Here is a 115,343-nt window from a genome sequence, read left to right as displayed (position 1 = left end):
GAGATGCAGAGGCATTTTATGCTGTACATAATGAGCGTCCGTTTTTTGGAGAGTTGGTAGAATTTATGACCAGAGGTCCTATTGTAGCGGCTATTTTAGAAAAGGATAATGCAGTTGAAGATTTTAGAGCTCTTATTGGTGCTACTAATCCAGCTGATGCCGCTGAAGGTACTATTCGTAAATTGTATGCAACTTCTATAGGAGAAAATGCAGTTCACGGTTCTGATAGCGATGAAAATGCTGCTATTGAAGGTGCTTTTCATTTTGCAGGAAGAGAAATTTTCTAAGTAAAATTAAACAAAATTAAGAACCCATAGTATCTCCTGATACTATGGGTTTTTTTATGAAATTTTTAAAAAGAATAGGTGTTTTAGGAGGCAACTTTAAGGGCAACCGTCATTGAAGAAAGTGCATACTTAGGCTCTCGCTTTTCTTTTTCGGACAAGTTGTTGTAATGTATCTTAACTTCTTTAGCCTGACAGGAAGAAATGGAAAGCACAATAAAAACAATAAATAAACTTTTAAAGGGTTTGTGGTCGATTTTAATATGGCAAGATGGTTTGTTGTTTTAAACTAACGGAGCACTAATTTTGTCACTACTTCTTTACCCAAATCTTCATTGATCATTTTGATGATTTTAGATATTCCATGGCTCAATTCTTCTCGTAATACGGAAGAGGTTAAAGAAACAAACAGGGTGCCGTTACGCAGCTCTACTGCTGAGGTATAGTTGTTAACGCCGGCGCCCATCAGATTTTTCCAAGCTAAACGCGTATCTACAACGTTTATTCCTCTTTCTAGCCTATTTTCTTTGATAAAATCTTGTAAGACTGCTCCTAAGGGTAGGTTTTCGTTTTTTCGTTTTGCCATTATGGATGAAATTCTATGGGTTTGTAACGCAGGTATATATACGTTGTTTGCTCTTGGTCTTTTACAGAAAAAGAATCTTTTGTAAGGCTTAGGATTTGTTCTTCCCGTTGCGTAAAGTCGTTCTTGTAATTTAGGATGAAGGTACCGTTTTTTTCATAGATAGTTAGGATGTCGGAATCATTGTTTGTGTTAAAACTTCCTCCAATATTAGGTTGAACTTTTTTTCTAAGTCCCTTCAGTCCATCAACCTTAAAAAAATCAATCGTTGAACTTGCCTTATACGATTTGCTGTTGCCGTCCTCAAAAATTACTTCACTAATTTCCCAATAACCATTGAGTAACGGTAAATCTTCCTTTGTAACGGTGTCCTTACACCCAGTCAGCAATGTTATCAGTATGATAAAAGTTAGTTTTTTCATTTTATAATTTGAATATTTTATAAGTCTGATGTATGTTTTTTACAATGTTTTCAGTTCGGTCTGCGTGGGTATCGCTAATAAATATCTGACCGTAATTCTCATTATCTACTAAAGATACAATTTGTGAGACCCTGTTTTCGTCTAATTTATCAAAAATATCATCTAAAAGTAGAATGGGTGTGGTTTTTGCCTGTGCTTTAATAAAGTTAAATTGGGCAAGCTTTAAGGCTATTAAAAAAGATTTCTGCTGTCCTTGACTACCAAACTTTTTAACGGGGTATTCATCAATTTCAAACGATAAGTCATCTTTGTGCGTTCCTACACTTGTGTATTGTACAGCCCTATCCTTGTCTAAACTTTCTTCTAGGAGTTGCAGCATATTTTTTTCTAATAAGGTGCTATTGTAGGTAATGCCTACCTCTTCCTTGGCGTCAGAAATGGCCGTGTATTGCTCTTTAAAAATTGGAATAAACGTTTCTAAGAAGGCAAGCCGTTCTTTGTGAATAATACTCCCGTATTCCTGCAATTGCTCATTGTACACACTTAAAGTGGTCTTGTCAAAGGTATGGTTAAGGGCAAAATATTTTAATAGTGAATTTCGCTGTAGCAATACTTTGTTGTACTTTAATAGCGCTTGTAGGTATCCTTTGTTAGATTGTGAAATGACTCCGTCAATAAATTTCCTTCGGGTGTCACTCCCTTCTAAAATAAGATCTCTATCTGCAGGAGAAATAATAACCAAAGGTAAAAAACCAATATGATCAGAAAATTTGTCATAAGCTTTGCCATTTCGCTTAATTATTTTTTTCATTCCTCTTTTTAGGCTGCACACAACTTTTTCATCCCTATCTTCTTTTTGAAAATGCCCCTCTACGACGAAAAAATCTTCGCCGTGTTTTATGTTTTGAGTCGCTATGGGATTAAAGTAACTTTTGCCAAAAGAAAGGTGGTAAATAGCATCTAGAATATTGGTTTTTCCTATGCCGTTATTCCCGACAATACAGTTTATTTTAGCGTCGAAATCAAATTCTTGTGAATCAAAATTTTTGTAATTTAAAAGTGATAATTTCTTTAGAAACATTCGGTTTATAGCAGGTTTTATTTTTGAAATTTAAGAGAAGACGCAAATTATTGAAAAATAACGAATAAATAAGGTTTTAAATTTCAATAAAAACTTTATTTTTGCGCGATTAATAAAATGAACTATGGCTACATATAAAAAGCGCGGTTACAAACCAAAGACGAAAGAAGAGGAAGTAGAACTACAGGAACAGGAGAGTACAACTGCTGAGGTTTTTAACACTTTAGATGAAGGAGCATCCAAAACGGAGGAATGGGTAGCAGGTAACCAAAAAGCCATTTTAGGTGTTATAGGTGTTATAGCTATTGGTGTTTTAGGGTATTTGGCATATGTTAGTTTTGTACAAAATCCAAAGACGGAAGCGGCAAACAATGAAATGTATTATCCACAACAATATTTTGATGAGGCATTGAACAATGCGGCTGTAAATAAAGATTCTTTATTCAATCTAGCCTTAAACGGTTCAGAAGGTAAATACGGTTTTTTAGACATCATACAAGAGTATAAAGGAACGAAAACGGCTAATTTGGCAAGTTATTCTGCTGGTATGGCGTATTTAAATATGAAAAACTACCAAGAAGCCATAAATCATTTGGAAGATTTTAGTTCAGACAATGTTACTTTAGGTGCTTTGGCTAAAGGAGGTATTGGAGATGCATTTATGCAATTGAACCAGACTAAAGATGCTTTGGGTTATTATGAAAAAGCAATTTCACAAGGCGAAAACGGGTTTACAACACCTAGATTTTTACATAAGGCTGGTGTTGCCGCTTTAGAATTAGGTGAAAATGCAAAAGCTTTAAAATTCTTCCAAAGAATAAAGGATGACTATCCTTCTTCGCAAGAAGCTTCAACAATTGATGTGTTCATAGGAAAAGCAAAACAATAAATAGTATGGCTACGGCTACTAAAAATTTATCGGCTTACGATAAGGCAACAATCCCAAATGCGAAAAACATTCGATTTGGGATTGTTGTTTCTGAATGGAACACAACTATAACAGAAGGACTTTTTAATGGAGCGCTAGCTGCATTGCTAGATTGTGGCGCTCTCAAAGAAAACATTATTCGTTGGAATGTTCCTGGTAGTTTTGAGCTTATTCACGGAAGTAAAAAAATGATAGCTACCCAACCTGTGGATGCCATTATAGCCATAGGAAGTGTAATTCAGGGAGAAACAAAACATTTTGATTTTGTTTGTAGTGCAACTGCACAAGGCATTAAAGACCTTAATGTACAAACAGATACCCCGGTTATATTTTGTGTGTTAACAGACAATACACTGCAGCAAGCTATAGATAGAAGTGGAGGAATTCATGGAAATAAAGGGGCTGAAGCGGCCATAGCCGCCATAAAAATGGCAACTTTAGGTAACTAGTACTTTTCTATTTCTTTTTTTAAACTTGACGAAATGACTTGTTAACAAATTTTGGCACAGTATCTGTGCTATTATTTTTGATTTTAAGTACCTTTGGTATTCTAGCATTATGGGAAAATTACGTCAGAACAAATCATATAATTATTCACCTCGTTACTTTGATGATAAGGGGGAAGGAAATCCGTATAAAATTGAACATAAATTAGATAAGTACCGTTCTACTGTTGGCCCAAAGCAAGGAATAAAGGGCAAGTTTGGAAATGCTATTTCTGATTTGCGAAAAAAAGGTGATAAAAATGTAAAGATTAGAATGGTTATTATTTTAACTATTTTGGTTTTGGCTTTCCTTTATATAATAGATTTTGATCTATCAATATTCTCCATAAAAAAGTAATGGCAGATATTATTAAACTTTTACCAGATCACGTTGCCAATCAAATAGCAGCGGGCGAAGTTGTTCAGCGACCAGCATCTGTGGTAAAAGAATTGCTAGAAAATGCAATAGATGCCGGAGCCACAAGAATTAAGTTAATTGTAAAAGGCGGCGGTAAAATATTGATACAGGTTGTAGATAATGGTGTTGGTATGAGTACCACAGATGCCCGTTTAAGTTTTGAACGCCATGCTACCTCTAAAATTCAAAGTGCTGAAGATTTATTTAATTTAAATACAAAAGGGTTCCGTGGAGAAGCCTTGGCTTCTATTGCGGCAATTGCCCATGTAGAACTGCAAACAAAAACGGAAGATGAAGAAGTAGGTACAGCAATACATATAGAAGGGAGTACCATTATTTCACAAGAAGTAGTAGTCACTCCAAAAGGTACTTCTATTGCTGTAAAGCACTTGTTCTTTAATATTCCGGCACGAAGAAATTTTTTAAAGTCCGATTCTGTAGAATTACGTCATATAACAGACGAGTTTCATAGAGTGTCCTTGGCGCATCCGGCCGTAGCATTTCACTATTACAATAATGGAAATGAGTTGTTTAATTTACCAAGTTCCAATTTTAGACACCGTATTGTAAATATTTTTGGTAAAAAGACCAATGAAAAACTCGTTCCTGTAGAGGAAGAAACACAGGTGGTTACTATTTCTGGTTTTATTACAAAGCCAGAATTTGCTAAGAAGAGCAGGGGAGAGCAATATTTTTTTGTAAACAATAGGTTTGTTAAGAGTCCGTATTTGCATCATGCTGTATTGGCTGCTTTTGAAGGTTTGATAAAGCCTGGTGCTCACCCAGGTTATTTTTTAACCTTAGCCGTAGATCCGGCATCAATAGATATCAATATTCACCCTACTAAAACGGAGATTAAATTTGATGATGAACAAACCTTATACGCTATTTTAAGGTCTACCATAAAGCATAGTTTGGGTCAGTTTAATGTTGCCCCTACATTGGATTTTGAACACGACAATAATTTAGAAACTCCTTATGATTATCGCAATAAAAGTGCCGTAATTCCTAAAGTTGAGGTCGATGCTTCGTTTAATCCGTTTGCAGATGAGAAATTAGATGTCTCAAGATCTCGGCAAAATAGCGGGGTACCAAACTATAAAAAACAGAGCTCCCAAAGTTGGGAAGGTTTGTATGTGGAAAATACGCCAGAAGTAAGTGGGATGCCAAATTTTGATGGCCTTAGTTTTGAATCGGATGTAAGTACAGGTTCAATTTTTGAGGATGAAAAAGGGAATTTAGATGCTGCGGCAATAACGTTTCAACTGAGACGAAAATATATTATTACCACTATAAAATCGGGTATGGTTGTGATAGACCAAGGTAGGGCACACCAGCGTGTATTATATGAGAGATTTTTGAGAAGTGTTACGTTAAATGAAGGGGTGAGTCAGCAATTGCTTTTCCCTATTCAACTGTCATTTTCTTCCTCAGAAATAGCAATCCTTGAAGAAATAAAAGATAATTTAAGCACTATGGGATTTGTTTTTGGAGAAATAAGCACTGCAATGGTTGAGATAAATGGAGTGCCGCCGTTGGTAGCAGAAGCCGAAGTTGTTTCTATTTTTGATGAATTAATGGCAGATTGTCAACAGAATGTTGGGGGTGATGGATTTTCGCAGGCAGATGTGTTAAGCAAGGCCCTGTGTAAATCATTAGCCGTTAAAACTGGGGATGTATTAGATGTTATATCACAGGCTGCTCTGGTAAACGATTTATTTGCGTGTACGGAATCTATTTTAAGTCCGTTTAACAAGCCAATTTACATTACCATTACAGAGAATGATATTGATAAAAAGTTTATATAAATGGGTAGATTAACAGATACAGTAAAACATATAATCATAATAAATGTGATTTTTTTCTTGGCTACCCAAACTATGGGCGACCAAATGTACCAGTGGTTTTCATTGTGGTTTCCTAAAAATGAAAATTTTCAGCTGTGGCAAATTGTGTCTCACATGTTTATGCATGGCGGGTTTATGCATATTGCTTTTAATATGTATGCCTTGTATGCCTTTGGAACACCCTTAGAACAAATGTGGGGAAAGAAAAAGTTTTTATTTTTCTATTTTTCTGCAGGTCTGGGTGCAGCATTTATTCACACAGGAGTTAACTATTATTATTTTAATGAAGGATTAAATGCCATAGTAGATTCGGGCATTCCCAAGGAACAAATTATAAGGGTAATTTCTGAGGGGAAATACATGCCAGATTGGTACAATATGGCATCTAAAAGTACAATTGATAACTTTTTGGGGGCATATAACACACCGGCGGTAGGTGCTTCTGGTGCCATTTATGGCGTTTTGGTCGCTTTTGGGATGTCGTTCCCGAATGCCGAATTAATGATGATATTTTTACCAATTCCTATAAAAGCAAAATATTTTATTCCAGTTTTAATTGGATTGGATTTATTTTCTGGAGTAACAGGTTATTCATTGTTTGGTGGGGGTATAGCCCATTTTGCACACGTGGGTGGTGCATTGTTTGGCTTTATAATGATGTGGTATTGGAAAAAAAATCAGTTTAATAATAATCGTTGGAATTAGTATGAGTGGAACTTTAAAATATCAATTTCAACGGTTAAATGTTGCTGAAAAATTAATAGCAGTAAATGTTGCTATTTTTTTAGTGTCATCAATTGTTACAGTACTTTTTAGATGGCCCGGCCTAGTAACCTGGTTTGAATTGCCCAAAGACTTTTTCGCTTTTATTACCCAACCATGGTCACTAATTACCTATTCCTTTTTTCATAGTGGCTTTGGACATATTTTCTGGAACATGTTAATGCTTTACTTTTTTGGAAAGACCTTTTTAAACTTATTTAACGGCAAAAGATTTCTAAATGTTTACTTTTTGGGAGTTATAGCTGGCGGATTATTGTTTCTGATAGGCTACAATGTATTTCCAGCACTTATAGATATTAATGCCGCCTTAATAGGTGCTTCTGCCGGTGTAACTGCTATACTTATTTTTGTATGCGCCTATTTACCCAACCAAACAGTGCGGGTTTTAATCGTAGATTTAAAACTGTGGCATATTGGAGCAATCGTAGTGCTAATGGATTTATTCCGTTTATCTACAGGTCAGAATGTCGGAGGAATATTAGCGCATTTGGGTGGTGCTGTATTAGGTTATGCTTATGCCAAACAATTGCTAAAGGGTAAAGATATTGGTGCGGGATTTGGATCATTTACAGATAGCCTTGTTCAATTGTTTACCAAAGAGAAAAAAGCCCCTATGAAAACAGTTTATCGCAGCAAAACACCCAAATCTAATGTGTCTGGAAAAACGGATCGCAAAAAGGCTGAAAAGCAGCATAAAATTGATGCCATTTTAGATAAAATTAGTAAATCTGGTTATGAGAGTTTAACCAAAGAAGAAAAGGACTTTTTATTCATTGCAGGGAAGGGAGATCAGTGAAAAATATTTCGTTTATAAATAAAGTTCTTTTTGTTTTTAACTACGTTGTTGCCTTCTTGTTGTGTGTGGCCTTTTTAGCACCTTATGTATCTGTTAAAACAATACCGTTTCTATCTATTTTTAGTCTTTCTGTGCCCTTGTTGGTACTAGCCAATATTTTATTTTGTTTGTATTGGATAATACGAAGAAATAAAAGACTAGTTCTTTCGGCCATTGTGTTGATTTTTGGCTATTTTCTATTAGATTCTTTCTTAAAGTTTCAATTAGAGGAAGATAACATACCTACTGATGATCTAAAGATTATGAGTTATAATGCCAGAGGTTTTAATGTAAATAACTGGAATAAGGACAATACAATTGGGGATCAGATTATAGATTTTGTGATTAGTGAAAATCCAGATATTATTTGTTTCCAAGAGTATAGTAGAACGAGAAACAATCAGCTAAAAAAGAACTTTAAATATCAGTTTATTGCGCCAGACTTCAAAGTTAAAAAATCGGTACAGGCAATTTATTCGAAATACCCAATAATAAGTACCGGTGAAGTTCCGTTTAAGAATACTAGTAATATTACTAGTTATGCAGATATTTTATACAAAAAGGACACCTTAAGGGTCTATAATTTACATTTAGAGTCTTTAAAGGTTGTTCCAGAGCTAAATACCATTTCTAATGAAGAATCTTCTAAACTATATGGTCGTATTACAAAGTCCTTTATAAAGCAACAGGAGCAAGCGCAATTAATTGAAAAGCATCGGTCTACAGTATCCTATAGTACCATTGTATGTGGCGATTTTAATAATAACCAATACTCCAATGTGTATAGAACGGTAAAAGGTGACTTGCAAGATACGTTTGAAGTAAAAGGGACATCCTACGGACGGACATATAATTTTAGGTATTATCCAGTGCGTATCGATTTTATTTTAGCAGATCATAGGTTTGAAATTACTGCCCATAAAAATTATGACATCAAATTATCCGATCATTTTCCGGTAATGGCAGGATTACGAATGCATTCCAATAGGTAAACAATTGAAATTTGGTACCTTGGATAGGCTTGGTCTATTTTTTAATTGCATTCTATTTGTGCTTACTAGCGATTGCAAATTCCCCCTTTTTATACTTAAGGCTAAAAGACTCTATTGTTCTGAAATAGAACTAATTTTTGGATAATCCTTAGATAATTCATCTATAGCTGTAGTTGTGATACCAGTTTTCCAAACATACAGTGATTTTAAAGCCTTATGTTTCGTTAGAATGGGCAGGCTCACATTGGATATTTTAGTATTGTATACATTTAGAGATGCTATGTTTTTTAGGGGAGTTATAGATTTAATACCTTCGTCGGTAATGGGATTAGAATTTATATTCAATCGTGTTAAATTTTTTAAATTTGCTATTTGTTTTAATTGTTGGTCGCTTAAATTACACGCGCTTAAATTGAGCCACGTAATTTGATTTTTTGCCAAGAGCAGTTTCGAAATCTGTTCATTGCTTATCGATTTTTCCTTAAAAGTAATAGAAATCATATTGCTGGCTTCGCCCATAAAGTCCACCCCAAAATTGTTTTTTTGCAATGTATGTAATGTTTCCGAAGTTATCTTCGGCACCTTAACTTTTTCATAAAAGGGCTTTGGACGGTAATCCAATTGATAATCCCGGTCTAAAATATGTATCATTTTAGGATCCAATACATCGCTATCTGAAAATTTTAAAAGGCTATCGGCCCCAGCTTTCATCCACCATTCTAGAATTTGAATTTCTCCAAAAGTTAATGAATTTCCTCTTGGAGGCATAAATTTTTTGTTAGATAGAGGTAAGGTTACTCTATTAATGAGAATACTTTTTAGTGGTGTTTTTATATCAATAATAGATCCGTGTTCTCCTCCTTCCATAAGCCCCTTATGATTCGTTAAAACTAGCCCGCCTTCTTTTTTACTGGCACTATGGCAGCTAACACATTTGGAATCTAAGATGGGCTGTATAATATGGGGGAAAACTGTTATGGAATCTGTATCAATATCACTAAGCCCAATGTTTTTTTTCTCATTTTTGCCATCAATTATGTTTTTAATAAATGAAGGAGCATAATGCGTTAGGTATGTTTCTCCATGAGTTAGACTTCCTCCTAAATGTCCAGTGACACCGATTAATACAAGGATAAAGAAAAGCACTATAAAAAAAACAGATTTTTGCAATCGGATTCGCTCTGTTTTTAAAAGCCATCCAAAAAGAGATAATAGCGTAACTAATATGCCAACCCATTTATGCCAAAACAATAAATTGGAATCATACCCACCTTGCAATGAAAGCAGCCAACCAATTACAATGGCTCCTAGGGATGCTAAAGTGCCCCAAAACAAGGTGTATGCAATGGTGTGGTCTAAGTTTAGTGACCTATTTTTAATTTTTAGGGCATACAATTGAAGTAGCGCTGCCATTATTAAAAATCCTATAGGTAAATGAACTATTAAAGGGTGAAAGCGCCCTAGAAAAACGATAATATTTTCTTCCATTTAACTGCAGTTTCTTTTAATTAGGATAAAATATCTTTTACTACATGGCCACTAACATCAGTCAATCTAAATCTACGACCTTGATGTTTATAGGTTAATCGCTCATGATCAACCCCCATTAAATGCATAAGTGTTGCTTGAAAATCATGTACATGTACAGGGTTTTCTACAATATTGTATCCAAACTCATCAGTTGCGCCATGTACGATTCCTTTTTTTATACCAGCGCCAGCCATAAATAAAGTAAAGCATTTTGGATGATGGTCTCTTCCATAATTGGTTGCAGAAAGTGCTCCTTGGGAGTAGTTTGTTCTTCCAAATTCGCCACCCCAAATAACTAATGTGTCCTCTAGTAATCCACGTTGTTTTAGGTCTTTAATAAGGGCTGCTGTAGGTTGATCGGTTTCTTTACACTGTTCACGCAGTCCATTTGGAAGTCCTCCATGGTGGTCCCAGCCTTGATGGTATAATTGAATAAATTTCACATCTTTTTCTACCAAGCGCCTTGCCAACAAGCAATTTGCTGCATAGGTGCCAGGAATTTTGCTGTCAGGACCATACATATCGTATATATGTTCTGGCTCGCCCTCTGTATCCATAATTTCAGGAACAGAAGTTTGCATTCGAAATGCCATTTCATATTGGGACATGCGCGCTTTAATTTCTGGGTCTTCTAATGTATCGTATTGCAACTGTTGCAATTGATTTAAATGATCTAATTGATTTCTTCTGCTTTCGGCTGTTACTCCTGGTGGGTTTTGTAAAAATAAAACAGGATCTTTACCGGCTCTAAACTGCGTTCCTTGGTGTTCTGATGGTAAAAAGCCATTTCCCCAAAGGCGTGAATATAACGGTTGCCCCCTTTTGTTTTTAGTAACTAAAACTACAAAATTAGGGAGGTTTTCATTATCGGAACCTAAGCCGTAGCTAACCCATGAACCTATTGAGGGCCTTCCTGAAAATTGGGAGCCCGTTTGCATAAAAGTAACAGCAGGATCATGATTAATCGCATCGGTATGCATGGATTTGATAAAGCATAATTCGTCAGAAATTCCAGCAACATGCGGCATGCGATCGCTTACCCATGCACCGCTCTTTCCGTGTTGCTTGAACTGAAAAATAGAACCAGCCAATGGAAAAGAGGATTGACCAGCTGTCATGCCGGTTAAACGCTGACCTTTGCGAATACTTTCGGGTAATTCTTGTCCGTTTAGTTTTGTCAATAAAGGTTTATGATCAAATAAATCTAACTGTGAAGGTCCTCCACTTTGAAAGAGGTAAATAACGCGTTTAACCTTTGGAGGAAAATGGGTCTTCCCTACTAATGGCGCTCCTTTGGTGTCTACCAATGTGGATGCGTTCATTAAAGAGCTAAGGGAGAGCGCTCCAAGCCCAAGAGTAGTTTTTGTTAGGAAATCTCTTCTAGTATAGTTGGGGTTGTGATGATTACACATAAGGTTTATCTTTTGGTATACATTTCATCCATATTGAATAAGGTATTTGCTACAATGGTCATGGCTGCCATTTCTTCAATGGGAAAATCAGGAGGTGGATTATAGTCTCCCACCGATAAATATTCAGCTGCTTTATCTTTGTTATCTGTAAACCTGGCGTATTCGTTGGTATACAAATTACGCATAATTTTTAGTTCAGTACTCTTTGGTTTTCTGCTTAAGGCGAGTTGAAAACCAATTTCTAATTGACTACCTAAGGATTTTCCTCCTTCTTTTTTCATTCGGTAAGCCAACGCTTTTGAAGCTTCAACAAATTGTGGGTCATTGAGTAATGATAAGGCTTGTAATGGAGTGTTTGTTTGCTCCCTAAAGACATTGCAGTATTCTCTTGCCGGCATATCAAAAATTTCCATAAATGGCGGAGGAGATGTTCTTTTGTTAAAGGTGTACATGCTTTTTCTGTATTGTTTGTCGTCATGATCTTGAACAAAATATAACAAATCTTTAGAAAAATTTCCTTTTTCAATCCAAAGCCCTTCAGGTTGATACGGTTTTACGCTTTTTCCGCCAACTGCCGTATTTAACAACCCACTAGATTTTAAGGCATTATCTCTTATAAACTCGGCTTGCAATCTATAGGAGGGCGCCCTCGCTAAAAGGCTGTTTTCAGGATCTATTTCTCGTAATTTTTTTGTTGTTTTAGAAGATTGTTTATAGGTATTGCTCAGTACCATTTTTTTTAGTAACCTTCTTAAATCCCATCCAGATTCCATAAAATCTATCGCCAGATAATCTAATAATTTAGCATGAGACGGCAGTGATCCTTGATTGCCAAAATCATTCATTGTAGAGACTAAACCTTTACCAAAAATTAGTTGCCAGTATCGGTTAACAGCAACTCTTGCTGCTAATGGATTTTTAGAATCAAACAACCATTGACTTAGTCCTAATCTGTCTTTAGGGTATTCCTGCATGTTTTCAGAAATTTGACTGGGAGTAGCACGTTCCACTTCTGGCCCAAGCATATTATATTCGCCCCTTTGTAAAATATACGTTTTTCTTTGTATGGGCATTTCTTCCATGACCATTATTTCCTTTACCGTATCTATAGCCTTTAGTTTTTCATTTCTAAGCTGCTTTAGATGCGATTGTAATGCTGTATAGTCAGTTTCATTGGGTTGCCATGCGCTAGGAATAGTAGTTGCTTTAGATTGGGTATAGATAGTAGCAACTTGCAATGGTAAAATCTCAAAATTGTAGATAGACAACTCATCAATCTTTCCTTCAAAAATACCATTATCCCCAGTCTGTCCTCTAAGTGATTTGCCAACAATAAGGTTACCCTTAGCATTTGGAATCATACTTTTGTAAAGGTGGCTATATGTTATGGATTGATTTTTTTCTTTACCATTAATATAGATATTGAGTCCTGAGGCCGACTTAGATCCGTCATAGGTCATTAATAGATGTGTCCATTCGTTAATCGGAATAGAATCGTTTGTTTTAACATGAAGGTAATTGTTTGGCAGCGCACTAATTAATCGTGAAGATACTTGCCCATTAGAATCAATATGGATATCCCACCCTCTGTATAGCTCACTCTTAACACTTGAATTACCTACCACAGTCATTGTTTTTTCTGGAATACGTTTATCCAAATAAACCCAAACCGAAACCGAAAAGGGATCAGCTATCTGAAAAGGTGCTAATTTTGTAATAGCAATTTGATCATATTGATTATCGAAAACAGCAGCTTTACCTTTTATACCTTCGGCTAAGGTTAAGTTTGAACTAACAGTTGTTAGTGTATTATTATCCAAAATTTTCTTTTTTCCGTTGGTAGTAATATTTTCAAATGAATGGTGCACTAGAGGGGCAATTTTTTCGAATTTTTTCGAATCGCTAAAGCTGGCGTCGGCAATAAACGGTTTTTTATATGCCTTTACTAAAGTTTCTAAGGAATCTATTTTTGATTGAAATTGGGTAGTAATGCTGTCTAATTTAGGATCAGTTAAGAGTAATAGGGGGCCAGTATTGCCATCATTACTGGTCATTCCCAATTCTTTGATATTATTAAAATAGGCAAATAATTGAAAATAGTCTTTTTGAGAGATTGGATCATATTTATGATCATGACATTTTGCGCATTCTACAGTTAAGCCTAAGAAAGCAGTTCCGAAAGTATTTGTTCTATTGGTAACATAATCTACTCTAAACTCTTCGTCAATAGCTCCTCCTTCTGCAGTTGTTGGGTGGTTTCGGTTGAATGCTGTTGCCAGCTTTTGTTTCTTAGTAGCATTTGGCAGTAGGTCGCCTGCAAGTTGCTCTGTAACAAACTCATTATAGGGTTTATTCGTATAAAACGCATCAATCACCCAATCTCGCCATTGCCACATCATTCTTGCTCCGTCGGCATGGTACCCATGGGAATCACTATACCTTGCGACATCCAGCCATTCTAGGGTTAATCGTTCTGCATGGTCCATAGAATGCAACATTCTATCGACCATTTTTTCGTAGGCCATTGGATCCGTGTCATTTATAAATAAATTTAATTCTTCTAATGAAGGAGGAATGCCCCTAAGATCAATAGAAAGTCTTCTTAGCAATTGTTCTTTAGCCGCAGGCTTGTTAGGCTGTAATTTTTTTTCTTCAAGTTTTGCGTAGATAAATTGATCAATTTCGTTTGTCGGCTCCCAGGGAATAGATGTAGGCAATGCAGGTTTTTGAGGGGTGTTAAAAGCCCAGTGTTTTTCCCATTGTGCGCCTTGTTCTATCCACTTAATTAAAACCGCCTTTTCCTTGGTGTCAAGTTCTAAATGTGATTCGATAGGAGGCATTAGTATTGTGGGGTCTTGGCTTAAGATGCGTGTAATGGACTCACTCTTATCTATGCTGCCGGGTTTAAAAGCATAATTCCCAAGGCTCGATTTTTTAAAAAGACCTGATTCAGTGTCGAATCGTAAATTTGCTTTTCTGCTGTTTTCATCTGGTCCATGGCAAGCATAGCACTTGTCTGATAGTATTGGTTTTACATCTATATTGAAATCAATTGTTTCTGGTAATTCACTGTATTGAACAGCTATATATTCTGGAATTTTTTTTCCGCAGCTACTGATACTTATAAGAGTTAATAACGTGATACAAAATTTTAAACCACTAAGTTTTATGCTGCCAAATGGAGGTGTTTTAATAAAAATAACGTTCAGCATAAGTACGGTTATCGTTTTGTATAAAGATTTCATGTAAAATTTAGTAATGTCATAATGTAATGCACATTTATACTGTATTTACATAATGGTAATTAAAATTACTAAATTTATTAGTAACGCACAACCGATTGCATTAGTTTAGTTAGTTCTATAACAACTTGAGATTATTTTCATTGTTTTCATTGTTTTCTATCGATTTTCGAGTGGTTTTGTGAATCCCAAGAAAATACGCACCAAATAATGAGGACTAACTATTGAAACTAGAATGGGTTGGTTAAGTAGACCATAGGAGTAACATTATGAAGAAAAATCAGCGATGGTGATTTTAGATGTGAATTGGGTTTTAGGTATAGAACACACCTTTGAGCAAGCAAGACTTAATTGTGCTAATTTTAGTTATGAGCGGATAAATAAACAATCCACAAAATCTGCTAGTATATGCAGAACCAAGGCAATGCCAAATATTCTTGTTTTCTTAAAAAATAGCAATCCAAAATAACACCCTATGGCCCAATAGGTATGAAGGGGATGAAAGTTAATACTACACCTATTTGCGTCAAAAATTGGTTCAGCCCATAAATGATCCAAGTCAATGATAATAGCCGCTAATAAAATGAGAATCGCCCTTGCTTTTTGTTCTTTAAAGAAGATTACCCCGATTAAAATGGGAACAATAAAATGGATGCCATAATGCAAGAAAAACCTAAGCATTGGTACGGTCTATTACATGTTGTTGTAAATAGGATAAGGTATTTGTGCCTTCATTAAAAAGTAAATCTAGAATGCTGCAGTTTTCAATAAAGCCATTGCGGTCGTTAAAAACTTGAAAATAGGATTCTTGCTTGAAATTTATTTTTTGTTTGGCTTGTATCAAAAATCTACCATCAATACGGTCTGTGGGTGTTTTTTCGTAAGTGGTGGTTTTAAGGATGGGCATATCCAGTTGCAGAAAATCACAGATACAGGCAGTAGTTTCAAGGTTAAAATCTAATAGAAATAGATGCTTTTTAGAATATAAAGGTCTTATTTCATCTTCGTAAAACTCAAAAAAAGCAGAGGTTCTGTATGCCGTTTCCAAAGTTCTCCAATGTTGGCGTTGCCAAGGGTAATCATTGTCTATTTTAACATCCTTGTATTTTTGTTTTGTCGCTCCTTTACCAATGTGTTTTATTGGAATGTTAAGCATGAGTTTTCCGGTATCTGCAGCGATATAGGTGCGATTTCGGTAGGATTGTTTTTGGTAATTATCGTTCACCTCCCAACAAACATCATTTGTTGCTATAGCCACAAAATTAGCAACGTTTAAAAAATAACCAGGATGTAAAAGGAGGTTCATTGATTGCTTTGGATATTTGTTTATTTGTTGAGCTGATATTTTCGTAAAGTGTTCAATTTATTGGTTATGCTTTCTAGTTGCTTTCTTGATGAAATATAATTTTCATTACTGATTAATTCCAGCTCATTAGAAATAATTAGTTGGTTTAAAACTTCAACCGCAGAACTAAAAGCCATTGTTGAAAAGTGAGCTTTATCTTTATTTGTGGATCTCGCTGAACCTTCGGCAATATTTGAGCAGATCGATATTGAAGCTCTTCGTAATTGGGAAGTTAAGCTAAATTTTTCATTAGAAGGGAATTCAGAAGTGAGTTTATATATGTTCTTAGTAAACTCTTTTGCTTCGTGCCAAACCTCTAATTTTTCAAATGAATAGCTATACATATTTTTATTTCAAATAAACAACTCTACGAATTAGCAGATTAACAGATTAACTTGTTTTCTTTTTTCTAAAATAATCAAATACAAAATACCCCACTAAAAGGAGTAAAAAGTACTTAAAGTACGATGTTGGTTCACCGTCTCCACCTACTGTTGTAAAAAATCGATTCCATCGAGGTTTCCAATTGCTAAGTCCATCGTTAATACCGTCTATACTCATCCAGATTAAAACAGGTTTGCCTACAATATGATTCTCAGGTACAAAGCCCCAAAATCTACTGTCTTCAGACATGTGCCTGTTATCACCCATCATCCAATAATAATCTTGTTTAAAGGTGTATGTGTCTGTTACTTTACCGTTAATACTAATTTGGTTGCCCGATTGTGATAGGGTGTTGCCTTCGTACTCTTTAATGATCTTTTTGTACAAGGGTAAATTTTTTGCATTTAGCTTTATAGTGCTATTGGCTTTAGGAATGTATATCGGAGAGATATTATCTTCAGTCCCAGCTAAATTTGTGTTTTGCGGAAAAATTCGAGTTCTAGGATTGCTAAAACTGAACTTTTTAATGCTTACAATATTTGGTGAGTTTTCAGCAATTTTAGCCTCTTCTTCTGTTAAATTAAAGAGATTGATAGTTTTTACTTCTTCTGCCTCCAAATATGATTTTATTCTATTATCCTGTATTGATCCAGCGTAGTATACGTAGGTAGAATCTTCTTTGATTTTATCTAAATTAGTTCCCTTGTCTAATAGTTCATCAACCTTATCTTTTTTAAGCGTTTCTTTGGGAATACGTATAGAATAACCAGCAAAATTATTTCGGCCTAAAAGTTTAATGGTCGCATTATCTAGTGGTGATTTGGAAGTTACAGCATGGTAAAACATAGGTTTTGCCCTGTCTGGTAAAATGGTCCTTTCGCCATCGATATATACATAACCATCTACTACAGATAAAGTATCACCTGGCAGACCAACACAACGTTTTACGTAATTTGATTTCTTGTCAATTGGTTTTTTTACACCGGCTTCTCTAACAAAAAATTGCCTTACAGTATCGGCAGGCCAACTGAAAACAACAATTTCATTTCTTTTTACTTTTTGAAATCCGGGCAATCTGAAATAGGGTAATTGTGGTTTGCTCAGGTAGGATTTAATACCTAACAAGGGTAAAGTATCATGCACCATAGGAGCTGCAATCGTTGTCATTGGAGTTCGTGCTCCATAATGAAACTTACTCACAAATAGAAAATCACCTACCAAAAGAGTTTTTTCTAATGAAGAGGTTGGTATTACATAGGGTTGTATAAAATAAGTATGTACCAAAGTAGCAGCTACAATAGCAAATACAATAGAACTCACCCATTCTCCTAATCCAGTTTTTGGATGTATACTACGGTCTTCAATATATTTTACGTCGAGGACATAATTTACGTAATAGATATAAAAACCTAGGGTTAATAGTACCAACCAGGTATCAACTAATTTATTTTTACCAAAACTTCTAATCGTTTCTACCCAAATAACAGGAAACATTAACAGGTTTATAATTGGGATGAACAATAGAATAACCCACCATTTAGGGCGTCTAATGATTTGCATTAGCACTATGGCATTATAAACCGGTATAGCTGCTTCCCAAGATTTTCTACCTGCTTTTACATATAGTTTCCAAGTTCCTAAAAAGTGTATAACTTGTATAATTAGGATAAAAATAATCCACTGAGTACTATTCATTTTTTTTGTTTATATATTAAGAAGCATCTACTTCTGTTCGTTTCCTTGTTTTAAAACTATTCTATTTTAGAATAAACAAGGAGTTTTGGTCTAATTTTTAACGTTTAATTAAGTTCAAGGACATCTTTCATAGAAAAAACACCGGTTTTGCCGAGTATCCACTCTGCTGCAATTACTGCTCCTAAGGCAAATCCTTCGCGATTGTGGGCTGTATGTTTTATGTCAATACTATCTACCGCACTAGCATAGGTAATGCTATGTGTTCCTGGTACTTCTGGTATTCTTTTTGCTACAATTGCAATATGATCATCATCCGCTTTATTTAGCTGCCATCCTTTGTATTTAGATTCTGGGATAATTCCTTCTGCAAGGGTAATTGCCGTTCCACTGGGCTCATCTAATTTTTGAGTGTGATGAATTTCCTCCATAGATACCTTGTACTGTGACAAGGTTTTCATCATTTTTGCCAAGTAATTATTCAATTCAAAAAAGATATTTACGCCCAAACTGTAATTGGAAGCGTATATAAAGGCCCCTTTGTTTTTGTTGCACAGTGCCACGGCAGCATCGTATTTGTCTAACCATCCTGTTGTACCACTTATAATAGGGACATTGTGATGAATACATTTTTCAATGTTTCCAAAGGCTGCAGCGGGAAGGCTAAAATCAATAGCCACGTCGATATTGGAAAAATCGATAGCTACTGTATCTATGTCTATTTTAGCAACTATGGTGTGGTTCCGACCTATTGCTACCTGCTCAATCATTTTTCCCATTCTTCCATATCCAAACAAAGCAATATTCATATTTAAAATTTTAGTTGTAGGGCAAGTCCATAATTTGGATTTGCGGTTATTGTATTGTATTCTAAGTAGGGTTTTACCTTAAAACTAAGGTCATCGTCTATATTAAATTGTTTTAAATGTGCATCTACATTGGCATCCACAATATTTAAAACATATAATCCTATAGTGATTAACAAGGATAAATCCCGGTCTTCTTGAAAATTTTCTTGTGCTCTTTGTAAATCGTCATCCCCTAATCTGGGGTTTCCTGGATCTATTTCCTGCCCATTTAGAGCATAGAATTCATCGTCCATAAAACCAGCCTTTCTCCTTTTAAAAGCGGCTCTAGCTCTATTGTATTGGTTGTTGTTAAAGGAATAGGCATAGATTCCTGTACCAATAGCACCGTATACAAGTGGTAGTTTCCAATACCTTTTATTGTAAATCTGCCCTAAACCAGGGAGTATGGCAGAATAAAAAGCTGCTTTACTAGGCGCTAGTGGATCTATTCTCTTGTATTTGTTTAATAAGGCATCATCCACTAAAATTCCCTGCCCTTTTAGATCTAGGGTAAGGGAGTCTAGCTCTTGTTCGGATTTATTTTCTGGGTCTTGAGGCCAAGCTGTGGTAACAAAAACAACAAAAAATAAGAGTAAAAGAAGAGTTTTAGGCACCAGTCATCATTTTTTTTAATCTATTAAATTCTTCTTCGGTATCAAAAGAAATTGTAATTTTTCCTTTGCCTTTTTCTGAAGCTGTAACCGCAACCTTTGCCTTTAAATGGTCTTTTAAATTTTCTAAACCTTCACTAGCGAAAACCGGCAATTTAGATGATTTTTTAGCCTTTGGTTGCGTTAAGGTTCCAGACTCTTGGTAACTTTTTACCGCTTTTTCAGTTTCTCGTACCGATAAATTGCCTTCAACAATTTTTTCGTACAAATCTATTTGATCTGATTTTTTGTCAATATTAACCAAAGCTCTACCGTGTCCCATACTTACAAAACCATCGCGAATACCGGTTTGAATTATTGGATCTAACTTTAATAGCCGCATGTAATTTGTAATGGTCGATCTTTTTTTGCCAACGCGTTCACTCAGTTTTTCTTGGGTAAGCTGAATTTCGTCTATCAGTCTTTGATAAGATAATGCAATTTCAATAGGGTCTAAATCTTGTCTTTGAATATTTTCTACCAAAGCCATTTCTAATGACTCTTGGTCATTAGCTATTCTAATATAAGCAGGGATGGTTTCTAATCCCAATAACTTAGAAGCCCTAAACCTACGCTCCCCTGAAACTAACTGATATTTGTTAAATTCTACCTTACGAACAGTTATGGGTTGTATAACCCCTAATTCTTTAATGGAAGTTGCCAATTCATGCAGGGCTTCTTCATTAAAATGAGATCTTGGTTGAAAAGGGTTTACCTCAATTAAATCTAAATCTAATTCTATGATATTGCCTACAACCTTATCTGCGTTTTTGTCAGATGCGGAGTTGATATCATTTTCAGGATCTTTTAATAAAGCTGATAATCCTCTGCCTAGAGCCTGTTTTTTTATTGCTTTCGCCATTATGCTTTTTCCTTATTTTTTTGAATTACTTCATTTGCCAAATTTAAATAATTGGCTGCACCTTTACTACTGGCATCATATTTAATAATGCTTTCGCCATAACTTGGAGCTTCACTTAATCGAACATTTCTTTGAATGATTGTATCAAATACCATTTCAGAGAAGTGTTTTTTAACCTCTTCAACGACCTGATTAGAGAGTCTTAATCTTGAGTCGTACATCGTTAATAAAAGACCTTCAATATCTAAATCTGGATTGTGTATTTTTTGCACACTTTTAATAGTGTTTAATAATTTACCCAAACCTTCTAATGCAAAATATTCACATTGGATAGGGATAATAACTGAATCGGCTGCTGTTAAGGCGTTTAAGGTTAATAAGCCTAACGATGGTGCACAGTCAATAAGAATATAATCATAGGATTCTTTAAGCTCTTTTATGGCCTTAAGCATCATGTATTCTCTTTGATCTTTATCTACCAATTCTATTTCTATGGCAACTAAATCTATATGTGAGGGTATAAGATCTACATTGGGAGAGGTGGTTTTAATAATTGTTTCAACAGCAGATTTGGTGTGTTCCAACAATTGATAGGTGCCTATTTCTATAGCATCTACATCTACTCCTAACCCTGAAGTTGCATTTGCTTGGGGATCTGCATCTATTAGCAATACTTTCTTTTCTAGTACTCCTAGGGAAGCAGCAAGATTAACAGTGGTGGTTGTTTTTCCAACACCGCCTTTTTGGTTTGCAATGGCTATTATTTTGCCCATTATCATAGTAAGTTTAGGGGTTAAAAATACAATTATTTACGACTATATAAAACCGATGGTGTTAATAGTTTGCAAATAAAAAGCAGCACAATTAGGCTGCTTTTTATTTTTACACTAAAAAAACAGTTAAAAATCATTGGATAGCCTTATTTTACTAACTTTTAATATTTTCTGCTTTAATCCATTAATATTTCTAAAATTTGAATGGCAGCCTCACTTAATTTGGTTCCAGGACCAAAAACAGCTACGGCACCGGCATCAAATAAAAATTGGTAATCTTGTTTGGGGACTACACCGCCAATAATAACCATAATGTCTTCTCTGCCGTGTTTTTTTAATTCCTTTATGACAGCCGGTACAAGGGTTTTATGACCTGCAGCAAGTGATGATACCCCAAGAATGTGAACATCATTTTCAACGGCTTGTTTTGCTGCCTCTTCAGGGGTTTGAAAAAGTGGTCCTATATCTACATCAAAACCTAAATCTGCATAACCTGTAGCCACTACTTTGGCACCACGATCATGACCATCCTGCCCCATTTTGGCAATCATTATTCGTGGCCTTCTGCCTTCAGCTTCAGCAAAAGCATCTGCCAGTGCTAATGCTTTTTTAAAACTTTTATCGTTTTTTATTTCTTTTGAATACACGCCTGTAAATGATTGTATTTTTGCTTTATGTCTGCCAAATACTTCTTCTAGAGCGCTACTAATCTCTCCTAATGTAGCTCTTGCTTTGGCCGCTTCTACAGCTAAAGCTAATAAATTTTGATCTTCTGTACTAGATTCTGTAGTTAATTTGGCTGCTTGTGTCAATTTTGCAAGGGTGGTTGTTACCAATGTGTTGTTTCTAGTCGCTTTAAGGACAGCTAATCTTTCTACTTGTTGTTTCCTTACCTGTTCATTGTCAACTTCCAATATTTGTAAATCATCTTCATTTTCTTGTTGGTATTTATTGACCCCCACAATAACGTCTTCATTACTATCTATACGGGCTTGTTTTTTGGCAGCAGCTTCTTCTATCCTCATTTTGGGTATGCCAGCTTCAATTGCTTTGGTCATTCCTCCTAAGGCCTCAATTTCTTCTATTAAGGTCCAGGCTTTTTGCGCTATTTCTTCTGTTAGTTTTTCAAGATAATAGCTGCCTCCCCAAGGGTCTACTGTTTTTGTTATTTTTGTTTCTTCTTGAAGGTAAATTTGAGTGTTGCGTGCTATTCTTGCTGAAAAATCTGTTGGTAGTGCAATGGCTTCATCCAAAGCATTGGTATGTAAACTTTGGGTACCACCAAAGGCAGCAGCAGCAGCCTCTATGGTAGTTCTTGTAACATTGTTAAACGGGTCTTGTTCTGTTAAACTCCAACCACTAGTTTGGCTATGTGCTCGTAATGTTAATGATTTCTGATTTTTTGGGTGAAATTGTTTCACCAATTTTGCCCAAAGCATTCTCCCGGCGCGTAGTTTCGCAATTTCCATAAAATGGTTCATTCCAATGCCCCAAAAGAACGACAGGCGGGGAGCAAAACTATCGATATCCATCCCGGTTTTTAAACCGGTTCTAATGTATTCTAAACCATCTGCCAAGGTATAAGCCAATTCTAAATCTGCAGTTGCACCAGCTTCTTGCATGTGGTAACCAGAAATGCTAATACTATTAAACTTGGGCATATTTTTACTGGTATATTCAAATATATCAGCAATGATTTTCATAGAAGGTGTAGGTGGGTAAATATAGGTGTTGCGCACCATAAATTCTTTTAATATATCATTTTGTATCGTTCCTGACAACTCGTTTAATGGCACTCCTTGTTCCTGAGCGGCAACAATATAAAATGCGAGAATAGGGAGAACAGCACCGTTCATCGTCATAGAAACAGACATTTTATCTAACGGAATGCCGCCAAATAATATTTTCATATCCTCCACAGAATCTATGGCAACACCTGCTTTGCCAACATCACCAATGACACGCTGGTGGTCACTATCGTAGCCTCTATGTGTAGGCAAATCAAAGGCGACGGAAAGCCCTTTTTGTCCCGCGGCTAAATTGCGTCTGTAAAAGGCATTGCTTTCCTCTGCTGTTGAAAAACCAGCATATTGTCTTACAGTCCAAGGCCTGCGTACATACATGGTCGTATAGGGTCCCCGTAAATTTGGAGCTATTCCAGCTGCAAAGTTTAGATGTTCTAGTTTTTTGTTATCAGCCTCAGTATACACAGATTTCACAGCTATACCTTCTGCTGTACTATAGGTTTTTACCTTGGGTTCTGACCCTTTAGAATCTTGCTCCTTGAGACAAATATGTTGTACATTTTTTCTACTCATCTTGAAGTCTTTTTTGTTCTAATTCCTCTGCCAATCTTTTTTCAATGATTGGTACTAAGAGTGTTTTTCGGGCATTTGTTTTTACAAATGGATAGAGTTCTAATTCTCCTTTTATCCTATCGGCGGGATTTTCATATTTATTGGTGCCCACCAAGATTTCTTTTTTATTGTTGAATAGCTCTTGCTCCTTTAAGGCACTTTCTTTAATCTTTTTTTGAATGTAATGCGATTTTAAGTTCGATAAAAAACCACCCTTCGCTTCAATACTCTTAAATAATTCCAAGGCTTTTTCGGCAAGTTGATGTGTTATAGATTCAATATAATAAGCGCCATCAGCCGGATTGGAAACCATTTCAAAATAACTTTCTTTCTTTAAGATAAGCAGTTGGTTTCTAGAAATACGTTCGCCAAATTCATTGTCCTTGTGGTAGATGGCATCGTAAGCTAAATTACAGATGGTGTTTGCGCCCCCCAAACAAGCAGCCATACATTCCGTTGTTGTGCGTAGCAGATTAACATTGTAATCATACAATGTTTTGTTGCGTTTGCTTGGAGACGCAATTATTGTGCAATTAGCGTTTGTATTGTATTCTTCTGCCAAGGTGTTCCACAATAATCGAAGGGCCCTTAGTTTTGCAATTTCAAAGAAATAATTTCCTGAAATACTTACGGTAAAGGTGAATTTTGGAATACTCCCTTCTTTATAGTGGTTCAAATATTCATTGGCATGAGCCAAGGCGTATGCTAATTGTTGTGCCATAGTAGCACCTGCATTTTGATAGGTAGAAACATCGACACCCATAGTATGCACCCAAGGCAAATTTTTAGATAGGGCAACTATAGTATCTAATTCTTTGTGGTCTTGATTAAGGTTAGTGTACCAATTTCCTGTTTTGGCTAAATTGCCAATAATATCAATATTTAAATGAATTGTAACGTCCTTATCCCTACAATATTCTATTAGATTTTTGATGTAAGTAGCAGAAATAAACTGAAAATAAAAATAGATGGTTTTGTTTTTCAGTGGGATACTTTTTAAAAGGGAGTCAATCTTAATTTGAGCTGAAGAGATCGTAAAGACAAGGTCTTCTGCTCCTCTTTCTAAGGAATCTAGGGCTTTTAGGTTGGATGCTGTTTCGTTTTGTACAAAAATAGGCTGACCAATATTCCATTTTGGTGTATCAGTATGATTTTTAATTTTATCCGTGATATCATCACTATTGTAAAAAGGTTTTACTTTAATTCCTTCGGGAGATTCCCAGATTAAGGCTTCATTGTAATCGGCTCCTTTTAAATCGAACTGTATTTTTTGTTTCCACTCTTTGGCAGAAACCTCAGAAAACTCTTTAAACAACTCCTTCTTACTCATGCTCATTATTTTTAAGGCTGTCTGCGTATTCTATCAGGTAAATTTCTTCGTTTTTCTTTTTAAGATAATAGTGTTCCCTGGCGAACTTTTCTAATTCTTCAGGATTTTTTAGTTTTTCTATAATTTTTCTATCTTTAGAAATCTCGTTTTTTAAGTACTCTTTTTGTTTTTCTAAATCCTCAATTTGACCTTTTAACTCATTGTGAATAAATAGAGAGTTCGTGTCAAAAAAAATCATCCAAATTGCAAATGTGGTAAGCACAAGTACATACATATTGGTTGCAATACCAAACCATTTTTTCTTTTTAAGTTCTTTTAAGGTCATCTAAAAAATTAAACTAATTTGTCATTAATAATAGTACGTACAATATCTATTGCCACCGTATTGTGTTTGTTATTTGGTATAATGATATCTGCATGTTCCTTGGTAGGTTCAATAAATTCGATATGCATAGGTTTTATGGTGGATTGATATTTTTCTAAAGTTTCATCCAAATTCCACCCTCTTTCATTAACATCTCTTTTAATTCTCCGAATTAATCGTTCGTCAGAATCGGCATGTACAAATATTTTAATATCCATCATTTTCCGAATCTCCTGATCGGTCATAATTAAAATACCTTCTACGATTACTACTTTTCGAGGTTGCGTAAGGATAGTTTCTTCCGTTCTATTGCATTCCAAAAATGAATACACAGGTTGGGCAATATTTTCTCCTCTTTTTAAGGCTTCTAAATGTGTTTTTAGTAATTTAAAATCGATTGAACTCGGATGATCAAAATTTATTTTCTTTCTTTCTTGAAGCGATAAATGCGAAAGATCGTTATAATAAGAATCTTGTGAGATTACACATACTTCATTTTCTGGTAACTCATTAACAATCTGGTTTACAACCGTTGTTTTTCCACAACCCGTACCTCCAGCTATTCCTATTACTAACATAAAATCTTTTTTTTGTCAAAAATACGTATTTGAAATTATATAATTTTGTTTATTATGATTCCTGTTGTGTTTGTTTTTAAAACGTGACTAGTTTAACTTAAAATTAAGCGAGGTAAATCTTTTTTTTAAGGGATAGAGACTTAACTTTGCCCGATGCAAAATACAACCGTAAAACCACAATTTGAATTTGTGGCGTTAATGGCTTCTTTAATGTCTATTGTAGCCCTTACTATAGATGCTTTATTGCCCGCAATTTCACATATAGGTATAGCGATTAACAGTACAGATCCAATAAGGAATCAATTGCTGATTACAATGATTTTTTTGGGGTTGGGTTTAGGTCAATTGTTTTTTGGGCCTTTATCAGATAGTTATGGCAGAAAACCTATGGTTTACATCGGTTTTTTAATTTTTACCCTTGGTAGTATCATATGTGTGTTCTCCCCAAATTTAGAGGTGATGATTGTTGGTCGTATCCTTCAGGGTATTGGTTTATCTGCCCCTAGAACCATTACCATATCAATTATCAGAGACTTGTACAAGGGAGACTATATGGCTAAAATCATGTCTTTTGTTACCGCTTTCTTTATCTTAGTTCCTGTAGTAGCTCCTGCGGTGGGTAAGTTGGCATTGGATAATTTTGGATGGAAATCAATATTTTATATCCAATTATTTTTTGCTTTAGTAGTTGCTATTTGGTTTTGGAAAAGGCAAGCTGAAACCTTAAACCCGGCCTTTAAAATCCCATTTACAAAATCAGTTTTTTTAGACGGATTGCGCGAGTTCTGTAAATATAAAGAAACGGTAGCCTTTACCATTATGTCTGGACTAATTACTGGGGCATTTTTAGTTTATTTAAGTGCGTCGCAGCATATCTTTGAAAACCAATATCTCTTAATTGAAGAATTTCCTTATATTTTTGCAGGCTTAGCAGTTTCCATTGGTTTGGCAACCTTTTTAAATGGTACGCTAGTACTTCGTTTTGGTATGCGAAAATTACTTTTTATAGCTTTAGCGGGTTTTTGTTGTATCGGTTTATTGTATGTTGTTTTGTTTTGGAACACACCAAATCCATCCTTGCCAATTTTACTTGTATTTTTAGCCCTACAATTTTTTTGTTTGGGTTTTATATGGGGAAACCTAAGATCGGTAGCTATGGAGCCAATTGGGCATATCGCTGGAATTGGGGCAGCTATTAATGGTTTTGTTTCCACCTTGCTGTCTATTCCAATTGCAACCTTAATTGGTAGTTATGTAAAGACAACCGTTTTGCCTTTGTTTATTGGTTTAACGATCTGTGGTGTTTTATCTTTAGGTATTTTTATGTTTGTAAAAAGAAATTCTTCAAGGGTAATTGCCTAAGTATTATTGTGGAACATAGATAACACCAGAACACGAATCTTTTGTGGCACCAGTTACAGAACTCAAAACATTGTTTTGCCCTATATTTCTCAGCACACCCATAAAAGCAAAAATAAGGGCTTCTTTAAATTCTATTAGGGTTGAACTAGCAGGTGCTATGGAAAAAGTAGGACCTAGTTTTTCTTGCAAAGTAGTGATTAAAAATGCATTAAAAGCGCCGCCACCGGTTATTAAGAGCGTGTTTTTAGCTTTGTCTTTTAGGGATAGTAGGTTCTCTGAAATTTTGTCGCAAATATGAATTCCAAGAGTGTGTAGTATATTTTCTAAAGCATCATTTGTAGCTTCTAGCAAAGGGACAATTTCCTTTAAAAACCATTCATATCCGGTAGATTTGGGAAAGGGAAGTTTGTAGTATTCCAAGGCGTTTAATTGGTCTAGTAAATGCTGGTTTAGTTCCCCTTTTTTTGCCAAATCACCATTGTGGTCATAGGCTAAGTCTATTTTTTGAGTCATGTAATTTAAAGCCATATTGGCAATGCCAATATCGTAGGCAATTCTATTGTTATTTTGCTGAAAAGACACATTGCTAATGCCTCCCAAGTTTAGACAAAAATCATAGGTACCAAAGAGGTGTTTGTCCCCAATAGGAACTAAGGGAGCCCCTTGTCCTCCTAATGCAACATCATTAGACCTAAAATCGCATATGGTTTTGCAATTTGTATAATTCGCGATATGCTGTCCGGAACCAATCTGATAGGTAAATCCTTTGTTTGGTTGATGATGGGTAGTATGTCCATGGCTCGCAATAATGTCTACGGTTAGTTGACCCTCATCAATAAAAAGCTTAGACTGTTCTCCTAGCCATGCACCATAGGTACTATTTAATTCTAATAATTCTGAAGCAGGTAAGGATATTGCGTTTTTAAGCTTGTCTTTAAATGCTGAGCTGTAGGTAACACTTTTTGTATTGTTAATTTTATAGTTCCACATATCCTTCTTTTGCCAAAACTGACAGTAGGCAAGGTCTAAACCATCTAGTGAGGTTCCAGACATTAGTCCTAAAACGTTAAACTTTTTCATAGGTTAATTGATAGATACGGAAAGTTTACCCTTGGCTTCGGTTTTGCCTAAAAAATGTGCTGCCGCATTTTCTTGGAAAACCTCGAAATCTTGAAAGGCTATAATAGTGTTTTTGGCCTTTTCCACTTCTAAAATATTTAATATATAAGGGTTGCCAAAAATATACAGCACAACGTTTTTTGTGGCAGTTATTTCTGAAATAAAATGCAATTCTTCGGTGCTTAACCCGAAATTATCTGTAGGTTTTATTGCAGGTGGGTAAATTGCAAGTACTACATTTTCTTGTGTTGAAATCTCTTTTTTTAGTTGAGCAATTGTTCGTTCTGATGAGCTGAATGAGGTAGAATTAAGCTCCTTATTTATGAATTGAAAAAAAGAATTGTCGGTATTTTTGGATATTTCTATTCCCACAAAACCATCAGCCTTAAAATTCAGAAGGGTATTTTTATCACCCTTTAACATTGTTAAACTTTGGTTGGCAATTTTGGCATTTAGGCTGTCTTCTGTAAATCGTTCCTTAGTTCCTGGGATGCTTGTATTAAACACCTTCTCTTTTAACTTCCAGATGCGCTTAAAGCTTTCTTCAATTTGGTTCTCTGTGGCGTTTTTCAAAATGGTTTCAATGCCTTCTTTTGGGTTTTCTGCAAAACATAAAACATCATTACCTGCATTAAATGCGACCCATTCCAGTTCTCCCTTGGTTGGGTAAAGTTTAGAAACACTACGCATATTTAGGGCATCAGAAATTACAACCTTATCAAAATTCATTTCCCCTCTTAAAACCCCTTTTATTGTTTTTTCAGAAAGGGTAGTGGGGGTATTCTTTTCTCCTGTTAATGCAGGTACGGCCAAATGACCAATCATCACACTTTCTACACCTTTCTTTATTAATTGTTGAAAAGGAAATAACTCGTTATTTAGTAACTCTTCCTTGGTTTTTTCTATAACAGGCAAGCCTATATGCGAGTCTGTTGCTGTATCACCATGGCCGGGAAAATGCTTTAAGCACCCCAATACACCTTCACTTTGCATCCCTTTTAAGTAAGCAATAGCCTTTGCCGTTACCAAAAATTTGTCTTCACCAAAAGAACGGTATCCAATTACAGGATTATTAGGATTGTTGTTAATATCAACTACAGGAGATAAATTCCAATGCACGCCAGCTTCTTTGCAATCATTGGCAATGTTTCGGCCAACTTCATAGATTAAATCATGGTGATCTTGCATGGCGCCTAATGTAATAGCATAAGGGTATTGAGGCGTGTTTTCTACTCGCATTGCCAGTCCCCATTCTGCGTCAATCGCAATTAGCAAAGGGTGCTTTGCTGCTTTTTGGTAACGCTTAATTAGTACTTTTAATTTAGCAACGCTATAATTGTCAGTTGAAGAACTGTCGTCAAAGTTAGCGGCGGCACTAATTCTACTTTTAAAAAAACAGAGGGCACCAATATTTTCTTCTTTTATAAGTTTTTCTAGCCTTTGTATTTCTTCTTCAGAATCATTGATATAGGCGGCTGGCATAAAAAATTGTCCAATTTTTTCGCGCTTAGATAGTAGGGTAGTGGCCTTGGTATAGTCCGGAATCACTGCCAAACTTTTAGGAACTGTATTTTCTGTTGGCACTACTTTTTCTTTACAACTACTAAACACAATTAAGGCAATAAGGAACAAGCCTTTTATAACCTGGTTTTTACTTATTTGTGCTATTTTAATTTCGGGGTACATTTTGAGTGCTGCTTTAAAATTGTTCTCCTGCTAAAATAAGCTTTTTACAGCGTGTAGATAAATACCTTAGATTAAATTCGGTAGAAAGGGGCTAAATGATTTAAATTTGAATAAAACCATTCATAATAAAACCAATTTTTATCACTATATCAATGTCAGACTATATCAAAGTTACCGAATCAGCTTCCAATTATAAGGATTTGGAGTTAATGGATACACATAAGATACTTTCTAGTATGAATGCTGAGGATCAGAAAATTGCAGCTGCTGTGGCGCTCTGTATTCCTGAGATTACAAAATTTGTAGATGAACTAACGGAACGATTCTCTAAAGGCGGACGCTTATTTTATATTGGAGCAGGAACAAGTGGGCGCTTAGGGGTTTTAGATGCTTCTGAAATTCCACCAACTTTTGGATTGCCTCATACAAGAGTTATTGGTATTATTGCAGGTGGTGATGGTGCCATTCGTAAATCTGTTGAAAATGCAGAGGATGATGCTTTTCAAGCATGGAAAGATATGGAGTTAGAAGGAATTGGCGCTAATGATACCGTGGTTGGTATTGCGGCTTCAGGTACTACCCCTTATGTTATAGGTGGAGTGAAAAAGGCAAAAGAAAATGGGTTGTTAACGGCTTGTGTTACTAATAACCCAGGTTCCCCTTTAACCAAGGCGGTAGCTATTGCTATTGCTGTTAATGTAGGACCTGAATTTGTTACGGGTAGCACCAGAATGAAAAGTGGTACAGCCCAAAAACTGGTGTTAAATATGATCTCTACGGCCTTAATGATAAAAATTGGCCGTGTAAAAGGAAATAAAATGGTGAACATGCAACTCAGTAATGACAAATTAGTAGACAGAGGTGTTCGCTATGTGGTTGAAGAACTAAAGATAGACTATGACCAAGCCAAAATTTTACTAGACAAATATGGTTCCGTTAAAAATGCAATTGAAGCTGGGAGGTAAAGCTGAAAGTCCAAAGACCAAAGTAAAAAGTAAAAAGTGCGAAGTTGAAAGCCAATTATCAACAAGGAATAGGGGATATGTTTTTTACTTATTTGTTACTTTAGTTAGCAGATTTTGTTGTTTCAACTATCAACTATCAACTATCAACTATCAACTATCAACTATCAACTAATTGTTAGGAATCAATTTTAAAATTCCTTTGCCTTCAACACCAACATAGATGTAGCCATCTGGACCTTGGCGAACATTACGTACCCGTCCAATTTCGTCCAATAACTTTTCTCTGTGGGTTACTTTGTTGTCTTTGATAACCAAGCGTTCTAAATACTGAAATTTTAATGAACCAACCAAAAGGCTATTTTTCCACCCTTTGTATTTATCCGAGGTAACAAATGCCATTCCACTTGGTGCAATGGAAGGAAGCCAATAGTGAATGGGTTGCTCCATACCTTCCATTTCAGTTTTGTCTGTAATAGAGGTTCCACTATAATTAATACCGTATGTAATTACGGGCCAACCATAATTAGCTCCGCTTTTTACGATGTTAATTTCGTCCCCACCGCGAGGTCCGTGTTCATGGATCCATATTTTTCCTGTCGCATAATGTTTAGCCATCCCTTGAGGGTTTCTATTACCATAGGTATACGCTGCTGTTTTTGCTCCATTTTTATGTACAAATGGGTTGTCAGTAGGGACTCTCCCATCATCGTGTAGCCGGTATATTTTTCCGCCATCTTTGGTTAAATCTTGCGGGTTTGTATCTCTGTCACCTCGTTCTCCAATAGAAAAATAAAGGTAATTGTCATTGTCAAATTCTATTCTAGAACCAAAATGTTGCCCTTTGGTCGAATTCGGTGACGCCTTGTATATTACTTCTTTGTTTGTAAGTGTATTATTTTCAATTTTAGCCCTCATAATAGCGGTATGTCCACCTTCACCTTCACCATCTTCGGAAGCATATGAGAAGTAAAGCCATCCATTATTTTCGTAATCGGGATGCAATTCTAAATCTAATAAACCACCTTGTCCTCGTTCATATATTTCTGGGAGGTTCTTTATTTCAATTTTTTTACCGTCCTTACAGCGTAACAGTTTTCCACTTTTTTCAGACACTAAAATGCTACCATCAGGAAGAAAAACCATACCCCAAGGATTTATTAAATCGTCTACTACTGTTTCAGTGGTGAAATTGATAGTTTCAGGCGCAAAAACATTGTTTTTTTGATCCTGGCCGCAAGACAATGATGTCATTACAACGAATAAATATGTACATACAACACTTTTTTTCATATCTTAACGTTAATATTATTTAATGAATAGAATTTAAGAAGAGTAAATATATATAAAAATACATTAAGAATATTGTTGATCCCAAATCTACTGTATTCTCACAAAATTATACTTAACCTATGCAACCAAGTAAAAAAAGACTTGCGTTATATGCTACACTCTTGATTTTAGGATCAATTGTCTATACCTACGCAGTAACCAATCCTAAGATTTATGGTTTTATTACCGATGTTGTTACTCTTGAAAATAAAAAGTTTAGAGAATTAGCAATAGCTGAAATAGAAAAATCACCTACAGAACCAAGGTTCGCAGTTTCTGAAACTCCAAAAGAAGGTACATCAAAAAAAACCACAATAACCCCTGCAGCTATATTTGCAACAATTGTTACTGGGGCCAATGAAGAGGTAACCTGTCCTGATGATGGAAGCACATTAGCCAAATTTTTCCTATGTGGTACCGGAGATGATAGAACTATAGCATTAAGTGCTTCTGGGAATAACTATACATGGCAGAAATTAGGTTCTGGTTGTGCTTTTGTAGGATCAGATGAATGTCCTACCTACAATAATGCTTGTAATAGCGATTGGGTTACAGTTGAAAATACATCCACATTTTTCTTGGATGCTAGTGACCCTAATGTGGCAGCTGAATATAGAGTACGAGTAGATTCTGGTGTTTACTATCATTTTAGAGTCACATCTAACCCCTTAAATCCGCAACTTACCTATAAAAATATTATTTGTGGAAATCCAGGGAATATAGAAGTTACCAATGTACCTGCGGGATATGAATACAGTTTAAATTCATCTACTGGACCTTTTCAAGATAGTCCAGTTTTTACAATTACGGCAGCCGGTGATTATCAAGTTTATGCACAATTAAAAAATGCACCAGTGTCTTCTTGTGTTTTTCCATCGGAAATTGTAACAATTTCAGAAGAGTCTATGATTGTCGATGTTGCAAAGACAGATATTATTTGTAGTGGTGAAAAAGGAAATGTATCTGTCGCTGTGTCTAATGCTTCGGGCTTTTACAGTTATCGACTACTAAAAGGAGGAGTTACTATAGATACTTTTGGGCCTAGCGCAAATACAAATTATACCTTTAATAATTTAGGACCAGGAACATATAGCGTACAAGTACAAACAAACGATTGCAGTATTACAGTAGCTACTATTGCAGGTAGCCCAATTACCATTGGTAATGGCTTAGCTCCAATAGAGGCAACAGCCTTTGCCACGGATAGCTTTGGTTGTGGTGCAACAAGTGTTGATATTACCCTAGATGTATCTGGAGGCACGTCACCTTATAGTTACAGTATAGATGGGGGTACTACATTTAGTGCAACTTTTGCAAGCTCTGTAGTTTTTGCAGTGAATTCCGCTGGGACCTATAATATTATCGTAGAAGATGTTAATGGTTGTACTAAGAATGCAGCTGTTGAAGTACAGAATATTCCCCCTCCTGTTTTTAATGTTACATCGGAAGATGCCAATTGTGGGGGAGCGAATAATGGAAGACTAACCGTAAACGTAACCAATAGTAATGGTTATTCCCTAAAGTATAGTGCTAATAATGGTGCCACTTTTCAAAACAGTAATGTATTCTCTAGTATGGCTCCTGGCTCCTATGATGTAGTTGTTCAATATAGTCAAGATACTTTTGTGTGTAACACTTCACCTGTAACGGAAACTGTAGGAACACCTTCAACAATTACTTCTTCAGCAACCGCTACTCAATACCCTAATTGCACCAATGAAAATGGAGGAGAGATAACATTTACAGCAGCAGCAGGAGGTACAGGTCCTTATGAATATAGTGTAGGTTCTGGTTTTGTATTAGGACAAACTGTTTTTTCAGGATTATCACAGGGTAGTACCTATACCCCTCAAATTAGGGATGCCAATGGTTGTGTGGAGACCTTGGTAGATATCGTTTTTAATCCGCTAAATAAACCAACGGATATTGCCTTTACAGTTTCTAGTATTGATTGTGTAACGGGGACAGCTTCCGTGACCCTTGCGGTAACGGGGGGTGGTTCAATAACCGACTATGATATTATTGCGCCCAGTGTTGTTAGTAATGGAACTTCTAACGTATTTACGGGTCTAGGACTGGGTAGTTATACGTTTCGGGTAACAGATGATGGTGGTTGTTCTTATACAGAAAGTTTTGCAATAAATGATATTAGTTCTATAAAAGCAACAGCTCAGTTACAAGCAAATACTACTTGTTTTGGTGGTATTGATGGGCGTGGAAGGTTTGTAGTAGATGGCTTTGCCTCTAGTTATAGTTATCAAATTGATGCCAATCCGGTAGTTACCGGCCATACGGATAATATAATTAATTTAACAGGCTTGGCTGCGGGTACGTATTCCATCTCTGTTACGGATGAGGTTACCAGTTGTTCTGAAGTGGCTACACTGACTATTAATGAGCCTGGTGCTGCACTAGCTATGACGCCTACACTTACACCAATGGGTTGTAATAATAACAACAGAGGTTCTATTAGGGCAAACGCTACTGGAGGTTGGGGTAGTTACACCTATACCTTAGAAAGACCAGGTACATTATCTGATTTAGGTCCAAGAAGCAACCCTAATTTTACTGGATTAAATTATCCCGGTAATTATGTGTTAACGGTTGAAGATGGAGAGGGTTGTACAGAAACCTATAGTTTTACCTTGTCGCCCACAAGTTCACCTTCATTGGTCATTGATGATAGTGCTTCCGATTATTGTTTTGACAATATGGATGCTGCTTCAATAAGTGTAACTGCTTCTGGCGGAGATAGTAATTATGAGTATCGGATAAATAGCGGGGCTTGGGTAGCTGGTGGTGCAACGGAATTATTCTCAGGTTTAGTACCAGGCAGTTATATCATTCAAGTAAGAGATGGAAATGGGTGTATAGATACAGTAAGTAGAAATATTCAACCTCAGACAACTTCAACAGTAACTATTCAAAAAGAATTGACATGTAGTTTAAACCCTGTAGATGGGGCTGCGGAAATTAGGGTCAATTTATCAAATGGGAACACACCGTACCAAACCTATGAAGTAAGTTATAATAGCGGTGCATATGAGCCAACAGTAGCGTTTGGAGGTAATTCCTTTGTGTATACGACTTTATTAGATGGTACGTATCAATTTAGAATCATAGATAATGAAAATTGCCCTGTGCTAACCAATGTGGTAACGATTCTGCCAACAGAGGTAATAGTGGCCTCAGCCACGGTTACAGATCCTAGATGTGGGGATGCCAATACAGGTATGGTACAGTTAGTGCCAGATACCTCAGTGGGTATACCTCCCTATCAATATAGTGTAGATAATAGTATTGGTTCCTATGGTGATCAATCGGTTTTTGTAAACTTGGCAACAGGGAATTATACTTATTATGTAAGGGATAGCAGGGGATGTCATGTTCCTGTTAATTTTACAATTGGTGCAGCAGCTCCTGGTGTAGATGCAGCGGTAGGTTTTACACCACCTGTGTGTGGTATTTTACCTGCTAATGGAGCGATAAATATTACTGGGATTACAGACGGAATTGCACCATTTACTTATACACTTTTAGATACTGCAGGAAATTTAATAACGACATCGGGATCAACAGCAAGTACTACCTATGATTTTCTAGGACTTGCTGAAGGAGATTATATTGTAGTTACCAATGATGCCGCAGGATGTGAAGATAGAGATGTAATTAACTTACGACAAAACAGTTTGGATTTAGTTCCGATACCAACAGGGGTGCCCGACTGTACAACAGATTTTGCCTATATAGTAGATATTGTAGGGGGAACTCCTCCGTACCTTATTGGTTTGGTGGGAGAAACGCTGACAAGTCCGGCAAATGATCCAAACGTAGATGCCGATACTCATAATTTTATTGGGGTGGTTGAATACGGAGTTACCTATTATGTTCAGGTAATAGACGCATTAGGGTGTACCTATGTAGAAGAAATAGCTCCTATTTTGAGCCCTACTTCTTTAACAGTTACAGCATCTGCTACTGCCGCCTCATGTGCGGTGCCAGATAATGCTGGAATCACCTATGAATTGGATGGCTTGCCAGATGGTACAGATGTTATTGTTCAGTTAATGGATACAGACAGCGGACTAATTATTGCTGGTCCCACGACCTTAAATGCTGTTAATTTTCCATACACTGGTTCTTTTGGTAGCTTACCAATTGGTAATTATCAAATTATTGTGCAAGAAGATACAAGTCCGGTTACCAATGTGTGTAACGCTAGTGCCTTGGTTTCTATTTCTCAAAATTTACCATCTATTGCGATAGATAGTAATACCAATGCAAATTGTAATATTCCAACCGGTCAATTGGTGTTGCGAGGGCAAGGTGGAACACCATCCTATACATTTGCCGTAGTTCCTGCAAACGATCCTGTACCTAGTACGCTAACAGCTGCCAATGTATATGATCTGGCTCCTGGCACTTATGATATTTATGTAGAGGATAGCAACGGTTGTACTTCTATTTTGGAAGATATAACCATTGATGTTGATCCGGTGATGTCGGCTCCAACTGTAGATGTTACCAATCAATGTTTTGCGGTTGCTAATTATACGATTGAGGTAACAGATCCACTAACAGTTCCTTCTAGTGGCCCTGAAACTACCTTTCAGTATGATATCGGAAATGGTTTTCAAGACAATCCAATTTTTACAGTAGCTAATCCCGGAACGTATACTATTACCGTACGTAATGGTAATGGGTGTACCAGTACGTTAGATGTGGAAGTGTTCGATTTCTTTTCTATAAGTGCAAGTGCTTCTTCAGAGCCATCTTGTAATAACGCAGACGGTGTAATTACCGTAGCTACCACAGGTGGTAGTGGTAATTTTGAATATGTTTTAGATGACGGATCAACCACAACTACTCAAAACAGCAGTGATACCGATCCTCATATTTTTACGGGAATGGCGCCAGGAAATTATACGATTACCGTAACAGATTTAGATTCAAATACTCCTACATTGTGTTCAGATGTGACCACTGTAGAAATCATAACGGTTTCTACGCCAATTATAGACAATACAATTGTAGCTGATATATCTTGTAACGGAGCGGCAGATGGTAGTATTACGGTAGAGTTAGTCCCAGCATCAGCAACAGATGCGCCATTTACTTATAATATATACGATGCTTCAAATACACAAATACAATCCATTGAAGATGCAACCTTCCAAAATTTGGTTCCAGGAACGTATCAGGTAGAAGTTGTCTCTAATAGAGGTTGTTCGGTGAGATCGGCAGATATTCTAGTAGAGGAGCCTACGGTGCTTCAGGTCACCCCAATAGCTCCAGCATTTTCGTGTAATCCATCAGCAAATTCTTTCAGTACCACAACCATTACAGTATATACAGATGATAATGGAGATGGAACAGGAACAGCAACAGCTAACGGTTCCTATAGTTATAGTTTAAATGATGGTACCCCATTTTATGATGGAACTAGCTTTCAATCGGCCAATACTTTTGAAATTATAGACAACGGAACCGATCAAACCATAGCTGTCATTGTTAGAGATGATAAAGGATGCGAAGTTACGGAAACGATTACCATACTAACATCGACTGATTTAACCTTTGCGTATAATTTACTGGCTCCAATTAGCTGTGATTCTTCCGGAGGTGGAGCAGCAGCAGGACAGTTAGAAATAATAATCAATCAAGGTCCAGGTAATTATGGAGTTGAGGTTTTACCGCTAGGTTCTCAACCCGAGAAATTAACCAATGGAAGTGACCGTGTTGTTTGGGATATTACAGTGCCTGGTGACTATATATTTGCTGTGAGAGATATCGATAACGGAGGCTGTTTGTTTGTAACACCTGTGTATACTGTACCTGAGTATAATACAATAGAAGCGGTTATCAATGAAGTGAAGCCAGTTTCTTGTTTTAATACGAATGACGGTGAAATAAGCCTTGAAGTTACAAATTATACAGGGCTCTATAATTATGAAGTTTATTTGATTGATAATACAGGAACCGAAATTTCAACAGGAGTAACTGGTTCTTTTGATACGACAAATCCATTAAGTACACCAGAGGTAATTGTTGGTTTGCCCGCAGGAAACTTAATGGTAAGGGTAGAAGCATTAAGTACACCATTTTGTGATACTGCGAGTAATATAGCTCCAGTGAGATCTCCAGATAGGGCACTGACTTTGGTTCCAGAACAAACAGCTTATGTTACATGTGCTGTTCCAGGATTGGGTGAAATTACGGGTACTGGCGACGGTGGTTGGGGTACCTACGAATATCAATTAGAACAAGAAACGGCTACGGTTGGTACCTTTACAATAGTAACGTCTTATTCAGCTGCTAATGTGTTTAGTGATTTGTCACATGGTAATTATAGGCTTAGTATTCGAGATGCCGGTGGTTGTATTGTTTCGGAAACCTTGCAATTAAGTCTGCCAGATGCTATTGCTTCTGAGATACAAATTGTGCAACCCTTACTTTGTCCAGGTGCTAACGATGGCGTTATAGAAGCTTTTAATATCCTTGGGGGAGAAGATTTAGATGGTGATGGGGAAGAGTACTTATTTCAATTAAATAGATTGGATAGTTCAGGAGCTGTAACCAATACAAGTGGGTTGCAAGAATCACCTGTGTTTCCCAACTTACGTTCAGGATATTACACAATTACGGTGTTTGACGGGTGGAGCTGTAGCTTTACTACAACACAGATATATTTAGTAGACCCTGCACCTGTAGAGCCAGAATTGGTAGAGCTTACGCCTCCTGGTTGTGGAGAAATGGGAGCTATGGAATTAAGTGTGTCTAACCCCATTGCTGGAATGGAGTATTTCTATAGAAGATCGGGTACAACAGACGCATTTGTAAGTTTTGGAGGAACAGATGTAATATCGGTTGTTATTACTATTCCAAATATCGATTTAGATCCAGGACCGTTTCAATATGATGTTCAAAACGGAAATGGATGTCCAGAACAAAAGTCCAATGAAATAGGATTGGATAAAGCTTTGCCGCTTGTGATTGGCTTAGATTTGGTAGATGCCAATATAAAGTGTGAAGGCGAGCAAACAGGTATTATTAGGTCTGAAGCCTATGGCGGTATTGGTAATTATACCTATACCTTGGTAAATAATGATCTAGATAGTAGTATAAACGCAGGTGTGCCTAGAGCGCCAATTGCCAGTGATATTGTTAGCGGTTCACAAGCATCGGGGATTTTTAGAGACCTAGGTCCAGGCACTTATTACATCTATGCCCAAAGTGGTGGTTGTACTGCAATTTCAGATATCATCAATATTGTGCCAAAAGATCCACTAGAATTAGTGAATTTAGAGGTGAATCCTGTGAGTTGTGTGGGAGATTACGATGGAGAAATATTTATAGAGGCTCGAGGCGGAACAGGTCAGATTAAGTTTTCTATTTCCGAAACTTTAAGCGAGTTTTTTGTTGGCGATGCAGCGAATCCAAATGCTATTACCTTTTCAGATTTACCTCCCGGAACTTATGAAATCATTGTGCAAGATGAGGTAGGTTGTAGTATCCTAAGAGAAGTTGTTGTAGAGGAACCTGAACAAATAGTGGTCTCTAATGTTGATACAACCCCAGAATTGTGTATAAATGCTTCCGACGGAACAGCAACATTGACCATTCAGGGAGGAACGCCCTTTATAGATGGCATTACAGGTGACACCTATTATGAAACGAGTTTAAATTCATCAGATCCAGCAGATTTTATTAGAAATGACGCCTTGTTCTTCGATAATTTAGCTGGTGGCGGAACTTATGTTGTTTTTATTAGGGATGCCAATTTGTGTGAAACTAATGTAATTATAAACATAGACTACGGGGTAGATTTATCCTCTACTCCAATCATTGAATACGGTTGTACCGGTATTTTTCCATACAGTACGGTAACTATAGATATGACGGATAACAGTGTGATCTCGGATTTAATGTTTTCATTAGATGTAGATGATATGAGTTTGGCTAATACGCAAAATGTATTTGGAGATTTAGAGCCAGATACGCAGCATACGGTATATATTTACCATAGCAATGGTTGTTCAACATCCGTAGATTTTTCTATTGATGCCTATACGCCCTTGTCACTTACCGCGATAAAGACAGGCCCTGATGAAGTTACTGCCACTGCAGAAGGCGGATTTGGAGATTATGAATTTTTCTTTCAAGAAATTTCAACAGGTAGTACTAATGTATATACCTTAAACGAAGACAAATCATTAGTTATTCGAGTGCAAGATCAAAGGGGTTGCGTGGCAGAGGTTGTACTAGAATTTAACTTTACTGAAAAGCCATTTATACCTAATTATTTTACCCCAAATGGAGATAATTTACATGATAAATGGGCACCGGAAAATAGTAAATACTTTCCAAATATTGAGGTCATCATTTATGATAGGTATGGTAGAGTTGTTGCACGATTAGATCAGGTGTCTGCCTGGGATGGAACTTATGAAGGGAAAGAAGTGCCAACAGGAGATTACTGGTATGTGGTAAATACCAATGATAAAGAGAAACAACGCTATGTAGGCCATTTTACGCTGTATAGGTAATATTTAATAATATATACACACTAAAAATGGCGCTCTTGTAGCGTCATTTTTAGTGCATAGGATCAAGGATCATTTGGAATGAATGGTTTAATTTAGCAAAAAATATTTAACCTATTTTGTGCATATGAATGAAGAAAAATTAAACACCATTTCTCATGGGTTTGGAGTGATTTTAGGAATAATAGGGCTAATTGTTCTCTTGGTGTTTAATACGTATAAAACGCCATTTTCCGTGTTTAGTTTAGTGGTTTATGGCGGTTCAATTATTTTGTTATATACCGCATCTACCCTCTATCACGCAACAATTAACCTAAGGTTAAAAGAGAAATATAGAATTTTAGATCACAGTAGTATCTATGTTTTAATTGCGGGTACCTATACCCCAGTTGCCTTAATTACATTAGAAAATGGGAATGGATGGTTTATTTTTTGGGTGGTCTGGGGCATTGCACTTGTGGGTGTTGTTTTAAAATTATTTTTTACAGGCAAATTTGAAACACTTTCATTACTACTGTATTTGGCAATGGGTTGGCTTATTGTATTCGATTATCAGAATTTGATACTTAATGTAAGTGAAACAGGTTTGCTGTTGGTATTGTTAGGAGGTTTACTTTATACTGTTGGAATTTTGTTTTACGCCATAAAAAAAATACCATACAATCATTTTATATGGCATCTTTTTGTTTTGGGAGGCAGTTTAGCCCACTTCTTTTTTGTTTTAAGCTTAATTTAAAAGATGATTTTTAGTGGTTCATTGGGCTGTCATCACAATTTAAATTGCCAGTGGTATAATGAATTCCATTTAAAAAATAAGTCAGTAACTCAGGGTTCTCAAAGCTTTGTGCATTATGTGATGGTGAAGAATAAAAAACTCTTCCCTTACCATATGTTTTTATCCAAGAAATATATTTAATGGTATCTTTTACTTCCTTCTTTAACCCCTCTAACTCCGTAGTATCGATATAAAGCAGGGGTTTAAAGTTGTAGTCAAAATAGGCGTTATTAAAAAAATAAGGCTCATCTATATGAGAAAATCCTTGGCCCTTAAAGCCCTTAACCATAGGATGATTGGCATCGACCAATTTCACATTTATTTCTTGTTGCTTCGGGTGGTAATCAAAACTACCACCTACCATTTTACTAAATTCAGCAGATTTGTTTTGCATCACAATGGCGCCGTGCATAAGCATTAATCCGCCACCTTGAGCCACGTATTGTAACAAATTTTCTTCCAGTTCTTCCGCCTTTAATTTAACTTCAGCTTCACTGAGACTTTTGTCTTCTTTTAGTTTGTCTAAAAATAAATTGCGATGGTCGCCTATAGAGCAATTGTTATTTAAGACAATGGCATCATATTTTTTTAAATTCTTTTTATTGAAAATTGCGATGTCCTTGGATGTGGTAACTGTATAGGCTCCAGATTTTTCAGCAATGACCTTAATTACAGCCTCGGTATGTGGTATTACCCAGTGATTAAAACCTGTGTGCAAGGAAAAAATTAATATATTTTTCTGTTTTTTTCCATTGAAGTCCATTTTAGCAGGGGCAATTTCTTCAATTTTTGAAATCCAGTCTTCAGTGGCTTCAAAAGGTTTCAGGCTTTGTGCAGATACAGTGACATAAATTAAAGATAAAAGAAAGGTGATCCATGTTGTTTTCATAATGTGTTTTTATTTAAGAGTAGATTCTCTAATGATTAATTTGTGTTTTAATATAATTGAATTGGCAGATTGTAAATTTATGTTGCCATTTAAATGATTAATAATGCTCTGTCCCGCCAAGATACCCATTTCATAACCAGGGTAGTTAATAGTAGATAAGCTTGGATTTATTATTTCTGAGATTGGATTATTATTAAAACCAATAACTTTAATGTCTTCCGGTATTTTATAATTCAATTTTTGTAATTCTTTAACGCACTTTACCGCCATAGTATCATTAGCAACAAATATACCATCAATCTTATTTGGTGATTTTAGGATATGCTGAATAACGTCTTCAATTTTAGTTGGGTCCAAATCTGTTTCTAAAAGTTGTTCCTGAGAGAAGGGCAAGTTGTATTTCTCTAAGGCTTTTTTAAAACCCAAATAACGATCTCTATATACGGTTCTCGTAAAGCTACCACTAATATGCAGAATGTTTTTACAGTCTTGTTTAATTAAATGTTCGGTGGCATCAAAACCAGCAGCTTCATTGTTAATTAAAATTGTAGTGCAATTATTTAAGTCTAGGACACGATCAAAAAATAACAAAGGAATTTTTCTGTTCGTGAACATATTAAAGTGGTCATAATTGGTTGTTTCGTAGGCTAAAGAAACCAATAGGGCATCTACACCACTATCCAATAATGCTTTTGTGTTTGATATTTCTTTTGCTTCTGATTCTAAAGATTGACTTATAATTAAATTGTACCCTTCACTACTAGCCGCACTTTCAATCCCTGCTAAAACGGTAGACATAAAGTAGGAATTTAATTTTGGAACGATTACACCTAAGGTGTTCGATTTTTGATTTCGAAGATTGGCTGCAAATTTATTGGTTCTATAGCCCATCTCATTAGCCAACGCTAATACCTTATCCTTGGTTTTTTTGCTGATAGAAGCATGATCGTTTAAACTCCTGCTAACAGTTCCTGGCGAAACCTTTAACTGTTTTGCAAGATCATATATGGTGACTTTTTGACTCATTTTTTGTTTAGTGAACGCTCATAAATTTAATTAAATAAACGTGTATACCTCTTTTTGATCAGGATAATTATTTTTAATTGAACGATTAATTTCGGCGCTAAAATACACAATTAAATGGATTTTAACGCAACAAAATTGCGTAAAATTCGTGGGCTATGTATAAAACTGATGTTATAAATAGCAGTTAATTAGGGTTTTGCTGTTATAAGTTTAATTAAATCCTTAAAAATGGATGGTGTTTGCTTGCTAAATTATAATTATTTGCGCAATCGGTTGTTTTATGTTTATTTTTTTTACATATTTGTTTTGGGTTAACATTTGTTTAACAAAAACTGCTGGTAAATGCTTAATCCTATTGCAAACAATTAAACGAAAACTTTATGAAAAAAACATTCGTATTATTTATTAGTATGTGGTTAACGACTATTGCATGTGTATGGTCACAATCTACAACGGTAACCGGGAAGGTTACAGACGCTTCTAATGTTCCTATTCTTGGAGTTAACATTATGGAGAAAAATACATCAAATGGTGTTACTACAGATTTTGATGGCAACTATGAAATAAAAGTAAAAGACGCCAATGCAACTCTCGTGTTCACTTATGTTGGTATGAAAACTACCGAAGTACAAGTATCTGGTAAATCTCAAGTAAATGTTAGCTTGGAGGAAGATGCATCAGCCCTAGATGAGGTAGTTGTAGTAGGATATGGAACAGTGAAAAAATCCGACTTAACTGGCGCTGTTGGCCAAATTTCTTCTAAAGATTTAGAAATTGAAAAACCCAATGACGTATCAGATATGTTGCGTGGTAATATTGCAGGACTATCCGTAGGTTTTAGCACTTCTGCAAAGGGCACAAGTGGATTTCAAGTGAGAGGAAATACCACCTTAACTGCAGGTGGGAGTCCGTTAATTGTTTTGGATGGTACTATATATAATGGGGATATTTCTGATATAAACCCGGTAGATATTGAGTCTGTTAGTGTTTTAAAGGATGCTAGTTCAGCCGCCGTTTTTGGAGCTAGAGCTGCAAATGGCGTAATCACCATAACAACAAAAAAAGGAAGTGGAGGAAAACCATCCATAAGCTTTAGCTCTAACATTGGGTTTACATCCTTAAGTGATGATCAACCAGTTTATGGTCCTGATGGCTATGTAAACTGGCGGAAAGATGTGATGAGAAGTACAAATGTAAGTGCTGCACCAGAGCAATTTTCGGATCCAAGAAATTTAAGCGGAGTTTCCGTTACTGATTGGTTAGCATATGATGGCTCAACAGGGGATCCTGTTGAAGTGTGGCTGCGTAGATTAAATTTACAGCCTGTAGAAATTGAAAATTATTTAGCAGGGAAAAGTATAGATTGGTATGATTTAACCTTCCAAACGGGTGTTAGGCAAGATTACAACTTAAGTCTTTCTGGTAGTTCAGAAATTGTTAAATACTACTGGTCTGTTGGTTCAACGGTAAATGAAGGGGTTACTATTGGTGACAAATTTACCACCATAAGAAGTAGGTTAAATCTAGAAGCGGAGGTTAATGATTTTATTACCGTTGGTTTAAATACACAATTTGCTGAAAGGGATGAAGGATCGGTAGCTGTTGAAAATAGAATTACACAAAATTCACCTTGGGGGTCTTTTTATGAGGATGATGGAACAACGTTAAGGCTTAGTCCGCAGGATGACACTGGCGCTGGAGCTCGTAATCCGTATCTACCCATGGAATTTACAGATAGAGTGACAAAATACAACACCTTGAATGCCAATTTATTTGCAAAAGTTAAATTGCCTTTCGGAATCACCTATCAAGTAAACTATACCAATAGATATACTTTTTTAGATGCCTTTAACCATAGATCTAGCAAGCACCCAGAGTGGCAATCTTTTGGCGGAGATGCAAGTAGGAGAAATGCCAAATCCTATGAATGGCAATTGGATAATATCTTTAAATACAATACAACCATTAACGATGTAAATAAATTAGATTTTACATTTCTGATTAATGCGGAGAAGTACCAATCTTGGGACAATACGATGTCTAATAAAGGTTTTGATCCTAATGATAATCTTGGGTATCATAATATGGGAGCAGGTATTTTACCTGAAATTTCGAGTAATGATCAATATAGTACAGGAGACGCTTTAATGGGTAGGTTTAATTACTCTCATAGAGATAAGTATTTTATAACATCATCTGTTCGTAGAGACGGGTATTCTGCATTTGGAGTGAATAACCCACGAGCAGTCTTCCCTTCTTTTGCTACCGCTTGGGTGTTATCCGAAGAGAATATGTTAAAAAACAACAGTTGGATAAACTTTTTAAAACTAAGATATTCTTGGGGTGAAAATGGAAATAGAGATATCGGTAGGTATGCTGCACTTTCAGATTTAAATACAGGTAAATATCAGCTGGTAGATAATAGCAACAATGTGTATATTGTATCTCAGTTATATGTAAACACCTTGGCGAATCCTAATCTTAGATGGGAACGTACAGTAGCTAATAATGTTGGAGTCGATTTTGGTTTTGTAAATAATAGAATTTCTGGATCTATCGAATTGTATAAAGCTGTTACCAAAGATTTATTGGTAAGTAGGTCTCTTCCAAATATTATTGGTTTTAATAGTATTTTAGATAATTTAGGTGAAGTTGAGAACAAGGGGATTGAGTTTTCTTTAAGTACTAGGAATATTGATACTGAAAACTTAAAATGGAATACCTCTATTAATTATTCAATGAATAGAAACAAAATTGTACACCTTTATGGCGATTTACAAGACGTTTTAGATAAAGATGGAAATGTAATAGGGCAAAGAGAAGCTGATGATATTAGTAACGGTTGGTTTATAGGTGAAGCTACCGATAGGTATTATGGATTAAAAACGAATGGTGTTTATACTACGGATGAAATAGCAGAAGCTGACCGTTATGGGGTTAAACCTGGTGACTTTAAAGTTGTTGATGTTAATGATGACGGTTTGTATACCAATGCGGATAGGCAGTTTTTAGGATATTCAACCCCTAGATTTAGATGGACAATGAGGAATCAATTTGAAATTTATAAGAATTGGAACTTTTCATTTATGATGTACTCTTATTGGGGGCATGAAGGAAGCTATAACCAAGCAAAAAATCAAGGTTTTGGGGATAGAACAAGTTCGTATGTATTACCTTATTGGACAGAAGAGAACCAAATTAACAATGCAGCCAGGTTGTTTTCAAGCAATGGTTCTGCCAGCTATAGTGTTTATGTTGATAAATCCTTTGTGAGGTTACAAAACATATCGTTAGGGTATACACTACCTAAAAAACTAACAGAAAAATTTAAAATTTCTTCTTTAAGATTATCAGGAAATATTAAAAATGTAGCGGTTTGGACTAAAGAATGGGATTTTTGGGATCCTGAGAATAGCGGAGCCACACCAAGAACTGTTACAGTGGGAATAGACGTTTCGTTTTAAATTTTTAATAAATAAAAACATAATTATGAAAAAATATAATACTAAGAACAAGTATATTATTGCTGCAATTACGGTTATGCTTGGCATTACAAGTTGTTCAGTCGATTTTTTAGAACCAAAACCACTTTCTTTCTATGCGCCAGAGAATACCTTTATAGATGAGGATGGGATGAGAGCTGCAAATATTACCAACCTAAGAAATATGAGGTATGAATGGTATGGAGATGCAGCGCCAATAATTACCCAACATATATTTTCGGAAGTTGCGATAGAAGGTACGACCGATAAATCTGGCCCTGCTCAAGATTTAAATCTATTGATTCTCCCCGACAAAAATTTAAATAGCACCAATACAAATAGAATTGGATGGTATTGGTATGAGGGGTTTAAAGGAATTAAGTATGCCAATACAGTGATTACACGGATCGATAACGCTACCTATCCAACGGAAGCTGTTCGAAATGAAATTTTAGGTACGGCTTATTTTCACCGAGCATATCGCTATTATAACTTAACCCAGTGTTTTGGAGATGTACCATTTATTCCTGGTGAGGCACAAGGGCCAAAGCTCGATTTCTTTTCTAATACGCGAGAAAGTATCTTAATAGAACTAAAAAAGAACTTGGAGTTTGCGGCACAATGGGTGCCCGCAGTAATGGATAAAGGTGAGGTAAACAATGCCGCAGTAAACCATTTGCTTACCAAGGTGAATTTAGCCTTGGGGGAGTTTGATGATGCTATTGATTCCGCCAATGCAGTTATTAATGGAGGTGTACATGCATTAATGACGGCACGTTTTGGTGTTGATGCCAGCGATCCTACAAAAAATGTTGTTTGGGATTTACACCAAGCAGAAAATAAAAGTTTACCTGCAAATACAGAGGCTCTTATGTTGGTTATAGATAGATTAGATGTTGAAGGTGACCTCAGTGGTGGTACTCAAATACAAAGAAATGCGGTTCCCTTATGGTGGAGTGGTTTTAATACACCTGAAGGAAATAGAGGTACTTTTGATGACCCGGCAGACCAGTTTGAGTTGATCCAGAAATACGGCAGAGGTATTGGCAGGTGTAGAGGTACTTCTTATAGTACCAAACATATTTGGAAAGATGAAAACGATTTAAGACATGCGCCAGGAAACTGGGTGAATATGGAAGATATTGTTTACAATAACCCTTCATTAGTAGGTCAAGGAGATTCGTACTATGGGAAAAACTTGCAATTATATACAGATGATGGGTTAAATATTTTGTGTAATGATACCATAAGAAATTTTTATGGATGGCCTCAGTATAAATTTGCTATTGATGATCCTGAACGTTTAAAGCCACAAGGTGGGCATTCAGATTGGTATGTATACCGTATAGCAGAAACCTATTTGCTACGCGCAGAAGCTTATTTCTGGAAAGGTAATACAGCCTTGGCTGCAGCAGATATTAATGCTGTTAGAAATAGAGCAGGAGCTGCTGATGTAACTGAGGTGACTATTGCTACTATTTTAGACGAAAGAGCAAGAGAACTTTATTATGAAGAGCCCCGAAAAGCCGAATTAAACCGTATCTCATACCTTTTTGCAAAAACGGGTAAAACGGCATACAATGGTAAAGTATATTCTATGAACAACTTTAGCCAAGTGAATTTTTGCTATGACAGAATTATGGAGACAACAGATTTTTATAATAAAAATGTGTTTACGAGACATGGAGATGAATATACAATGAGTCCATATCATGTGCTTTGGCCAATTCCTCAAGATGCAATTGATTCAAATTCGGGAGGTGTTATTAATCAAAATGAAGGATATCCAGGGGTTGAAAACAACAAGCCACCTTTAACGGAAATTCCGGTTAATGAATAAAAATAAATACAATGGGCTTCTTAACTTGTTAAGGGGCCTGTTGTTTTAAATTTTTTTTAGTCGGAATATAAACGTTTTTAATTTTTTAGGAGCACCCTGAATTCCTTAAGAAAGTTTTGTTATTCTCTCTGTAGTAGCAAGAAGATGACAAAGGCAAAAAATAGATGCTTATTAGTATAAAAATAACTATTTATTTAAAAAAAGTTGCAAAGGAAAGTGTAGGTGTCAATTCGTTTTAATTTTAGTAAATTTAGTTGCGAAACCAGTATTGGAACCGATACCATAATTTGAATTATGATTAAAAATGTTAAACTAGTGCGTATCTATTATTTTACGGCAGTATTGCTTGTAACTATAGTGAGCTGTAAGCCAAACAATACGAAAGGAGAAACAAAAAGCAAACCCAATGTTGTTTTTATTGCCGTAGATGACTTACGACCAGACTTAGGTGTGTATGGTAATGAATTTGTGCAAACTCCAAATATGGATAAATTGGCGCAACAAGGTGTATTTTTTACAAATCATTATGTGCAAGTGCCAACCTGTGGCGCTTCAAGATATAGTTTAATAACGGGTTTAAGACCACGTAAAAAAAGTCAGCTTGGCAATAATATATTTGCTCAGGAAGTTGCAAATCAACCTGAAAAAACCGCTCCTGAGTCCTTTGTACATCAATTGCGAAGAAATGGATATTATACGGTTGGTATTGGTAAAATAAGTCACTCCGTTGACGGTTTGGTGTATGGCTATGAGGAAGAACCATCCACCAAGAAAGAAATGCCGCATAGTTGGGATGAATTTCATTTTAATAGTGGCAAATGGGGGACAGGATGGAATGCTTTTTTTGGCTATGCCGATGGTGAAAATCGTCAAAGTTTAAAAAGACAAGTGAAACCCTACGAAATGGGTGCAGTTGATGATAAAGGGTACCCTGATGGTTTAACAGCGGAATTAGCCGTAAAAAAACTAGCGGAATTAAAAAACAAAAAGCAATCCTTTTTTCTTGGAGTAGGTTTTTTTAAACCCCATTTACCGTTTAATGCTCCTAAAAAATATTGGGACCTGTACAACAGAGAAACTTTGCCACTATCACCAAACCCATTTATTGGGGAAGGTGTTAACCAGGCCAGCCTGCAGAGTAGTGGTGAATTTAATGGCTACCAATTAACGGATGAAAAAGCAGGGTTGAAATCAAAATTATCGGATGATTATTCCCGAAAATTGGTGCACGCATACTATGCATCTATTAGTTATGTTGATGCTCAAATTGGAAAAGTACTTGATGAAATAAAGGCCTTGGAGCTAGAAGAAAATACAATTGTTGTGGTTTGGGGAGATCATGGTTGGAATTTAGGAGATCATTTGGTATGGGGAAAACATACCTTATTTGAGCGGTCTTTAAATAGTCCCTTAATTATTAAGGTTCCTGGTACGGCTTCAAAAAATGCAAAAATAGAAACCATAACAGAAACGGTAGACATTTACCCTACCATATTAGAATTATGTAATGTAGCATCAGCTGCCGATATTGATGGCGAAAGTCTAGTGGCTTCAATGCGTAATCCTACATTAAAAAAGGAGGATGTAGCCTATAGTTATTATAAAAATGGGATTTCCATGCGAACCAGTCGCTATCGACTTACCAAATATTTTAGGGATGCAAAGCCTACTATTGAGTTGTATGACCATGAGGTAGACCCCTATGAAACAAAAAATAGAGCCATACTAGATACAACCGTTGTAAATGTACTGATGCCTCTTTTAGAAAAGGGAAATACGGGACTTTATGGAAGTAAATAGTACGTGTTAAGAGTAAGATAAAAATTAAGGATTAAAAAAGAATACACCAAAATGAAATTAAATATGAAGAGCATGGGAAAGCCGTTTAAAATTATTTTGGCACTAGGCGTTATACTAGGATTAAATGCCTGTGATTTTCTAAAAAAAGAGGGGCAACTAGCAGATGTTCAAAAAGAGGTGGACAAAAAAAGTAATTTGGAGTACATCAAAAAGGATGGTAACCTACTGGTTACATTAAACAACAAACCTGTTTTAAACTATAGGTTTGGTTTTATGGAGGCCCCTAAAGGAAAGGATAGTTTGTTTAGGCGTTCAGGATTTATACATCCACTTTGGTCCCCTAATGGCGATACGTTAAGTAGGGTACAACCACCGGATCACATTCACCATTATGGTGTATGGGGTCCTTGGACCAAGACCAAGATTGAGGGCAGAAGTGTCGATTTTTGGAATTTAGGAGAAGGGCAAGGAACGGTTCAGTTTAAAGAATTGAAAAATATAGAATCTAACCCGAATTCTTTATCGTTTGTAGCCCGGCAGGAGCATTTAGATTTTGGCGCTACACCAGAAAACCGAGTAGCTATCATTGAAGACCTACAACTTAAAGTGTGGGATTTGGAGAATGACGCCCGGTATATGATCGATTATAATAGTAAGTTTAGTTCGCCACTAAAAAATGGTTTGTTGTTTGAAGCCTACAGATATGGTGGAGGAATTGGGTTTAGGGCAGCTGAAAGTTGGACTAATAAAAATAGTACGGTGCTCACCTCTGAAGGTAAAGACCGACTCACGGCTGATGGGACTAATGCACGCTGGTGTATTGTAAGTGTTGAAAGCGCTGAAAAATCTAAAAGTGGTATTTTGTTTTTAAGTCACCCAGAAAATAGGGAACACCCTGAGCCTATGCGCGTATGGCCTATAGATGCCAATGGAAATCGTGGAGATATGTTTTTTGAGTTTAGCCCCATTAGAGATAAAGATTGGGTGATAGAATCAAATAAAGAATATCAATTACAATATAGAATGGTGGTTTTTCAAGGGGAACTTACCAAGGAAGAAGCAGAAGAGTATTGGATAAAATTTAGTAAATCAAAATAAAATCATAAAATATGAAAAGAAGAAAATTTATAGGGAATACAGCTTTAGGAACTGCTGCAATGGTAGGTTTTCCAACTATTGTACCAGCGAGTGTATTGGGGAAAGATGCACCGAGTAATAAAATAAACATCGGTCAGATTGGTTGCGGAAGAATTGCAAAAGATCATGATATGCCAGAAATAATGCGGTTCAATTCAGCTCGATTGATTGCAGTAAGTGATTTGGACTCTAATCGTATGAACGATGCCCGGATTCGCGTAAATGATTTCTACAAAAAGCAAACAGGAAATGAAAAATATGTCGCAGCTAAGATGTATGATGATTACAGAGAAATGTTGTTAAACAAGGATATTGATGCGGTGGTTATTTCTACGCCAGATCATTGGCATTCGCAGCCAGCTATGGAAGCCGCATTGGCAGGTAAGGATATTTATGTGCAAAAACCAACATCATTAACTGTTCGGGAAGGGCAACAATTACGAGCTGTTGTTCAAAAAACAGGAGCCATCTTACAGGTAGGTACACAACAGCGTGAAATGCCACAATTTAGAGTGGCGGCAGAGTTGGTACGTAATGGTCGTATTGGAAAAATACATACCGTAAAAATAGGATTGCCAGGAGATCCTGCAGGACCAGATGCACCGGCCATGCCAGTGCCTAGTAATTTAAATTATGACATGTGGTTGGGTTCTACACCAGAAGTGCCATATACAGAAATAGGAGTACATCCGCAACAAGGATATTCGCGTCCAGGGTGGCTTAGACAGCGAAAATATGGAGCAGGGATGATTACGGGTTGGGGACAACACCATTACGATTCAGCCGCTTGGGGGATGAATACAGAATTATCTGGGCCTTCATCAGTTGAAGCATTGGCAGAATTTCCAAAATCGGGCTTATGGAATGTTCATGGTGACTTTTTTGTAAAGCATGAGTATGACAAAGAGGGGATTACAGTTTATACAAGTGGTGGTTACGACAACGGTATAAAATACATTGGTGAAGATGGTTGGATTTTTGTTTCTCGTGGTGCCTATACGGCCTCTTCATCAGACCCAGTTGCACAAGAAAAAAGCTCCAAGGCATTAAATGCATCTAATCCAGATATTTTAAATTCGGTAATTGGAGAAAATGAAACGCATTTGTATAAAATAGATAACCAACACGGAAATTGGTTGGAGTGTATTAAAACTAGAAAAGCACCTATTTCACCTATTGAAAAAGGGCATAAAGCGTGTACAATTTGTTTAATTAGTGATATTGCCATGCAGTTTGATAGAAAATTGGAATGGGACAATGAAAAAGAAGTGTTTATTAATGATCGTGAGGCAAATGCGCTATTGCACAGAGATCAGCGTAAGCCTTATGGAACAGATTATGTTAAAGTTTAATTCTATGCTAAAAAGAAGTATTTTATTGCTTTTAACACTACTATGCCTTGCATGTGGAGAAGACAAGAAGGAAGCTATTGCTGGTAAGGAATCCTTGCCAGCAAAAGTGCGATTAATGACCTTGAATCCAGGACATTTTCATGCGGCACTGGTACATAAAACAATGTATCCGGAAATAGATTCAACAATTCATATTTATGCCCCCAAAGGACTAGAAGTTGACGATTTTTTAAGTAAAATTGAAGGCTATAATAGCCGTGAGGCAGACCCGACCCAATGGAATTTGAAAATCCACAAAACGGATAATTTTTTAAACCAGATGGTTGGTGAAAAAGCAGGAAACGTTATGGTTGTCGCAGGTAAAAATTCTGAAAAGATAGATTATATTTTGGCCGCAGTAAAAGCAGGGATCAATGTTTATGCAGATAAGCCTATGGCAATTAATCCAGAAGGTTTTATAAAGTTAAAAGAAGCCTTTAAAATTGCTAAGGAGAACAATGTCCTCATTTACGATATTATGACAGAACGTTTTGAGAGTACAACCATAATGCAAAAAATGTTTTCAGGCATTCCGTCGGTATTTGGAGACGTAGTAGATGGCACTATCGCAGAACCATCAGTTGTAAAAGAAAGTGTGCATCATTTTTATAAAAATGTATCCGGGAAGCCCTTGGTACGTCCTAGTTGGTTTTTTGACGTCAATGAAGAAGGCGAAGGTATTGTAGATGTGACAACACATTTGGTAGATTTAGTACAATGGGAGCTTTTTCCTAATCAGGTTATAGATACAGCAGCCATAGAAATTGTTGAAGCCAAACGTTGGCCTACGATCTTAACCTTAGAAGAGTTTGCTAACGCAACCCAACAAACTGAATTTCCTGACTATTTACGCAAGGATGTTATAGACGATAAATTGCACGTTTATTGCAACGGAGAAATCATCTATAGGATTAATGGTAAATTGGCCAAGGTTTCTGTTATATGGAATTATAAAGCTCCAGAAGGTACTGGAGATACACATTATAGTATAATGAGAGGAACTAAAGCTAATCTAGTTATAAAGCAAGGTGAAGCCGAAGGCTATAAACCAACTTTATATATAGAATCCATAGATGGTGTAGATTTATTGGCAGAGATAAAAAAAGGAATAACGAATTCTATTGAAGCTACCTATCAAGGAGTTACCGTAGCGCAAGTAGCAAAAGGCGTTTGGAAAATTAATATTCCTGAAAAGTATAAGATCGGTCATGAGGCTCATTTTTCTCAGGTAACCAAAAACTTTCTAAAATATTATAAAGCAGGTGTGTTGCCAGAATGGGAAGTACCCAATATGATTGCTAAATATTATACAACCACAACGGCTCTTAAAAAAGCGATGGAATAATAATAGTATCTATTATTATTCCATCTTTTAATTTCCATTATAGAAATCAAAATTTAGTAGTAATAAAAAAATAAATCGGGAAACTCTGAATAATAAGTAGAGTTGTAGTTTTTAAATTTTGTGTCCATTGTATTAGATACATTAATAAATTTTCTACCTTCCTTAACTGTTTCATTCAAATAGGTATCATAACTGGGTATTCCTTCAAAACTCATAATTTCAATTTGACTCACATTTAAAGCATTAGCTTCGTATAATTGATTGAAGCCCCAAGTCTGAATGTCTTCTGGTAACTCAGGTAAGGTAATTGTAGTTGTGTTTTCACTGTCAAATATTAAATTCCATTGATACGTAACATTTAGACCATTTATGACTGCTACGGACGTACTGTTATCTAGTCGTATTCTTCCAACTTTATGACCCGTTCCACTTTTGACAATATTTATTGTTTTGTTAGATAAGGTTTGGTCAATTGTCCAGCCCGGTACTTGGTAAAAATCCAAAGGTTCGCCTATTCTATCTGTATAGTAATCTTCAATTTGAACTTGATGTCTATAGTTGTAAAAAGTAGAATTAAATGGGTATGAAAGGCCATTTTCAGGATTAAACTCCTGAGTAATTGTAGAACCACCCGCATAAAGCCTATGACTAACACGATCATTGTATTCTTGTTCATTGGCGTAGCCCCATAATTTTAACACAGATAGTTTATCATCAGAATTATTTGAAAATTCTCCACTGTAAAATCTAGTTTCGATACCTTGATTTGTTAAAAGTGATGGATTTAAAACAAAGTCGCTTGTGATTTCATTTTTTTCTAATAGAATATAGCTATCGTCGTAATTTGTTAAGTTCCGCACCGGTAGATATATGTATTCTGAGTCAATGTTATTCGTGATGTTATTTTGTGTGCGTATCGAAATTTCACTATTTTCTTTCGAATAATCGCCACTATATCCAAAGCCTTCAATAGGCATTGAAAGGATATCATCGGGATTAATTCCGGTTACGGAATAACTATTTGATACTTCACTGTCAAATCGATTAGGAGTTTTAAGATTGATACTTTCTAAACCACCACGTTTTAAATTTAAAATTGATGTAAATGCACTGCTGTTACCATATTGACCAGAAATATATTCTGAAAATGTAATCATAAACGCAGTGTCTACATCAATGTCTACAGCTGTATTTAGAATAATTTCATTAGATTCGTTATACACTTGCTTCGTGTCTAGTAGTGTCCCATCTAAACCTGATGCAAAAACATAAAACCTGGCAGATTGTGGATTCTTAAAATTACTCGGGATAGTGATTTTTAAGAGCCTTCGGTATATTTGTATGGGTATTTCAAAAAGTGATGCATTGCCTAAATTATCTTTCGCACTTATTTTTAGGATTCCATCGGCTGTATTGTAATTGTTAGAATTAAAATCAAATTCATATTGAGTTTGGTTTTCAAATGATTGTACAAGTACATCATTATAGTAGATTTTCACGGAATCAATTTCCGAATAGGTGTCATTAATTTCTGGAGTAAAACTGGTTGGATAATCTATAATTTGATTTTCAACTAATTCAGTAAGGGTTATGATAGGACCACTATTGTCAACAATAAATTTAACCGTATAGATCGTTAGATTTTCTGCATTGTCTAGTGCTTCAATTTTTAATGAATTTTCACCATCATCAAGGTTAGAGGTTTCAATGTTTACTTCGTAGTTTTCGTTTTCAATAGTAGAAAGTACTTCATCGTTTATATAAACAATAACTGAATTTAATTCTTGATTGTCACTTACATTGAAAGTAACAATGTTTTCATCACCATTGTTAATTGTATTTTCAACTAAAGAAACCTCAGTAATAGAAGGTTTTTCATTGTCTATATTTATGGGTATTTGCTTTGTGGTAGAATTACCAGATAAATCGGTTGCAACTATTTTTAACGTATAATCTTTATATTTATTAGACGTTCCTTTTTTTGAGGCATAGGTAGAGATATCTATTGAAATATTATAAGGGGCGGTTGAGTCTTCTCCAACTTTATCATCGTTAATAAAAGCTTCTATCTTACGAATACCACCAGCATCATTGGCATTTATAGTAACTTCAATTAGGTTGCTTACAAGCATTGGTGTGTTTGTAGTGGTATTCGCTGCTCCAGAAATATTAAATTCTAAAACAGGAGCAATAACATCAGGCGTTTCTTTGTCGTCAGAAGTACAGGATAAAAAAACAAAAACAAAGGTAATGGTTAGAAATCGGGAAATTTGAAGCATATTTTTTTTGAACTAAGTTAAAATAATATCCTTGTAATCTTCAAAAAATTCTTCAAACTGAATCATTTTTTCGTTTAAGAATACCATGGTTTCTTGCCAAGTGTTTTTATTGTGAATACTTACATTTTCTTTTTTTACATATATTCTAGAGATTTCTTTTTGATTCTCTAGAATATAAGACTCATCAAAAATGGCATCCGGTAAAAAATCGGTGATTAATATGGATTGCAAACCGCTTAGTTTCTCCCAAAGTTCTAATTGCTTCGCTACATCGGTATGCTCTATATCTAAGGCAACAAGCGTTATTTTTTTATCAAAATAAAACTTAAAAGCCAAGTTTTTTATTTTAGTATCGTACAAGGTCCATTTTCTTGGAAACGATTTTCCAAAAGAAATCCAGAATTCTTCGCGTAATTTTTTAGATTCGGACTGGCTAAACATACTACATAAAATAGGCTAAAAGAATTCCGACAATAATTACCAATAATTTCCTGAGGTTAAACTTATGTCCTTCAGAGCTTTCAAATAAAATTATGGTAGAAATATGTAATAATACTCCAATTACCAAGGCTGTTATTTCTACATGAAATGTTTGTATAAACGCGATATTGGCCGACAATAAACTACCTAAGGGTGTCATTGCAGAAAATAGAACTATAAAAAAAATGGCTTGTGCTAGTTTTACCTTGGAGTTTAATAGAAATATACTCAAGATTATGGCAATTGGAATTTTGTGTATTAGAATTCCATATACAATATTGTGGTGCGTTTCTAAAGGCAAACCTTCCAATAAAGAGTGTATGGATAAACTTAAAAAAAGCATCCACGGGAAATTAGAATTTTCAGTATTGATATGAACATGCCCGTGTTCCGCTCCTTTAGAAAAGAACTCTAAGAATATCTGTAATAAGATTCCTAACATGATAAAAACACCAACCGTTTTAGGGTCTCCATCTCCATAAACTTCAGGGAATAGTTCAAAAACAGTAATAGCCAGTAAAAACGCACCACTAAAAGCCAGTAGTAATTTAAAAGTTTCCTTGTTTTTTGGTTTTGTAACTAAAACAAAAATAAAGCTTAGCAATACCCCAAGAATGGGTAAAATATAAATCATACAGCTATTGGTATTATACTATTTTGGTGTCTAAATTCGATAAGGGCATAAAATTAATGTATTTTTGCCTATTCTTTAATATACCTATGAATAATTATAAAATGATAGCCAAAACCTTATTTGGTTTTGAGGAAATTTTGGCAAAGGAATTGCGCAATTTGGGAGCTGTAAATGTCACAGAAGGTGTGCGTTGTGTCTTTTTTGAAGGCGACAAAGGTTTTATGTACAAAGCAAACTTGTGTTTGCGTACGGCAATTAAAATAATTAAGCCAATTCATTCTTTTAAAGTATATAATGAAAACGATTTGTATCGGAAAATTTATGCAATGGATTGGGGGGAATACCTAACAACAGAAACAACCTTTGCTATAGATACAACAATAAAATCGGAGATGTTTACGCATTCACTCTATGTGTCACAAAAGGTGAAGGATGCCATTGTAGATAAATTTAGAGATACAGAAGGGGAACGACCCAATGTAGATGTAAAATTTCCTGATGTTCGATTTAATATCCATATACATGACGAGACCTGTAATGTAGCTTTAGATACTTCTGGACGTTCTTTGCACCAAAGAGGATATAGAACAGCAACAAATATTGCCCCTATTAACGAGGTACTTGCAGCAGGATGCTTGTTGCTAAGCGGTTGGGACGGGCAAAGTGATTTTATGGACCCTATGTGTGGGAGTGGAACTTTTTTAACAGAAGCCGCCATGATTGCCTGTAATATTCCAGCGAATATAAATCGTAAAGAATTCGCTTTTGAAAAGTGGATGGATTTTGATGAGGATCTTTTTGAAAAAATTGTAGATAGTAGTTTAAGTAAAACTAGGGAGTTTAACTTTAAAATAACCGGATATGATAAGGCGCCTTCAGCTGTTCGTAAATCGATTGACAATGTTGAAAACGCAAATTTAACAGAGTATATTACGGTAGAACGTAAAAACTTTTTTGAAACCGAAAAGGAAATAGATGGGCATTTGCAAATGGTTTTTAACCCGCCATATGGAGAGCGTTTAAATATTGAAATGGAAGAGTTTTACGCCCAAATAGGGGATACCCTAAAGAAAAACTACCCGGGAACAGATGCGTGGTTTATCACCTCTAACTTAGAAGCATTAAAATATGTTGGTTTGCGTCCTTCAAGAAAAATAAAAGTATTTAACAGTCACCTAGAATCCCGATTGGTTAAATATGTAATGTACGAAGGCAGTAAAAAGGCAAAGTTTAATAAAGACTAGTTTTGTCTAAAGTCAAATTTAAAAAGAGTTAATCAACGAACAACAAGCAATGTTTTTGTGGATATGTTTTTCGTTGATTTGTATCTGTGGGTTTCAGCCTTTCTATTTTCAACCAACAACTAATTTACAGCCTTCTTTTTTTCTACTTCCTTTTTCTTCTTTTTGGCTTTTTTGTAAAGCGGTATTAGATAACTAAGGGAGTAATTGTAACCCGTGCCAAATTTACTGCCTTCTGTGGTTTTGTTAAACCCAGGAATCCAAATATTGGCAAATTCTGCATCGCGTTTATTACTAACCAAAAAGCCCAATCGAACACTTGCACCTAAATAAAGATTCTTAAATAACTCAACCTTTGTACCCAGTACAAACTCTAACCAAGAAGCATTTAATCCAGAGAATTCTTTTAAATTAGTTGCGCCTTCAACAAAATCATCTGGAGACCAATACCTATCTGCATCATATATTTGGTAGTTGTTAATTGTGTGGTTAAATGAACTATACCCATATCTTCCACCAATAAAAATGGTGTTGTTCATTCCGTACCAGTTTTCATACATATTGATGTCGGCTCCAATTTTAAGATAGCTTCCCGAAGTTGTAAAATTGAAATAATCTTCTTGACGTGTATTGTTCTCGTTCCCTAATTCAGCTGCTAAATATAAATTATGAGTGATCCTATAATCGCCTGTAATTTCAAAACCACTATAGTCACTGCTGTAAAAGTTTTTTGCCAACCTACTAATATCCACACCAACTCGTATGCCATAAGGTTCTTGGTAGGCAACCGAATCTTTTTTGTTTAGGTCAATGGTCTTGCTTTGGGCCAAAGCTAGTACAGAAGCAAAAAGAAAGAAAATACTAATGGTATATTTTAACATGGGTAACGGCTTGATTTTCAACTAAGGTTTCTGCTATTTCTATATTTTTAATCCAGTTCTCTGCATCGGTTTCTAAGGTAGTTGATAAAGCATCAAAATGCATTACAAATCCACAAGCCCTTGATACATACACTTCTTTATTCGTGTAATTAAAGGCAATCATATCCGTATTTCCAGTTTCTACCCCATTAGCATCATCAGCTGAATTTACTATAAAATGATAGGTAGTTACTGTTTCATCTACTCGCAAGGGTAGGGTAATGGATTGGAGGTCTGAACGATCTGCAATAGTACTAACCGTTACATTTTTACCTTCTCCAACAATTCTTAGTTTGGAGACTGTTTTGGTAGTCTCCTCAGCGGCATCAAATTCGAAAAACTCCAGAACCAAAAGTGGTGTTTCTCCGTCAACACAAATATCATCCTTCTCGCATGATGATGTAATAATTGAAACTAGAATGAATAGTAGTATCCCTGTTTTCTTTACAAACATAGTTGCTTTAGTTTTATGAGCAATTATTGTGCTCTCTTTGTCAAAAGTACAACATTTTCTACGTGATGTGTTTGCGGAAACATATCTACAGCTTGTAGCTTCGTAATCTCATAGATTTCTTTCATCATTTCTAAATCCCGCGCTTGTGTGGCACTGTTACAACTAACATACACCACTTTATGAGGTGCAATATTTAAAATTTGAGCAACAACATCTTTATGCATCCCATCTCGTGGTGGATCCGTAATAATAACATCTGGCACCCCATTGGTAGAAATGAAGTCAGCATTAAATATTTTTTTCATATCGCCAGCATAAAACACTGTATTATCAATATTATTATGCTTAGAATTTGCTTTGGCGTCTTCAATGGCTTCTGGAATTGCCTCTATACCAACAACTTTTTTAGCTTTTTTGGCGATAAATTGAGCAATGGTACCTGTACCTGTATATAGATCATAAACCAATTCATCCCCTTTTAATTCCGCAAAATCTCGTGTAATTTTATACAACTCATACGCTTGCTCGGAGTTGGTTTGATAAAAAGATTTGGCATTTATTTTAAACTGAAGCCCTTCCATTTCTTCAAAGATATGATCACGTCCTGCAAAACACTCTATGTCTTGATCGTAAATAGTATCGTTTTGTTTCTGATTTATAACATATAAAAGCGATGTTATTTCAGGGAAAGTTTGCGCCAAATGGTTTAATAAAAGTTCCCTTTTTTCTTTATGGTTGTCAAAAAATTGTAGCAGTACCATAATCTCCCCAGTACTACTGGTACGGATCATTAGCGTTCGCAATTCGCCAGTATGGTGTCTTGGATTAAAGAAGCTTAAATTGTTTTCGATGGCAAATTCTTTCGTAGCCAATCGTATTGCATTTGATGGATCTGCCTGCAGGTGACATTTTTTAATATCTAATATTTTATCCCACATGCCAGGTATATGAAAGCCCAAGGCATTTTTGTCTAGGATTTCTTCGTTAGATTTTACTTCGTCTAGCGTAAGCCACCTACTATCAGAAAAAGAAAACTCCATTTTATTACGGTAAAAATATTGTTTTTTAGAACCTAAAATTGGGGTTATAGTAGGGAGGTCTAAGTGACCAATTCTTTTGAGGTTGTTTTCAACTTCTTTCTGCTTGTAAAACAACTGATGCTCGTACCCCATATGTTGCCATTTGCAACCACCACAAACTCCAAAATGTTCGCAGACTGGCTCCGTTCTTTTGTTAGATAGTGTATGGTAGTTAATAGCAGTACCTTCAAAATACGCTTTTCTCTTTTTTGTGGTTTGCACATCAACAACATCACCAGGAACCGCGTTGTTTAGAAAAATTACACGTCCGTCTGGGGCCTTGCCTATAGTTTTTCCTTTTGCACCAGCATCTACCACTTCTACATTTTCAAAAACTACTCTTTTTGTTTTTTTTCGCATAGCGCAAAAATAGTAGAATTATTTGGTATCCAAATACCTCATTATTGTTAAATTAGCAATAAAGTTAAACTGCCTTGCTTTTAAAGGTTTATGTGGGAATTAAAAATCAATAAATGAAAAAAATTTTTCTTGTTATCGCTGTACTTTTTGTCTTTTCTGGATATGCACAAAAACGAAAGAGTACGGGGGGTAAAACAAAAAAAATGAATGTACTTTTTATCATTGCAGATGATTTAACTGCGACTGCTATTTCATCCTACGAGAACCAACAGTGTAGCACTCCTAATATTGATCAGTTGGCAGCAGAAGGAACTACATATTCCCGGACGTATACACAGTACCCTGTTTGCGGGCCATCGCGAGCGTCTTTAATGTTTGGGTATTACCCCAATGCCACACAAACCTATGGTTATGTTAGTGGAAGAGAAAATGTTGGCCCAGATCGCAAATCGCTATCACAAGTTTTTAAGGACAATGGGTATTATACAGCTCGTGTGAGTAAAATATACCATATGGGTGTTCCTATAGATATAGAAACCGGCTCTAATGGCAAAGATGATGCTGCTTCTTGGACCGAAAGATATAATAGTCAAGGGCCCGAATGGCAGGCAGAAGGAGAGGCGGAATTGGTGCAGAACAATCCCTACGGCGATAAGCCGCGAAAAGGAGGTAATGTAATGACCATAGTAAAAGGCGAGGGAGGAGATTTAGCACATTCTGATGGGAAAACAGCAGTAAAAGCATCCGAATTAATTAAAAAACACAAGGATAAACCCTTCTTTATGGCAGTTGGTTTTGTGAGACCGCATGTACCCTTTGTTGCTCCAATAGAATATTTTGAACCCTATCCGCATCAGCAAATGATATTGCCACCAAAAGTAGAAAACGATTGGGATGATATTCCAGCACGAGGTATTAATTATGTGACTAGTGTAAACGGACAAATGTCTGAAGAACAAGAGAAAAAAGCAGTCGCAGCCTATTATGCATCCGTTTCTTATATGGATGCGCAAGTAGGTAAGGTGTTAAAAACATTGAAAGAAGAAGGCCTAGAAGACAATACCATCGTAGTATTTACATCTGATCATGGGTTTCATTTGGGAGAACATCGTTTTTGGATGAAAGTGAGTTTGCATGAAGAATCGGTGCGTGTACCTATGATAATTAAAGTCCCAGGTAAAAAAGCGGCAGTTTGCAATTCCTTTACAGAGTTATTAGATCTGTATCCAACATTGACGGAATTAGCCGGCTTAAAAGCAACTGAAAATATTCAAGGTAAAAGTTTGGTAAAAACCCTGGATGATCCTAATTCTAAAGTAAGAGATATGGCTTTTTCTGTATCTCAAGGGGGAAAATCTTTTTTACTTCGGAACGATCAATGGGCTTATATACAGTACAACGAAGATGCAAGTGCTGGTATAGAGTTGTTTGATATGCAAAATGATGTGAAGCAATATAATAATTTGGCTGAAAATCCTAGATATGCATCCGTAGTACGAGATATGAAGGAAAAACTTAAACGCAAATTAGTAGAAGTGAGGACTAACGATTTAGGAATTGAATACAATAAATAAGGGGGATGAAAAACATACAATTCGTATTTTTAGTACTAAGCTTTTGTTGTTTTGGACAAGAAAGGACGAGTGCGGTAGCCCAGTCTTTTATTGCTAAAAACTTAGAGTTTAAAGGTGTTGCTTTGCAAGATGATGGATATACCATTTGGGGTTGTGCACCAGTACAGAGTGAAGATGGTAAAACACATATTTACGCAGCGCGTTGGCCAGAAAAAAATGTAAATCCTGCTTGGCGTAAATCATCCGAAATAGCACATTATGTTGCAGATAGCCCGGAAGGCCCCTTCGTTTTTTCTGATGTAGCGATTGCAGGTACCGGTAAAAATACTTGGGATAAATACGGGGCCCACAATCCAGAGATTAAAAAAATAGGGAATAAATATGTTCTCCTATACATCGGTAATTCAGATTACAAACAACCTCCGCATCCAGGGAATCAAAATACGGGAATGGCTATTTCTAAATCTCCCTATGGCCCTTGGAAGAAAGTAGGTAAAGATGGTATGATTCTTAGTGCCAACGATGCTACTAAATGGAATTATGAATCGGCAAACGGGGTGGTTAATCCTGCTTTTTTAAAAGTGAAGAATAAGTTTTACCTATACTTTAAAACAAGATCTAAAAAAGAGGGTTTAAAATACGGGCTAGCAATCTCCAAAAAATTAAAGGGACCTTATGTAATTACAGACAAGCCGGTTACGGCAAACAAAGGGACCTTAGAGGATGGGACCGTTTTTTATTATCAAGACCATATTTATTTGCTTACCACAGACAACCACGGACAAAATACAGGGATAGTTGGTGGGGGAACACTTTGGAAATCGAAAGATGGATTTACTTTTAAGATAGAAGATGCAACCATTGGGTATAATAAGTTAACATCCTATTATAAAGAATATGATGCTGAAAAAGTAGTGAAGATTTATGGGTCAGAACCAAAACTAGAACGCCCTAAAATTTTGATGATTAACGATACACCAGCCTACCTATACGGTCCAAGTGGATGGAATATTTTTGGAGGTGAACGTACCGTTGGACATGTATTTAAAATAAATTTAGAGGAAGAATGAAAAATTTAATAGTGTGTTTAATATTCTTTTTATCTATTAATAGCGGTATTTCGCAAGCCCAGGAAGATCGTTTTAAAGTTTTAACCTATAATATTTGGAATGGTTTTGATTGGGGTAAGGATGTGGATCGAAGAGCGGCATTACAGCAATGGGTTAAAGCCCAAAATTCAGATGTCATTGGGTTGCAAGAATTGTGCGCCTATACACCAGAAAAATTGCAAGAAGATGCTGAGTCCTGGGGGCATAATTATTCGGTATTGCTAAAAACAACAGGGTATTCCGTTGGAATTACGTCGAAATATCCCATAGCATTGAAAGAAAAAATAATTGATGGTATGCATCATGGTGCATTACATTGTAAAATTAAGGATGTCGATTTTCTAGTGATCCATTTACATCCCGGGAGTATTAAACGAAGAAGGGAAGAAGTGAAAATTCTTTCAAATAAACTTCTTGAAATTGAAAAAACAAACCCAAAATTTATTGTTTTGGGAGACTTTAATGCCCATTCTCCCTTTGATGCTGATTTATATGATGTTGATGGGGCATTAATGCAAAGAGCACAAGCGTCTAATCAGGGCAAGGGATTGGATGGAAACATAGAGCATGGTGTTTTTGATTATGCGGTTATGTCTGGTTTTATCTCTTTTCCATTGTATGATGTAACAAGCTTGTTTACAAACGGTATGGGAGAACGAGGTAGTTTCCCTGGGAAAATTTTGGGTACCAAAAGCAAAGAAACAGCTGAGGAGTTGGAAGCAAGGCTAAATAGAATAGATTATATTATGGTTTCTGACGCATTGGTATTAAAATGTACTGGTTCAAGCGTACACAATGGTGCGGAAAATTGGATGTTGTCTGACCATTATCCAGTAAGCGCCTCTTTTTCAAATTAAAAATAATTTTCAAGAATCTTGTTTATTATTTTTAAGACCGAGCAGCAATTTGTAATTTGCGAAAACTTCAAGAATATAGGGTGATTTCTCTCCTTAAGTAGGAATCGTTTAAGTATTATTCAAAAAGAATTAAGTTATGTCAATTATTCAAGGATCAGCGTCAGCAGATGCTATTGCATTGGAGGAGAAATATGGAGCCCATAATTACCACCCGTTACCTGTTGTTTTAAATAGAGGAAAAGGCGTTTTTGTTTGGGATGTAGAAGGAAAAAAATATTACGATTTTTTATCGGCTTATTCGGCAGTAAACCAAGGTCATTGTCATCCAAAAATTGTTGAGGCAATGGTGAATCAGGCACAAACGTTGACCTTAACTTCAAGAGCATTTCATAACGATGTGCTTGGAAAGTTTGAAAAGTACATTACCAATACTTTTGGCTTTGATAAATTTTTACCCATGAATACAGGGGCTGAGGCAGTAGAAACGGCACTTAAAATATGTAGAAAATGGGCGTACGAGAAGAAAGGGATTCAAGAGAATCAGGCGGAAATAATTGTTTGTGAAAATAATTTTCACGGACGAACAACGACCATAATTTCATTCTCCAACGATCCTATAGCTCGTAAAAATTTTGGACCCTATACAGCAGGCTTTATCAAAATTGAATATGACAATCTAAAGGCATTGGAAGATGCAATCATTGCGAATAAAAATGTCGCAGGATTTTTAGTGGAACCAATCCAAGGAGAGGCCGGTGTTTATGTGCCAACTGATGGGTATTTAGCCAAGGCAAAAGAGTTGTGTGAAAAACACAATGTTTTATTTATTGCAGACGAGGTACAAACAGGTATCGCCCGAACCGGTAAAATGTTGGCAGTAGATCATGAAAACGTAAAACCAGACATACTTATTTTAGGAAAAGCATTATCTGGAGGTGCGTATCCTGTTTCTGGTGTTTTAGCAGACAACCCTATAATGGGAGTAATTAAACCAGGTAATCACGGTAGTACTTTTGGAGGGAATCCTGTTGCGGCAGCAGTAGGTATTGCAGCCTTAGAAGTGGTAAAAAATGAAAAGTTAGCTGAAAATTCGCAACTCTTAGGGGAATTGTTCAGAGCAGAACTTACAAAATTCATTACAACGTGCGATTTGGTATCTCTTGTGAGAGGCAAGGGACTATTAAATGCCATTATCATAAACGATACTGAGGACAGCTCTACGGCTTGGGATATTTGTATGGCATTAAAAGAAAATGGTTTGTTAGCCAAGCCCACCCACGGGAACATCATCAGGTTTGCACCGCCATTAGTGATGACAAAAGAACAATTGTTAGATTGTGTGAGTATCATTACTAAAACCTTAGCGGCTTTTGCAAAGAAATAAATAGTACTTTAAAGCACGGCTGTATCTATGATTTTTAAAGTCATTTTGGCCGTGTTTAATTTTGCTTTTATCCCAATAGGAAATGTGAAATTATTGGGGATATGGCCAAATGACATTCCGTAAACAGCCGGAATGTTCAGTGGCTTTAAGCGATCAATAAGCACCTCTTTTAGTGTAAATGACTTTGAGTTAGAGGAATGATTGCAACCAGCACAAACACCAACAACAATCCCAGCAGCTTTTCTAAAAGTTTTTCCTTCTATAAGTTGCGTAAGCATACGGTCTATGCGGTAGGGAGCTTCCTCTACATCTTCAATGCATACAATTTTATTCGTAAAATCTAACTCGTGAGGCGTGCCAATTAGGGCGTTTATAAGAGTAAGACTACCGCCAATAATTACACCTTTAGCCTTGCCAGGAGTAATGATATACCGGTTGTATTCCACATCTTTTATTTGTTCTTCTGAAAGGCTTGCATTCTTTATGAGGAGATTTTTGGTAGGGTGTACAACTACTTGCTTTAATTGAGACATACTGTAGTCATCATCCAATGTAGTACCTACTGGACCGTGAAAACAAACAAGCCCAACTTCTTTATAAAAGGCATTAAGCAGCGTAGTAATATCGCTAAAACCAATAAGCACTTTAGGGTTGTTCTTAATGATTTCATAATCTATCATTTGCATTATACGGGTACAGCCATACCCCCCACGGGCACAAATAATTCCGTCTATCTTGGGGTTGGCAAACATTTCATTTAGATCTTTAGCTCGTTCTTCATCTGTATTACTGAAATAGCCATAGTTTCCTATAATGCGCGCGGTGTGGTAGGGAACAAATCCCATTTTGCGAACGGTCTCTATTGCTTTTTGAAGACTTTCTGCTGATAAGGCATAGCCCGGAGCAATTAAACCAATAGTGTCTCCTTTTTTTAATCGTTTCCCCTTAAGTAGGGTATTTGTTTTTGGGCTAGATATAAAATTAGGAGTAGCGCTATTTGGGATAAGACTCACAACGGTAGCGCTAACGGCTGTGGCAATAAATTTTCTTCTATGTAACATTTAATTCTAGGATTATAAGCGAAGTAAAGGGTTAGGGTTTTACAGCAGTGCCATTAGGCTTGCTTTTTTTTAATTGACGATTTATTTTTTTTATGGCAGATTCAATAGATTTATCGGGTTCAATAATGTTGTATTCTCCCCAGAAATCAGGATCCGAAAACCCAAGGGCTTCATCACCTAGAATAATGGAAGTTTTTAATTTGTCTTTCCTATCTGGAACCGTATGGTTTGTGTTTAGTTCCCAATCGGTAACCGCCATCTCGCAACTCATACTATAAACAGAATTAAATAACCGATCATCCCAATCTATTTTAAATTCTAAAATGGCATTACTGTAGCCATAATACCATTTATTATTCTTCTCTCTGTAATCTACTCTATACGCAACATCTGTAGGCCATACATCTGCTTTTGCAGGTTTTTTACGAACAAACATCCTAGAGGCTCGTTCCCGGTTTGTTATATTCAGGGAGAAAATTGCGCTGGTGAGTATTTTGCTTTCTGCATCAATATACAATTTACCCTGATACATTTGTTCTTCTATATTTTCAGCTTGAATAAAATTGATCACATAAATTAATTTGTTGTTGATTCTTGTAGAATGATCAAACGAAAATACATAATTTTCAATGGCGGCGTCATTAAAAATATATTCCGGATATTTCATAATATCCACAAAGAGGGCATTAAAGGGGCCACCTTGTAGTTTTAAGGCAAGCGTATCCATTTTTGAATAATTGGTGCTTTTTCTAGTTTTGTATAATTGTATCGCGTCTTTACGGAATGAGGAATAGGGTGTTTTATAGATATTTACAACCGCTTCAGACAGGGAAATGTTTTTTCTTCGCTTCTTTATACTTTCCCTATAAAAAGCAGTCATTACCGTGGGGTCTTGAAAATAGTTTTCTCCTTTATTGGCAAAGGTTTCCAAAACTAATGCTTTGGCGTCTTTGGGAGCAGATATATTGATTTCAGAAAGTTCAGTGACAGAAATGGTCAATAGTATTTTATTATGATCCTCCTTTAATTGCTGTAGGGCAAAGGTTCTTGTCTGATAGCCTAGAAACGATACAATAATGTTTCCGTTGCTAATGTCTTTAGGTATCTTTAAAATAAAATTACCTTCTGCATTTGTGATGCTGCTTATGTTGGAATTTTCCAAGGCTAAAGTGGCAAAAACCAAGGGCTTGTTTGAGTCGTTATCCAGTACTTTTCCTTTGTATTGATCATAAGGAGAACTGTTGGTCGTTTCTTGAAAAAATGAAGAAGCACTAGATATTTCAACGCAAAATAGGCAAAGACAAAAAAGGAATAGCCGCAAGGGTAACTGTTGTGGGTATTTTAAGAGTGAAGCTATCATAACAATAGAATTAAGTTAGTATTTTCGGGAAATAAGCGAGCCTCTTAAAGATACGAATTTTTTACTACTTTATGTGTTTTTATGGAATCAGCAGAATGTTGGAATTCATGGCATTTGGTTGTTTTTTGCTAAATCACTGTTAAAAATAAAAAGACGATCCTATTTTAGGAAACTGCTAACTAAAGAATTTTATCTTTGTAAAGATTATAATTGAACTATGAAAATAAAACACATTCCTTATAAAAACACGGGCTATTTTTCTAGTTTGATGTGCGATTATTTAGACCAAAAAAAGGAGTTGAATCCCTTTTATCATAGATTTCCTAATCTGGAAAATTTTAAAGAACAAATTGCAGAAAAAGGGGCTAATTTTACACAGGAGCAACGAAATGTTTTGGTGGCTTCTTTGCATAATCAATATTCCAAAACAACGAGTTCTAACCAAACGAAAGCCAATATTTCCTTATTAAAAGATGCTACTACTTTTACGGTAGTAACGGGGCATCAACTCAACTTATTTACGGGTCCTTTGTATTTTTTATACAAAATTATTTCAACGATTAACCTTACCAATCAATTAAAAAAAGAGTACCCGAAATTTAATTTTGTGCCCGTATATTGGATGGCTACTGAAGATCATGATTTTGAAGAGATAAACTATTTTAATTTTAAAGGAAAAAAAATACAATGGAATAGCAATGCCACAGGAGGTGTTGGAAGATTTGATACGGAAGGATTGCAAGCAGTTTTTGAAGCTTTCTCAAGTGATATTGGGGGAGGAACTATAGCAAACGAACTAAAATCATTATTTGAAGATGCTTATTTAAAACATGCTAATTTAACCGATGCTACTCGCTTTTTGGCGAATTCACTTTTTACCGCCTATGGTTTGGTAATCATAGATGGCGATGATGTTGCGTTAAAAAAAATGCAAGTGCCTTATGTAAAGGATGACTTGTTTCATAATACAGCTTTTAAAAAAGTAGGAGAAACCATTGAAAATCTTTCTGCCGTTTCATCAGAGTATAAAATTCAGGTGAACCCTAGGGAAATAAACTATTTTTATTTGATAGACGGAATTCGGGAACGAATCGTTGCAAAAGACAATTATTTTCATGTACTTAACACAACCATTAGCTTTTCTAAGGTTGAAATTTTAAAGGAGTTGGATGAATTTCCAGAGCGTTTTTCTCCAAATGTTGTAACACGTCCGTTGTTCCAAGAAGTTATTTTGCCTAACCTTTGTTATATTGGTGGGGGTGGAGAATTAGCGTATTGGCTGGAGCTAAAATCATATTTTGAAAGCCAAAAAGTTGCCTTTCCTATGTTGTTACTGCGGAATTCTGCTTTGATTATAGCAGAAAAACAGGCCCACAAATTGGAGAAACTAAATATCTCTATTCAAGATTTATTTTTAAAGCAAAATAGCTTGGTGAATAAAAAAATAAGAGAAATATCAAATATAGATATCGATTTTTCTGAGCAAAAAGAACATCTGGTAGAGCAGTTTAAATCCTTGTATGTTCTTGCGGAACAGACTGATAAGTCTTTTTTAGGAGCTGTAAAGGCACAAGAAGTTAAGCAAATAAAGGGGCTGGAAGCATTGGAAAGTCGATTACTACAAGCTCAAAAACGAAAGCTAAAAGACCAGGTAGTTCGTATGACAGAAATTCAGAACGAATTATTTCCGAACAAATCCCTACAAGAAAGAAACCAAAATTTCTCCGAACATTACCTTGAGTTTGGTTCTAATTTAATTCCTCAATTAATTAAGCATCTTAAACCTTTAGATGACAATTTTCTAATATTAGAATTGTAAATAAATGCATAAAATAGATATAGGTTTGGTAGAAATGACAATGGATGTCATGAAATATGCCATTGATAGAATTTCAGCTACAAAAAGAGACATTGGCAAGCCTTTAAAAGCCGAAGAATTAAAAAATTTAGTTGGTGAAACAATTACAAATAAGGGTATTGGCGGTGAAAATGCGTTTAACCTTTGGAAAAAACATTTGGCCAATGCCAATGTGCAAGTAGATCATCCAAGACATTTGGCATTTGTGCCTGCATCTCCAACGAAGGCGGCGGTTATGTTTGATTTGGTTACCTCTGCCTCCAGTATTCACGGTGCTTATTGGATGGAAGGCGCAGGAGGTATTTTTTGTGAAAACGAAGCAATGAAATGGATTGTCTCCTTAACCGGTTTACCAGAAGGTGCTTTTGGAGTTTTTACCAGTGGCGGAACAGCGGCTAATTTATCGGCCTTGGTTACGGCAAGGGAACATTGGCGTGAAAAAGAAGAAAACAGAGGTGAAAAAGGATTAATTATTACATCCATTGGGGCGCATTCTTCAGTGAAAGCCATGGCCAAGGTTATCGATGTAGATATTCTTTTAATAGATTCTGAAGATTGTTTGTTACAATCTGATTTGGAACATACCATTGCCAATTTATCCGAAAAAGAACGGAAGCGGCTGTTTGCGGTTGTGGCTACAGGGGGTACAACAAATGCAGGTATTATTGATGATTTAAGTGGTATTGCAACCGTATGTGAAAAGGAAGCCTTGTGGTTTCATATAGACGCCGCTTATGGCGGAGGGGCTTTGGTGGCCGATTCTGTACGACATTTATTCAATGGTATTGAAAAGGCAGATAGCATTACTATAGATCCACACAAATGGATGTTTTCTCCTTATGATTGTGGTGCAGTGATCTATAAAAATATGCAACTGGCTAAAAATGCACATGCGCAACAAGGTTCATATCTAGATATCTTTAAAGATGAAGGTGCGCACGGTTTTAATCCAACAGATTACCAAATACAATTAACACGTCGTGTTCGTGGATTGCCTTTGTGGTTTTCCTTGGCTATGCATGGAACGGACAGGTATAAAACAGCTGTAGAACGCGGACTGGAGCTTGCTCAAATCGCAGGAAAAATGATCGAAGAGCATCCGGATTTAGAATTGGTACGAGCACCAAGTTTGTCTTGTGTCTTGTACAGAAGAAAAGGTTGGAAAGCTGAAGATTATACACATTGGACCTATGAAAATCATAAAAAAGGGTTTGCCTTGGTAACCCCAACAAAATGGAAACAAGGAGATGCATTTGAAACCGTTTCCCGCTTCTGTTTTATAAATCCAGATACCACTGAAAAAGACATTGAACTGATATTAGATTCTATGGTTTAAAGTGCTCAATACTCTCATTGACAATTGGGGTTGCACATACGGTACTAATCCATTAGGGAGGATAAGTGATAAAAGTAGAGGAAGTGAATTTAAAGAAACACTTCCTCTCTTGTTTTTAGGCTATTTACAATTAGCCGGAACATCTTGTGCGTTGCTTTCAGTTTCAATAATCTTTTGTAAGGTTACCGTACCTTTTAGCGTGATGAGTATAGAATTTTGCTCAATAGAAGTAATAACGCCATTAAATTTATTTAGATAGAACAGTGTTTTGATTTCATTTCCTGTTAAAGGGGTGTTTGTTTTAGCGTCAAAACCCTCAACACGCATTCGTTGTGCAAAATTTACTTTGGTGTTTGGATAGAATTGGTAAACGTCATACACTTCGGTCGCTTTTCCTGCGGGTACTATTACCTCTCGTTTAGAGGCTAAAGTGGTTTTTTTCTCTTCAGTCATATCTTTCCAATGTGAATTTTCTTGAGTTGATGACCAACTATGTTCATACCCTGCCGTTAAGGATAAATTATAATCACCACCAGTTCCAAAAAACTTTGCTTCAAATCCAACGCTTACGGTGGCTGAGACACTTACGGTATTCGAGGTGCTCATAGATAAGGTTTCTTCCCAACCAACAGAATTTGTATGGGTATCACTATCCTCAACACCTACAATTTGCTTTAAGGTACCGCTACCACAATTGTTTAAGGTACTACTAAAGCTAATTCCAGTCTCAGCTGGGGGTAGTATAGGTTCTTCAAATGATGTGCCAATATTGGTAACTTTCCATTCTACATTCGTAGAAACTATACGCCAAGTTCTCGTATCGGCACTAATAATTTTAATAGGGAATGTAGCAGCGTTTGATACAGATGGGCTCACAGATAATCCAAAGCCTTCAATTTGGTTAATAGGCAAGTTTTCTGAGACTGATTTTATAATATAGCTACCATCATCTGTTTGTTCAAATTTAAACTTAAAGTTGTCATAATCACTTGCTTCTTGAATTTTCGAAAAAGATGTGGTTTCGCTAAATCTAGGTCCAAGATGAGAGCCATTATATAGACCAGTGCTTACGGCTACAGATCCTAATTTTATATACCGCAATGATTCTGCATGCCTTATGGCATACATATTCATTTCGCCAGGAATTGGTACAAAAGTAAAAGCTCGATCTGGTTCATTTCCATTAAATTCTGTTGGGTTTGCTGTTATAACATCGCTGTAACCTACACTAGAGAGATGTCTCCAAGCTGCGTTATCTGCAGTGCCATCATCTTTCATACGCTGAATGTAGTATGTGGTGTTTTCACTTAGGGTTAACTTCCGGTTTTCTTCAGTTTCCTCGAGGTTTACTGTATTGGCTTTTCTGGCCTCCGGGTTTGATTTAAAAGAACGGGTAAACGCTGGTTCTATGTAGATAACATTACCGCTTTCATCTTTATATTCAGCTGTAATGTTTACGCCTTCTGTAAGTTCTTTTTTTGCGGGATCACTCAGGTTTTCCAAAGGTAATTTAAGTTGGCCTACAAACGAATATTCATCAATTGGTACCGTTTGAGTATAATTACCCTGTTCGGCAACTACATTAATGGTTACCTGTGTTGGTTTATGTCCTTTTTTTGCAATAGGTCGAGCATCCAAAATAATACCGATTTCACCAGTATAGGTTTCAAAATCACTTTCTGTAATTTGACCTTCCGATAAAATAAGGTTATCATCAGCTTCGTTGCTGACAGAAGGACTATCTTCTTTAGAACAAGACATCACAACGGTTATACAAATGACACTCAAAAGTATGGTCATAAATAATGTATCCCCGAAATACTTTTTTACAGATATGGGCCGATTGCACAATTTTTTTAAAGATTCCATAATTAAATTTTTTTGTGGTTTTGTCAATAGCGTTTTGTGCGACTTGCTCAAAGAAGGTCTGCAGCCCTTTTGAACAAGACACCACAAAAACGGTGGTTGTCAACTTAATGACAAGACAAACTTATATGACTAATTTTCTTAATCAAAAAAAGCGCTGGGTACAAAAGGGGTACACAAAAAAAACACCTGTAATTACAGGTGTTTTAAGGGGTTAAAGTATTAACTTATTGCCTAAGCTTAAGTTGGTATTTGTAAAATGAATACAAAAGCTCTAACCTGCTTGTGGTTAGAGCTTTTGATTATTGTAACTCTACTTAATTTATGACCCAAGGTCCTTCAAACTTTCTAGTTGGAATTGACTGGTACTCCATGATTTCAGAGCCGTCTCCATTTACAAAAAGCCATCTTCCTGTACTATCAGAAAATTCGATGTAGGTTGCTGCACTAACACTATCAAAAAGTGTTGGACTTCCAGTAACGTTAAGATTACTGTCCCACCAAGTATCATTGTCTTTAATTGGACCCCAAAGACCTCCTGCGCTATAAACAGAGTACTCATTACCAGGTTTTCCAAAAAAACCAAATGTGGTATCCCCAGTACGTACTCCAGCTTCAAACCCTCTATTTACGAAAGGAAAGTTATCTGAATCCCCAAAACTGTCATTCACAGTAAATGGGTTTTCTTTTGTATCGAGAAAAACGCCTATCGGGGTTGAAGGTGCATCCCCGTTTGTTCCTAGCCCGGCATCACTTTTATTATACTTAAATCTATTTGCCGCTAAACCTGTCTTGTCAAAGAAGTAAATACGTACATCACTTAACTGGGTCGCGGCACCTACATTATCAAGGGGAATTACGCCTAAAGGGGAATTGGCATCTGTGATATTAAATGTTCCTTTTATGGTACCGGTAACTCCGTTGTACCAGACGTATTTTGATCCTAGTTTGTTAAATATTAGGACATTGCTTTTTGCAACCTGTACCATAGCGCCTATGCCTCCACCATCTTCGTCCTCCTTAAAAATATCAGTTAGTGCACTATACCCACCTGGAGGTAAAACGCCTTTTAGTTCGCATTGGGTTACATCGTATTCAGTGGCAATCTTGCTACCTACAACAATATCTGGACGCTCTACACTTCTAACCTCATAAGACAGCGGTAAGCCAGTTCTAATATCTGTGCTTTTTCCTACTTCTGATAAAAAATCTCCAATATTATTATTGTCCGTAAAACTTGCAACGGCATCAATAGTTTCAGAAGCGTTTCCTCCATAGGCTATTACTTTTAGCGAAAGATTTTCAAGACTACTAAATTTATCAAACTCTATTTTACCTTTACCTGTAGCGGCAATTGCATTATACCCCAAACTAAGCTTGGATTCTATGGTAGTGCTCAAAGAGGTAGATTCAAACAACATGTAAAAAACCCTTCCGTAGGTTACCTGGGAAATAAAAGTAGCAGGATTATCTGCTTGTACATAAGTAGCTAATTGCGCAGGGGTTACACTTTCATCAAACACCTGGTCAATACTGGTTGGAAGATCAAAATCCATAGTATAGTAATTTTGGTTAAGCTTAATTAAAAAGCTATTGTAATCGGAGCTTTTATTTAAAGAAAAGCTAGCGTCTACTTTTGTAGTAAGGCTCTTTATTTTTAAGCCAAGTTCAACCGCAAGTTGTTCTTTAGATTGAATACGTTTTATTTTCATGCTAAAATTTCCGGGAACATCCGTGTCACCATCGCTAACTGATCCGTTAATGATATTATTCATGGCGTCCTGGATGCTACTTTTTGAAACTTCATCAACAGAGAAGGTAGAATTTAAGTTTCCATCTATGATGTTGTAAGAAACGGTTCCTCCCGCTCGTTTTACCACAATAGGTGATGGAGTGGCATTTTCGAGCGTCTTGCCTTGTAGCAAACTGCCAGGGTAAATAACAGATGCATTGGGGTTAAACATCGAAAATTGGTCATTACCATCAAGGATGCTAACTTTGGTGGTTGTACAAATAAAACGTTCCGTTTTATTCGGGTCTGCTGTACGAGCATCTTGATTTTTTATGGCTACAGTATCTACAACCATTTCTGTCCGGTTTGGAGGAATATCATCAAAATTATCTCCTCCTAATGCGATCACTTCCGTAAAAGTGGTAGCTTCAATGGGCTCTTCTGTTGGCCCATCATCTTTGCTACATGCAATAGTCACTACTAAAAAAAGTATGGCTATTAGATTTTGTACTAATCTTTGCTGAGTTTTCATAATATGCGTATTTTGTGATTATACCTTTTGTTTTGTGAATAACTTGCTCAAAATATGCCTGCAGTACTTTTAAACAAGTCACACAAAAACGCTGATGTCAAACTAATGACACCACAAACATAAACGCTTGATTGTCATAATCAAAAAAAGTAGTGGGTACAAAAGGGGTACACAAAAAACACCTGTATTTACAGGTGTTTCAAAGGGTTTTAGTTTTGTAAAATATGCTAAATGGCGATAACAATTGCCTCTAAAGAGTCATTGGATTCAATTCCCATTTTCTTACGAAGACGTTGCCTTGATTTTTTAATGCCATCACTTGAAATATTTAAAATATTGGCAATCTCTTTCGAGGAAAGATTCATTTTTATTAAGGCCATTAAACGCAAATCGTTAGAAGTGATGTTCGGAAATTGCTGTTGTGCGTTAGAATTGAAGTCTTTATGAACTTCTTCAAAATATTTACTAAAATTATCCCAGTTGTTATCATCTTGTAAATCAAAATTAATGGTTTGTATCAACATTTGATAGCCAGGGTCGGCATTGGCATCTGCTTTAAGCACTTTCGCTTTTTCCTTTAAATCATTTAATACTTCATTCTTTTTGGCCAAATGTAGGGCGCGGGTGGTAAGTTCTTTGGTTTTAAATTCTACTTCCAATTCGGCTTGTTCTTTAGCCATTTTATTTCGTTTGTTCCTTTGGTAAAAAGCATATACAGCAATTAAAGCTAGTAGTAAACCAAACCCTAGGAGCAATCGCTGTAAGTTATTCACTCTTCCTTTTACATTTAAAAGTTCAATTTCTTTTTTTTGATTTTTGATTTGTTGTTCCTTTTTTTCTGTTTCGTAAATGGCCTTTAGCTCTTCTATTTGTTGCGTTTTATTGCTTGAAAACAGGCTATCGTTGATTTTTTGCGATGCTTTTAGGTAAAAAATGGCTTCTTTATTTTGGTTTAAAGCTTCTAGTATTTTAGATCGAAATGTATAAAGACCTTGTAAATGTGGTAAGGTTCCATTTTTTTTTGAGAGGGTTATGGCTTGGTTGTTTTTATGCAAAGCTTCAGCATAGGTATTTAAATGATAGGCTACTTGAGACAAACCTTCATAAGCACTTGCTAAACTTAATTGAAGATTTTCTTCTTCTGCTATTTTTTGAGCTTCAATTAATAACTGTTTTGCTATGGAATAGTTTTTATTAATTATTTCCAACCCTGCCAAATTATTATAGGCATTAGTGAGTGCCGATTTATCTTCAACCTCTTTAGCAAATGTTATGGCTAAATTATAGGATGCTTTGGCCTTTTCGTAATTTTTTAAATTTTGGTAAGAGATGCCAAGGGAATTATAGGTGTAGGCTAAATATATTTTTTCCCCTAAATTTTTATAAATTTCAATAGCTTGATTGAAATATGTAATGGAGGAATCATGATTTTCTAGGCCAGACTCAATATCCCCTATTTGTTTTATAACATCGGCTTTCCTAGATTTATGCTGTATGGCTTCAAAACACTCTAAGGCCTTAAACGCTTCAATTAATGCAATTTTAAAATTGCCTTTTTCTATATATCGGTTAGCGAGTGCATTATGCTGTGCGCCAATAAATTTTGTTTTTAAATCCCCGTCCTCTTCATGCTCCTCAATCAACTTTAATGTTTCTTTGGTAATACGAATTGCTTCATCTAAATTACCAGTCGACTCCTGAATCACGGATAAGGAGTGATTTATAAAAATAAGGCCTCTTGTACTTTTAATTTCTTTGAAGTGTTTTTTTGCGATGTTGAAATAGTAAAGGGCAGAATCATTTTCATTTCTATTGCCATAATAATTGCCCAAATGCATATTGCCAGATGCAATACCCTTCCTAAATCCTATTTTTTTTGCAGTCTCTATTTCTTTAAGAGCATAGCTTCTAGCTTCTTTGGGTTGTGAAAACATAAGTGCTTCAGAGAGTGTGGATAACAGGGCCACGGTAATAGAGTCAACCTGTGTTCTATTTTGTAACTCAGACTTTAGGCTATCAATGCGCTTAGTATTTTGAGAATGCATACACAGCGAAAAAAGGAATAGGAATGCTAGTTGTAAGTGTTTCATAACCTGTGTGTTAAAGGATCGGGTAACTCCTATAAAGATAATACTAAAATGAAGATTCAACAATTTTGAGGGTAGACAAAAGGGGTACAACCTAAAACAAACATAATTTTAAATGTTTTTTTAGGGGTTAAAAAATTAAATAAAAAATTGGATTTCGTCATTCCTCATTAAAAATCAATTGCTATTTTTGCGCATGCAACATGACAAGGTATTAATATTAGACTTCGGATCGCAATACACACAACTAATTGCCCGTAGAGTTAGAGAACTCAACATATATTCCGAAATTCATCCATTCAATAAAATTCCAGCTAATTTAGAAGACTACAAGGCGGTTATCCTTTCAGGAAGCCCAATGTCTGTACGTTCAGAAGAAGCTTTTCATCCAGAACTAAAGGGTATTCGGGGAGAAAAACCGATGCTGGCCGTATGTTACGGCGCCCAGTATTTGGCACATTTTTCAGGGGGTGAAGTAGCGCCTTCTAATACAAGAGAATACGGTAGAGCCAATCTAAGTTTTGTAAAAGAAGATGAATTTCTTAAAAATGTAAGTGTTGGTAGTCAAGTTTGGATGAGCCATAGTGATACAATTAAGTCATTGCCAACCAACGGAACTTTATTAGCAAGTACACATGATGTAGAAAATGCGGCCTATAAAATTGAAGGAGAAACTACCTATGCAATTCAGTTTCACCCCGAAGTATATCACTCTACAGATGGGAAGCAATTGTTGGAAAACTTTTTAGTAAGCATAGCAGGAGTGAATGCCGATTGGACACCAGATAGTTTTGTGGAAGAGACAGTAGCAGGCTTAAAAGCTAAATTGGGCAACGACAAGGTTGTTCTAGGTCTTTCTGGCGGTGTAGATTCTTCCGTAGCCGCTATGTTGTTGCATAAGGCAATCGGTGAAAACCTGTATTGCATTTTTGTAAATAACGGTTTATTGCGTAAAAATGAGTTTACAGATGTACTTGAACAGTACAAGGGAATGGGCTTAAATGTGAAAGGCGTTGATGCTTCGGCACGTTTTTTGGATGCCTTAGCTGGGTTGAGTGATCCGGAGGAAAAGCGGAAAGCAATTGGGAGAGTGTTTATAGAAGTGTTTGATGATGAAGCACACCAAATACAAGGTGTAAGCTGGTTGGCTCAAGGAACTATTTATCCAGATGTGATAGAAAGTGTTTCTGCAACAGGAGGGCCCAGTGCAACCATTAAAAGTCATCACAATGTAGGCGGATTACCAGATTATATGAAATTGAAAATAGTAGAGCCATTAAAGGCTTTATTTAAAGATGAGGTAAGACGTGTAGGTGCGTCAATGGGAATGGAAAAAGATCTTTTAGGTCGTCATCCTTTTCCGGGTCCTGGATTGGCAATTCGTATTTTAGGAGATATTACACCAGAAAAAGTAGCAATTTTACAAGAGGTAGATGCCGTTTTTATTGGGGAATTGAAAAAAAGTGGCCTTTATGATAAAGTTTGGCAGGCCGGAGCGATACTTTTACCCGTAAATAGTGTAGGAGTTATGGGAGATGAACGCACTTATGAAAAATGTGTAGCTTTACGTGCGGTTGAAAGTACCGATGGTATGACTGCAGATTGGGTTAATTTGCCCTATGAGTTTTTGCAAAAAGTCTCGAATAATATAATTAATAAAGTTAAGGGTGTTAATAGAGTAGTATATGATATTAGCTCTAAACCACCAGCGACTATTGAATGGGAATAATTATGAGTAATAAAATTTTAAAAACAGTAGTTTCACTTTTTACAGTTCTTTTAGTAAGTTCCATTACGTATGCCCAAAAATACAAGACCCATGCCGTAAAAGAAGGAGAGTCTCTAGCGAGTATTTCTAAAACATACAATGTTGCCATAGAAGATATTCTAGTGTATAATAAAGAGATAAAAAAAGGTCAGAGCCTTACTGTTAATACTATTTTAATTGTTCCCTTAGATAAAAAAAAGGCTGTAGTAACAACTGCATTGCCCCAGGAGGAAACTATAGCTCAAGAAGAACCGATCCGATTTATAAACCATAAAACCTCACGAAAAGAAACCCTTTATCGCCTTGCCAAAGATTACAATGTAAAAGAAGAGGACATAAAAAAGTACAATACAATATTGTATTCTTCTCAACTTAAAAAAGGAATGGAATTAAAAATTCCGGTATATAGAAAAGTGAATCTTACGGGGCTACCTTCTACAGAAGTAGCGGTAACAACTAAGCCCGATAGTTTTACGACCTATAAAGTAAAAAGGAGAGAAACTTTATACGGTATAGCGAAGCAGTTTAATATTAGTCAAGATCAAATAAAACAATACAATAAAAGTTTATATGCCTCAGGTGTTAAGAAAGGAATGGAATTGAGAATTCCGCACTACCTTGAGGTAATTGAAGAAGAAGTTGTTATTGCAACCTATACAGTAAAAGCCAAAGAGACGCGTTGGAGTATTGCAAATAAATTTGGGATCACTATAGATAGCCTTTTACTGTTAAACCCTGAATTGCCTAAAGCAACAGATTACTTGGCAGAAGGACAGCGCTTACAGATACCAGAAAGGAATATAAATGTAAGAGATAGTTTGGCACAAAATACAACACCAAATACACCTTCTTTTTTTATGTATACTATTCCAGCGAAAATGACTTTTTATAGTTTAGAAAAAGCATATGGTGTATCTGAGAATACAATTAAAGAATTGAATCCTCCTGTGGTAGTTAGAGGCCTTCAAGAAGGAATGCAAATTAAAATCCCAACACTTAAAAAACAATTGGAAGAAAGTAAGGGAGCTGTAAATGCAGAAAACTTTATTTTTTATGTAGTAAGACAAGGACAGGGAGAATTAGCATTAAGTAGAGATTTAGGGGTTACTTTTACAGAACTTAAAACGTATAATCCAGCCTTAGAGGATGGAATTAAAGTGGGAATGGTTTTAAAACTTCCTAAATATAAAAGCGAAGACTTTACTATTAAAAACTCCCTTATACTACCAAAAATAAACTTGTTAGATAGTATTAATGTTGCCTATAGGCCTAAAGTAATGGTGTTGCTGCCCTTTAGAACGGATATTTTGAATGTAAATGATACCTCCGCTACTAAGATAGGAATTGAGCGAAGGACTGATACAAACCTAAGTTTAGGGTTGTATTCTGGGATGCAACTGGCTTTAGAGTATATAAAAGCTAAAGGGTTGTCTGTTGATGTTCAAACCTATGATACCCAATCTACAAAAAGTGTAGCTGTGATTAGAGAGATTTTAGCAAGAGAAAATTTAAACGAATATAGTGCAATTATGGGGCCGCTAGACTCAAGGTCTATTCAAGAAGTTGCAAAAAAGGCCTCTTTTTATAATGTACCAGTAATAGCACCTTATGTTTCTGAAGAGCAACTAGGGTTTAAAAATGTTTTTTATGCGATGCCATCAGACAATCGCTTGCGAGAAAAAATGCTAGAGTATGTTTCAAAGGCTTATACAGATGAAAATATTATTGTAATTGCAGATGCTGAAAACAAGAAGACAAGCGATTTAATCCTTGCGAAGTACCCAAATGCAAAGGTTGTAACCTTAATTGATAACCTAACCATTCATATTGATAAGCTAGAACGGTTGGTGTCAAAAACAAGGGAGAATTGGGTTTTTCTAGAAACAAGTAATATTGCATTATCTAAGCACGCCAGTTCTGTACTTAATTCATTTAATACCAAAGAAACCGTGGTGCGGATGTTTACTACCAATCTAAATAAGGCATTTGATAGGGATGAAGTTGATAATATGGTGCTGTCTAATTTAAATTTTACATACCCATCTATACATAGAGAAGTAAGTGATAATGAGTTTGTAAAATTATACACAACTAAGTTTGGTGCTAGTCCTGATAAATATGCAACAAGAGGTTTTGATATTATGTTAGATGTGCTTTTAAAGTTAGCCTATAAAAATGATATGTTTGAAACTTCTAAAATTGTTGGTGAAACCGAATATATGGCCAATAAATTTAATTATACAAACAATAGGAATGCGGGATACACCAATACAGCAGTTTATATTATGCAGTATAATGATATGAATATCGCAGAAGTAAACCCTCCAATTCAAGAATAGGTAATAAAATGTTTCTTCCTAAAGTAGTAGGTGTTCTAATTATTGTGCTAATCTCCCAAACAGCTTACTCGCAAGGTGATGAGGGCATTTTTTGGAAAGAAAACCACAGACTAGTTTGGGCAGATTTTAAAGGAATACCTCCTGTTGGACATGATGCTGCGGCTATTACAGCAAGTGGATTATCTTATACGTACTCTTCCTTTGTAGAAAATGGTTCTGTTGCGCTGGATTATACTGTTTCTACCTATTTTTATCCAAATGATTCCTGGTATAAAGCAGATCAATGTGATGCGTTGACTTTAAGTCATGAGCAACTGCATTTTGATATAACAGAGTTGTATGCTCGTAAAATGCGTAAACAATTAGCTACTATTAAAGTTACTAAAGCTACTAAAGGGCAGATACGGAAAATCTATAAAAAAATAAATACTGAATTGGCAGCCTATCAAAATGCCTATGATACGGCTACAAATTACTCCAGGGATCTGGAAAAACAATTAGAATGGAACAAAAGAATAGCAATAGAATTGAATAAAAAATAATGGGTGTTTTTACCAAGAAATGCTACCATTCATTGTTAAAATTTTCCCTGATTTTGTGTTAATAACGGTTGTGTTGTTAAACGTTATTATTTTCCCTGATTGATTAACATTAAAGTTATCCCCGCAATTAACAAATGTGCCCACCTCTGGCGTTGAACATGCAAATTTATATTCTTCTCCGTTAACATTAATGGCCATAGATATTGTTCTAGCAGCATCGGAATTGTCTGTATTTTCAAATTGAGCCGTAACTATGATAAAAGTATTATCTGGATCCGTAAAGTTTAATTCACCATTTTCAACTTTTATATTTTTATGGAGTAATGTTACGGATTTAGCTGTTCCTGTTTGTGCACTACCAACCACTATATTTTCAACCTTTAGACTAGTTCCCACTGCAGATGTTTCTTCTCCACTAAGTGTTATGGTTCCTTTTGCCCTTGAAGTGTTGTCTGAATCATTATTATCACTACTGCAACTAATGCTTGTAATTATAGAAAATAGTATAAATAAATGTTTTAAATAATTCATAAAATTTAACTGTTAAAAAATTATAAGTAATTAAAGATAAATAAAAAAATAGAATCTTATTATTTATGTGGTTCATGTGTAATTAGGTAAAGGTGTAGCATTTCTTATTTTAAAATAAAAAAGGGCTGCATTTTAAAAATGCAGCCCTTTTTTTATGATTTGAAAAAATATTATTGTTTACTAAGCGTAATTACTAGAGTTCCCTTGGTGTCTAAATCTACCCCGCCAGTTCTAATTACTCGGTTAATAGGTGTTTTTAGTATTAAACTACTATCTGTTAAGGTTACTATTTCGTAATTGCCATCTACTATCTCATTAGCAGAAAGTTGCAATTCATCATTTTCAACGTTCCAATCTCCAGTGGTCAAAGGACTTGCTGAGGTTAATGTTTCAGAGTAGTCAGTGCCTAGAAAATTAAAATTAATAATCGTTGTATAATCGCCATTGCTCACAATCTCATTCGGATTTTCAGAAAAGGTGGCTTGGGAGTTTTCGTTAGTAGAACTTGCAGTATACGATAAGGAGTATGTTTGGTTTGCAACTACAGTGGTTGCCGTGCCATCATTGATAGTAGCGCTAACAAGTACCCAAGTACCAACTAGTGGTGATGCTTCTGCAACAACATCTGCTACTAGAGGATCTGTTCCTGCATTAATTTCATTAATATTGTTTACTCCATCGCCATCACAATCTAAAGTAGTCCACGCAGCCTGAGGTGCAAGTGTTTGACTGTTTAATATAAGAGAACAGCTGTCTATGGGATCTGTATTGTCACTTTTCTCTTGTCCATCTGTGACACCATCGCCATCCGTATCCGCTTGTAAAGGGTTTGTTCCGTCCGTTGCTTCATCTCCATCAGATATTCCATCTTCATCAGAATCAGCGTTTAGTGGATTGGTTTTATTTGTTTTCTCTTCGCCGTCATTAATTCCGTCGTCATCAGAATCTAATTTTAAAGGATTAGTACCATCTGCTTTTTCATCACCATCGCTAATACCATCTTTATCTGTATCTGACTTTAAAGGGTCTGTACCGTCTGTTTTTTCAATACCATCCTTTACTCCATCTTCATCAGTATCTGCTACAAGCGGATTGGTGCCATCTGTTTTTTCATCCCCGTCATGTACGCCATCTTCATCCGTATCAGCAACCAAAGGGTTTGTTTTGTCGTTTTTTTCATCCCCATCATTTATTCCGTCTCCATCAGTATCAGCCTTAGTTGGGTCTGTGCCATCTGCTTTTTCATCTTCATCAGAGACACCATCATTGTCCGTATCTAAAATGGTATCATCATCATCGTCATTGTTACCTTGCTCGATTAAATCTAACAATTGTTCTCCGTCTTTAGAGCAGGATGCAGTTAATAGTGTCGCTAAAAGAAATAAGACAAATAAATTTTTCATAATTTTGGGGTTTAATAAACTTTAATGGTGTTTAATTTTATCTTTATCAGATAATTATGCAATATTACATTAGTTTATTTACGGAGCAAAACCATTTTTGGATTTTTATAATATGTTAAAAAATAATTCGAGTAAATTAATTGAGCTTGCACATTATAGAATGCCTTTTGGGAAGTACAAAGGATGGTATTTGGTGCATTTACCTGAACCTTACTTGGTTTGGTTTAATCAAAAAGGGTTTCCTGAGGGAAAGCTAGGAATTTTGTTAAAATCGATGCTGGAAATCAAAATTAATGGGTTAGAAGATATTATTCTAAAAATTCAGAAAGATTTTCCCAAAGAATAGACTTCGTTCTAGAAGCAATTTGTATTTTTGCTTGCGTTAAGAAAACAACCTAACGCTCCATGTCGAACACTAAGTATATTTTTGTAACCGGAGGGGTTACATCTTCCCTAGGAAAAGGAATTATTGCAGCATCTTTAGCCAAATTACTTCAAGCTAGAGGATACCGAACCACAATTCAAAAATTAGATCCATATATTAATGTGGATCCAGGAACATTAAACCCCTATGAGCATGGAGAATGCTATGTTACGGACGATGGTGCCGAAACAGATTTAGATTTAGGTCATTATGAAAGATTCCTAAATGTTAGAACATCTCAAGCCAATAATGTTACCACAGGTAGAATCTATCAAAGTGTAATTGAAAAAGAACGCCGTGGTGAATTCCTAGGAAAAACAGTTCAGGTTGTTCCTCATATCACAAATGAAATTAAGGAACGAGTACAAATCTTGGGCAATAGCGGAGATTATGATATTGTGATTACCGAAATAGGTGGTACAGTAGGTGATATAGAGTCTTTGCCTTATATAGAGGCTGTACGCCAATTGTTATGGGAACTTGGAGAACATAACGGTATTGTAATACACTTAACACTAGTGCCTTATCTTTCTGCCGCGGGAGAATTAAAAACGAAACCCACGCAACATTCTGTAAAAACATTAATGGAAAGCGGAATTAAGGCAGATATTTTGGTCTGTAGAACAGAGCATGAAATCTCTGATGAGATAAAGCATAAACTTGCCTTGTTTTGCAATGTGAAGCGGGAAGCCGTAATACAATCTATAGATGCTTCTACAATTTATGATGTGCCTTTGCTTATGCAAGAAGAAGGTTTAGATACTGTTGTTTTAGAAAGATTACAGTTGCCAGATACAGAAATTCCAGATTTAACAAGATGGAATCAATTTTTAACAAGACATAAGAATCCTAAGGATCAAGTTACCATAGGTCTTGTGGGCAAATATGTGGAATTACAAGACTCTTATAAATCTATTTTAGAATCCTTTATTCATGCCGGTGCAGAAAATGAGGTAAAAGTAGAGGTCATATCAATTCATTCGGAACATATTTTAGGGAAAAAGGGTGTTAAAAAGTTAGAAGGATTAGACGCTATTTTAGTTGCACCAGGCTTTGGAGAAAGAGGAATAGAAGGTAAAATAAAAGCGGTACAATATGCGAGAGAAAATAAGATTCCATTTTTGGGTATCTGTTTAGGAATGCAAATGGCGGTGATAGAATTTTCTAGAAATGTACTCGGATTAAAGGATGCTAATTCCACAGAAATGGATGAAGCGACGACAACTCCTGTTATTAACTTAATGGAAGAGCAAAAAAATGTTGTTAATAAAGGTGGTACAATGCGCTTGGGGTCTTGGGATTGTCATTTAAAGGACAACACCTTAGTGCAAGAGGTTTATGAGGGTAAATCAGATATTTCTGAACGTCATAGACATCGCTATGAGTTTAATAATGCGTATAAGGAGCAACTTGAAAATGCAGGCTTAATTGCTTCCGGTATCAACAAGGAAACTGGCCTGGTAGAAGTTGTAGAACTTTCTAAAGAGGAACACCCTTGGTTTATTGGTGTACAGTATCATCCTGAATATAAAAGTACAGTAGCCAATCCGCATCCATTATTTGTAGCTTTAGTAAAAGCAGCTTTAGTACATAAAAACCAATAAAAGAATGTCACTTTGGCATAAAGTGTACAAATGGGCATATATTTGCAACCGATAAAAATTATACTAACAAAAATTAGATTTGTGTATTACTCATAAATCTTTGACATACAATAATGGAAGAAAAGAAATTTGATGTTAATACGATAATTGGTTTTTTACTAATTTTTGGATTATTTATTTTGTGGTTCAACACCACTCAGCCAACAGCAGAAGAAGCAGAAGCTCAAAAAGCAGAGCAAGAAAAGATTGAAGCTTCAATTACCAATCAAGAGCAATCTGCCAATACAGAGGCTGTAGTTCCAAGCTTAAATCTTAACGACTCTACCGCAGTTGCAAATTACAAAGGAACTATCGGAGCTTTCGGATATACACCAGCTTCTGAAGGTACTACCGTCTTAGAAAATGACCTTGTTTATTTGGTGATCAGTAATAAAGGCGGACAGATTGTAGAGGCAAAAATGAAAAATTTTGTAACCTATGATTCCGTGCCAGTACATTTGGTTAAAGATAACAATGCTACTTTTGGGTTAAGTTTTTCTACCTCAGATAATCGGGTTTTAAATACCAAGGATTTATTTTTTGAACCTACCGTTTCATCCAATGGACAAAATACCATTCTTTCGATGAAGGCTAAAGTATCTGAAAATAACTTTCTAGAGTATCGTTATGAAATGAAGCCAGATGATTATTTGGTAGATTTTACCATTCGATCGCAAGGATTAAGCAGTATATTAAATAGTGACAAGCCTATTAATTTAGAGTGGCAACAAAAAGGAATTCGTCATAGTAAAAGTGTACAGTATGAAAACAGATATACACGTTTAACATACAATCATGACGATGGTAATATTAGTAAGTTATCTGAAGGTAGCGATGATGAAGAAGAGGAAGTAGATGTAAAGTGGTTATCGTACAGACAACACTTTTTTAGTTCCATTTTAGCAACGAATACCCCATTTGAAACTGCGAAATTAAGTTCTAAAAACTTGGTAGAGGAAGAAAGTATTGAAACTGTCTTTACAAAAGAGAACACAGCAATTATCCCTTTAAATACAACGGCAGGAGAGCTTTCTTATGCAATGAACTGGTATTATGGGCCAACAGATATAGCTGTATTGTCTAAATACAAGGAATTAGGGCTAGAGGATTCCATACCGTACGGATGGGGAATTTTCGGATTTATTAATAGGTATGTATTTACACCAGCCTATTCTTTTTTAAGCGGATTTTTGCCCTTTGGTATCGCTATTATTGTGATGACGATATTGGTGCGTTTGATTATGTCTCCAGTGACTTATAAATCCTATTTGTCTCAGGCCAAGATGAAGGTTTTAAAACCAGAAATTGCAGAGTTAACCGAGAAGTATAAGGACAATGCAATGAAAAAACAACAAGAAACGATGAAGTTGTACAATAAAGCAGGAGCAAGCCCCATGAGTGGTTGTTTGCCAGCTTTAGTGCAATTACCCATTTTTTACGCCTTGTTTATGTTTTTTCCAACCTCCTTTGCATTGCGACAGAAACCATTTTTATGGGCAGAAGATTTATCATCCTATGACACTATAGCACAATTACCTTTTCATATTCCATTGTACGGAGATCACGTTAGTTTGTTTCCAATATTGGCCTCTATTGCCATCTTCTTTTATATGATGATGACATCCGGACAAAATATGCAACAACAGCCTGGGATGCCCAATATGAAATTTATCCTGTATCTATCACCTTTAATGATGTTGGTGTTCTTTAATAGTTATGCAAGTGGACTTAGTTTGTATTATTTTGTGTCTAACTTAATTACCATATTTATTATGTTGGCCATTAAGAAATTTATCTTGGACGAAGATAAGATACATGCGCAAATACAAGAAAATAAAAAGAAACCTAAGAAAGAGAATAAGTTTCAAAAGAAAATGCGTGAAATGATGGAGCAAGCAGAAGAGCAGAAGAAAAAATAAATTTTTTTATCAATCCTATAAAAAAATCCTGCTTCATTTGAAGCAGGATTTTTTTTGCTATAATTTGTAAAATAAAAAAGCTCCCGTAGGTTAGGGAGCTTCAAGCAATAAGTAGGTTAATTTGGTAACATTTGGGATTACAAATATGCGGCCTATAAAGAGTTTTAAAAAACATAAGTTGTAAAAGGGGTTATTTTGTATGCTAAAGGATGTCATTTTGATGTGTAATTTTTTATGCTTTTACAAGACAAATTAAAATACCGATAAACGGTTCAATTTTTAGGATAATATCAACAATAAATAGAAATACAAAACATTTTAGTTTTTTGTATTTTTGCAACTCATAATATAGAATGAAAAAAGTAGTAGTAGGACTTTCTGGAGGAGTAGATTCTAGCGTTACAGCCTATCTTTTAAAAGAGCAAGGTTATGATGTAATAGGACTGTTTATGAAGAATTGGCACGATGATACAGTAACTATATCTAATGAGTGTCCTTGGTTAGAAGATAGTAATGATGCGCTAATTGTGGCAGAAAAACTAGGAATCCCTTTTCAGACGGTCGATTTAAGTGTGGAGTATAAGGAGCGTATCGTTGACTATATGTTTAATGAATATGAAAAAGGAAGAACACCAAACCCCGATGTACTTTGTAACCGAGAGATTAAGTTCGATGTCTTTTTAAAGATTGCCTTGCAGTTAGGGGCAGATTATGTGGCAACAGGGCATTACTGTAGGAAAACTTCAATAAAGCAGCCAGATGGTACAGAAATTCACCAACTTTTGGCAGGCAATGACCAGAATAAAGACCAATCTTATTTCTTGTGCCAGTTGTCACAAGATCAGTTGTCTAAAACATTGTTTCCAATTGGAGAATTAACAAAACCGGAAGTACGTAAAATAGCAACAGCCAATGATTTAATTACAGCGGATAAAAAAGATTCACAAGGACTTTGTTTTATTGGTAAGGTGCGTTTGCCAGATTTTCTTCAACAAAAATTAAAACCTAAAAAGGGGGTTATTGTAGAAGTGCCTGGGACATTTGAGCACTATAAAAATAGCGTTCCGTCCTTTGACAGCAAAACTGCGGAATTGGCTTATTTTGCTAAAAAACCCGTGTATCATATAGAAGATGGCAAAGTAGTAGGAGAGCACCAAGGTGCACATTATTTTACCAAGGGTCAGCGTAAAGGTTTGGCAGTGGGCGGTACCAAAGAGCCTTTGTTTGTCATTGATACAGATGTACATGAAAACGTAATTTACACCGGTCAAGGAAAAAATCATCCAGGACTCTACCGTAGAACACTTTTTGTTTCTAATGAAGAGTTGCATTGGGTACGTCCAGATTTAGCTTTACAACTAGACGCATCTATGGAAGTCTTGGCACGGATTCGCTACAGACAAGCCTTGCAAAAAGCCACCTTGTATAAGGTTGATGCAGGAATGTATGTAGATTTTGAGGAAGAGCAATCTGCCATCACTGAAGGACAATTTGTAGCTTGGTATTTGGAAGATGAATTAATTGGTTCTGGTGTTATCTCATAAACTAATCTGAAAAAGTATGGACAATAGAATCACAACTTTATTCAATATTCAATACCCCATAATTCAGGCAGGAATGATTTGGGCAAGCGGATGGAAATTAGCGTCTGCAGTTTCTAATGCTGGGGGGTTAGGAATAATTGGAGCAGGTTCTATGTATCCAGAGATTTTAAGAGAACACCTTATAAAGTGCAAGCAGGCAACAGACAAACCTTTTGCTGTAAATGTGCCCATGCTCTATCCAGATGTAGATAAATTACTAGAAATAATTATTCAAGAAGGGGTAAAGATTGTGTTTACATCAGCAGGGAACCCTAAAACTTGGACGGGCTATCTCAAAAAAAATGGCATTACAGTTGTACATGTAGTAAGCAGCTTAAAATTTGCTTTAAAATCTGAAGAAGCGGGAGTAGATGCTGTGGTTGCCGAAGGTTTTGAAGCGGGTGGGCACAATGGAAGAGATGAGACTACGACCCTTACTTTGATTCCGGCTGTAAAAGAAAAACTAAGTATTCCATTAATTGCCGCTGGTGGTATTGCCACAGGTAGAGCCATGCTAGCAGTAATGATATTGGGAGCAGATGGGGTACAGGTTGGTAGCAGGTTTGTGGCTAGTAATGAAGCCTCTTCCCATCAACTTTTTAAGGAACAGGTTGTAAAAGCGGTAGAAGGCGATACGCAATTAACCTTAAAGGAACTGGCACCAGTACGTCTCTTAAAAAATAAGTTTTATCAAGATGTACAACAAGCCTATCAAGACTGCGCAACTTCAGAAGATTTAAAAATACTTCTGGGTAGGGCAAGAGCCAAACGCGGTATGTTTGAAGGGGATTTAATCGAAGGCGAATTGGAAATAGGACAAGTTTCTGCTTTAATTCACAAAATAATGCCAGCAGCAGCTATCGTTCAAGAATTGGTGGAAGAATTTGAATTGGCTAAAAAAGAAGTCGCTAATTTGTAATTAATGAAGACTTCTAAAATAAGAAAAAGCATATTGTAACCTGCTCCCATACCAAGAAAAATACTCGCCGTCAACCAAAATTATTTTGGCATTTGGAATTCGTTTTTTTAAGGCTTCCCTATGTTTTTCTTTAAAAGGATAGGGTTCAGAGGAGAGTAAAATTACCTCTGGAGATTTATCTTGTAGGTCTTTTAAGCTTAGTTCGGGATAACGCGTCTGATTTCCAAAAACATTTGTAAAATTGTTTACCGATAGCAGGTAGTCAATAAAAGTAGCACTCCCAACAGTCATCCAAGGGTCTTTCCAAATAAAGTAGGCAACAGATTTCTTCGGTTTTTCTTTGATGAATTCCCGGAAAGAAGTCGCTTCCTTTGTAATAATACTGCATATTTTCGAAGCACGCATAATACGGTCAAAGAGCGAACCATATTGCATAATTAGTTCTTGAGCGTCTTCTAAATTAAAGATATCAGAAACGTGAACAGGAAAAAGTTTTTCTAATGCTTCAACGATTTCCTTGGTATTCTCTTCTTTATTACAAAGTATAATATCGGGTTGTAGTGCTTTTATAGTATCCAATGAAATATTTTTGGTACCTCCCACAACTTTTTTAGATAGGCGCAAGTGCTTAGGGTGTACACAAAATTTAGTTACACCAACAATAGAATCCTCCAAACCTAAGTCAACTAAAAGCTCGGTTTGTGAAGGTACTAAGGAAATAATTTTTGTTGGTTTTTTGGGAAGTTCAAATTGCCTTCCCATTTGGTCTTTTACAAGCATTTAAGTGGCGCTAATTTCAGCGATTACTTTTTCAGCTTTGGCAACTTCATCATTGTGTACAAATAATTCTTGCTCTCCCAAAAAGGCAGAACCAAAACCAGCTAATCTGCCCGATTCTGTTTCGTCTTTTACAATCGGTACTATACCAATAGCCCGTAGTTTAGCCACTACTAATTGTACATCGGTAGCACCTCCACTATATATTTTTTTATAATTAGAATTCATACGATTATTTTTTACTGTTACTCACTATTAATATAGTGAAAAAAAAGAAGAAAAAGGGTTTTTATGAATGCGAAACGACTTTTAAACCAATAATAGAAGCTATTAGTGTGCTTATAAAAAACAATCGCCAGAAATCAGCTGGTTCTTTAAAAAGTACAATTCCTACCAGAACCGTTCCTATGGCTCCAATTCCTGTCCAAACCGCATATGCCGTACCAATAGGAAGCTCTTCAGTAGCCTTTACAAGTAAAAACATACTAATAGCTAAACACACTAGAAAGCCACCATACCAATAGGTTGCTATTGTTCCAGAGGCTTCTTTCGCTTTTCCCAGGCAGGTTGCAAAACCAACTTCAAAAAGCCCCGCAATAAGCAATAAAATCCATTTCATTTTGTGATGTATTTGTTATCGTAACCTGAAGCAGCAAAGGTATTAATTTAATAATCGCAATGCTTCCTTTTTGCTTAAATTACTCAATGGGGTCTTCGCTGCAAACGCAGTGACCCAATTGGGATTTGTTCTACTGTATTCTCGTAAAACCCAACCAATGGCTTTGTTTATAAAAAATGCTTTAGAGTCCACCAAAGCATATATAGTTTTGCTTAAGAGATTGGTATCTATTTCTTCTTTGTATTTTAATTGAAAAAGTAGGGCAGATCGTTGCAACCAAATATCGTTGGTTGCTACCCATTTATCCGTAATTCCCTCTTTGAGTTCTGGATATTTTTTAAAGTAGGCTCCCACTAGTTTTACCGAAATAAAATCTGTGGTAACCCACCATGATTTATGAGTGATCATGTATTCAAAAAGGGTAAGATCATTTTTTTCTAATTGGGTTATGTACTTAAATGCTAGTTCTTGGCCAAACAACTGAAAATCTCGCTCTGGTTTTTCCCAGAGTGCTTTTATTAAGATAGGTAGTTCTTTTTTTATGGGTAGATATTTGGCAACTAAAAAGGGACGTTGTAATTGTCTTCTTTCGCCTGTTTTAAGACCACAAAAGTTAAATTGATTGCGCATATATGCTTTCTGTTCAGCTGCTATTGCTGAAACACCATTTTTTTTGAACTCAGATTCTAATTCGGTAATATAGAATTTCTGATGCATAAAACAGCCTATAATATACCCCGAGCTTTTATTTCTAAATACTTATTTATGGTATTAATAGTAAGCTGTTCGGGTTTTGTTAAAATGGTTTGGATGCCATACTGCTGCAATTCTTTTTGCATCAGTCTTTTTTCCATGACAAATTTTTCAGCAATAGTCTTGTGGTAAATACCTTGTAAGTCTTCTGTATCTGTATTTACAAGAGCTTCTAATTCTGTGTTTTCAAAAAAGATCACCACCAATACGTGTTTTTTAGCAAGCGCCAAGAGAAAAGGCAATTGCCTGCGCATGGCGGTGATGTGCTCAAAATTGGTATAGAGTAGTAAAAGACTCCTATGGCTTATTTTACGTTTTACGTGGGCGTAGAGCAGACCAAAATCAGAATCGGTATGTTCCGTGGTAATATTATACAGTTTCTCTAAGATGGTGTTTAAATAAGTTGGTTTTTGTACGGCGGGCAAGTAGGTTTCTATGTTTTTAGAGAAAGAAACCATACCGGTCTTATCATTCTTTTTTAAAGCTACATTAGAAAATGCCAAGGTGCTATTAATAGCATAATCTAATAATTTTAAACCGTTAAACGGCATTTTCATAACGCGTCCTGTATCTATAATAGAGTATATAGGTTGCGATTTTTCATCTTGGTATTGGTTTACCATCAAATGACTGTTCTTTGCGGTAGCTTTCCAGTTAATAGTTCTAAAGTCATCACCCTGTACATACTCTTTTATTTGCTCAAATTCTTGAGTGTGACCTATACGGCGAATTTTTTTCATACCAAAGGCCGACAATTTATTGCTGATCGCTAAAAAGTCATACTGTTGCATTTGTATGATGGAGGGGTATACAGGCACCATTTGGTTTTTTTGAAACAAATACCTGCGTTTTACAATTCGCAAGGGCGTTGATGCATAAATATTTAAGTTCCCAAAAACATATTCTCCGCGCTCTACAGGGCGTACGGTATATTCAAACAAAGTAGGAATTCCTTTTGTGAGATGGGAAATATACTCAAAATCTCTTTTTTGAAACTGACCTGGCAATTCTTCAACAACAGCAATACCGGTTTTAAATGGGTAGGAGGTATTAAACTCCATTTTAATTGGATTGTGGTCACTATTTGATAGCTTTTGTGGTAAACTACGAGAGGCTTTTATTCCGTTTTTTGTAATATATAGTAAATAGATGTCAAACAAAAACAAAGCAATTAAAACCATTGTACTCACCCAAGCAATGGGATACAGCCATTTTACCCAATACGAGGTCATGAATAGGGCAGCTAAGACAGCGATATACCAAAAGAAAGTATTGTGTATGTAAAACGATTTTAAAAAGCGCATGTATTATCTTGGTATTTCTACAGATTCCATAATCATTCGTACAACACTTTCGGTAGTCATGCCTTCCATTTCTCGTTCTGGGGTCAGTATTACCCTGTGGTTTAATACCGGTTCCAATGCTTTTTTAACATCTTCAGGGGTTACAAAATCTCTCCCGTTAATAGCGGCAAAGGCCTTGGCAGAATTTAAAGTGGCAATAGAAGCTCTTGGAGATCCGCCCAAGTATAAATGCGGATGGTTACGTGTTTTGGAAATAATTTCGGCTACGTACCGAATAATTTTTTCATCTACGACAACCTCTTGTATTTTTTGTTTGTATGCCTTGAGTTTTGTTGGGGTAAGCACATCCTTTATGAGCGTTTGTGGTTTAATACCTTTGCGCTCATGATGGGTTGTAATTATTTGAACTTCCTCTTCAAGGCTTGGGTATTGCACTTTTATTTTAAACAAGAAACGGTCTAATTGCGCTTCGGGTAAGGCGTAGGTGCCTTCTTGTTCAATAGGATTTTGTGTTGCCAAAACCATAAAAGGAGCCTTCATGAGATAGGTAGTGCCATCCATGGTTACTTGGGTCTCATCCATAATCTCAAACAAGGCAGCTTGGGTTTTTGCCGGTGCCCGATTTATTTCGTCGATTAGAATAATATTTGAAAAAATGGGACCTTGTTTAAACTCAAATTCCGATGTTTTTACATTAAAAATAGAAGTACCCAAAATATCACTTGGCATTAAATCTGGTGTAAATTGAATACGACTAAAATTAGTCTTTAATGTTTTGGCAAATAGTTTGGCTGTAACTGTTTTTGCGATACCAGGAACGCCTTCAATTAAAACATGCCCGTCTACTAAAAGCGCTACAATTAATAGTTCTACAAATCGCTCTTGCCCTATAATAACTTTAGAAAGTTCTGCTTTTATAGTGTTCACTGCGTTTTTTAAATCTTCTAATGGGATTCTGTTGTCAAAATTAATATCGTTATTTTCTTCCATTTGCTTTTACTTTAAATTCTTCTATAGTCGTGTTTAGTTTTTTAAGATGCTCGTTAGATATTTCTGATGCCTTGGTAATTTGTTCCAAATAGGCAAACAATTGTTTTACTTCTTCTTTGGTATGAAAACTCCTTGAAGCTATATTGCTATAAAAGTCATCATTTTTTTCAAAGGTATTTACGTGAAATTTGGAGCGTACATATTCCATGAAAAAATTAACCTTATGTTCTGCAATTTCTTTTTGTCTACTTTTTTCGTAATACATATCTGCAATGGTACGTGTAAATGCCAAAGTCTGATTTTGTAAAGGCATTACAATGGGGATAGCGCGTTGTTTTCTTTTACCTTCAAAAAACACATAAAAAAGCACACCGAGTAATACCATATAATAGGCCCACTTTAACTCTTTAGCACTTAAAAAAATTCGCATAGGAGAGGTGTAAAACGTTTTGCCAGTTTTATGGTGATTGTCTACATAGATATTTTTTGTAGGGTCTAGATAGGATAGTACGCCAGCTGTGTAATTGGTGTTGACCTCATTCTCTAAAATAAAAAAATTGGTAAACGCCTTTGGAAATAAATAAAGTATAACCGTTCCTTTTCCATACACTTGCTTAATAATATTGGCATTTTGGAGGGTGATGGCTTTGTTAGAATCAATAACCCCAAGAACGGTTGTGTTTAAAGTGTCAATTTCATTAAAAAAAGGAACATTAAAGTCTTTACTAAAGACAGCAGGATGCTCGGTTTTTAAGCGTGAATTCACCAAGTGCATATAAAAGTTATGCTCTAATTCGCCACTGTAAAGTGTTTTTGTTTCAAAGTTTAATTCATCGGATAGGGATTGACCAAAAGAAGAACCTGCCAGAAAAAGCGTATTTCCCTCGGCGGTCCAATCTAGCAGTTTTTCTGTTTCTGTTTTATCTAATTCCATGGCATTGTTGAGAAGAAAATAGGTGCCAGAAATGGAATCGTTTTGTTTCAGATATTCATAGGGAGGTCTAAAAACTGGAATCATTTTACTTCCAAAGCGCTGCTCCATAATGGTGTTAATTACTTTGGTGCCATAGGGGATTTTATGATGCGTTGCATAGGAAGGAAACCAATTTACCTCTTTGGGCTTATTATACTCCAAGAGCATAAATAGGGCCAAGGTAAATACTGCAAGAAATAGATATATGCCTCCTTTTTTTATCACGATTTGGATATTGTGTTTTGAAATTTAACGAATTCGGCTGCTGCTTTTTTGTATTTTAACTCATCTATGGTAAAGCCCCCGTACCAAACATAATCATACAATCTTGTAATGGTATGGAAAGGCGTAGCAAGTGCAGATGATTTTAATTCTTGCTCGTAATCGGCATTTGTTTTTTGCAATTGCCAATCTATAAGTTCTTCTTCGCTAAGTGTTTTTAATATGAATAAATAATAATAGCGTATGGCTAACCTATAATTTTTGTTAGCTATAGCGTTTTTTATCAGTTGTTGAATATCTTCATTTTTTATAATTTGTTCTTCTTCAGATAAAACAACCGTACTTTGGTTTTTCTTGGACAATGCAATGTTTTGCATGTTTGCTTTTAGAAAGAACTTTATCAGAATAAAAATGAGAATGCCTAAAAGTACATAAGGCAGTACTCTCAAAAAGGCGGTTAAAAAACCGGCTCCTTTTTCGGCTCCCAAGAGCCATTGAAAAAAACGCAACCAGTAGGAGTATAACCAATTTTTAAAATCTTGCCACCATGTAATCTCCGATTTTTCAAGGGTATAATTGTACTTTGCATCTTCTTTGAATGACTGTAAATCTTCTTTGGTTATTTTCTGTATTTCAATAGGAGTATTGTCATAACTTACTGCAGTGGAGTCTTGAAAGCTCCACGCAGAAATAGAAAAAGTTAGACAGATAAATAAAGAAAAAAGGAGCTTTTGCATTTTACAATTTAGAAGTATTTCCTAAGTTTTGAATACGTTCCATAGTACCGGTAAGATTTTTTTTCTCATTTAAATCAAAATAAATCATAACACTTGCAACAACAGATATTATATTTAATAAATATTGAAACAGGGTGCTTATGGCATTGAGTAGAAGGGCAATTGGGTCTGTTAAACTGTTCATCATATTCTCAGGATCCATCTCTCCAGAAAATATTCCCATTTTGGCATAGGTATAAATTACAGAGGGAATACTAAAGGCCCAACCAGCGACCATAACAATAATGAAAACCACCAATAGGTAAGCAAATGTGATCCACCAATAATCTTTAATTAAAGAAAAACTCTCACTAAAGGCATCTGTGACATTTTTTTTATTAAAGATTAAGATACTAAACGAAAGAGATAGGGGTACAAACAAGTAAATACCTGGAATTACGCAAATCATCGTTCCTATAACAAGGCAAATTCCTGCTAAAAGAGTGAGTCCAATAAATTTCCAAAAGTTAGTGTATACTTCAGATTTTACTTGTGAATAATTCGTTTCTCCGTTGTTTTCAATATAGTTTTTAATATAATGGAGCGTCACGGATTGCGCCATAGCATAAGAGAAAATTAAAGTGACAAAAAAGAAAAGCATAGCCACAACCATGAGGATTGGGTTGTACATGTCATTAGAACGTTCTACATTGAAATTAAGGACCCCATTAAAAGCATACATATAAAATGCATAGGCTACCAAAAAGGCGAAAATATAGGGGCCTGCAATTTTTAATAAGGTGCTAAAAAAAGGTTTAAACTGTGTGCGTAAGAATGCAAAAGTATCCCCTAATATTTCTCCAAATTCTCGTTTCTTTTTAAACTCTATATAATTCTTCTTAAGCATGGGTGTTTTGTTTGTTTAGTTTGTGTGGATAAATAACGAAATAAAATAAAATGAGTGCCAATGAACTGGTTATAATTAAAATGGCTAACCAATCTGGCATTTCTGTATGTCTTGTAATATAACCTTCTAAAAAACCGGCGATAATAAAAAATGGCACAGTTGATAGCATAATTTTTAAGCCATTAATAACGCCTCGTTTAAAAGATTCTAATCGTGTATAGGTGCCAGGAAATAATATGCCTTTTGCCAATACTAGGCCGGCACAGCCCGCTATAATTATCACGGAGATTTCTATAGTGCCGTGAATCCAAATGGTTCTTGCAGATTCCCACAATAAACCTTTTTCATAGAACATGTATTGAAAACTACCCAGCATAATTCCGTTCTGCATCATAATAAACAAGGAACCTACGCCAACCAAAATACCATAAATAAATGCCATAATTGCCACTTTTATGTTGTTTATTGTAATGCCTAAAAACATGTGAAATTCTCCTTGCTGCTTGTAAACCGCCATAGGATCATCTTTTTCTATATTTTCTAAGGTCATGTTTACATATCCATCACCTAAAAATGAACGTACAAAGTCGCCCTCATTGGCTGCAGAAAAAGCGCCCACGGCTGCAAAAAACGCAAAAACAAGAAATGCGATGAGTAATTCACGTTGATGGTGGTAAAATAAAGTAGGAAATTCGGTTTTCCAAAAGGTAATTATTCTGTTTTTAGACTCTTTTTTGGTCTTATATATCTTTTGATGGGCTTCAGAAGCCAATGCATTTAGAAAAAAAGCAGTATTGCTATTTGGGTAGAAAGTCTTTGCGTAGCTAAGGTGATCGGTAATTTCAATGTACAAATCAGACAATTTGTTTGGATCAATTTCCGTTTTCTTTGCAAGGACACTTTCAAAAGTAGTCCATTTGTCTTTATTTTGCTTCACAAAGGCTGCTTCACGCATTAGCTTTTAAGATTTGTACCAAAGAAACTAAAATATGAATGAAATTCAAATAGAAACTGCTCAAAATATTAGCATTCATCAAAATGCTGCACATTTGGGTGATAGAATGCTGGCTTATATTATAGACAGTGTTATTATTTGGGTGTATTCAATATTAATGATTTTGTTGTTGGTTTATATGGATATCGATTTTAAAGATATGTGGTCATTGTATTTATTAGTTATGCTACCTTCATTCTTGTATTATGTATTGCTAGAAACCTTTATGAACGGAAGAACTGTTGGTAAAACATTGCTTTCTATACGTGTTGTAAAGTTAGATGGTTCTACCCCAAATTTTTCTAGTTATTTTATTCGGTGGATCATGCGCATAGTAGATGTGGTTTTGTCATCAGGAGGCATTGCAGTTCTAACTATTTTATTGAGAGGAAACGGACAGCGTTTGGGTGATATTGCTGCGGGTACAACCGTAATATCAGAAAAAAGAAAGGTGAAATTGCAAGATACAATGGTGGCCAATTTAACAGAAAATTATAAGCCTACTTACCCGCAAGTTACTGTTTTTAGTGATTCAGAAATGCAAACCATTAAAGAGTTATACCGTTCGGCAAGAGTCAATGGAGACCATAAGGTAATTATCTCCCTTTCTGAGAAAATAAAGGAAGTGACAAGCATTGTAACCGATAAGTCTCCTTTGGAGTTTGTTGGTGTTGTCATTAAAGATTATATATATTATACCCAAGAATTATAGCGCATGTTTTATTTTATTATAGATATTTTAGGAACAATAGCGTTTGCTATTTCCGGTGTTTTAGTTGCTATGGATAAAAAACTAGACTTGTTTGGTGTTTTTATTATTGCATTTGTTACAGCGGTAGGTGGAGGTACGCTTAGGGACGTTTTGTTAGGGGACACTCCAGTAGTATGGATGCGAGAATGGGTGTATATTTTTACCATAATAACAACTGTAGTTCTCTCAATTCTATTGCGAAAACAACTTAAGTACATACGTACTTCCTTGTTTTTATTTGATACTATTGGTATTGGCTTGTATACCTTAGTGGGTGTAGAAAAAGGGGTAGAAGCAGGGTTGTTGCCAATAATATGTGTTGCTTTGGGTACAATTACGGCATGTTTTGGTGGTGTAATTCGAGATCTTTTGTGCAACGAAATTCCTGTGATTTTTAGAAGAGAAGTGTATGCAACTGCTTGTATTTTAGGTGGATTTAGCTATTTTTTATTTATAAAATTTCCGATACAGACAACCTATGTACATGTTATAAGTATACTAGTTGTGATTGTTATAAGATTGCTCGCGGTCAAGTTTAAAATTGCATTGCCAAATATTTATAAAGCAAAGGTTTAAAGACTAAAGTCCAAAGTAAAAAGTCGAATGACAAAAAGGCTTGTGTACTGACTCTTGATTCTTTTTTGATCAGATATGTTGATTTGTTTTTTGTTTAATTGTTGCTGTGGTCTCCAGTATTGTAATTTCAACTAACAACTAACAACTAACAACTAACAACTAACAACTAACAACTAACAACTAACTACTTAATTACTTCAGCTTTTAGGATATAGATATTTTGCATGGGCCAATCTCCAGCATCTACCTCTTGATTGTTAATTAAATCCACTATGTCCATTCCTTGAATTACTTTTCCAAAGGGAGTGTAATCTTTATCTAAGTGGTAAGAGCCTGGATTGGTAACAACAATAAAAAATTCATATGGGGATGCCAGTTTATGAGGGTTGTCATTTTCACTACTAGGCATAGATATGGTGCCTCTGTGGTGTTTGTGCCCTTTTCTAGTATCTGGAGGAAGTAAATAGCGCCCAATTTCTTTCCGTTTCTTTGAAACCTCCCTACTGTCCGAATTACCACCTTGAATAATAAAATTTTTAACAACCCTATGAAAATAAGTGCCGTTAAAATAACCCTTTTTGGTTAAATAAATAAAGTTGGCTTTATGGTAGGGTACATTATCGTACAGTTGTAGCGTAAAGCTTCCTAAATTAGTGGTAATTTTAACGATACTCTCTGTTAGGGTTTTGTTGTAGTTAAAGAAAAACTCCAGGGCATTGTCTTCAGTGAGGACAAATTTTTCTTTTTTTACTGGTTCTGCGTCTATTTGTATGCTGTCTTTTTTGACTACTGTTTTTTTGACTGCCTTTAAGTCCTTTTTTGGTGTATTAGAGCAACCAATACAGAAAAAAATAGTAAATAATAGGCTGTAAGATAGTATCTTTGAATGCATGAATTTTGATGATTTTACAAAACGAATTTCAAAAATAAAGAATCTTCCTTTATTGGGTGAAGAATCTCATATAAAAATGGCACCTTCCATTCGCATTGAAGAGTTGGGAAAAATTAAAAACACTACACTCGTTAAGAAAAAAGCCGCCGTTATGGTGCTATTTTATCCTGACAAAAACAATGTTGTTAGGCTACTTTTAATGCTTAGGAATACGTATAAAGGTGTGCATTCTAATCAAGTTGGTTTTCCAGGTGGTAAAGTAGAAAAAATAGATAAAAATTTGTTAGATACCGCATTAAGAGAGACTTTTGAAGAGGTTGGGGTGCCTTCAAAAAGCATAGAAACAATACGTGAATTATCATCCATATACATACCCCCAAGCAATTTTGAAGTTCAGCCATACCTTGGGCTGTACCATAATCCCTTACCTTTTGTTATTGAAGAAGCAGAAGTAGCTTCTTTAATAGAAGTGCCCTTATTAGATTTTATGAATGATAAGAATATCATAATAAAAAATTTATCAACATCTTATGCTACAAACATAGATGTACCAGCCTTTAAATTAAATGGTTACGTTGTTTGGGGCGCCACAGCAATGATAATGAGTGAACTGAAAGAGTTATTAAAACAATTGTTATAGGTATATAAATTTGTAGATTTGAAAACACAATAGATATTATGAGCTTATTTAAGACAAATCCTTTTGGGCATAAACTATTTATAAAAAAATGGTTAATTCGTATCCTGGCTGTTATTACTCACCGTAGATATAAGGGTTTTAATAAACTAGAAATAGAAGGATCACAAATTATTCGAGATTTGCCCGAGACCGGAGTACTTTTTGTAGCAAATCATCAAACTTATTTTGCTGATGTAGTAGCAATGTTTCATGTGTTTAATGCGAGCCTTAGTGGTAGAGAGGATAATATTAGGAATGTTGGTTATATCTGGAAACCGAAACTAAATATGTATTATGTAGCGGCGGCAGAAACCATGAAAAAGAGCCTATTGACTAAGGTTTTGGCCTATGCAGGCTCTATAAGTATACAACGAACCTGGCGAGCAGACGGACAAAATGTAAATCGCCAAGTTAAAATGAGCGACATTTCTAATATTGGTACAGCTTTGGAAGATGGGTGGGTTATTACCTTTCCTCAAGGTACTACAACCCCTTGGAAACCCTTGCGAAAAGGAACATCTCATATTATTAAAAAATATAAGCCTATAGTTGTACCTGTTGTAATAGATGGTTTTAGGCGGTCTTTTGATAAGAAAGGATTGCGTATTAAGAAAAAGGGTATTTTACAATCTATGGTGATTAAAGAGCCATTAGAAATTAATTACGAAGATGAATCTTTTGAGTCTATCATTAATAAATTGGGACATGCCATAGAGCAGGACCCTTCGTTTTTAAAGGTGATATCTAAAGCAGACCTCAAAGCTTTGGAAGAAGAAAATAAATTGCGAAAATGGAAATTAGACAATTAAATTTCCATTCTTTTTAATTCTCTATAATTCCTATTCAGTTTCCGGATGAGTAAACCGTACAGTAGAAAATAAATAAGTCCAATTAGGGAAGTTATTATAATACCAACAATTACAAAGCCAATGGCTAATATTGTTCTTAATTCTGCTTCTGTATAACCATCTGGAATTTCAGCCTTATAAAATACAGACAACATATCTGGATTAAAATAAACACTAGCTGCCATTAGGAGTGTGGTTAAGAAAATCATTGAAAGGCTAAAAATCACATAGTGCTTTACGGTTTTTCTAGTCCTTAAAATGTTTTTCATCAGTGTTTTAGCATCATCTAAAACAGAAATTTCTTTATACCGTTTGTAAAACTGGAATATAAAATAAAAAATTACGAAATATTGAAAAATCGTGAACCACATGAGTAGATAGTTAGAATTGTTTCCGTAGTAAATTTCCAGTTGATGGGTTCTAACGCTAGGAATTAAGAACAGCAAGTTGGGGAGTAAAAATTCTAAAATACTAATGATAAAGATCCATTTTACGGAAGAAGAAGATTTCTTCCATATCATTTTATAAATATCATTGTACGACAATTTTGGAAGTTCCTCTCCCTTTTTTTGCCAATCTTTTTTTAAGATATCCAATTCATCCATATATATATATATTAAGGATTTAAAATGGTTTTTAATTTGTTTTTTATTCTGTTCATCTTTACTCTAGCGTTAACCTCGGAAATTCCTAATGTTTCAGATATTTCTGTATAATTTTTATCTTCTAGGTAAAGAAAAACTAATGCCTTGTCTATATCACCCAATTGCTTAACAGCGGTATACATTAGTTTAAGTTGTAATTCTTGTGTTTCATCATATTCATCTGCTTTAATCTTATAAATTATAGAATCGTAGTTCTGGGTATTTACTTTTCGTTTCGACTTGCGGTACAGTGTTATCGCTGTGTTTAAGGCAACTCTGTACATCCAAGTACTGAACTTAGAATCTCCCCTAAATTTAGGGTAGGCTTTCCAGAGTTGAATCGTTATTTCTTGAAACAGGTCGTTGTGGGCATCTCTATCGTTTGTATATAAACTACAGACTTTGTGAACAATGTTCTGGTTGTTCTGTAGTTCTGTTACAAATACATGTTCTAGATCTTTACTCACTTTTAGTTGGTTGTTGTACTTGTTAGTAGTTTATATTCTTCATTTGTTACAGTAAATTGCTCGAAAATTTGAATTATTTTCTCGGATGAAATTTAGCAATGACTTTAGCGAGATGGGTTCTATCCACGTGCACATAAACTTCGGTTGTGGTAATACTTTCATGTCCTAACATTTGCTGGATAGCGCGTAAATCTGCACCGTTTTCTAACAAATGGGTTGCAAAAGAATGCCGTAAGGTGTGCGGACTAATTGATTTATTTAAGTTTATTTTCTCTGCCAATTGTTTAAGAATGGTGAAAATCATAGCCCTTGTTAGCTGTTTACCCCTACGATTGAGAAATAATATATCTTCAAATCCTTTTTTTATATCCAAATGAGTTCGTATTTCATCTGCGTAGATACGAATGTATTTTTTAGTGGCTTCTCCAATGGGGACAAATCGTTGTTTGTCTCCTTTGCCAGTTACTTTTATAAAATCTTCCTTAAAATAGAGGTCAGATATTTTAAGATTTATAAGTTCTGAGACACGTAAACCACAGCCGTATAATGTTTCTAACATTGCTCTGTTGCGTTCCCCTTCGGGTTTAGAAAGATCTATGGCAGCAACAAGTTGGTCTATTTCCTGCTCTGAAAGTGTATCTGGTAGTTTACGGCCTATTTTTGGGGACTCGATTAAGTCCATTGGATTATCCTTTCTATAATCCTCAAAAATCAAATAATTAAAAAAACTTTTAAGGCCAGAGATTATACGCGCTTGAGAGCGAGGATTTACAGATTTTGCAATTTCATAAACAAATTGCTGGGTGGTTTCTTTTTTTATTTCTTTAGGGTTTTCTTTGATGTCTTTACTATTTAGAAATGTGATAAGTTTTTCCACGTCCATGACATAATTAGAAATAGAATTACTAGAAAGGCCACGCTCTATTTTTAAATAGTGTTGGTAATCTGTTAGTCCTTCTTTCCATTTCATGGCTTAAAAGTAATACAATTATATAATTTTCTTTACAGTGGGTTGAAATACATCTTTTTATCGTTGTTTAACAACATTTTCATGTGTTTATACAACAAATATTGTAAGTAAAATAAAATTAGAATTTATGTTTGCGGCTTAATTTTAAAAAACAATCAAAGTATGAAAAAATTATTTATTGTAGCCATTACGGCTTTAGGTTTTACGTTTGCTGCACAAGCCCAAGATGATGCAGCAACTGGACAAACTGCTCAAGGTAAATGGTTAATCGAAGCAAATACTGGCTTTGGTGGACTTCCTGAATCTAGTGCTGGAAACACGGGATTTTCTTTAATTTCTATTGATGGAAATACAATGTGGAATATCGGTGCAGAAGGTGGTTACTTTGTGGCAGACGATTTAGCTGTAAAAGTTGGTTTAGGTTATGGTGATTATTTTGGCGATGGCCTTTTCTCGTACAAAGTAGGCGCTAAATACTATATTAATGGTCAAATTCCAGTTGGGATAGATTTAAATGGAGCTTCTGTTGATGGCGACACCGCTATGTTTTTAGGTGCACAAGCTGGTTATGCAATTTTCTTAGGACAAAATGTTTCTATAGAGCCAGGGATCAGATATGATTATGGTATGAATGAGAATGCTGGTGATGGTGATTTTAACCCATTTTCGGTTAAAATAGGATTTGCATTACATTTCTAATAATAACACTTTATTATATTTACAAAGAGACTGCCTAAAAAGGCAGTCTTTTTTTGTTAGACATGCAAAGTAATGGCTTGGAATAAAAATTTAATATATGAATATCTCTCTCCCAAAAGTAGAAGATAGAATGGCTAATAAATTGCGGTGTTATGGTTTAAAGAAATACATAGTAAATGGTTAGTTAAACAAAATTCCTGTGCATCTATACAATACACTTTGTAAGAATAATAACATTGGTTTTATGTTTGCTGCTTAATCTTAATACAATCAAATTATGAAAAAGTTATTTATTATAGCTCTAACAACATTAGGTTTTACTTTTGCTGCACAAGCACAAGACGACGATATCGTTGGTCAAACTGCCCAAGGAAAATGGTTAATAGAAGCCAATACAAATACTAGTGGAGATATAGAAGCATTAATATCTGGGATTAAAGGTCCTGGTAATACCGGATTTTCTTTTACAACTGTCGATGGCGAAACAATATGGAATATTGGTATTGAAGGCGGGTATTTTGTTGTTGATGATCTCGCTGTTAAAGTCGGTTTGGGATACGGTGATTATTTTAGTGATGGCATTTTTTCTTATAAAGTGGGCGCTAAATACTATATAAATAGCCAAATACCAGTAGGGGTAGATTTAAATGGTGTTTCTGTTAATAATTATAATTCTATGTATATAGGAGCACAAGCTGGTTATGCATGGTTTTTGGGTAAAAATGTTAGCGTAGAACCTGCTTTACGTTATGATATTGGAATGAACGAAGATGCAGGTGACGGAGACTTTAATCCACTGTCGGTACGCATAGGGTTTGTTCTGCATTTCTAAGTAAATGACAAATAAGACAACTAGTTGTTCTGATCACCAGTACTTTATACGTGAAGTGTATAAGTATTAAGGTGTTGAAAATTATAAAATAGTATGAATTGCTGTATTTGTATGGTACTAAAATAAAAAACAGGTTTATCATATTTTTTTCGTAGTATATTTTATATATTTATAATAAGAATCTGCTAAAAAATCTAGTGCAGGTTTTGTAATTGAACACATTTTTTAACCAATTTTTTAAAAATTAAATTATGAAAAAATTATGTATTGTAGCTTTTGCAGCTTTAGGTTTTACATTTGGTGCGCAAGCACAGGAAGGTTTTAATTTAGGTGGATTCATTGGAATAACCACGGGTGATGTAAGCGATTTTTATGGTCTAGATTTTGGGGTGGATGCCAATTATATGTTTGATGTCTCGGATCAATTTCAAGCTGGCCCAGCAATTGGCTATTATCATGGCCTAGGAAAAGATTTTAATGGTTTTAAACCCGATGCAGCGCAATTTCTACCCATTGCAGCTTCAGGTAAATTTATGGCTGCCGAAGATTTTTCTATTGGGGCCGATTTGGGTTATGCCTTAGGGATAAATGATGGTAATGATGGAGGTTTTTATTATCGCCCAAAGGTTGGCTATACCATAGCTGACGGAATGGATTTACAGCTATCGTATACAGGAGTTAGTATGGATGGCGGTTCTTGGTCTAGTGTTAATCTAGGCGTTATGTTCCAGTTATAAACACAATTAAAATAAGTGAATAAAAAGGAAGCCCTTCGGCTTCCTTTTTTTGTTTAGAATATTTACTATTTTTACGAAATGAAATTAATTATCATCAACGGTCCTAATCTTAATCTTTTAGGGAAACGAGAGCCTGCTATTTATGGCAAGACCACATTTGTGGAGCACTTCTCTACATTACAGCTAAGCTTCAAAAATATTGAACTAAGTTACTTTCAGTCCAATATTGAAGGGGAGCTTATAGATAAAATACAAGAAGTAGGTTTTTCTTATGATGGTATTATCCTAAATGCAGGGGCGTATACTCATACTTCCATTGCCATTGGCGATGCTATAAAGTCTATTGAGACTCCCGTAATTGAAGTTCATATTTCCAATACTTTTAGGAGGGAAGAATTTCGTCATCAATCGTATATCTCTCCCAATGCAAAAGGGGTTATTCTTGGTTTTGGCTTGCAAAGTTACGGTTTGGCAATTCAGAGTTTCTTGCCTTTAAATTAAGCACCTTGGTAATGTATAAAACCTATTTTAACTGGAGTACTGGTAAGGATTCTGCCTTGGCGTTATACAAGCTTCAACAGTCTAATACCTATACTGTAGATAAACTACTTACTACGGTAAGCGCTGCCTATAATAGGGTGTCTATGCATGGAGTGCGAGTAGAATTGCTAGAAGCTCAAGCAAAATCTATTGGCCTTCCACTTACAACTATTCTTTTAGATGAAAAAGCATCGATGGAAAGTTACAATGCTGCCATGAAAACGGCTATGGAAAATTTACTGACCGAAAAATATACCCATTGTGTTTTTGGAGATATCTATTTAGAAGACTTAAAAATATATAGGGAAGAGAAACTTAAGGAGGTAGGTGTGACAGGAGTTTTTCCGCTTTGGAAACAGAATACAAAAAAATTACTGAAAGAATTTTTACAACTGGGTTTTAAGGCAATCACAGTGTGTGTGAATGCCAAATTGTTAGACCCCTCATTTTGCGGCAGAATACTAGACGAAAATTTTCTTAAAGATTTACCGGAGAATGTAGATCCATGTGGAGAAAATGGCGAGTTTCATACCTTTGTTTTTGATGGCCCCATTTTTAAAGATCCCATTGCATTTCACATTGGGGAAAAGGTGCTAAAAAATTACACTTCTACAAAGGATGAAGACGATTGTTATAGCGATCAACCAAAATCTTGGGACACCTCTTTTTGGTATTGTGACCTATTAATAAAAAATTAAGCCTCGGCTGCTATAGCCGTATCGCTTAAATATTTTTGATCAATATAAAAGGTTCCAAAAGGTAGTAAAGAAGCAATAAAGAAAATTGCATATCTTTTAATACCCCATTTTTGCTGTCTACACACTAAAAAAGCAAGTATGGCATATGCTATAAATAATAGGCCGTGAGCGTTGCCAATATAAATGTTGGGTTCCTTGATATCCGCTAGATATTTTAAAGGCATTCCAACTCCAAACAAAAGTAAATAAGATATACCTTCTAAGATTGCTGTAATTCTAAATGTTTTAAGCATATTATTTTTTATAAAAAAAAGCCTAAAATCCAATGTTTCAATAAACGTAGACTTTAGGCTTTCATTAATTCTATTATTATAAGTGTATTACCTCATCATAAGCATCGGCTACAGCTTCCATAACCGCTTCACTCATAGTTGGGTGTGGGTGTATAGCCTTTAGTATTTCATGACCTGTAGTTTCTAGTTTACGAGCTACAACCGCTTCTGCAATCATATCTGTTACGCCAACACCAATCATATGACAACCCAACCATTCACCGTATTTGGCATCAAAGATTACTTTTACAAAACCATCTGGTGTTCCTGAAGCTTGTGCTTTACCACTCGCTGAGAATGGAAATTTACCAACCTTGATATCAAATCCTTTTTCCTTAGCTTGTTTTTCGGTTAACCCAACAGAAGCAATTTCTGGAATACAGTACGTACAACCAGGGATGTTACCGTAATCTATAGGTTCTACATGTAAACCAGCAATTTTTTCTACACAAAGAATACCTTCGGCAGAAGCAACATGTGCCAAAGCTGGCCCAGGTGTAACATCTCCTATTGCGTAATAACCTGGAATGTTAGTTTGGTAGTAATCATTGACTAATATTTTATCTCGATCTGTTGCAATACCGACCGATTCTAAGCCAATATTTTCAATATTGGTTTTAATACCTACAGCCGATAAAACCATATCTGCCTGTATAATTTCTTCGCCTTTACTCGTTTTAACATAAACGCGTACACCAGTGCCAGAAGTATCTACTTTGGTAACTTCTGATGAAGTCATGATTTTAACACCCGCTTTTTTAAAGCTGCGTTCTAGTTGTTTGGAAACATCTTCATCCTCTACAGGTACAATGTTTGGTAAGTACTCTACCACAATTACTTCAGTGCCTATTGCATTATAAAAATAAGCAAATTCTATCCCAATAGCGCCACTTCCAACAACAACCAATTTTTTTGGCTGCTCTTTTAATGACATGGCTTCTCTATATCCTATGATTTTTTTACCATCTTGGGGTAGGTTCGGTAGTTCCCTGCTACGTGCACCTGTTGCAACAATAATGTTGCTAGCGCTGTATTCTGTTTCCTTGCCATCAGCATCTTTAACGGATACTTTTTTTCCAGCTTTTAAAGTACCATAACCATTGATGACTTCAATCTTATTTTTTTTCATTAAAAACTGAACCCCTTTGCTCATTCCACTAGCAACACTACGACTACGTTTTACAACAGCGTCAAAATCCTTGTCAACATTCTCTGCATTTAAACCGTAATCTGAAGCGTGTTTTAAATATTCAAAAACTTGAGCAGATTTTAACAATGCTTTGGTAGGGATACACCCCCAGTTTAGACATACTCCACCTAAACTTTCTTTTTCTATTATAGCTGTTTTTAATCCTAATTGTGAAGCTCTAATGGCGGTTACATAACCCCCTGGTCCACTACCTAAAACAATAACATCGAAATTGCTCATATATAATCTTTTTTTAATCTCTAATTTATGAGTGACAAATGTACAAAACCAATTTCCAAATAGCAATCAGGAAAATCTATTAATATGAATTATCACAGAATGCTATCTTTTTAGGTTTATCGTATAAATTAGCATCGGATTCAAAATATAAAAAACCGTATCAGCAGATACGGTTTTTTATATTTTTTGTGAGTAAGGAAATTCGATTTAGCCTTTTGTAGGGGTAAAATACAAAGCAGCGCCATTAATACAATGCCTTTCTCCCGTTGTGTTCTTTGGACCGTCATTAAAAACGTGACCTAAATGTCCGCCACAGACCGCACAATGTTCTTCGGTGCGTTTGTAGCCAATTTTATAATCCACATCAAAAGCTACATTACCCTCAATGACCCGATCAAAACTTGGCCAACCTGTTCCCGATTTAAATTTGTGTTCACTTTTAAATAAGGGGGTGTCACATGCAACACAGCTATAAACTCCTTCTTCTTTTATATCCAAGAGTTCACTGCTGAAAGGGGTTTCGGTGCCTGCTTTTCTTAATACGTTAAATTGTAATGGGCTTAATTGCGCTTTCCATTCTGCTTCAGTTTTTTCAACTGCATACTTTTTTTCAACCTTAGGTGTAGCGATGGTGGTTTCTTTTTTTTGTGAATTTCCATTGCAGCTAACCAATAGGGTTATAAAGCTTAATAAAATTATTTTTTTATACATTTGAGTCTCTAATTAAGTAGTTTAAAATTAGTCGATTTTTAAATAAATACCTAACAGCTGTATTATAAAAAACCTCCACCTTCTATTTTGAAAGTGGAGGCCGAGTATTTATTGTTTTTTGAGTACTTTATTATAAAGTTACACGAGCAATTTTTTCTTCAGTAACACCTAACACACCCATAACATCGTTAATGTTACTTTTGTTCAATTTGCCACTAGCCATTGCAGCGGGTAGAATTGCAATTCTAAAAACTTGATTGTCGGTATAACTTGCATCCAAAATAGCGATATCAAATTCAGCTTCCATAAAAATACTAACATCTAAAAAAGTATGGTCAAAATTGTATTGTAAAAATCCTTCTTCTAATAATGTTGCTTGTGGTAATAGGCGCCATATATCTACAGCATCTCCATTAGTGTCTACTGTTTGGTCCCATAAAATATAAACCAGTACAATAGAAGATTCAAAAACCTCTACATCATTGGGACCCTTAGGAAACTCATAATATAAGGAATAATCATTGTTGATTGAAAAATCGCCTTCAATTTCATAAATGCTTCCGGTAATGTTTACGCCGTCTTCGCCATCTGCACCGTCTCTTCCGTCCAAGCCATCATATCCATCACTTCCGCTACAGCCAGTTAAGAAAAACGCAAGTAATACTCCTAATGTTATTGTAATTTTTTTCATAGTTATTAGTTTTAAAATCGTTTGCTTACATAGTATTCAAAAAGCGTTCCATTTTTAGTTTTCTGGAAAAAATAAAGAGAAATAATAGTTATGTTATCTGAAATGCAAGTTATATTTTTGTATTTTTAAGACAATAAACACGATACTATTATGAAAAAAATAATTTTAATACTCACGCTTTTTTTGGCAGTTTCTGCTTGTAAGGTCAATCCTTTTACAGGTAAAAAGATGTTGAACATGTACCCCAACAGTCAAATTTTTCCAACGGCATTTGCGCAGTATGATCAATTTTTAACGGAAAACAAAACTATTACAGGTACTGCAGATGCTAGAATGATTACCAATGTAGGACAAAGAATTGCAGCAGCGGCAGAACGATGGTTAACTGCCAATGGATATCCCGGTTATTTAAATGATTACAAATGGGAGTATAACTTGGTAAATGATGAAACTGTAAATGCTTGGTGTATGCCAGGAGGTAAAATTGTTTTTTATACAGGAATATTACCCATCTGCCAAGGGGAAACTGGTGTTGCAGTGGTTATGGGTCATGAGGTGGCACATGCACTTGCAGACCATGGGGCCCAGCGAATGACGGCAGGTCAGTTTCAGCAAATTGGAGCAGTTGCAGGAAATGTACTCATAAAGGATGAGCAGGCAAGGAACACCTTTAATCAGGCATATGGAGTAGGGTCACAACTTGGTGTTATGTTGCCTTTTAGTAGAGGTCATGAAACCGAAGCCGATAGAATTGGTTTGCAAATTATGGCCATTGCAGGTTACAATCCTGATGAAGCGGCAGAACTGTGGAAACGAATGAAAGCCAATAGTGGAGGAGAGGCACCGCCAGAATTCATGAGTACTCACCCATCTAATGATACTAGGATAAATAACCTTACCCAATGGGCACCCTTAGCTAAATTAGAAGCTAAAAATTATGGAGTTACTTCCTTTAAGTAATAATAAGAATAAAAGTAAAACTCATTTATAATTGTATATTAGGGCTGTTCATAAAAAATGAACAGCTTTAATTTTTATTTATGACAAGTATTTCGCTGTTAAAAGGAAGTAAAAAACTTTTAAACGCTTGGGCTTTCTATGATTGGGCAAACTCTGTTTATAGTTTGGTCATAGCTTCTGCCATATTTCCAATCTTTTACGGCGCTCTTTTTAGAGCTGCCGGAATTGAGAAAATAACAATTTTTGGAGGTGAAATAGCTAGAGCACCCTTGATAAGCTACACTACTTCTCTCGCCTTTGTCTGTATTGCAATTATTACACCCTTAATATCTGGGGTGGCCGATTACTTAGGAAACAAAAGAATATTTATGAAGTTCTTTTGTTATTTAGGTGGACTTTCTTGTATTGGGTTGTATTGGTTTTCTTTAGAAAATATTTACATAGGATTGCTTTGTTTTTTTATGGGGTTAGTAGGTTTTTGGGTAAGTTTTGCTATAAATAATTCCTATTTGCCGGATATCGCTCATGCTGAACAGATGGATCGTATTAGTGCAAAGGGGTTTTCTATGGGGTATTTGGGGAGTGTTATTTTGTTGCTATTTAATTTGGCAATGGTAATGAAACCAGCTTTTTTTGGAATAGAAACCGATGAAAGTGGTATTGCAGAGCTAAAAGCAATGAAGTATTCTTTTGTTACAGTAGGTATTTGGTGGATCATTTTTAGTCAGTATACATTTTATTACTTGCCCAAAGGACATAAACGTGAAGGAGAACGGAAAAATGTTATTTTAAATGGTTTTAAGGAGTTAAAAGGCGTTTGGAAAAAATTAGGAGGTGAAATTAAGCTAAAACGATACTTAATTGCTTTTTTTGTTTACAGCATGGCGGTACAAACGGTAATGTTGATTGCAACTTATTTTGGGGAAGAAGAGATTGGTTGGGGCTCTGATAGCGAGCGTACCACTGGCTTAATTGTTAGTATTTTAGTAATACAGGTGGTTGCAATAGTAGGAGCAACCTTAACTGCCAGGGCTTCAAAAAAGTTTGGAAATATAAAAACCCTTATTGCTGTTAACATATTATGGGTTGTTATTTGTGTCTATGCCTTTTTTATGATTACTCCTGTCGATTTCTATATAGGTGCAGGATGTGTTGGTTTAGTAATGGGAGGTATACAGGCTTTATCTAGATCTACCTACTCTAAGTTTATGCCAGAAACCACAGATACAGCATCTTTCTTTAGTTTCTATGATGTGGCAGAAAAAATCGGAATTGTAATAGGTACTTTTTTATATGGTTTAATGGCACAAATAACTGGTAGTATGAGAACTTCAATCATATTTTTAGGAGTATTTTTCCTGGCGGGGGTAGTATTGCTTTTGCGGGTGCATAAAAAGCCTAGAACTTAATTAGGGGGCTAGGCTAAAGTTATAAAGTCTAAGGTCGATTGTTAATAAGTCTTACTTTCTCACTATTGATTCTTTTTTAATCTAATTTGTGGGTAAGTTTTTTTTCTATATGTTGAGTTGGACTCCAGATATTGTAATTTCCATCAACCATCAACCATCAACCATCAACCATCAACCATCAACCATCAACCATCAACCATCAACCATCAACCATCAACCATCAACCATCAACCAT

The 115,343-nt window shown here is 35.7% G+C and carries 98 protein-coding genes (1 of these 98 running past the window's edge); 44 read left to right on the top strand and 54 right to left on the bottom strand.

What is annotated here, in order from left to right; genetic code table 11:
* Positions 1-287 carry the 3' portion of a nucleoside-diphosphate kinase gene (locus MWU65_RS10560; RefSeq protein ID WP_247077788.1) on the top strand. It extends 133 nt beyond the left edge of the window, so 287 of the gene's 420 nt are visible here — the last part of the coding sequence; the start codon falls outside the window, past its left edge; the stop codon is at positions 285-287.
* Positions 288-573: 286 nt separating this feature from the next.
* Here MWU65_RS10560 and MWU65_RS10555 read toward each other — a convergent pair whose 3' ends face one another.
* From MWU65_RS10555 to MWU65_RS10545, 3 genes are read right to left on the bottom strand one after another with little or no spacing between them, the layout of a single operon-like run.
* Positions 574-870: a DUF721 domain-containing protein gene (locus MWU65_RS10555; protein WP_247077787.1), complete on the bottom strand. Its 297-nt coding sequence runs from the start codon at positions 868-870 to the stop codon at positions 574-576.
* The gene (locus MWU65_RS10550) at positions 870-1,289 is read right to left on the bottom strand and encodes a hypothetical protein (RefSeq protein WP_247077786.1); all 420 of its coding nucleotides are present in this window, start codon (positions 1,287-1,289) and stop codon (positions 870-872) included. Before MWU65_RS10550 ends, MWU65_RS10555 begins: the two co-directional genes overlap by 1 nt.
* A gap of 1 nt (position 1,290) precedes the next feature.
* Positions 1,291-2,370: a DNA replication/repair protein RecF gene (locus MWU65_RS10545; RefSeq protein ID WP_247077784.1), complete on the bottom strand. Its 1,080-nt coding sequence runs from the start codon at positions 2,368-2,370 to the stop codon at positions 1,291-1,293.
* A gap of 124 nt (positions 2,371-2,494) precedes the next feature.
* Here MWU65_RS10545 and MWU65_RS10540 point away from each other — a divergent pair, with 124 nt between their 5' ends.
* The 7 genes from MWU65_RS10540 (at position 2,495) to MWU65_RS10510 (ending at position 8,658) form a co-directional block, all read left to right on the top strand.
* Complete coding sequence (locus MWU65_RS10540) at positions 2,495-3,259, top strand: tetratricopeptide repeat protein (RefSeq protein WP_247077782.1); 765 nt, start codon at positions 2,495-2,497, stop codon at positions 3,257-3,259.
* Positions 3,260-3,264: 5 nt separating this feature from the next.
* Entirely contained in the window at positions 3,265-3,747 is a 483-nt protein-coding gene (gene ribH, locus MWU65_RS10535) for a 6,7-dimethyl-8-ribityllumazine synthase (RefSeq protein WP_247077781.1), read from the top strand.
* Between the two features lie 109 nt (positions 3,748-3,856).
* Positions 3,857-4,141: a riboflavin synthase subunit beta gene (locus tag MWU65_RS10530; RefSeq protein ID WP_247077779.1), complete on the top strand. Its 285-nt coding sequence runs from the start codon at positions 3,857-3,859 to the stop codon at positions 4,139-4,141.
* Positions 4,141-6,009 (top strand): DNA mismatch repair endonuclease MutL, encoded by a 1,869-nt coding sequence (gene mutL / locus MWU65_RS10525; RefSeq protein WP_247077777.1) that lies wholly within the window; start codon positions 4,141-4,143, stop codon positions 6,007-6,009. The genes MWU65_RS10530 and mutL overlap by 1 nt, the downstream gene beginning before the upstream one ends.
* Positions 6,010-6,753 (top strand): rhomboid family intramembrane serine protease, encoded by a 744-nt coding sequence (locus MWU65_RS10520; RefSeq protein WP_247077775.1) that lies wholly within the window; start codon positions 6,010-6,012, stop codon positions 6,751-6,753.
* 1 nt (position 6,754) lies between these two features.
* Positions 6,755-7,627 carry a rhomboid family intramembrane serine protease gene (locus MWU65_RS10515; protein ID WP_247077773.1) on the top strand — a complete coding sequence of 291 codons (873 nt, stop codon included), beginning with the start codon at positions 6,755-6,757 and terminating at the stop codon, positions 7,625-7,627.
* Positions 7,624-8,658 carry an endonuclease/exonuclease/phosphatase family protein gene (locus MWU65_RS10510; RefSeq protein WP_247077771.1) on the top strand — a complete coding sequence of 345 codons (1,035 nt, stop codon included), beginning with the start codon at positions 7,624-7,626 and terminating at the stop codon, positions 8,656-8,658. The genes MWU65_RS10515 and MWU65_RS10510 overlap by 4 nt, the downstream gene beginning before the upstream one ends.
* A gap of 111 nt (positions 8,659-8,769) precedes the next feature.
* On the opposite strand, the gene MWU65_RS10505 is transcribed toward MWU65_RS10510, so the two are convergent.
* The 15 genes from MWU65_RS10505 to udk form a co-directional block, all read right to left on the bottom strand.
* Complete coding sequence (locus MWU65_RS10505) at positions 8,770-10,146, bottom strand: DUF2231 domain-containing protein (protein ID WP_247077769.1); 1,377 nt, start codon at positions 10,144-10,146, stop codon at positions 8,770-8,772.
* A 20-nt stretch (positions 10,147-10,166) separates the two neighbouring features.
* Positions 10,167-11,600 carry a DUF1501 domain-containing protein gene (locus tag MWU65_RS10500; RefSeq protein ID WP_247077767.1) on the bottom strand — a complete coding sequence of 478 codons (1,434 nt, stop codon included), beginning with the start codon at positions 11,598-11,600 and terminating at the stop codon, positions 10,167-10,169.
* Positions 11,601-11,605: 5 nt separating this feature from the next.
* On the bottom strand, positions 11,606-14,845 hold the full coding sequence (locus MWU65_RS10495; RefSeq protein WP_247077765.1) for a DUF1553 domain-containing protein: 3,240 nt from the start codon (positions 14,843-14,845) through the stop codon (positions 11,606-11,608).
* 363 nt (positions 14,846-15,208) lie between these two features.
* Positions 15,209-15,523, bottom strand: coding sequence for a DUF6122 family protein (locus MWU65_RS10490; protein ID WP_247077763.1), 315 nt, complete (start codon positions 15,521-15,523; stop codon positions 15,209-15,211).
* The gene (locus MWU65_RS10485) at positions 15,516-16,148 is read right to left on the bottom strand and encodes a WbqC family protein (protein ID WP_247077761.1); all 633 of its coding nucleotides are present in this window, start codon (positions 16,146-16,148) and stop codon (positions 15,516-15,518) included. Before MWU65_RS10485 ends, MWU65_RS10490 begins: the two co-directional genes overlap by 8 nt.
* Positions 16,149-16,168: 20 nt before the next feature.
* Positions 16,169-16,531, bottom strand: coding sequence for a four helix bundle protein (locus tag MWU65_RS10480; RefSeq protein WP_247077759.1), 363 nt, complete (start codon positions 16,529-16,531; stop codon positions 16,169-16,171).
* A 46-nt stretch (positions 16,532-16,577) separates the two neighbouring features.
* Complete coding sequence (gene lepB / locus MWU65_RS10475) at positions 16,578-18,266, bottom strand: signal peptidase I (RefSeq protein ID WP_247077757.1); 1,689 nt, start codon at positions 18,264-18,266, stop codon at positions 16,578-16,580.
* A gap of 104 nt (positions 18,267-18,370) precedes the next feature.
* Positions 18,371-19,072, bottom strand: a complete 702-nt coding sequence (dapB, locus tag MWU65_RS10470; protein WP_247077756.1) for a 4-hydroxy-tetrahydrodipicolinate reductase — start codon at positions 19,070-19,072, stop codon at positions 18,371-18,373.
* A gap of 2 nt (positions 19,073-19,074) precedes the next feature.
* Positions 19,075-19,725, bottom strand: a complete 651-nt coding sequence (locus MWU65_RS10465) for a DUF5683 domain-containing protein (RefSeq protein WP_247077755.1) — start codon at positions 19,723-19,725, stop codon at positions 19,075-19,077.
* Positions 19,718-20,623, bottom strand: a complete 906-nt coding sequence (locus tag MWU65_RS10460; RefSeq protein WP_247077754.1) for a ParB/RepB/Spo0J family partition protein — start codon at positions 20,621-20,623, stop codon at positions 19,718-19,720. The genes MWU65_RS10465 and MWU65_RS10460 overlap by 8 nt, the downstream gene beginning before the upstream one ends.
* Entirely contained in the window at positions 20,623-21,396 is a 774-nt protein-coding gene (locus MWU65_RS10455) for an AAA family ATPase (protein ID WP_247077753.1), read from the bottom strand. The genes MWU65_RS10460 and MWU65_RS10455 overlap by 1 nt, the downstream gene beginning before the upstream one ends.
* Positions 21,397-21,572: 176 nt before the next feature.
* A complete protein-coding gene (scpA, locus tag MWU65_RS10450; RefSeq protein WP_247077752.1) occupies positions 21,573-23,714 on the bottom strand; it encodes a methylmalonyl-CoA mutase in 2,142 nt (713 codons plus the stop codon).
* Entirely contained in the window at positions 23,707-25,083 is a 1,377-nt protein-coding gene (locus tag MWU65_RS10445) for a methylmalonyl-CoA mutase subunit beta (RefSeq protein ID WP_247077751.1), read from the bottom strand. The genes scpA and MWU65_RS10445 overlap by 8 nt, the downstream gene beginning before the upstream one ends.
* The gene (locus tag MWU65_RS10440) at positions 25,076-25,408 is read right to left on the bottom strand and encodes a septum formation initiator family protein (RefSeq protein WP_247077749.1); all 333 of its coding nucleotides are present in this window, start codon (positions 25,406-25,408) and stop codon (positions 25,076-25,078) included. Before MWU65_RS10440 ends, MWU65_RS10445 begins: the two co-directional genes overlap by 8 nt.
* A gap of 8 nt (positions 25,409-25,416) precedes the next feature.
* Positions 25,417-26,025 carry a uridine kinase gene (udk, locus tag MWU65_RS10435; protein WP_247077747.1) on the bottom strand — a complete coding sequence of 203 codons (609 nt, stop codon included), beginning with the start codon at positions 26,023-26,025 and terminating at the stop codon, positions 25,417-25,419.
* A 153-nt stretch (positions 26,026-26,178) separates the two neighbouring features.
* Here udk and MWU65_RS10430 point away from each other — a divergent pair, with 153 nt between their 5' ends.
* Positions 26,179-27,387, top strand: coding sequence for a multidrug effflux MFS transporter (locus MWU65_RS10430; RefSeq protein WP_247077745.1), 1,209 nt, complete (start codon positions 26,179-26,181; stop codon positions 27,385-27,387).
* A 3-nt stretch (positions 27,388-27,390) separates the two neighbouring features.
* On the opposite strand, the gene MWU65_RS10425 is transcribed toward MWU65_RS10430, so the two are convergent.
* On the bottom strand, positions 27,391-28,467 hold the full coding sequence (locus tag MWU65_RS10425; protein ID WP_247077743.1) for an anhydro-N-acetylmuramic acid kinase: 1,077 nt from the start codon (positions 28,465-28,467) through the stop codon (positions 27,391-27,393).
* 3 nt (positions 28,468-28,470) lie between these two features.
* Positions 28,471-30,192 (bottom strand): glycoside hydrolase family 3 protein, encoded by a 1,722-nt coding sequence (locus MWU65_RS10420; RefSeq protein WP_247077741.1) that lies wholly within the window; start codon positions 30,190-30,192, stop codon positions 28,471-28,473.
* Between the two features lie 152 nt (positions 30,193-30,344).
* On the opposite strand from MWU65_RS10420, the gene MWU65_RS10415 reads away from it, so the two are divergent.
* Positions 30,345-31,157: an N-acetylmuramic acid 6-phosphate etherase gene (locus MWU65_RS10415; protein WP_247077738.1), complete on the top strand. Its 813-nt coding sequence runs from the start codon at positions 30,345-30,347 to the stop codon at positions 31,155-31,157.
* Positions 31,158-31,325: 168 nt separating this feature from the next.
* On the opposite strand, the gene MWU65_RS10410 is transcribed toward MWU65_RS10415, so the two are convergent.
* Positions 31,326-32,447, bottom strand: coding sequence for a PQQ-dependent sugar dehydrogenase (locus tag MWU65_RS10410; protein WP_247077735.1), 1,122 nt, complete (start codon positions 32,445-32,447; stop codon positions 31,326-31,328).
* Between the two features lie 119 nt (positions 32,448-32,566).
* On the opposite strand from MWU65_RS10410, the gene MWU65_RS10405 reads away from it, so the two are divergent.
* Positions 32,567-41,032: a T9SS type B sorting domain-containing protein gene (locus MWU65_RS10405; RefSeq protein ID WP_247077733.1), complete on the top strand. Its 8,466-nt coding sequence runs from the start codon at positions 32,567-32,569 to the stop codon at positions 41,030-41,032.
* A gap of 124 nt (positions 41,033-41,156) precedes the next feature.
* Positions 41,157-41,765, top strand: a complete 609-nt coding sequence (locus MWU65_RS10400) for a hemolysin III family protein (protein ID WP_247077731.1) — start codon at positions 41,157-41,159, stop codon at positions 41,763-41,765.
* A 10-nt stretch (positions 41,766-41,775) separates the two neighbouring features.
* On the opposite strand, the gene MWU65_RS10395 is transcribed toward MWU65_RS10400, so the two are convergent.
* A complete protein-coding gene (locus MWU65_RS10395; protein WP_247077728.1) occupies positions 41,776-42,693 on the bottom strand; it encodes a ThuA domain-containing protein in 918 nt (305 codons plus the stop codon).
* Positions 42,694-42,702: 9 nt separating this feature from the next.
* Complete coding sequence (locus tag MWU65_RS10390; RefSeq protein WP_247077725.1) at positions 42,703-43,719, bottom strand: LacI family DNA-binding transcriptional regulator; 1,017 nt, start codon at positions 43,717-43,719, stop codon at positions 42,703-42,705.
* Between the two features lie 380 nt (positions 43,720-44,099).
* Between MWU65_RS10390 and MWU65_RS10385 the strand changes: the two genes are divergently transcribed.
* The 6 genes from MWU65_RS10385 (at position 44,100) to MWU65_RS10360 (ending at position 54,714) form a co-directional block, all read left to right on the top strand.
* Positions 44,100-47,183 (top strand): TonB-dependent receptor, encoded by a 3,084-nt coding sequence (locus MWU65_RS10385; RefSeq protein WP_247077723.1) that lies wholly within the window; start codon positions 44,100-44,102, stop codon positions 47,181-47,183.
* A 25-nt stretch (positions 47,184-47,208) separates the two neighbouring features.
* Entirely contained in the window at positions 47,209-49,041 is a 1,833-nt protein-coding gene (locus MWU65_RS10380; protein WP_247077722.1) for a RagB/SusD family nutrient uptake outer membrane protein, read from the top strand.
* Positions 49,042-49,335: 294 nt separating this feature from the next.
* Entirely contained in the window at positions 49,336-50,841 is a 1,506-nt protein-coding gene (locus MWU65_RS10375) for a sulfatase (protein ID WP_247077720.1), read from the top strand.
* A gap of 63 nt (positions 50,842-50,904) precedes the next feature.
* Positions 50,905-51,939: a PmoA family protein gene (locus MWU65_RS10370; protein WP_247077716.1), complete on the top strand. Its 1,035-nt coding sequence runs from the start codon at positions 50,905-50,907 to the stop codon at positions 51,937-51,939.
* 11 nt (positions 51,940-51,950) lie between these two features.
* A complete protein-coding gene (locus MWU65_RS10365; protein ID WP_247077712.1) occupies positions 51,951-53,330 on the top strand; it encodes a Gfo/Idh/MocA family oxidoreductase in 1,380 nt (459 codons plus the stop codon).
* A gap of 4 nt (positions 53,331-53,334) precedes the next feature.
* Positions 53,335-54,714, top strand: coding sequence for a putative oxidoreductase C-terminal domain-containing protein (locus MWU65_RS10360; RefSeq protein WP_247077709.1), 1,380 nt, complete (start codon positions 53,335-53,337; stop codon positions 54,712-54,714).
* Between the two features lie 53 nt (positions 54,715-54,767).
* On the opposite strand, the gene MWU65_RS10355 is transcribed toward MWU65_RS10360, so the two are convergent.
* Genes MWU65_RS10355 through MWU65_RS10345 form a run of 3 tightly spaced genes read right to left on the bottom strand, consistent with a single transcriptional unit; the run spans position 54,768 to position 58,107 of the window.
* A complete protein-coding gene (locus MWU65_RS10355; RefSeq protein WP_247077706.1) occupies positions 54,768-56,993 on the bottom strand; it encodes an Ig-like domain-containing protein in 2,226 nt (741 codons plus the stop codon).
* Positions 56,994-57,005: 12 nt separating this feature from the next.
* On the bottom strand, positions 57,006-57,434 hold the full coding sequence (locus MWU65_RS10350; protein ID WP_247077704.1) for a DUF4268 domain-containing protein: 429 nt from the start codon (positions 57,432-57,434) through the stop codon (positions 57,006-57,008).
* A gap of 1 nt (position 57,435) precedes the next feature.
* Positions 57,436-58,107 (bottom strand): ZIP family metal transporter, encoded by a 672-nt coding sequence (locus MWU65_RS10345; RefSeq protein WP_247077702.1) that lies wholly within the window; start codon positions 58,105-58,107, stop codon positions 57,436-57,438.
* Between the two features lie 86 nt (positions 58,108-58,193).
* On the opposite strand from MWU65_RS10345, the gene MWU65_RS10340 reads away from it, so the two are divergent.
* Positions 58,194-59,351, top strand: a complete 1,158-nt coding sequence (locus tag MWU65_RS10340; RefSeq protein ID WP_247077700.1) for a THUMP domain-containing protein — start codon at positions 58,194-58,196, stop codon at positions 59,349-59,351.
* Positions 59,352-59,470: 119 nt separating this feature from the next.
* On the opposite strand, the gene MWU65_RS10335 is transcribed toward MWU65_RS10340, so the two are convergent.
* Genes MWU65_RS10335 through rlmD form a run of 3 tightly spaced genes read right to left on the bottom strand, consistent with a single transcriptional unit; the run spans position 59,471 to position 62,161 of the window.
* Entirely contained in the window at positions 59,471-60,229 is a 759-nt protein-coding gene (locus MWU65_RS10335) for a DUF6048 family protein (RefSeq protein ID WP_247077699.1), read from the bottom strand.
* Positions 60,210-60,722: a DUF6452 family protein gene (locus MWU65_RS10330; protein ID WP_247077697.1), complete on the bottom strand. Its 513-nt coding sequence runs from the start codon at positions 60,720-60,722 to the stop codon at positions 60,210-60,212. The genes MWU65_RS10335 and MWU65_RS10330 overlap by 20 nt, the downstream gene beginning before the upstream one ends.
* Positions 60,723-60,745: 23 nt before the next feature.
* Complete coding sequence (rlmD, locus tag MWU65_RS10325; RefSeq protein WP_247077696.1) at positions 60,746-62,161, bottom strand: 23S rRNA (uracil(1939)-C(5))-methyltransferase RlmD; 1,416 nt, start codon at positions 62,159-62,161, stop codon at positions 60,746-60,748.
* Positions 62,162-62,274: 113 nt separating this feature from the next.
* Between rlmD and MWU65_RS10320 the strand changes: the two genes are divergently transcribed.
* The 4 genes from MWU65_RS10320 (at position 62,275) to rocD (ending at position 67,085) form a co-directional block, all read left to right on the top strand.
* Positions 62,275-63,735: a sulfatase gene (locus tag MWU65_RS10320; protein WP_247077693.1), complete on the top strand. Its 1,461-nt coding sequence runs from the start codon at positions 62,275-62,277 to the stop codon at positions 63,733-63,735.
* 5 nt (positions 63,736-63,740) lie between these two features.
* The gene (locus MWU65_RS10315; RefSeq protein WP_247077690.1) at positions 63,741-64,805 is read left to right on the top strand and encodes a glycoside hydrolase family protein; all 1,065 of its coding nucleotides are present in this window, start codon (positions 63,741-63,743) and stop codon (positions 64,803-64,805) included.
* Positions 64,802-65,701, top strand: coding sequence for an endonuclease/exonuclease/phosphatase family protein (locus tag MWU65_RS10310; protein ID WP_247077688.1), 900 nt, complete (start codon positions 64,802-64,804; stop codon positions 65,699-65,701). The genes MWU65_RS10315 and MWU65_RS10310 overlap by 4 nt, the downstream gene beginning before the upstream one ends.
* Before the next feature lie 136 nt (positions 65,702-65,837).
* On the top strand, positions 65,838-67,085 hold the full coding sequence (gene rocD, locus MWU65_RS10305) for an ornithine--oxo-acid transaminase (RefSeq protein WP_247077686.1): 1,248 nt from the start codon (positions 65,838-65,840) through the stop codon (positions 67,083-67,085).
* An 8-nt stretch (positions 67,086-67,093) separates the two neighbouring features.
* On the opposite strand, the gene MWU65_RS10300 is transcribed toward rocD, so the two are convergent.
* Together MWU65_RS10300 and MWU65_RS10295 are read right to left on the bottom strand one after the other, a co-directional pair.
* Positions 67,094-68,146, bottom strand: a complete 1,053-nt coding sequence (locus MWU65_RS10300; protein WP_247077683.1) for an LD-carboxypeptidase — start codon at positions 68,144-68,146, stop codon at positions 67,094-67,096.
* Positions 68,147-68,177: 31 nt separating this feature from the next.
* Positions 68,178-69,506, bottom strand: coding sequence for a carboxypeptidase-like regulatory domain-containing protein (locus tag MWU65_RS10295; RefSeq protein WP_247077681.1), 1,329 nt, complete (start codon positions 69,504-69,506; stop codon positions 68,178-68,180).
* A 217-nt stretch (positions 69,507-69,723) separates the two neighbouring features.
* On the opposite strand from MWU65_RS10295, the gene bshC reads away from it, so the two are divergent.
* Together bshC and MWU65_RS10285 are read left to right on the top strand one after the other, a co-directional pair.
* Entirely contained in the window at positions 69,724-71,325 is a 1,602-nt protein-coding gene (gene bshC / locus MWU65_RS10290) for a bacillithiol biosynthesis cysteine-adding enzyme BshC (RefSeq protein WP_247077678.1), read from the top strand.
* 4 nt (positions 71,326-71,329) lie between these two features.
* Positions 71,330-72,700: an aminotransferase class V-fold PLP-dependent enzyme gene (locus tag MWU65_RS10285; RefSeq protein ID WP_247077676.1), complete on the top strand. Its 1,371-nt coding sequence runs from the start codon at positions 71,330-71,332 to the stop codon at positions 72,698-72,700.
* Positions 72,701-72,820: 120 nt separating this feature from the next.
* Here MWU65_RS10285 and MWU65_RS10280 read toward each other — a convergent pair whose 3' ends face one another.
* From MWU65_RS10280 to MWU65_RS10270, 3 genes are all read right to left on the bottom strand, one after another.
* A complete protein-coding gene (locus tag MWU65_RS10280; protein WP_247077674.1) occupies positions 72,821-74,569 on the bottom strand; it encodes a hypothetical protein in 1,749 nt (582 codons plus the stop codon).
* A 314-nt stretch (positions 74,570-74,883) separates the two neighbouring features.
* Positions 74,884-76,830 carry a thiol-activated cytolysin family protein gene (locus MWU65_RS10275; RefSeq protein ID WP_247077673.1) on the bottom strand — a complete coding sequence of 649 codons (1,947 nt, stop codon included), beginning with the start codon at positions 76,828-76,830 and terminating at the stop codon, positions 74,884-74,886.
* Positions 76,831-77,057: 227 nt separating this feature from the next.
* Positions 77,058-78,920 carry a tetratricopeptide repeat protein gene (locus tag MWU65_RS10270; RefSeq protein ID WP_247077671.1) on the bottom strand — a complete coding sequence of 621 codons (1,863 nt, stop codon included), beginning with the start codon at positions 78,918-78,920 and terminating at the stop codon, positions 77,058-77,060.
* Between the two features lie 193 nt (positions 78,921-79,113).
* Here MWU65_RS10270 and guaA point away from each other — a divergent pair, with 193 nt between their 5' ends.
* Genes guaA through MWU65_RS10255 form a run of 3 tightly spaced genes read left to right on the top strand, consistent with a single transcriptional unit; the run spans position 79,114 to position 83,566 of the window.
* Positions 79,114-80,646 (top strand): glutamine-hydrolyzing GMP synthase, encoded by a 1,533-nt coding sequence (gene guaA / locus MWU65_RS10265; RefSeq protein WP_247077863.1) that lies wholly within the window; start codon positions 79,114-79,116, stop codon positions 80,644-80,646.
* 2 nt (positions 80,647-80,648) lie between these two features.
* Positions 80,649-83,024: a LysM peptidoglycan-binding domain-containing protein gene (locus MWU65_RS10260; protein ID WP_247077669.1), complete on the top strand. Its 2,376-nt coding sequence runs from the start codon at positions 80,649-80,651 to the stop codon at positions 83,022-83,024.
* Between the two features lie 8 nt (positions 83,025-83,032).
* Positions 83,033-83,566: a DUF922 domain-containing protein gene (locus MWU65_RS10255; protein WP_247077667.1), complete on the top strand. Its 534-nt coding sequence runs from the start codon at positions 83,033-83,035 to the stop codon at positions 83,564-83,566.
* Positions 83,567-83,575: 9 nt separating this feature from the next.
* Here the strand turns inward: MWU65_RS10255 and MWU65_RS10250 are convergent, their stop codons facing one another.
* Positions 83,576-84,097: a hypothetical protein gene (locus MWU65_RS10250; RefSeq protein WP_247077665.1), complete on the bottom strand. Its 522-nt coding sequence runs from the start codon at positions 84,095-84,097 to the stop codon at positions 83,576-83,578.
* Positions 84,098-84,267: 170 nt separating this feature from the next.
* Positions 84,268-85,500 (bottom strand): lipocalin family protein, encoded by a 1,233-nt coding sequence (locus MWU65_RS10245; protein WP_247077663.1) that lies wholly within the window; start codon positions 85,498-85,500, stop codon positions 84,268-84,270.
* A 112-nt stretch (positions 85,501-85,612) separates the two neighbouring features.
* Here MWU65_RS10245 and MWU65_RS10240 point away from each other — a divergent pair, with 112 nt between their 5' ends.
* The 5 genes from MWU65_RS10240 (at position 85,613) to MWU65_RS10220 (ending at position 91,988) form a co-directional block, all read left to right on the top strand.
* Positions 85,613-85,846 (top strand): DUF3820 family protein, encoded by a 234-nt coding sequence (locus tag MWU65_RS10240; protein WP_247077661.1) that lies wholly within the window; start codon positions 85,613-85,615, stop codon positions 85,844-85,846.
* Between the two features lie 59 nt (positions 85,847-85,905).
* Entirely contained in the window at positions 85,906-87,528 is a 1,623-nt protein-coding gene (locus tag MWU65_RS10235) for a CTP synthase (RefSeq protein ID WP_247077660.1), read from the top strand.
* A gap of 113 nt (positions 87,529-87,641) precedes the next feature.
* Positions 87,642-89,486, top strand: coding sequence for a membrane protein insertase YidC (yidC, locus tag MWU65_RS10230; protein WP_247077659.1), 1,845 nt, complete (start codon positions 87,642-87,644; stop codon positions 89,484-89,486).
* 353 nt (positions 89,487-89,839) lie between these two features.
* A complete protein-coding gene (gene mnmA / locus MWU65_RS10225; RefSeq protein ID WP_247077652.1) occupies positions 89,840-91,030 on the top strand; it encodes a tRNA 2-thiouridine(34) synthase MnmA in 1,191 nt (396 codons plus the stop codon).
* Between the two features lie 16 nt (positions 91,031-91,046).
* Positions 91,047-91,988 carry a nitronate monooxygenase gene (locus MWU65_RS10220; RefSeq protein ID WP_247077650.1) on the top strand — a complete coding sequence of 314 codons (942 nt, stop codon included), beginning with the start codon at positions 91,047-91,049 and terminating at the stop codon, positions 91,986-91,988.
* Here the strand turns inward: MWU65_RS10220 and MWU65_RS10215 are convergent, their stop codons facing one another.
* The 10 genes from MWU65_RS10215 to MWU65_RS10170 form a co-directional block, all read right to left on the bottom strand.
* Positions 91,989-92,768, bottom strand: a complete 780-nt coding sequence (locus MWU65_RS10215) for a helical backbone metal receptor (RefSeq protein WP_247077648.1) — start codon at positions 92,766-92,768, stop codon at positions 91,989-91,991.
* Positions 92,769-92,993 carry a DUF2007 domain-containing protein gene (locus MWU65_RS10210; RefSeq protein ID WP_247077646.1) on the bottom strand — a complete coding sequence of 75 codons (225 nt, stop codon included), beginning with the start codon at positions 92,991-92,993 and terminating at the stop codon, positions 92,769-92,771.
* A gap of 61 nt (positions 92,994-93,054) precedes the next feature.
* Complete coding sequence (locus MWU65_RS10205; protein ID WP_247077643.1) at positions 93,055-93,384, bottom strand: multidrug efflux SMR transporter; 330 nt, start codon at positions 93,382-93,384, stop codon at positions 93,055-93,057.
* A 42-nt stretch (positions 93,385-93,426) separates the two neighbouring features.
* Complete coding sequence (locus MWU65_RS10200; RefSeq protein ID WP_247077641.1) at positions 93,427-94,101, bottom strand: DNA alkylation repair protein; 675 nt, start codon at positions 94,099-94,101, stop codon at positions 93,427-93,429.
* A gap of 8 nt (positions 94,102-94,109) precedes the next feature.
* Positions 94,110-95,441, bottom strand: a complete 1,332-nt coding sequence (locus MWU65_RS10195; RefSeq protein WP_247077639.1) for a DUF58 domain-containing protein — start codon at positions 95,439-95,441, stop codon at positions 94,110-94,112.
* 3 nt (positions 95,442-95,444) lie between these two features.
* Positions 95,445-96,431 carry a MoxR family ATPase gene (locus MWU65_RS10190; protein WP_247077636.1) on the bottom strand — a complete coding sequence of 329 codons (987 nt, stop codon included), beginning with the start codon at positions 96,429-96,431 and terminating at the stop codon, positions 95,445-95,447.
* On the bottom strand, positions 96,418-97,629 hold the full coding sequence (locus tag MWU65_RS10185) for a DUF4350 domain-containing protein (RefSeq protein ID WP_247077633.1): 1,212 nt from the start codon (positions 97,627-97,629) through the stop codon (positions 96,418-96,420). Before MWU65_RS10185 ends, MWU65_RS10190 begins: the two co-directional genes overlap by 14 nt.
* Positions 97,626-98,363, bottom strand: a complete 738-nt coding sequence (locus MWU65_RS10180; protein ID WP_247077614.1) for a DUF4129 domain-containing protein — start codon at positions 98,361-98,363, stop codon at positions 97,626-97,628. The genes MWU65_RS10185 and MWU65_RS10180 overlap by 4 nt, the downstream gene beginning before the upstream one ends.
* 1 nt (position 98,364) lies before the next feature.
* Positions 98,365-99,249, bottom strand: a complete 885-nt coding sequence (locus tag MWU65_RS10175; protein ID WP_247077612.1) for a hypothetical protein — start codon at positions 99,247-99,249, stop codon at positions 98,365-98,367.
* A complete protein-coding gene (locus MWU65_RS10170; protein WP_247077609.1) occupies positions 99,242-100,204 on the bottom strand; it encodes a stage II sporulation protein M in 963 nt (320 codons plus the stop codon). Before MWU65_RS10170 ends, MWU65_RS10175 begins: the two co-directional genes overlap by 8 nt.
* 34 nt (positions 100,205-100,238) lie before the next feature.
* On the opposite strand from MWU65_RS10170, the gene MWU65_RS10165 reads away from it, so the two are divergent.
* Together MWU65_RS10165 and MWU65_RS10160 are read left to right on the top strand one after the other, a co-directional pair.
* The gene (locus MWU65_RS10165) at positions 100,239-100,955 is read left to right on the top strand and encodes an RDD family protein (protein WP_247077606.1); all 717 of its coding nucleotides are present in this window, start codon (positions 100,239-100,241) and stop codon (positions 100,953-100,955) included.
* Between the two features lie 3 nt (positions 100,956-100,958).
* Complete coding sequence (locus MWU65_RS10160; protein WP_247077603.1) at positions 100,959-101,570, top strand: trimeric intracellular cation channel family protein; 612 nt, start codon at positions 100,959-100,961, stop codon at positions 101,568-101,570.
* A gap of 184 nt (positions 101,571-101,754) precedes the next feature.
* Here MWU65_RS10160 and MWU65_RS10155 read toward each other — a convergent pair whose 3' ends face one another.
* The gene (locus MWU65_RS10155) at positions 101,755-102,462 is read right to left on the bottom strand and encodes a peptidylprolyl isomerase (RefSeq protein WP_247077600.1); all 708 of its coding nucleotides are present in this window, start codon (positions 102,460-102,462) and stop codon (positions 101,755-101,757) included.
* Between MWU65_RS10155 and MWU65_RS10150 the strand changes: the two genes are divergently transcribed.
* Entirely contained in the window at positions 102,461-103,102 is a 642-nt protein-coding gene (locus MWU65_RS10150; protein WP_247077597.1) for a CoA pyrophosphatase, read from the top strand. The two genes, MWU65_RS10155 and MWU65_RS10150, sit on opposite strands and share 2 nt — an antisense overlap.
* Before the next feature lie 38 nt (positions 103,103-103,140).
* On the top strand, positions 103,141-103,950 hold the full coding sequence (locus MWU65_RS10145) for a lysophospholipid acyltransferase family protein (RefSeq protein ID WP_247077594.1): 810 nt from the start codon (positions 103,141-103,143) through the stop codon (positions 103,948-103,950).
* On the opposite strand, the gene MWU65_RS10140 is transcribed toward MWU65_RS10145, so the two are convergent.
* The 3 genes from MWU65_RS10140 to xerD form a co-directional block, all read right to left on the bottom strand.
* Positions 103,947-104,594, bottom strand: coding sequence for a hypothetical protein (locus MWU65_RS10140; protein WP_247077591.1), 648 nt, complete (start codon positions 104,592-104,594; stop codon positions 103,947-103,949). The two genes, MWU65_RS10145 and MWU65_RS10140, sit on opposite strands and share 4 nt — an antisense overlap.
* 11 nt (positions 104,595-104,605) lie before the next feature.
* Positions 104,606-105,100 carry an RNA polymerase sigma factor gene (locus MWU65_RS10135; RefSeq protein ID WP_247077587.1) on the bottom strand — a complete coding sequence of 165 codons (495 nt, stop codon included), beginning with the start codon at positions 105,098-105,100 and terminating at the stop codon, positions 104,606-104,608.
* A 73-nt stretch (positions 105,101-105,173) separates the two neighbouring features.
* Complete coding sequence (xerD, locus tag MWU65_RS10130; RefSeq protein ID WP_247077584.1) at positions 105,174-106,070, bottom strand: site-specific tyrosine recombinase XerD; 897 nt, start codon at positions 106,068-106,070, stop codon at positions 105,174-105,176.
* A gap of 162 nt (positions 106,071-106,232) precedes the next feature.
* Between xerD and MWU65_RS10125 the strand changes: the two genes are divergently transcribed.
* The 5 genes from MWU65_RS10125 to MWU65_RS10105 all read left to right on the top strand — a co-directional run bounded on the left by MWU65_RS10125 (position 106,233) and on the right by MWU65_RS10105 (position 109,576).
* On the top strand, positions 106,233-106,769 hold the full coding sequence (locus MWU65_RS10125; RefSeq protein WP_247077583.1) for a hypothetical protein: 537 nt from the start codon (positions 106,233-106,235) through the stop codon (positions 106,767-106,769).
* A gap of 277 nt (positions 106,770-107,046) precedes the next feature.
* Positions 107,047-107,601 carry a hypothetical protein gene (locus tag MWU65_RS10120; protein WP_247077581.1) on the top strand — a complete coding sequence of 185 codons (555 nt, stop codon included), beginning with the start codon at positions 107,047-107,049 and terminating at the stop codon, positions 107,599-107,601.
* A gap of 251 nt (positions 107,602-107,852) precedes the next feature.
* Positions 107,853-108,338, top strand: a complete 486-nt coding sequence (locus MWU65_RS10115) for an outer membrane beta-barrel protein (RefSeq protein WP_247077580.1) — start codon at positions 107,853-107,855, stop codon at positions 108,336-108,338.
* Between the two features lie 78 nt (positions 108,339-108,416).
* Positions 108,417-108,839 (top strand): type II 3-dehydroquinate dehydratase, encoded by a 423-nt coding sequence (gene aroQ / locus MWU65_RS10110; protein WP_247077579.1) that lies wholly within the window; start codon positions 108,417-108,419, stop codon positions 108,837-108,839.
* Between the two features lie 11 nt (positions 108,840-108,850).
* Complete coding sequence (locus tag MWU65_RS10105) at positions 108,851-109,576, top strand: diphthine--ammonia ligase (RefSeq protein WP_247077577.1); 726 nt, start codon at positions 108,851-108,853, stop codon at positions 109,574-109,576.
* Here MWU65_RS10105 and MWU65_RS10100 read toward each other — a convergent pair.
* The 4 genes from MWU65_RS10100 to MWU65_RS10085 all read right to left on the bottom strand — a co-directional run bounded on the left by MWU65_RS10100 (position 109,573) and on the right by MWU65_RS10085 (position 112,739).
* Entirely contained in the window at positions 109,573-109,869 is a 297-nt protein-coding gene (locus tag MWU65_RS10100) for a DUF3817 domain-containing protein (protein WP_247077575.1), read from the bottom strand. The genes MWU65_RS10105 and MWU65_RS10100 overlap by 4 nt on opposite strands.
* A gap of 76 nt (positions 109,870-109,945) precedes the next feature.
* Positions 109,946-111,337, bottom strand: coding sequence for a dihydrolipoyl dehydrogenase (lpdA, locus tag MWU65_RS10095; protein ID WP_247077573.1), 1,392 nt, complete (start codon positions 111,335-111,337; stop codon positions 109,946-109,948).
* Positions 111,338-111,544: 207 nt separating this feature from the next.
* On the bottom strand, positions 111,545-112,048 hold the full coding sequence (msrB, locus tag MWU65_RS10090) for a peptide-methionine (R)-S-oxide reductase MsrB (RefSeq protein ID WP_247077571.1): 504 nt from the start codon (positions 112,046-112,048) through the stop codon (positions 111,545-111,547).
* Positions 112,049-112,178: 130 nt separating this feature from the next.
* Positions 112,179-112,739, bottom strand: a complete 561-nt coding sequence (locus MWU65_RS10085; protein WP_247077568.1) for a collagen-like protein — start codon at positions 112,737-112,739, stop codon at positions 112,179-112,181.
* Between the two features lie 150 nt (positions 112,740-112,889).
* Here MWU65_RS10085 and MWU65_RS10080 point away from each other — a divergent pair, with 150 nt between their 5' ends.
* Complete coding sequence (locus MWU65_RS10080) at positions 112,890-113,699, top strand: M48 family metallopeptidase (protein ID WP_247077565.1); 810 nt, start codon at positions 112,890-112,892, stop codon at positions 113,697-113,699.
* A gap of 80 nt (positions 113,700-113,779) precedes the next feature.
* On the top strand, positions 113,780-115,108 hold the full coding sequence (locus tag MWU65_RS10075; RefSeq protein ID WP_247077563.1) for an MFS transporter: 1,329 nt from the start codon (positions 113,780-113,782) through the stop codon (positions 115,106-115,108).
* The last annotated feature ends 235 nt before the right edge of the window (positions 115,109-115,343 follow it).

The organism is Cellulophaga sp. F20128, assembly GCF_023015805.1.
Lineage (GTDB): Bacteria > Bacteroidota > Bacteroidia > Flavobacteriales > Flavobacteriaceae > Cellulophaga.
The sequence above is the reverse complement of the archived record's forward strand: the minus strand, read 5'-3'. Positions and strand labels throughout refer to the sequence as shown.

Bases quoted from the DNA above. Each gene is read 5' to 3' on its own strand.
- MWU65_RS10345 (WP_247077702.1), bottom strand. From the start codon at position 58,107: ATGATTTATATTTTACCCATTCTTGGGGTATTGCTAAGCTTTATTTTT.
- MWU65_RS10190 (WP_247077636.1), bottom strand. From the start codon at position 96,431: ATGGAAGAAAATAACGATATTAATTTTGACAACAGAATCCCATTAGAA.
- MWU65_RS10385 (WP_247077723.1), top strand. From the start codon at position 44,100: ATGAAAAAAACATTCGTATTATTTATTAGTATGTGGTTAACGACTATT.
- MWU65_RS10155 (WP_247077600.1), bottom strand. From the start codon at position 102,462: ATGCATTCAAAGATACTATCTTACAGCCTATTATTTACTATTTTTTTC.
- MWU65_RS10355 (WP_247077706.1), bottom strand. From the start codon at position 56,993: ATGCTTCAAATTTCCCGATTTCTAACCATTACCTTTGTTTTTGTTTTT.
- MWU65_RS10270 (WP_247077671.1), bottom strand. From the start codon at position 78,920: ATGAAACACTTACAACTAGCATTCCTATTCCTTTTTTCGCTGTGTATG.
- MWU65_RS10515 (WP_247077773.1), top strand. From the start codon at position 6,755: ATGAGTGGAACTTTAAAATATCAATTTCAACGGTTAAATGTTGCTGAA.
- MWU65_RS10145 (WP_247077594.1), top strand. From the start codon at position 103,141: ATGAGCTTATTTAAGACAAATCCTTTTGGGCATAAACTATTTATAAAA.
- MWU65_RS10295 (WP_247077681.1), bottom strand. From the start codon at position 69,506: ATGATAGCTTCACTCTTAAAATACCCACAACAGTTACCCTTGCGGCTA.
- udk (WP_247077747.1), bottom strand. From the start codon at position 26,025: ATGTTAGTAATAGGAATAGCTGGAGGTACGGGTTGTGGAAAAACAACG.
- MWU65_RS10340 (WP_247077700.1), top strand. From the start codon at position 58,194: ATGAATAATTATAAAATGATAGCCAAAACCTTATTTGGTTTTGAGGAA.
- MWU65_RS10120 (WP_247077581.1), top strand. From the start codon at position 107,047: ATGAAAAAGTTATTTATTATAGCTCTAACAACATTAGGTTTTACTTTT.
- MWU65_RS10165 (WP_247077606.1), top strand. From the start codon at position 100,239: ATGAATGAAATTCAAATAGAAACTGCTCAAAATATTAGCATTCATCAA.
- msrB (WP_247077571.1), bottom strand. From the start codon at position 112,048: ATGTATAAAAAAATAATTTTATTAAGCTTTATAACCCTATTGGTTAGC.
- MWU65_RS10495 (WP_247077765.1), bottom strand. From the start codon at position 14,845: ATGAAATCTTTATACAAAACGATAACCGTACTTATGCTGAACGTTATT.
- scpA (WP_247077752.1), bottom strand. From the start codon at position 23,714: ATGAGTAGAAAAAATGTACAACATATTTGTCTCAAGGAGCAAGATTCT.
- dapB (WP_247077756.1), bottom strand. From the start codon at position 19,072: ATGAATATTGCTTTGTTTGGATATGGAAGAATGGGAAAAATGATTGAG.
- MWU65_RS10330 (WP_247077697.1), bottom strand. From the start codon at position 60,722: ATGTTTGTAAAGAAAACAGGGATACTACTATTCATTCTAGTTTCAATT.
- MWU65_RS10300 (WP_247077683.1), bottom strand. From the start codon at position 68,146: ATGTTACATAGAAGAAAATTTATTGCCACAGCCGTTAGCGCTACCGTT.
- MWU65_RS10080 (WP_247077565.1), top strand. From the start codon at position 112,890: ATGAAAAAAATAATTTTAATACTCACGCTTTTTTTGGCAGTTTCTGCT.
- MWU65_RS10320 (WP_247077693.1), top strand. From the start codon at position 62,275: ATGAAAAAAATTTTTCTTGTTATCGCTGTACTTTTTGTCTTTTCTGGA.
- MWU65_RS10100 (WP_247077575.1), bottom strand. From the start codon at position 109,869: ATGCTTAAAACATTTAGAATTACAGCAATCTTAGAAGGTATATCTTAT.
- MWU65_RS10445 (WP_247077751.1), bottom strand. From the start codon at position 25,083: ATGAGTAAGAAGGAGTTGTTTAAAGAGTTTTCTGAGGTTTCTGCCAAA.
- MWU65_RS10545 (WP_247077784.1), bottom strand. From the start codon at position 2,370: ATGTTTCTAAAGAAATTATCACTTTTAAATTACAAAAATTTTGATTCA.
- MWU65_RS10455 (WP_247077753.1), bottom strand. From the start codon at position 21,396: ATGGGCAAAATAATAGCCATTGCAAACCAAAAAGGCGGTGTTGGAAAA.
- aroQ (WP_247077579.1), top strand. From the start codon at position 108,417: ATGAAATTAATTATCATCAACGGTCCTAATCTTAATCTTTTAGGGAAA.
- MWU65_RS10105 (WP_247077577.1), top strand. From the start codon at position 108,851: ATGTATAAAACCTATTTTAACTGGAGTACTGGTAAGGATTCTGCCTTG.
- MWU65_RS10540 (WP_247077782.1), top strand. From the start codon at position 2,495: ATGGCTACATATAAAAAGCGCGGTTACAAACCAAAGACGAAAGAAGAG.
- MWU65_RS10210 (WP_247077646.1), bottom strand. From the start codon at position 92,993: ATGAATTCTAATTATAAAAAAATATATAGTGGAGGTGCTACCGATGTA.
- MWU65_RS10350 (WP_247077704.1), bottom strand. From the start codon at position 57,434: ATGTTTAGCCAGTCCGAATCTAAAAAATTACGCGAAGAATTCTGGATT.
- MWU65_RS10410 (WP_247077735.1), bottom strand. From the start codon at position 32,447: ATGAAAAAAAGTGTTGTATGTACATATTTATTCGTTGTAATGACATCA.
- MWU65_RS10215 (WP_247077648.1), bottom strand. From the start codon at position 92,768: ATGCTTGTAAAAGACCAAATGGGAAGGCAATTTGAACTTCCCAAAAAA.
- MWU65_RS10550 (WP_247077786.1), bottom strand. From the start codon at position 1,289: ATGAAAAAACTAACTTTTATCATACTGATAACATTGCTGACTGGGTGT.
- MWU65_RS10205 (WP_247077643.1), bottom strand. From the start codon at position 93,384: ATGAAATGGATTTTATTGCTTATTGCGGGGCTTTTTGAAGTTGGTTTT.
- mnmA (WP_247077652.1), top strand. From the start codon at position 89,840: ATGAAAAAAGTAGTAGTAGGACTTTCTGGAGGAGTAGATTCTAGCGTT.
- MWU65_RS10500 (WP_247077767.1), bottom strand. From the start codon at position 11,600: ATGTGTAATCATCACAACCCCAACTATACTAGAAGAGATTTCCTAACA.
- MWU65_RS10260 (WP_247077669.1), top strand. From the start codon at position 80,649: ATGAGTAATAAAATTTTAAAAACAGTAGTTTCACTTTTTACAGTTCTT.
- guaA (WP_247077863.1), top strand. From the start codon at position 79,114: ATGCAACATGACAAGGTATTAATATTAGACTTCGGATCGCAATACACA.
- MWU65_RS10555 (WP_247077787.1), bottom strand. From the start codon at position 870: ATGGCAAAACGAAAAAACGAAAACCTACCCTTAGGAGCAGTCTTACAA.
- MWU65_RS10425 (WP_247077743.1), bottom strand. From the start codon at position 28,467: ATGAAAAAGTTTAACGTTTTAGGACTAATGTCTGGAACCTCACTAGAT.
- MWU65_RS10180 (WP_247077614.1), bottom strand. From the start codon at position 98,363: ATGCAAAAGCTCCTTTTTTCTTTATTTATCTGTCTAACTTTTTCTATT.
- MWU65_RS10365 (WP_247077712.1), top strand. From the start codon at position 51,951: ATGAAAAGAAGAAAATTTATAGGGAATACAGCTTTAGGAACTGCTGCA.
- MWU65_RS10315 (WP_247077690.1), top strand. From the start codon at position 63,741: ATGAAAAACATACAATTCGTATTTTTAGTACTAAGCTTTTGTTGTTTT.
- MWU65_RS10520 (WP_247077775.1), top strand. From the start codon at position 6,010: ATGGGTAGATTAACAGATACAGTAAAACATATAATCATAATAAATGTG.
- MWU65_RS10240 (WP_247077661.1), top strand. From the start codon at position 85,613: ATGTTAAAAAATAATTCGAGTAAATTAATTGAGCTTGCACATTATAGA.
- MWU65_RS10200 (WP_247077641.1), bottom strand. From the start codon at position 94,101: ATGCATCAGAAATTCTATATTACCGAATTAGAATCTGAGTTCAAAAAA.
- MWU65_RS10370 (WP_247077716.1), top strand. From the start codon at position 50,905: ATGAAGAGCATGGGAAAGCCGTTTAAAATTATTTTGGCACTAGGCGTT.
- MWU65_RS10415 (WP_247077738.1), top strand. From the start codon at position 30,345: ATGTCAGACTATATCAAAGTTACCGAATCAGCTTCCAATTATAAGGAT.
- MWU65_RS10310 (WP_247077688.1), top strand. From the start codon at position 64,802: ATGAAAAATTTAATAGTGTGTTTAATATTCTTTTTATCTATTAATAGC.
- MWU65_RS10375 (WP_247077720.1), top strand. From the start codon at position 49,336: ATGATTAAAAATGTTAAACTAGTGCGTATCTATTATTTTACGGCAGTA.
- MWU65_RS10160 (WP_247077603.1), top strand. From the start codon at position 100,959: ATGTTTTATTTTATTATAGATATTTTAGGAACAATAGCGTTTGCTATT.
- lpdA (WP_247077573.1), bottom strand. From the start codon at position 111,337: ATGAGCAATTTCGATGTTATTGTTTTAGGTAGTGGACCAGGGGGTTAT.
- xerD (WP_247077584.1), bottom strand. From the start codon at position 106,070: ATGAAATGGAAAGAAGGACTAACAGATTACCAACACTATTTAAAAATA.
- MWU65_RS10420 (WP_247077741.1), bottom strand. From the start codon at position 30,192: ATGTACCCCGAAATTAAAATAGCACAAATAAGTAAAAACCAGGTTATA.
- MWU65_RS10405 (WP_247077733.1), top strand. From the start codon at position 32,567: ATGCAACCAAGTAAAAAAAGACTTGCGTTATATGCTACACTCTTGATT.
- MWU65_RS10280 (WP_247077674.1), bottom strand. From the start codon at position 74,569: ATGGAATCTTTAAAAAAATTGTGCAATCGGCCCATATCTGTAAAAAAG.
- MWU65_RS10530 (WP_247077779.1), top strand. From the start codon at position 3,857: ATGGGAAAATTACGTCAGAACAAATCATATAATTATTCACCTCGTTAC.
- MWU65_RS10075 (WP_247077563.1), top strand. From the start codon at position 113,780: ATGACAAGTATTTCGCTGTTAAAAGGAAGTAAAAAACTTTTAAACGCT.
- MWU65_RS10360 (WP_247077709.1), top strand. From the start codon at position 53,335: ATGCTAAAAAGAAGTATTTTATTGCTTTTAACACTACTATGCCTTGCA.
- MWU65_RS10485 (WP_247077761.1), bottom strand. From the start codon at position 16,148: ATGAACCTCCTTTTACATCCTGGTTATTTTTTAAACGTTGCTAATTTT.
- MWU65_RS10505 (WP_247077769.1), bottom strand. From the start codon at position 10,146: ATGGAAGAAAATATTATCGTTTTTCTAGGGCGCTTTCACCCTTTAATA.
- MWU65_RS10250 (WP_247077665.1), bottom strand. From the start codon at position 84,097: ATGAATTATTTAAAACATTTATTTATACTATTTTCTATAATTACAAGC.
- MWU65_RS10125 (WP_247077583.1), top strand. From the start codon at position 106,233: ATGAAAAAATTATTTATTGTAGCCATTACGGCTTTAGGTTTTACGTTT.
- mutL (WP_247077777.1), top strand. From the start codon at position 4,141: ATGGCAGATATTATTAAACTTTTACCAGATCACGTTGCCAATCAAATA.
- rlmD (WP_247077696.1), bottom strand. From the start codon at position 62,161: ATGCGAAAAAAAACAAAAAGAGTAGTTTTTGAAAATGTAGAAGTGGTA.
- MWU65_RS10220 (WP_247077650.1), top strand. From the start codon at position 91,047: ATGGACAATAGAATCACAACTTTATTCAATATTCAATACCCCATAATT.
- rocD (WP_247077686.1), top strand. From the start codon at position 65,838: ATGTCAATTATTCAAGGATCAGCGTCAGCAGATGCTATTGCATTGGAG.
- MWU65_RS10430 (WP_247077745.1), top strand. From the start codon at position 26,179: ATGCAAAATACAACCGTAAAACCACAATTTGAATTTGTGGCGTTAATG.
- MWU65_RS10195 (WP_247077639.1), bottom strand. From the start codon at position 95,441: ATGCGCTTTTTAAAATCGTTTTACATACACAATACTTTCTTTTGGTAT.
- MWU65_RS10115 (WP_247077580.1), top strand. From the start codon at position 107,853: ATGAAAAAATTATGTATTGTAGCTTTTGCAGCTTTAGGTTTTACATTT.
- MWU65_RS10275 (WP_247077673.1), bottom strand. From the start codon at position 76,830: ATGAAAACTCAGCAAAGATTAGTACAAAATCTAATAGCCATACTTTTT.
- MWU65_RS10175 (WP_247077612.1), bottom strand. From the start codon at position 99,249: ATGCTTAAGAAGAATTATATAGAGTTTAAAAAGAAACGAGAATTTGGA.
- MWU65_RS10460 (WP_247077754.1), bottom strand. From the start codon at position 20,623: ATGGCGAAAGCAATAAAAAAACAGGCTCTAGGCAGAGGATTATCAGCT.
- lepB (WP_247077757.1), bottom strand. From the start codon at position 18,266: ATGAATAGTACTCAGTGGATTATTTTTATCCTAATTATACAAGTTATA.
- MWU65_RS10395 (WP_247077728.1), bottom strand. From the start codon at position 42,693: ATGAAAACAACATGGATCACCTTTCTTTTATCTTTAATTTATGTCACT.
- MWU65_RS10335 (WP_247077699.1), bottom strand. From the start codon at position 60,229: ATGTTAAAATATACCATTAGTATTTTCTTTCTTTTTGCTTCTGTACTA.
- MWU65_RS10380 (WP_247077722.1), top strand. From the start codon at position 47,209: ATGAAAAAATATAATACTAAGAACAAGTATATTATTGCTGCAATTACG.
- MWU65_RS10140 (WP_247077591.1), bottom strand. From the start codon at position 104,594: ATGGATGAATTGGATATCTTAAAAAAAGATTGGCAAAAAAAGGGAGAG.
- MWU65_RS10440 (WP_247077749.1), bottom strand. From the start codon at position 25,408: ATGACCTTAAAAGAACTTAAAAAGAAAAAATGGTTTGGTATTGCAACC.
- MWU65_RS10085 (WP_247077568.1), bottom strand. From the start codon at position 112,739: ATGAAAAAAATTACAATAACATTAGGAGTATTACTTGCGTTTTTCTTA.
- ribH (WP_247077781.1), top strand. From the start codon at position 3,265: ATGGCTACGGCTACTAAAAATTTATCGGCTTACGATAAGGCAACAATC.
- bshC (WP_247077678.1), top strand. From the start codon at position 69,724: ATGAAAATAAAACACATTCCTTATAAAAACACGGGCTATTTTTCTAGT.
- MWU65_RS10390 (WP_247077725.1), bottom strand. From the start codon at position 43,719: ATGAGTCAAAAAGTCACCATATATGATCTTGCAAAACAGTTAAAGGTT.
- MWU65_RS10490 (WP_247077763.1), bottom strand. From the start codon at position 15,523: ATGCTTAGGTTTTTCTTGCATTATGGCATCCATTTTATTGTTCCCATT.
- MWU65_RS10170 (WP_247077609.1), bottom strand. From the start codon at position 100,204: ATGCGTGAAGCAGCCTTTGTGAAGCAAAATAAAGACAAATGGACTACT.
- MWU65_RS10480 (WP_247077759.1), bottom strand. From the start codon at position 16,531: ATGTATAGCTATTCATTTGAAAAATTAGAGGTTTGGCACGAAGCAAAA.
- MWU65_RS10245 (WP_247077663.1), bottom strand. From the start codon at position 85,500: ATGAAAAATTTATTTGTCTTATTTCTTTTAGCGACACTATTAACTGCA.
- MWU65_RS10150 (WP_247077597.1), top strand. From the start codon at position 102,461: ATGAATTTTGATGATTTTACAAAACGAATTTCAAAAATAAAGAATCTT.
- MWU65_RS10255 (WP_247077667.1), top strand. From the start codon at position 83,033: ATGTTTCTTCCTAAAGTAGTAGGTGTTCTAATTATTGTGCTAATCTCC.
- yidC (WP_247077659.1), top strand. From the start codon at position 87,642: ATGGAAGAAAAGAAATTTGATGTTAATACGATAATTGGTTTTTTACTA.
- MWU65_RS10285 (WP_247077676.1), top strand. From the start codon at position 71,330: ATGCATAAAATAGATATAGGTTTGGTAGAAATGACAATGGATGTCATG.
- MWU65_RS10235 (WP_247077660.1), top strand. From the start codon at position 85,906: ATGTCGAACACTAAGTATATTTTTGTAACCGGAGGGGTTACATCTTCC.
- MWU65_RS10400 (WP_247077731.1), top strand. From the start codon at position 41,157: ATGAATGAAGAAAAATTAAACACCATTTCTCATGGGTTTGGAGTGATT.